A 111,129-nucleotide genomic window follows, 5' to 3' on the forward strand; every position below is an offset into this window, starting at 1 on the left:
TCAAAAAATCCGCGTCACACCCGAACTTTTTTCCAAGACCCCTTATTTTATTGGCATCGCAGCATGTTTTTTCTGCAAAACCAGATCACAGGTGGGCACCACAGCGCTGAAATTCAAGAAAATGACAGGCAAAGCGCAGGGGAATTGGCGATTCAGTTTGCGCTCGGGAGTGGAAAGTCACCCCTCTTTGCCCCGCATAACCTTTGCCCCGCATCACCTTTGACCTCTCTCAAAGGATGCGTGATTCACTCCAAAGCAGACATGGTAATCGGCACATGCCGCAGAACAGCGCCACACATGAAAAAGGGCGAGGTTTCCCCCGCCCTGTTCCGTTCTCCGTGGTATCACGCCTCAGGCGTAACGCACATCATCGTCGCTTTCGCTTTCAAGCGGCTTGAGCGCATTGATCGCATCATCGAGGGAGACGGCCCCGAGCGGTTCCCCCTTCACCGAGACCACGGGGCATTTGCGATCCGGGGCACGGGTCAGCTTGGGCAGGGCCTGCTCAATCGACATACCGCCCCTAAGGGTCGCCCCCTCCCCTGTCTCGCCTTTCCTGGCGATGGAGCGCAGACGCACGACCTTGGCGCGGTTGATGTCGCGAATGAAGTCGGTGATGTAATCGTCCGCTGGCTTCATGATAATGTCCTGCGGATCGCCCGACTGGACGATCTCCCCATCGCGCAGGATCGCAATCGAGTCGCCAATATTGAGCGCCTCATCGAGATCATGGGTGATGAAGATGATGGTCTTATGCAGTTCTTCCTGCAATTCGAGCAGAATCGACTGCATATCTGTCCGGATCAGGGGATCAAGCGCGGAGAAGGCTTCGTCCATCAGCAGGATATCCGCATCCGTCGCCAGAGCACGCGCAAGCCCCACACGCTGTTGCTGACCGCCGGAAAGCTGCGAGGGGTATTGATCCTCGAAGCCCGCGAGGCCGACACGGTCGAGCCATTTGCGCGCCCGGCCTTCGGCATCCTTGGCGGCGACGCCTTGGATTTCCAACCCGTACATCGCATTTTCAAGCACGGTCCGATGCGGCAGAAGGCCGAACTTCTGGAACACCATGGACATCTTGAAGCGCCGCAGATCGCGGAGCTGTTTGTCATCCATTGCCAGAACATCCTCCCCGTCGATCCAAATCTCGCCCGACGTTGGCTCGATCAGGCGGTTGAGGTGGCGGATCAGCGTCGACTTGCCCGAGCCGGACAGGCCCATGATCACCTGAATCCCCTTGGCAGGAATGTCGAGGTTGATGTTGTTGAGGCCCAGTGCGTGATTGTGCTGATCCATCAACTCGGGCTTGCTCATGCCGCCTTTGACATGTTCAAGCGCGCGGCTCGGGGTGTCTCCGAAGATTTTGTAGAGATTGCGGATGGAGACTTTCACATCCGCATTCGGCGCATCTGCGGTCTGCATTTGATCAGTCATGTCCGGTCTCCCGATAAGCTTGCAGGCGCTTGCCATAGGTCTGGCTGACGCGATCAAAAATGATCGCCAGCGCCACAATGGCGAGACCGTTCATCAGGCCCAGCGCCAGATATTGGTTGCCGATGGCCCGCAGCACCTGCGTGCCGAGACCTTTCACACCAATCATCGATGCAATCACCACCATGGAGAGCGCCATCATGATCGTCTGGTTCACCCCGGCGAAGATATTCGGCAAAGCGAGCGGGATCTGGACACCGAAGAGCTTTTCGCGCGCGGAAGCGCCAAAGGCATCGGCCGCTTCCATCACATCTTTATCGACGAGACGAATGCCAAGATTGGTCAGGCGCACGATGGGGGGGATGGCATAGATACACACGGCGATCAGGCCGGGCACTTTGCCGATGCCCAAAAGCATCACGACCGGGATGAGGTAGACGAAGGACGGGATCGTCTGCATCACGTCGAGGATCGGCGTCACGATGGATTGCGCCCGGTCCGAGCGCGACATGAGAATGCCAATCGGAATGCCCACGGCGACACAGACCAATGTGGCCACCGTAATCATGGCAAGCGTCGCCATCGTGTCTTCCCACATACCCATGAAACCGATGAGCAGAAGGGACAGCACGGCGCCGAGGGTGATTTTCCAGCTGCGCGCGCCGAGCCATGTGATGATCGCGATCACCAGAATGACAATCGGCCAAGGCGTGTTGGTCAGAACTTTCTCGAACCAGACGAGAAATTTGAGAAGGGGATTGAAGAAGGCCTCGATCGATTCGCCATAGGCGCGGGAAAAGGTTCGAAACCCTTCGTCGATCCCCTGCTTGAAAGCGGACAGATCGCGCCGTCCGAGAGAGGGGAATTCAGTGAGAAACTCCAGCAAGTTTTCACTCCTTTATATAGGGAAAAGGGCCCGCGAAGGTATCGCAGGCCCAAAATGATCATCGTTTTAAACGGATCAGAGCGCGTCCTTGACCTTTTCGGCGACCTCAGGTGTCACCCATTTGGTCCAGATGTCTTCATGCGTATCCAGGAACTCATAGGCCGCATCTTCGCCGATGGCCTGATTGTCCGTCATGTAGACGAGCATCTCGTTCATCACCTCACCCGGGAACACGCGGGATTTGAGATAGTCGAGCACGCCTTCCGGCGCGATCTCAGGCACGTCTGCGGTGACGACAGTCGAAACTTCGGACTTGGTCCAGCTCGACGGCTTCGGATCGACGCATTCATCCACGGATTTCACCATGCAGCCGTCCCAGTTCTCGGATCCGGCCCATTCGGCTTCGAACGGCAGCGAAACGAGTTTGTATTTGCCGATCACAGCGGTCGGGTTCCAGTAATAGCCGAACCAGTATTCATCTCGCTCGGAAGCTTTTGCAATCGCGCCTTCGAGACCTGCTGCAGAGCCCGGATCGACCAGCGTCCAGCCTTTGTCTTCCATATCGAACGCGCGGAACATGTTGACGTTCACTGGCTGACAGCCCCAACCCGCCGGGCAGCCCATGAAGGCGCCTTTGCTTTCGTCTTCCACGTAGGGGAAGAGTTCCGGGTGTTCGAGCACTTTCTCGACCGTATCGAGTTCCGGGTGATCTTTCGCGAATGCCGATGTCACCCACCAACCTTCGCCGAGACCGGTGATCGGGCCATCCAGCAGCTTGATCATCGTGCCTTCTTCAACCGCTTTGCCGAGCGGCTCACGCACCGCGTTGGTCCAAAGCTCAGGCGCAATCTGCGGCTCGCCTTTTTCGTTCATGGAGGCGAACAGCGTGTTGGTGCCGCCGTTGATCAGTTCGACATCGCAACCAAAACCTTCTTCAAGGATGATCGCGTCCACATTGGCCATCAGCTCACCCGAGGCCCAGTTGAACTCGGCAACCTTCAGACTGCCGCAGTCATCCGCCGCGAAAGCGCCGCCGGCGATGGTGCCCAAGGCCAGAACGCTGGCCGCAAATAGTTTATTGTTTTTCATAAGGGGGACTCCCGCTTACTTCGTGTGAGTTCTCCGGGTCTGGCGCATCAGCGCCATTTCGAACCGGTCACCACCCCGAATTGGGCGATTTCTCCGCGCTTGCCGTTCGCTGCCCATCAAAGAGCGCCTCGGCCTCGCCTAAACACAGGCCATGAGGCACGATCCGGCGGAGCGTGGCCATAAACCAACATATTGCGAGATGTGATGCAACCAAGTTCACGAATCCCGTCACGTCAGGGCCCAATCTACACAAAAATTTCACATCCCCCTGCGGGAGTTGCACGAACGGCGGTGGCGCACTATCAGTCATTCACCCCAATTGCTCTTTATATATAAGGACAGGACATGGCCGCCGACCGCACACTTACGGATGCCGCTGACCGCGAAAAGTCGAAACACATTGGCGCCCTCGGCGCGCTCTGGCCATTTATCCGTCCATACAAGGGGTTGATGTTCGCCGCGCTGGTCGCGCTTGTGCTCACCGCCTGTATCTCGCTGATCCTTCCAGTCGCCGTGCGCCGGGTCGTCGATGGCTTCCAGAACGCAGGCGTCATGTTGCTCGATAAGTATTTCGGTGCAGCACTGCTCATCGCCGGAGCTTTGGCCCTCGGCACCGGGATGCGCTATTACCTCGTGACCCGTCTGGGGGAGCGCGTGGTGGCCGACATCCGCAAATCCGTGTTCGACCGGATGATCCGCATGTCCCCGGCCTTCTATGAAAAGATCATGACCGGTGAGGTGCTTTCGCGCATCACCACCGACACAACACTGATCCTCTCAGTTATCGGCTCTTCGATCTCTGTCGCGCTCCGCAATGCGCTGATCATGATCGGCGGTCTCGTCCTCATGCTCTTCACCTCGGCAAAACTCACCGGGCTTGTCCTCTTGATCGTGCCCGTCGTGATTGTGCCGATCGTGGTGCTTGGCCGCCGCCTGCGCAAACTGTCGCGCGAGAACCAGGAATGGATCGCCTCCTCTTCGGGCACCGCTTCCGAGGCGCTTCTCTCCGCCCAGACCGTGCAAGCTTTCACTGGTGAGAGACAGCAAACCGAACGCTTCGATACCGTCACAGAAAAAAGCTTCGCCTCCGCGCACACGCGGATCAAGACCCGCGCCGTGATGACTGTGATCGTCATCGCGCTGATCTTCTCCGGCGTGGTCGGCGTGCTGTGGATCGGCGCGCGCGACGTGCGCACCGGGTCGATGACCATCGGTGAATTGGTCCAGTTCGTGATCTACGCCATCATGGTCGCAGGCGCGTCCGGTGCATTGTCGGAAATCTGGGGCGAGTTGCAGCGGGCCGCCGGCGCGACCGAACGTCTGGTCGAACTGTTGTCTTCGGAAGATCCGGTTGAAGACCCGGCTGAACCGAAGCCTTACCCCTTGCCCGCAAAAGGCGCGATCTCCTTCGAAGATGTGCGCTTCTTCTACCCGTCCCGCCCGACATCTCCGGCGCTCGATGGCGTCTCCTTTGACGTGAAGCCGGGTGAGACCGTGGCTCTTGTCGGGCCCTCCGGCGCAGGCAAGTCGACCATCATCCAATTGCTTCAGCGGTTCTACGATCCGCAAGCAGGGGTCATTTCCATCGACGGCATGCCAATCTCCGACATGGCCCGCGCCGACTTCCGCCGTCATATCGCGCTGGTGCCGCAAGACCCGGTGATCTTCGCCGCCTCCGCCGCCGACAACATCCGCTTCGGTCGCCCCGATGCGCCGATGGAGGAGGTGATTGCCGCCGCCAAAGCTGCCGCTGCCGATGAATTCCTCTCGAAACTGCCGGAAGGCTACGAGTCATATGTGGGCGAGCGCGGCATCATGCTCTCGGGCGGGCAAAAGCAACGCGTGGCCATCGCCCGCGCCATCCTGCGCGATGCGCCGATCCTGCTGTTGGACGAGGCGACCTCTGCCCTCGACTCTGAATCCGAACGCGCCGTGCAAGCTGCCGTCGAAGACATGGCCCGCACCCGCACCACCCTGATCATCGCGCACCGTCTGGCCACGGTGAAAAAAGCCGACCGTATTCTTGTGTTCGAAGAAGGCAAGATCGTCGCAACAGGCACGCATGATACGCTGATCGCCGAAGATGGGCTCTATGCCCGGCTTGCCAAGCTGCAATTCACAAACGGGGAGTAACGCGGGAAATTCCCGTTTTCTTCTCGTCATATTAGGTCGATAGTCTATCTCAAACCCAAGACAGGAGATGAGAGATGGGACTGTTCAGCTTCGTGAAAGACGCCGGCAAAAAAGTGTTCGGCAAGAAAGAAGAAACCACCGATGCCGATGCCATTCTGGCCGAAATCAAAGCTCTCGGACTTGAGGCCGAAGGCGTGGACGTGGCGGTGGACGGTGACAAGGTCGTGATCGGCGGCACTGTTTCCGACCAGACCACCAAAGAAAAGATCATCATGGCCGCAGGCAACGTCGAAGGCGTGGCGAGTGTCGAAGACACGCTCGAAGGCGCCGATCCGGTGTTCCATGAGGTCAAGAAAGGCGACACGCTTTGGGGGATTTCCAAAGATGCACTCGGCAATGGCAGTCGCTACATGGAGATTTTCGAGGCCAACAAGCCGATGCTCTCTGATCCCGACAAGATCTATCCGGGCCAGATGCTGATCATTCCGCAAGACTGATCTAAAGCAAATCCATTACGGACCGAAGAACAGAGGCGCTCCATGCACTGGGGCGCCTCTTTGTCTGCGCGCTATGGGCGCAAGGATATCGGCTTGAACCGCCGCGCGGATAGGCCATCATGGAGACAATCACACAGGTCAAACTAACACACAGGCTCGAAGGCGCATCGATGTTCGACATTCTGAGAAAACCCGTGCTGTTCTTCCGGCGCTACTATCATGCCCTCTGGCTCAGAGTGACACTTTACGCCCTTCTGTCTCTGGTGGTCTCGCTCATCACGCTGGTTCTGCGTCGCTTCATGCCCGCGGAGCTGACGCAGCTCATCGACACCGCTGCCGTGATGCCGGTCCTGACCATTCTCGCGTCCTCAATGCTGGCGGTTTCGACCTTCACCCTGAACGTGATGGTCAGCGCGCATACCTCGGCGGCCAATACCGCCACGCCCCGCATCCATCGCCTGTTGCTTCAGGACACGACAACCCAATCGGTCCTCTCCGCCTTCATCGGCGCATTCATCTTTGCGCTCAGTTCTATCATCCTGTTCCGCACGCATCTCTATGGCGATGACGAAGCGATCACCGTCATGGCGATCACTATTCTGGTCGTCGCGGTGATCATCATCGCCATGTTGCGCTGGATCGAGCATCTGAGCCAGCTTGGCAGTCTCGACAACAGTCTCGACATCGCCGAACACGAGGCCCGCCGCAGCCTGACCGCGCTGCGCAAACGCCCGGCACTTGGCGCAAACCTTCTGACCCCGGACACGGTCTTGCCCGAAGAGACGCAGCCCCTGCGCGCTCCGAAAACCGGCTATATCCAGTTCATCGACACCTCTGCGCTTAACGGATGCGCGGGGGAGCACGGGTTGATCTACATCCTGCACCGCCCCGGTCACTTCGTTCTTGAGGGCACCGTTCTGGCGCAAACCTCTGGGTTGGCTCAGAGCGTGGATGAAGACACGATGGCCCGCGCCTTCGTCATCGGCAAAACCCGCACCCATGAGGTAGATGCGGAGTTCAGCCTCACCACCCTGTCGGAGATTTCCTCGAAAGCACTTTCGCCCGGCGTCAACGACCCCGGCACGGCGGTCGATACGATCACGCGCATGACCGCGCTGTTTTGGGACGCAGCGCAGGTCTCCGCGACATCGTCCGTGCGGGCGCATCGCGTATTTTGCCCGCCGCCCTCCGCGCAAAACTTGATCGACGCAGCCTTTGCCGCCACTGCCCGTGACGGGGCCGGTCAGATCGAAGTCACGCGCACATTGCGGCGGTGTCTTTTGTCTTTGACGAAAGTCCCTGACGACGACATTGCGCAAGCGGCGTCGAACATGGCGGAACGGGCCTTGAGCTATGCCCAAAATGCCCTTCCGCTTGAAAGCGAGAAACAAGAGTTGGCCGCGATCCCGCCGCTGGACCAGCCCGTCTCAGATCAGATTTTCTCGACCACCACAGAGCCGACCGAGTAACCCGCCCCGAAGGAACAGATCAGCCCGAGGTCCCCTGCGGCCATGCCATCATTGTGCTGCGCGAAGGCAATGATGGACCCGGCCGACGAGGTGTTGGCATAATCCTGAAGAATGTTCGGCTGCTCCTCCGGGGACGGTTCGCGGCCCAGAACTTTCTTGCCGATATAGTCGTTCATCGACTTGTTCGCCTGATGCAGCCAAAGGCGCTTAAGCGCTGTCGGATCTTGCCCCTCTTCCTCCATATGCTGCGCGATATGTTTCGACACCAACGGCAGCACCTCTTTGAACACCTTACGCCCGTTCTGCATGAACTGCATGTCGCGGCGATCTTCCATCTGGTCATGCGCCCGGCGCAGATAGCCGTTGTTGTTGCGGATGTTGTTGGAAAACTGTGTGGCGCAGCGGGTCGAGAGCACTTTGAACTGCGGCGCGCTCGCCACATCCGAGGCTTCCAGCAGCACAGCAGTCGCAACATCCCCGAAGATGAAATGGCAATCCCGGTCGCGCCATTCGAGATGGCCTGAGGTAATCTCCGGGCAAAGCACCAAGGCGCGTTTGATCGACCCTGCGCGGATCATATCCGCAGCCGTTTGAAGGCCGAAAGTCGCAGAAGAACAGGCGACATTCATGTCAAAGGCAAAGCCGCCCGCCCCCAGAAGGTCTTGGATTTCCACCGCCATTGCCGGATAGGCGCGCTCCATGTTGGAGGCCGCGCAGAGGATCAGCTCAATATCTGCCGCCTCCACGCCGCCCATCGCAAGCGCCTGTTTCGCAGCATCAATCGCCATCTCCGCCATGATCGACGGTTCCTCGTCGGCGCGCGGCGCATAGCGCGGGCACATGCGGGTCGGATCAAGGACGCCCTCTTTCTCCATAACGTAACGCTGCTCAATGCCGGAGGCGGCGAAAATGAACTCTGAAGAGGAATAAGACTTCGCCTCAAGCGTACCCGCTGCGATCTCGTCGGCGTGCTCCGCGTTGTAAAGATCAACATAAGCGTTGAACGATGCGACCAACTCATCGTTGGAAATGGCATATGGAGGGGTAAAAACACCCGTTCCGCTGATCACAACCTCTTTCATCGCACCGCTCCTTCGAGATATTCAGAGTGGGCGCACCCTAGTCAGGACCGAAGGCTTCGTCCACAGTTCCCGACCGGGCGATCGAATTCTGACGTGGCGTCCAAGAGGGAAATTCACCCTATGACGCTGCGTTTCACGCGCCTCTGGCGCTCTTGCACGAGTGGGGCTTTGCCCCCATCATGACGCCGAGGAGACGCAGCGACCAAGATAAGGCACTGCGAATAAGGGAGGAATGGATGCCATCCGATTTCAGCTCGCTTAAGGCGCGCAACGCAATCGATGCGGAGATGTCGTGGGAAGACCGCGATGTGCCGGTTACGATTTACGAACGACTGACGAAAACCGCGAAAGCTTTTGGCGAGCGCCCGGCCTTTTCCTATCAGATCACCTCGGGCCCCAAGGACAAAGCCGAAACCCTGACCTGGTCCGAGACACTCACCAAGACCACGCAGGCCGCCAACATGTTCCGCGCCCTTGGCGTGCATGAGACGGATGTCGTTGCCTATATCATGCCGAACGCGAACGAGACGGTTGTGACCTTCCTCGGCGGCATGGTCGCGGGGATCGTGAACCCGATCAATCCGCTTTTGGAACCCGAGCAAATCGCCGCCATTCTGCGCGAGACCAACGCCAAAGTCGTGGTGACGCTAAAAAGCTTCCCGAAAACCGACGTGGCCCAGAAGGTCGCCGAAGCCGTGCGTCACGCGCCGAATGTGAACACGGTGCTCGAAGTTGATCTGCTGCACTATCTGACGCCGCCGAAAAAGTGGATCGTGCCTTTCATTCGCCCCAAAAACGATGATGCTCGCGCGCACCACGCCGACATGCTCGATTTCAACACGGAGCTGGCGAAACACCCCGGCGACAAGCTGACGTTCGAGGACATTCGCGAAGACCGCGTTGCCGCGTACTTCCACACCGGCGGCACCACCGGCATGCCGAAGGTCGCGCAGCATAAATATTCCGGCATGATCTACAACGGCTGGCTCGGTTCGCGACTGCTGTTCACCGAACGGGACAACATCATGTGTCCGCTGCCGCTGTTTCACGTTTTCGCCTGTCAGGTGATCGTGATGAGCCAGCTCGCCTCCGGTGCCCATGGTGTCTATCCGACCCCTGCGGGCTATCGTGGCGAGGGCGTGTTCGACAATTTCTGGAAACTCTGCGAGCGCTGGAAAATCTCCTTCGTCATCACCGTGCCGACCGCAGTCTCGGTCCTGATGCAGCGCCCGGTGGATGCCGATATTTCCTCCGTCCGCATGGCCTTCTCCGGCTCCGCGCCGCTGCCCGTCGAACTTTACAAACGCTTTGAACAAGCCGCAGGCGTCGAGATCGTCGAGGGCTACGGGCTGACCGAGGCCACCTGTCTCGTCTCCGTGAACCCTGTGGGCGGGCCAAAGAAAATCGGCTCCGTCGGCATTCCCTTCCCGCACACGGATGTCAAAATCCTGCGCCACACGCCCGAAGGTCCGGTCGAATGCGCCGTGGACGAGGTGGGAGAGATTTGCATCGACAGCCCCGGTGTCTTCCCCGGCTCGACCTACACCGAAAAGGACAAGAACCACGACCTGTTCCACCATGACGTCTATCTGCGCACTGGTGATCTGGGGCGCATCGATGCCGATGGCTATGTCTGGATCACCGGACGCGCCAAGGATCTGATCATCCGGGGCGGTCACAACATCGACCCCGCCGAAATCGAAGAGGCGCTCGCCGGTCACGAAGCCGTCGCCATGGCCGGCGCCATCGGTCAACCCGATGCCCATGCGGGCGAGCTGCCCTGTGTCTATGTCGAGCTTGTCGAGGGGGCCGATGTCACCCCGGAGCAGCTGATGGACTATGCCAAGGTGCACATCCACGAACGCGCCGCGATCCCGAAACATGTCGAGATCATGGACGAGCTGCCGAAGACCGCTGTGGGCAAGGTGTTCAAACCGGACCTGCGCAAACGGGCGATCACCCGGATTTATGACGCTGCACTGGAAAGCGAAGGGCTCACCGCCCGCGTTGTCGAAGTGATCGACGATAAAAAACGCGGGCTTGTTGCCCGTATTAATCCCACAGCGAAAGACGAGGCCGACAAGCTGTCTCATGTGTTGGGGCGGTTCACCAATCCTTGGGAATGGGCCGAGTAACCGTCAGCCTTCAAATAAATTGAAATTCTCCGGCGGAGTTTGACAGGGTTTTGCTGAAAACAGCTCCCTCCCTCCGCCGGAATTAAGAAATTTTCAACCTTTGGTACGCCATGGTTGTTCCAGGAGTTTTCACGGACATAGCACATAGCGCACATGCGCCTTCATATCGGCTCCTTCATATCAGCTTAGGGAAGGACGCCTCTATGATCGTCGGACTGCTTATTTTCTCATTCGTGACCGCAACACTGATGACGACAGCCAGTCTGACTCTGGGCCTATCGTTCTGGCTGAGCGCATTCACCTTCGCAGTCAGTGGCACATTGGCTTTTCTTACCCTAGCGGCAATCTCTTACCGCATTCAAATGATGAAACGCGCTAAAGAGCGCAAGACGTCGCACAAAGACAAGCCCTCACATGCCTGAGCCGCACGGAAAATCCGCTCCGGCTCAGACCAGATTATCCTCACTCAGATGCATATAAGCATCCGGATAAATCAGTGTTTCATCCGACAGCCCCGTACCCGGAGCAATCGGATAAAGAAGCGTATGTTCCTGCATCATGTCCGTTTTGAGCCGTGACGCGGCGAGTTTTGAAAAGCCAAATCGGGAAAAATAGCCCTTGTCGCCAATAACGATCACCGCTTTCGCGCCTTCACGCTTGGCATGATTCATACCCCGCACGACAAGCTCACGCCCCATACCGCGTTTATGATGGATAGGAGAAACGGCAAGGACCGACAAAACCCACCAATCCTTTGGCAAATTCATTTGAGCGTAGCTGATATAGCCCAAAATTTTATCATGCTCATCGTAGGCCACGTGCTCCATCGCCATCGCCTGTTCTTTTCGCAACTCTTTGGCAAAGCGATACATATCCGGCCCACCGAAAGTCGTGTCCAACAGAATGGACAAAGGAAGTTCATCATCTTCTGTCAGAGCGCGTAGTTTCATTTCGAGCCTCACAACCAATTTGTGTTTCAATCTTGTGGGTACCAAAAGCGCTTAGCAAGCAAGTCATCCCAAGAGAACCAGCCTCACCACTGCTTTGTCTCCCAGCTACATTTTATCAAAGCGAAGGGTCACAAAAAAAAGGCTGCCCGAAGGCAGCCTTTTCTAATCATATCGCAGGGCGCGATTTACATCATGCCGCCCATGCCACCCATGCCGCCCATGTCGGGCATGCCGCCGGCCGGAGCGCCGTCTTTCGACGGTTTGTCGGCGACCATGGCTTCGGTGGTGATCAGCAGACCAGCGATGCTCGCCGCGTCTTCCAGAGCGGTGCGGGTCACTTTGGCCGGGTCGATCACGCCGAATTTGAACATGTCGCCATATTCTTCGGTTTGCGCGTTGAAGCCGAATGCCGTGTCCGTGGATTCGCGGACTTTACCAGCCACGACAGCACCGTCGACACCCGCGTTTTCAGCGATCTGACGCAGCGGCGCTTCGATGGCTTTCTTCACGATGTGAATGCCGGCATCTTGGTCAGCGTTGGCGCCTTTGAGGCCTTCGAGACCTTTGCCAGCCTGAACCAGAGCGACACCGCCGCCCACAACGATGCCTTCTTGAACGGCAGCGCGGGTTGCGTTGAGAGCATCGTCCACACGGTCTTTGCGCTCTTTCACTTCGACTTCGGTCAGACCGCCAACGCGGATGACAGCGACACCGCCAGCGAGTTTGGCAACGCGCTCTTGCAGTTTTTCACGGTCGTAATCCGAGGTGGTTTCTTCGATCTGGGTGCGGATCTGAGCCACGCGAGCTTCGATCTCAGCTTTGTTGCCAGCGCCGTCAACGATGGTGGTCTCGTCTTTGGTGATCGCGATTTTCTTGGCGGAGCCGAGCATGTCCATGGTGACGTTTTCGAGCTTCATGCCGAGGTCTTCGGAGATCACCTGACCGCCGGTGAGGATCGCGATGTCTTGCAGCATGGCTTTACGGCGATCGCCGAAGCCCGGTGCTTTGACAGCAGCAATTTTCAGGCCGCCGCGCAGTTTGTTGACCACGAGGGTCGCCAGCGCTTCGCCTTCCACGTCCTCAGCGATGATGAGGAGCGGTTTCTGGGACTGGATGACTTGCTCGAGGAGCGGAACCATCGGCTGCAGCGAGGAGAGTTTTTTCTCGTGCAGAAGCACGATGCAGTCTTCCAGCTCGGCAACCATTTTGTCCGGGTTGGTGACGAAGTACGGGGACAGGTAGCCACGGTCGAACTGCATGCCTTCGACGACGGTGGTCTCGGTATCCATGCCTTTGTTCTCTTCGACGGTGATCACGCCGTCGTTGCCGACTTTCTGCATCGCGTCAGCGATTTGCTGGCCGATTTCAGCTTCACCGTTGGCGGAGATGGTGCCAACCTGAGCAACTTCGTCAGAGTCTGCGACCGGGCGAGCGGAGGCTTTGATCGCTTCAACGACTTTGGCAGTCGCGAGGTCGATGCCGCGCTTCAGGTCCATCGGGTTCAGGCCAGCGGCAACTTGCTTCAGGCCTTCTTTGATGATCGCTTGAGCGAGAACGGTCGCGGTGGTGGTGCCGTCACCGGCTTCGTCGTTGGTGCGGGAAGCGACTTCCTTCACCATCTGCGCACCCATGTTTTCGAACTTGTCTTCGAGCTCGATCTCTTTGGCAACAGACACACCGTCTTTGGTGATGCGCGGGGCGCCGAAGGATTTGTCGAGAACCACGTTGCGGCCTTTCGGGCCGAGGGTCACTTTCACAGCATCGGCGAGGACGTTCACGCCTTTGAGCATGCGGTTGCGTGCGTCGACGTCAAACTTGACTTCTTTAGCCATTGTTCACTCCGTAAATTGGATTTGTAGTGGGTCGGTCTCAGGCAATCGCTCAGGCGATGATACCGAGAATGTCCGACTCTTTCATGATGAGAAGCTCTTTGCCGTCCACGGTGATTTCCGTGCCGGACCATTTGCCAAAGAGAACGATATCACCTTCTTTGACGGAGGGTGCGATCAGCTCGCCGCTGTCTTTGCGAGCGCCTTCGCCCACAGCAACGACTTTGCCTTCGGCGGGCTTTTCTTTTGCGCTATCGGGAATGATGAGACCACCAGCGGTCTTTTCTTCGCTCTCAACACGTTCGACCACAACGCGGTCGTGCAGCGGTTTGAATGCCATCTTCGAGGCTCCTTCGCTCAAAGTTTCCAGTTCATCCACCCTCTTAGAGGGCGGGGGTAAATCAATCGTTATCACTCACCCCAGGAGAGTGACAACGACGCATAGTTAGGAAGGAGGTGGGAGTGAGTCAACAGGGGAGAGGGGGAAAAATTTGAGCCGGTGTGGCGGGGGAATGTCGGACAACGCGGGTAGAAAGAGGTAATTCTCTTCATCAGCTCGGAACGGCAGCAAAGAGGCCAGATCACACCCTTGTCGTTTTGCAACGACTGTCTGGCCTTGATGGCCTTTCACAAGTTTCGAGATCATGGCTTCTATTCAATATGCTTTTCCCGAAGGCGTTTTACAAACATTCAATGGCGCCCTGATTTCTGGCAAGAATTCAGCAGAGAATTTAAATTTTAGATACCGGTCAAAGGCATCGACATTGACCCCGGACAAACGAGCGGCTACAGGTCAATCTACGTATAAGGTACATATTTTTAGCGAAAATCTCGAGTTTTCGTTGAACGAAAATCCACCCTACCTTATGGTGTATTTTCATACTGACCTCTGTAAGAATTGGTAACACCTAATCAGCATGATTTAGGCAGCGTGACACCCTGTAGCGGAATACCGGAAGACGGGTGGGGTGGAAAGTACACCATGCGAACGCTCCGCCGACATATTCACAAGTTTGGCCGGTCTCCGTATGTCGAGTGTGAAAGGAGGCCTGATATGGCACAGACGACAGAAAAAACACGGACCGTGCGAAAGCGGAAACCGCATCCACAGAAAAAAATCTTCGACCACGATGATCTTCGGCGAAAAAGTTCTTTCGCATGGCTACACGGGATTGCCCAACATTCTTGTAAGGGGGCAGTCGCGACTTGGCATCACGACTACGCAATTCAACATCATTGCGCAGCTACTAAGCTACTACATAGATGCTGATCGGCCTCCATTTCCTTCGAAGAAGGAGCTGGCAACGCGAATGGGGATTACGCCACAGACTCTACGGATCAACATCAAGGCCCTTGAGGACAGAGGGTACGCAACCCGCGAACAGCGCATCACGTCCTTTGGCGACTATGGTTCAAACACGTACCGCCTAGATGGCCTCATCAAAAAGCTCAAGGAACTCGAACCAGATTTCGAGCGGGAAAGACAAGAAAGAAAGCAAGCGAAGGAGCTGACGGAAACGCCAAACGCTCGCCTGCGAAAGAAGGGCGGAGCGGATGGCGGGACTCAATAAGCGTATCCTATGCTTCGTTGACGAGTGCGGGACGGCTGGCGACGAAAGGTTTGCCTTGGGCTGCGTGATGGCTTGGGCGCGCGACTGTGGTCGCGCAGACAAAGCGTTCAGCGACATTCTCGAAGCCAATGCAGGTGAGGTACATGCAGTTAAGAGACAGAAGGAAAGCCTACAAAGCATGCTTGGCCTCTACGCGCAGACTGACCATCCTGATATGGTAATGCTCAATCGACTTGGGACAATAACAACTGGCACTCGTCCTGCGGTATATGCAGCCAACGTTGTTGAGACAGTCAAGGTGGCTGTTGGCCAGTTCCGGACTCTTCATAAGATCGGCGGGAATGGCATAAAGAATGTTGAACTGATTATGGATCGAAACCACCACAACACTGATGCAGAGTGCTTGGCGGCTCTTGAACATGCACGTCAGACCGACGGACGTTTCAGAGCCGTGGACACTATCGTCCAGATCGACTCGGCAGCTTCGAGACTTTTGCAGCTTGCTGATGTAGTCGCCTATTCTCGAATGTGGATTCACAATGACGAAGAGAACGCAAAAGGACTCCACAACAACTATGGTATTCAGGTCCTCTGAATCGAAAAAACCGTCCATGCGGACGGTCTTTAAGAGCGGCTGGCAACCGTGCCCTTTGGAGCCCGGGTCACCGCAGCGCCTACACTGCACACGGCATTACAGGTCGCTCCGACTCTCGTCGGTGATAGGTATGTAGCACTAGTGGAGCAGAATATCAACCACACCCAGTACTATGGCAAGGTACTTAGTTAACGGGTTTTTACCCCAACACCCCATAAATCCCCAGCCCAACCTTCTCAAACCACCCATAATGATTGTCCCGCATCATCCGGGTGGCATTCTTCACCCCCGTAGCCTTCGCCACCTCCGCGCCCTTCGACGGCCCGTACTTCAACAAATACGCCCGGCATTTCTCCGCATCTTGACGATAGGCGGTCACCCGTCCCCCCGCAGGCGTACCACCCAAATTCGGATCTCCTTCCCGGCGCTCAAATTCGGTCAACAGCTTCCCCGCCTTCGCCTTGTTCTTGCGCGGAACAAACGGGCGCGGCTCGTGGTGCACCTGCACCGAACCCTCCGCCACATTCACCGAAATCACCCCAAGCCCCAGCCGTTTGCACAGCCCGATGTTGCCCTTGAACATCCGCCACCCTGCCTTGCCCTTCCACCGGGGCACGGCAAGGTAGACGTGATCGGTGAGCGCCTGCCGCGCGACGCCCTGTTGCAGGAGTTGTAGGGTAAAGCCGGTTTTGAGCTCGATGATCACCGTCTCCTCGCCCCGAACCGCCACCACATCCGCGTCGCGCACCTCGGCTTTGACGACATATCCGAGCCCTTCGAAATGGGCTTTGACGGGGGCATAAAGATCGGTTTCGCGGATCGCACTCATGGCTCTGTGATACAGGTAAGCCGTGAGCGCTCGCAAGGCGTGACAAGCCACGCCGCACTGCCTATAAGGCCGTTAAAACGACCATTCGCGAAGGACTGACCCCGCATGACCACGCTTGTTTTCGGCCACAAATCCCCCGACACCGATTCCACCGGCTCCCCGCTCATCTGGGCGTGGTACCTCAACGAAGTGAAAGGCGTCGACGCCAAAGCCGTCCTGCTGGGCGAGCCGAACACCGAAGCCGCTTTCGTGGTCGAGAAATGGGGTTTCGACAAACCCGAGATCATTTCCGAAGTGGCCGAGGGCCAAGACGTTGTCATCGTCGACACCAACAACCCGGCCGAGCTGCCGGAGGCGATCAACGACGCCAACGTGACCGCGATCATCGACCACCACAAACTGGTGGGCGGTCTGGAAACCAAAGGTCCGATCGACATCACCATCCGTCCGCTCGCCTGTACCGCGACCATCATGTACGACCTGATGGGCGATGACGCCGACAAGATGCCCGACAACATCAAAGGTGCGATGCTCTCCTGCATCCTGTCCGACACGCTGGAATTCCGTTCGCCGACCACCACCGACGTGGACAAGGCGCTGGCCGAGAAACTGGCCTCCGAGCTGAACATCAACCTCAGCCAGTATGCGTCTGAGATGTTCGAAGCCAAATCCGACATTTCCGCCTTCTCCGACGCCGAGCTGATCCGCATGGACAGCAAAGAATACGAAGTCGAAGGCACCAAGTTCCGCGTCTCCGTTCTGGAAACCACCGCGCCGAAACTGGTTCTCGACCGTCAGGCCTCCATCATGGAAAGCTTCAAGACCGTCGAAGCCGAAGATGGTGTCGATCAGGTTCTGCTCTTCGTCGTGGACATCCTCAATGAGGAAGCCACCTTCTTTGTGCCGAACGATCTGTGCAAAACCGTGGCCGAAAAATCCTTCGGCGCGACCGTGACCGGCGACTCTGTGGTGTTGCCGGGCATCATGTCTCGCAAAAAACAAATCATCCCGAACCTCAAACTCTGAGCCATTCGGATGTGATGACGATATATAAGGGGCGCAGCACTGCGCCCCTTTTTCTTTGACCCTGATGCGGAAGACACCATGTTCAAATCCCCTGATTTCATGCGCGAAATGAAACGCGGCGAAGAAGCTGCCGTGACCGAGCTTTTGAACGCCGCTTTCGGTCAGAAGGACGAGGCACAGCTTGTGGATGCCCTGCGCAAATCGCGCAGCATCGCCGGGGAAATGGTCCTGCCGATGTCGGGTGAGGTGATCGGCTATGCCGCGCTCTCGAAAATGGTGTCGCCGAAAGGCTGGCTCTGCCTCGCGCCCGTCGCGATCCGGCCGGACCTGCAAGGGCGCGGTTTCGGGCGTCGGCTTGTCGGGATGATCACACAATGGGCCGAGATGTCAGGTCAGAGCCTTGTCGTGCTCGGAGAGCCGGACTTCTACACCCGCTGCGGCTTCCAACTGATCGGGGACGGTTTCTCCTCCCCCTACCCGCTCACACATACGTTGACGGCGGGGCCTTCGAAAGCCAAGGTGAAGGAACTGATCTATCCCAAAGCCTTCGGTGCCTGATGCCATCATTCCCGCTTTTGTCCCGGATCACTGCCGGAATTTGCCTGGCCCTCGCCGTTGCGATTTTCGTAGCGCCTTCTCTGTTCTTCTGGCTGTTTCATCTTGAACCTTCGCTATCCGGCGCCGTGATGGCCCGCCGCGCGGCTGTTCTGTTTCTCGCCCCCGGTCTGATGCTCTGGGGGCTTAAAGACATCGCGCGTTCGGATTTGGCCCGAAGTGCCATCGCCCGCGCCATGGCAGTCACGATGCTGGCGCTTGTGCTTTTAGGGCTGAGCGAATTTGTTCTCGGCCGCGTCGGGCCGGGTATCGCGCTCGCCGTTGTGACAGAAGCGGTTCTGTTCTGGCTCTGGTATGGTCTCATGAAAGACCCGCAGCGCTGATCGCCCCATTTGCCCCATTCACCCTGTCCATTCCCGTACGCTCGCGTTAACAAAGGGCGACGAAACACTGTGAGGCCGTGATGACCCGCCTGATCCGAGAGCTGTCCGAAATTTCCAACGAATACGACGCCCTGTTCGTCGATCTCTGGGGCTGTATGCACAACGGTGTCAAAGCCTTCCCAGAGGCGGTGGCAGCGATGCAGAAGTACCGGGCGGGCGGCGGTAAGGTCGTTCTGGTCACCAACTCGCCGCGCCCCTGGCGCTCCGTCGCGGATCAAATCGAAGAGTTTGGCGTTCCGAAAGATGCCTATGACGCCATTGCGACCTCTGGCGATTCTGCCCGCATGGCGATGTATCTCGGCGTGGTTGGTGAGAAAATTCACCACATTGGCGACGTGTTCAAAGACGACTTCATGCAGCCGATGGACATCGTCACCGACGAAGCGGTCACGATCACCGAAGTTCCCTTGGAAGAGGCCGATGGCATCGTCTGTTCCGGCCCGGAAGACCCGCTGGCCGATCCGGAGATTTACCGTCCGCAATTTATGTACGCCAAGCAGAAGGGCATGAAGCTCCTCTGCGCCAACCCCGATATTGTCGTGGATCGTGGCGAGGTTCGGGAATGGTGCGCGGGCGCGCTCGCGGCGCTTTATACGGAAATGGGCGGTGAGAGCCTCTATTTCGGCAAACCGCATCCGCCGATCTATGATCTGGCCCGCCGTCGTCTCGCGCAGATCGCAGCGATTGATGACGACCGTATCCTCTGCATCGGCGACGGTATCGGCACGGATGTGATGGGCGCGATTGGCGAAGGGCTTGATGTGCTCTTTATCACCGGCGGCCTCGCGGCACAGGAATTCGGCCCAGACCCGGTGAACCCGGACCCGATGCGCCTCAAGCATTGGCTCTCGGAACAGAACCTCGCCCCGACGGCGGCGATTTCTTTCCTGCGCTAAACACGCGCTTCAGACATCAAAAAAGGCGTCGGATTTCTCCGGCGCCTTTTTCATTCACAATCCTGTCTGGCTCACACCTGGCCTGTCTGGCTCACATCTGAGCGCGGATCACATTGCCAAGACGGGCGATGCCCTCTTCGATCTTGGCCGCAGCCGACATCGAGAAGTTGAGACGCAGCGTGTTGGTGTTCGAGCCGTCAGCATAGAAGGCCCCACCCGGCACGAAGGCGACTTTCGCGTCCAGCGCTTTTTCCAGAAGCGCCGCGCCGTCCATACCTTTCGGCAGGGTGACCCAAACGAACATCCCACCTTCCGGCTTCGTCCATTCGACACCCTCAGGCATATGCCGTTCCATCGAGGCCAGCATCGCATTCAAACGCACGCCGTAAACTTCGCGCAGCTTCGCGACATGCGAATCGAACACGCCGCGCGCCACCTCATTGACCGCGATCTGGTTGATCGTTGCGGTTTGAAGATCGGCGGCCTGTTTGGTCAGAACCATCTGCTGAATGACCGGTTTCGCGGCGACAGCCCAACCAACGCGCAGCCCCGGCGCCAGTGTTTTGGAGAAAGAACCGAGATAGATCGTGCGGCAGTCTTCGATGGAGCCTTTCTGCTCAATCTCAAGCGCCAGCATCGGCTTCACGTCTTCGCCTTCGTACCGCAACTCCTGATAGGCCGCGTCCTCGATCACGGCGCAACCGATTGCTTCGGCGCGCTTGAGAACGGTCAGACGCTGGTCTTCGGTCAGAGTCACGCCTGTGGGGTTGGCGAAATCGGACGAGAGGTAAACGAACTTCACCTCTCCGCCAGCGGCTTCCGCATCAGCGGTGATATCTTCGACCGGGCGGTTGGCCTGCGGATCGAACCGGTCATAGCGCGGCTCATAGGCGTTGAACGCCCCAAGCGCGCCCATATAGGTCGGCCAGGCCACAAGAGCCGTATCATTCGGGTCGAGGAACAGCTTGCCGAGATAATCCAGTGCCTGCTGCGACCCCGCCGTGATCAGAATGTTGTCGCGGGTACATGTGACACCGTGACGGCCCATGTAATCGACGATCCAGTCACGCAGCGGCGTGTAGCCTTCGGAGGTGGAATACTGAAGCGCCACGCCCGCCGCCTGCTCGCTCGTCGCTTTTACCATCGCGTCGGCGAAAGCCTCGCGCGGGAAATAGGCCGGATCAGGAATGCCGCCCGCGAAAGAAATGATGTCCGGTTGATCCAGCAGTTTCAGAAGCTCGCGGATCTCGGAGGCCTTCATTTTTTGGGTGCGTTTGGCAAACAGCGTGTTCAAACTGGGCGACAGACTCATTTTTCTTCTCCATTCAGGGCACCCATCTCGCGCTTTCGCGGCATTAAGTCAACACCGCTGACTTTACACTCAAAGCACAGCCCCCTTTACAAAAATGATACAAAACCATCATTCAGACGACATTTCCTTTCGTCACACCGCGCGCACGTGTAATGACGAGGGACTCCAAATGAAAAAGCACCTGCTGCTGGCCGCCTCTGCGCTCGCGATCACCGCGACCGGAGCCTCCGCCGAAATGAATTTCAACCGCATCGCCTCTTTCGCCACCCCGGACAACATGGCCGAGGGCGAAGACAAGGCGCGCGAAACCTCCGCCGAGATCATCGCCGCCTCGGAAGATGGCATGACGCTGATCTACACCGATAGCCCGCTGGGCGTTGTCGGCCTGATCGACATCACCGATCCGAAAAATCCGAAACCGCTTGGCAACATCGAAATGCCGGGCGAGCCGACCTCCGTCGCCGTCATCGGCAACACGGCCTTCGTGGCGGTGAACACCTCCGAGGATTACATCAACACTTCCGGCCAGATGGTCGAAGTGAATCTCGACACCCATGAGGTCGTGGAAAGCTGTGCCCTCGAAGGCCAGCCCGACTCCATCGCCCTGTCGAAAGACGGCGGCTTCCTGTCCATCGCGATCGAGAACGAGCGCGACGAAGACCTCGGCGACGGCCGCACCGGCCAGATGCCCGCAGGCTTCCTGACAATGATCCAAATCGCAGACGGCAAAGCCGATTGCGCCACGACCAAAAACGTCGACATGACCGATCTCGCCGAGATTTCCCCGGAAGATCCGGAACCGGAATTCGTGGATGTGAACAGCCTCGGCGAAACCGTCATCACAATGCAGGAAAACAACCACATCGCCATCGTGAATAAGGACGGCGAGTTGATTGCGCACTTCCCCGCTGGCACCGTGGACCTGACCGAGATCGACGCCAAAGATGAGCGCGGCGCGCTGATCTTCACCGATGAACAACTGAGCCGCAAACGCGAACCCGATGCTGTGAAATGGATCGACGACAACCATTTCGCCATTGCCAACGAAGGCGATATGGACGGCGGTTCGCGCGGTTGGACGATCTTCTCAAAAGACGGCACGGTCGTCTATGAGAGCGGCAACACCTTCGAACATGCTCTGATCCAGATCGGTCATTATCCGGACAAACGCTCCGACGCCAAAGGCGTTGAGCCGGAAAGCATCGAGACCGCCACATTCGGCGACACGCCTTATGTCTTCGTCGGCTCCGAGCGCGGTTCTGCCGTCGGCGTTTACAACGTTACCGATCCGGCCGCTCCGGTTCTGGAGCAGGTTCTCCCCTCGGGTATCGGGCCGGAAGGCTATGTCGCCATCCCGGAACGCAACCTCTTGGTCTCCGCCAATGAGAGCGACCTGATCGAAGACGGCGGCGTACGCGCGCATGTCATGATCTTCGAACGGGCGGAAGGCGACGCACAATACCCGACGCTGACCTCCGCAGGTGCGGACGAGCTGATCGGTTGGGGCGCCATCTCCGGCATGGTCGCCGATGAAGACGGCATGATCTACGCCGTGAACGACAGCTTTTACGGCTATCAACCCACCATCTTCACCATTGATCCGTCCTCGAAACCAGCCCGCATCACCAAAGCTCTCCGTGTTGTGCGCGCCAATGGCGATGCCGCGCAGAAACTCGACATGGAAGGCATCACGCTCGATGGCGTGGGTGGCTTCTGGGCCGCTTCCGAGGGCCGCACGGATCGCGTCATCGCGCACGCGCTTTACCATGTGAACGCCAAAGGCATGATCAAACAGGAAGTCGGCCTTCCCGCCGAGCTTCTGAACAACGAGAAACGCTTTGGTTTCGAGGGCATCACAAAAGTCGGTGACACGCTCTGGATGGCGGTTCAGCGTGAATGGGCGGACGATCCGAAGAACACCGTGAAGCTCGTCGCCTATAACATTGAGACCGGCGAGTGGGGCGCGGTGCGCTATGAGAAAGCCGAGCCGGACACCGGTTGGGTTGGTCTGTCCGAGATCGTTGCGCATGGCGATTACTTCTACGTGATCGAGCGCGACAACCAGATCGGCGCCAATGCGAAGATCAAGAAAATCTACCGCATCCCGGCTTCCGAAATGGTCCCGGCCCCGCTGGGTGGCGATCTTCCGGTTGTGTCCAAAGAAGAGGTCCGCGACCTGATCCCGGATCTTGCCTCTTACAACGGCTATATCGTCGACAAGGTCGAAGGCCTTGCGATCACCAAAGATGGCGAGATGTTCGTCTCCACCGACAACGATGGCGTGGACGACAGCTCCGGCGAGACCTTCTTCTGGTCCATCGGCACCGTCGAATAAGCCAAGCTCACCAGACAAAGAAACGCCCGCCAAACCGGCGGGCGTTTTGCTTTCCGAAAGGGGCTCAGGACTTCTTTTGTCCCGAAATATCCCGGGGTGCGGGGCAGAGCCCCCCGAGAAGCTTAGACCTCGGTGGTCCGTTCGCTTTCGATCACCTTGGTTTCGACCGTGTTCGGCCCGGCAATCTCGATCCGGCGCGGTTTGAGGGCTTCGGGCACTTCGCGTTTCAGATCGATATGGAGCATGCCGTTTTCATGGCTCGCGCCCATGACCTTCACATGTTCGGCCAGCGTGAAGCGGCGCTCGAAAGCGCGGGTCGCAATGCCGCGGTGGAGATAGGTCTTGCCTTTTTCTTCTTCGCTTTCGGCTTTGCGGGCAGACACGACCAGAGCGTTTTCACGCTGCTCGATAGCAATGTCTTCGGTCGAAAAACCGGCGACGGCGAGCGAAATGCGCCAGGCGTCCTCAGCGGTTTTCTCGATGTTATAGGGCGGGTAGCTGGGTTGGCTGACCTCTTGGGTCAAAACCCGGTCCATCATGTCGGCGATTTGGTCGAAGCCGACGGTGGCGCGGTAAAGCGGTGCAAGATCAAAGTTGCGCATGGGTATCCTCCATTGAGCGATTCCAAAATGTGAGCCTTCCGACGGTCGGACAGGCGAGGCGTCGAACCCTATTCAGGCATCCGACATCAGGAATCTGGGTATGGAGAAAGACGGTTTCAAGAGGGCCGCACTACGCGTCTCCGACGGTTACTGCCGCAAAGCCCCAACGGAATATTCGGTATTGATGAGATCGGGTTTCGCCCCGGCATCGACTTTCTGGAAATGATCCCGCCCCGTCGCCGCCATATCCAACAACTCGGCCAAAGCCCCATCCAGAGAAGTGCCGACGGACACCCGCTCGCCATGGAGTTTGGCCTTGGCAGAGATCACAGACACGATACGCGGCGTGCCGTCCGACATGTCAAATATGGGCGCGCCGGAAGACCCGAAATCGACTTCGCAAGAGGTCACGAGCACCCCGCCTTGGCGCGCCATCACATGACAGAGTTCCTGCAATGACGGGCTTTCCGCACGATCATGGGCATAGGACACGACACCGACGGCCTGCCCTTTGTCCGGACGGACCGAGACGGGAAACGGATGCACTGAGGTGTTGCGCACGGGGCGGGCGAGTTCGACCAGCGCCACATCATTAACCAGCCGGTCATGCAAATCACCGCTATCGAGCGCAAAATCCGGGTGGACATAGATTGCCTTGGCGTTGCGATAGGCCTGCGCCTGCCCGTTGCGCCAACCGGCCTTGAAGCTCACGTCTGAGGGACGATGACGGGTCTTGGTCGTCGCGTCGAACATGCAATGCGCCGCCGTCAAAACGAGGCGGTCGGAGATCAGCGTTCCGGTACAAAAACTGCGCCCAGCGAAATCCAGCCGCCCGACCGCTTCCCATCCCCGGCTGTCATCTAGGGTGCGAAAGGTCTTGAGCGCGCTGTCCGCCTGCGCCATCCCGCCCATCAGGGTCAGGAACACGATCGTCAGTAGCTTCTTCATCTCCGCCTCATCAGCCCCGTTTACAGCCCTCTGTCTCTGCGCGTCTTTCACGCTACGGGGCCTTCAAGACCTGATTATGACCGATTCGCGAATAATTTGGATGGCTTAGGACCACCCGTTGCCCAATCCAGAAGCTCAACCGTATGCAAGACAGGCACATCCATGCCCGATCCGATCTGCATGATGCAGCCGATATTGCCTGCGGCCACCACATCTGGGGTCTTCGCCGCCAATGTCTTGATTTTGCGCTCTTTCAGATTCTTTGAAATTTCCGGCTGCAACAGATTGTACGTCCCGGCGGAACCGCAACACAGATGGCTGTCGCGCGGCTCGACCACCTCGAAACCGACCTTTTTCAAAAGCGTTTTCGGGTGGGTTTTGATCTGTTGCCCGTGCTGCAACGAACAGGCGGGATGATAGGCGACTTTCAAGGCCTGTTTCCCGTCCGGCAGATCGAGCTGCATCAGAACCTCGGACACGTCTTTCGCCAAAGCCGCCACACGCGCCGCATCCTCGGCCAGCTCAGTGGTTCGAAACATATGGCCATAATCCTTGACCGTCGTGCCGCAGCCCGACGTGTTGATCACGATGGCGTCCAACCCCTCGCCCTCAATCTCGCGCATCCAGGCGCGGATGTTCTTCGCCGCCGTGCCATGCGCCTCCGCTTCCTTGCCCATGTGATGGGTGAGCGCGCCGCAGCACCCTGCGCCCTTTGCCACGACGACCTCACAGCCCAGCCGGGTCAAAAGCCGGATGGTCGCATCGTTGATATCTGTGTCGAGCGCCTTTTGCGCGCAACCCGTCATCAATGCGACCCGCATTTTGCGCAGGCCCTTGGCCGGAAACACCTGCGCATCGTCGTTGCGCGACACCGGCGGGATACGCGCAGGCGCCATTTCCAGCATCGCTTTCAGACGCGGATCAGGCATCAGATGCCGGAACGGTTTCGCGATCTTCGCGCCAAGCAACGCCACGCGGAACCGCGAGGGATAGGGCAGGATTTTCGCCAAGGTCCAACGCAGCACCCGATCCATGAAAGGCCGTTTGTAGGTCTTTTCCACATGCGCACGGGCATGGTCGATCAGATGCATGTAATGCACCCCCGACGGGCAGGTGGTCATGCAGGCGAGACAGGAGAGGCAGCGATCCAGATGCTTGACGATTTTCTCATCGGCAGCCCGGTCGTTTTCCAGCATATCCTTGATCAGATAAATCCGCCCGCGCGGACTGTCGAGTTCGTCCCCCAAGACCGCGTAGGTCGGACAGGTCGCCGTGCAAAACCCGCAATGCACACAGGCGCGCAGGATTTCATTGGCGCGCGCAATACCGGGATCAGAGAGCTGTTCTGGCGTAAAAGTCGTCTGCATCAGCCCATCATTCCTTGATTGAATTTCCCGTCCGGATCGAATTTTTGACGAAGGCCCGCGCTGATCCGTTCCAAAGCCGCCGGTTGCGGATGAAAGACGCCCAAACGCCGCTTTGTTTCATCATTGGCCCGAATAAGCGTCGCATGACCCTTTGGCAGTGTCGCGCGCACATTCGTCCCCGTTTGTGTCAGGAGCCAGAGCCGGTTGCCGCCCCAGTCATAGACCACATCCGCAGGCTGCACCGCTTCGACCAATTGCGCGGCCTGAGAAGGCCGCACCGAGACCAGCCAAACATCGCCCAGCGCCTCATGGAACGCCGTCACATCCCTGATGTCGCGCCAAATCTGATCGCTGGCCCCCGTGCCCCAATGCTCCACCACGTCTCTTTCCAGACGTGCCCGCATAAGGCCGATCCGATAGCGCAGCGAGGTCTCGAACCCTTCGAGACGCAAAAATACAGTCCCCTGCCGCAAGGCCGCCCCAGTCAGATCAAAAGGCTGGCCAAGCATATCCGACATGATTGCCACAGCCTCGGTTGTTGAGCATCCCGGCACACTGAGTGTCACCACCGTCTCCGGGAGAGGCTGCACCTTGAGGCTCACCTCGGTCATCACGCCCAGCGTTCCGTGGCTCCCCGCCATCAGCTTCACAAGATCGAGCCCCGTGACATTCTTCATCACCCGTCCGCCGTTTTTCACCACCTGCCCAAGGCCGTCGACGAACCGAACCCCGAGGCAGAAATCGCGGCAGGCCCCGGCGGCGATCCGGCGCGGTCCAGAGGCATTCGTGGCGACCACCCCGCCGATGGTGCCCTCCCCGCTCCGGCCCAGAAGCCCGCGCGTATTCGGCACCTCAAAGGCGAGCCGTTGGTTCTCTGCCGCCAAAAGCGCATCGACCTCGCTGATCGGCGTTCCCGCCTTCGCCACAAGTGTCAGCGTGCCCGGCTCATAAAGCGTGACGCCATTCAGCCCGCGCGTGGACAGAATATCGCCTTCCGCAAGCCCAATCCGACGCGTTCCGCCGCCTTCGATCACGAAGGGCCCACCGCCTTGGATGATCTCCACCAGATCGGCTTCACTCGCGGCCAGTGTCTCAGCCACAGCGCTCATACCCCCATCCTCCGGCTTTCACTCACCGCAAGCGGAAAGACCTTCGACGGGTTCAAAAGCCATTTCGGGTCAAACACGTCTTTCACCCCCATTTGCGCTTCAAGATCGACGGGCGCGAACTGATGCGTCATCAATTCCCGTTTCTCCACACCAACTCCATGCTCTCCCGTCAGGCAGCCGCCCGCATCGACACAGAGTTTAAGGATTTCCGCCCCAAGCCGCTCCGCGCTCTCAAGCTGTCCGGGCTCATTGGCGTTATAAAGGATCAGCGGATGCATATTCCCATCGCCCGCATGGAACACATTGCCGACCATATGACCATGTTCCGTGCCAAGCTCGGCGATGCGTTTCAAAACAGAGGGCAATTCGCCGACAGGGATCGTGCCATCAAGGCAAATGTAATCCCCACGTTGCCCCATCGCGCCGAAAGCCGATTTGCGCCCGAGCCAGATTCGGGTGCTTTCCTCCGCACTCTCGCTTTCCCGGATCGCAACGGGGTTGTGCCGCTTGGCGATGTCGATGATCCGGGAGAGCTGGTCGTTGATCTCCTGCTCCGAACCTTCCACCTCGACGATGAGAAGCGCTTCGCAATCCGGGTATCCCGCGCCCGCGAACTCTTCGGTCGCACGAATGATGGGCCGATCCATGAACTCAATCGCCACCGGGATCAACCCGGAGCGAATGATGTCCGCGACACAGGCCCCCGCCACCTCGTTGCTGTCGAAGCCAAAAAGAATAGGCCGCGCGCCTTCCGGTTTCGGCAGGATGCGCAGGGTGGCTTCGGTCACGATCCCAAGCTGCCCTTCCGAGCCGCAAATCAGCCCCAGAAGGTCCAGCCCCGGCGCGTCCATTTCCGCGCCGCCGATCTCAATCACCTCGCCATCGGACATGACCATGGTCACACCCAGAAGATTGTTCGTCGTCACCCCGTATTTGAGACAATGCGCGCCGCCCGAATTCATCGCGATATTGCCCGCGATAGCGCAGGCAAGCTGGCTCGACGGGTCGGGCGCATAGAAGAATCCCCCGTCCTCGACCGCCGCCGTCACGGCCAGATTGGTCATGCCGCTCTGCACCCGAATGTAACGGTCGTCCGTGTTGATCTCCACCACATCGCGCAGCCGTGCGACGCCGAGGATCACCGCATCCGCTGTCGGCAGCGCGCCCCCGGCCAGCGACGTGCCAGCGCCGCGCGGCACCACGGGCACAGCGAACTCATGACAAATCCGCATGATTTCCGACACTTGTTCCGTCGTCTCCGGCAAAACAGCCAGCAGAGGCGGACAGCGATACGCCGACAGTGCATCGCATTCATAGGCCTTCAACTCTTCACTGGCCGAGATCACCGCGTCGGGCGGGAGCACCGCCTGCAAACGCGTGGCCAAGTCTTGCTTGCTGGCAAGGCGCGCCTTGTCCGGGGCTGGCATATCCATTGGGGCTCCTCCTCCCTAATTGGTCAACTTTTAATACCAATTTTTCGATGTGACAAGAACAGCTCTCTTGCGTAATGCTGCGCACATGGAACTCATTGACCAGCTTCGCCATTTCTCCGCGCTCGACGCCATCGCTGTGATCTATCTGGTCGCGGCCTGGGGCATCTTGGGCCATGTGATCGAGAACCCGCCGAAAAAGCGGGTCTCCACCTCGGTTCTCGTGGCCGATTACCGCCGCGATTGGATGGTCCATATGATCACCCGCAAACCGCGAATTTTCGACGCGACCGTTCTCTCAACCCTCAGAGAAGGCACAAGTTTTCTGGCGTCTGCCTGCCTCATCGCCATCGGCGGCGGGTTGGCGGCGATCTCGAACGCGGATCGGTTGAGCGGGGTCGCGCGGGAACTGGCATTGGACGCACCGCAGATCATCTGGGAAGTGAAAATCCTTCTGGCGCTGTTCTTTATCACCAACGCCTTCCTGAAATTCATCTGGTCGAACCGGCTGTTCGGCTATTGCGGCGTGGTCATGGCCTCGGTCAGCAATGACGAACATGACCCGCAAGCCCTGCCCCGCGCGCAGAAAGCTGGCGAATTGAACATCACCGCCGCGCGGGCGTTTAACGCCGGGATTCGCGGCATCTACTTTGCCCTCGGCGCGCTCTCCTGGTTGGTGGGGCCGGTCGGTTTGCTTTGCGGAGGAACTTTGGTGATCTTCATCATGCTCCGCCGCGAATTTGCCTCGACCTCGCGTGAAATCCTACTCCGCGAAGAGCCCTGATCCGTACCCCAAACCCCCTGAAATCGAGTGTCGGCAAAGCGTCGGACTTCCGTCGGAGTTTTGTCGGACCTTTTCGACACATGCTTGTCGTCACCCGACAGGGACACCACGTCTGAGCCGCCGTGTCTCTGAATGCGGTCCGAATACATTCAGAACAAAATGGCGAAAGTCATTCCTTACCCTCATCACATTTAACTCAATAAAATCGACCTATCACTCTCCTCAGCGTCGCTAGCGCTGGTTCTGTCTGCCCCAGATCGGGGAATTATTTTGCACGCCTACCACACAGGAACGGCCCCTCGCGCCGACCTCAAGCGTTTCCAAGCGCCTCGATTTCTTGTCCGATGTGCTCGGCAATTTGCGCAGCGCGATTTCCGGCGTTGACCCGCTGGGCATAGGCGCGAAGGCCGATGATATCGACTTGGACGCGCGCCGCTAAAGCTTTGGGGTCGAGCGTCTTGGAAATCTCTCCGGCCGCTTGCGCCGCCTGAAAAACTTTCGTCAACTCAAGCTCCATGTTGTCGATTAAGGTTTCGGCCAACCCTCTCAAATTCGGATCATCGTCCGGCATTTCGAGAATTGTTTTTACCAACATGCAGGCACGCGAGGGCACTTCCGCCCGATTCTGCCGCCCCAAGCTGCGAATATAGTCAGCCAAGCGTGACAAGATGGGGCCATCAGATTGGAAAGCCGCGTCGAAATTGCTGCGCGTCTGACCGGAATAGGCTTTGAGCGCTTCAGCAAACAGGCCTTCCTTTGAGCCAAATGCGGCATAGATCGAGCCCGGTCGCATATCGAGTGCCGCTTCCAGATCTTTCAGGGAAGTCGCGTGAAACCCCTTGGACCAGAACAGCTCCATCGCGGATTTGAGCACTTTGTCCCGATCGTAGTTTGCCTGCCGTGCCATGGGATTCGATTCGCCCTCCGATATGCGATGACTTCAAGTTTGAGTGATCACTCAAAATATATATTGAGCAAACGCTCAAGTAAACTAGTCTCACCTCACACCTTAATTGAACGATCACTCAAGAATCATTGGAGATGCAATATGATCGAGTTTACGCAACACACCCTGGAAAGCGCCCCGGCGGAAAGCCGTCCTACGATGGAAGAGGTAAAATCTGCGTTTGGACGGGTCTCTGGCCTGATTGCCGTCATGGCCGAAGCCCCGGCCCTCGCCAAAGCCTATTGGGACCTGCACAATATTTTTCAGAAAGAAACGACCTTTGACAAAGACGAGCTGACTGTCATCTGGCAGAGCATCAATGTTGAGCACGAATGCCATTATTGCGTTCCGGGCCACACAGGCATCGCGAAAATGATGAAGGTGGACGACGCGATCACCAACGCTTTGCGCGACGAAACGCCCCTTCCGAATGCCCGGCTTGAAATCCTCCGGAGCTTCACGCTTCAGGTGGTGCGCCAGCGGGGCAACGTGACGGAATCGCAAATGCAGAGCTTTTTGCAAGCCGGCTTCACAAAACGACAGATTCTGGAGCTGCTGGTCGGGGTCTCGCAGAAGGTTCTGTCAAACTACACCAACCACATCGCGAACACCCCGATCGACCCCGCGATGGAGACCTATGCCTGGACCAAAAAAGAACCTGCTCGGGTTTAACAAGATCGAGGGGGCGGCTAGCCCCCTCACCGACGCCCTTCCCGAAGCCACGCCGCCAGTGACAGCCCGGCCAGCAGCACCAGCCAGACCCAGCCCGGCAGCACCGGCGTGAGCCGGGTCGATTGCGTCACATAGGCCTCACGCGGCGTGATCCCCATCCAGCCACGACCGGCTGCGACGCGACCTTCGGGGACAGTTCTGATCGCAGGCAGGCCATCGGACACGGCAAAGGTGCCGCCACCAGAGGCTTTGATCACCGGGGCAAGTTTGTCGCCCGTGGCGATGGTTTCTTCGAACTCGCGCGGAGCCGCCGGACCAAGGACCATGACCGCGCTTTGATCGCCTTCGCGCAGACGGTAGAGGCCCATCTCGCCATCGGTCAGCTCAGCCACGAAACGGCCGGGACTGACCTCTTCCATCGGGATCTCGATGACGGTGCCGTCGGGGGCCTCGACCGTGACAGAACGCGTGCCTTCGGAGAGGCTGCGGCGGGTGATGATCAAAGTGTTGCCTTCGGCGGTGGCGGTCAGAGCCTCTTCTTCAAGATCGGGCTCTTTCATCATCCAATGCGCAAGACGGCGCAAAAGTTCGAGCTGCGGCCCGCCGCCCTCAACCCCGCGCGTCCAGAGCCAGGCATGATCGGAGCCAAGCACGGCGACGCGCCCCTCGCCAACACGGTCCAACACCAGAAGCGGGCGACCATCGACGCCGGACATGACCGTCTCGCCACTCTCGTTCGGATCAAGTTCGATCTGACGGAACCAACGACCCCAAGTCGGATCATCCTCAGAAGACTGCAACCCGCCGAGCCCCTCGGTCACCGGGTGGCGCGCGCCGAGATCGGTGAGACGTGGCAGGAAGGGTTCGTCGATGACCCGGCCCGTCGGCGCCGCAGGGATGACACGGGCGAGCGGGGAGCGGTAGAGGCTGTCGGCGGTGGCGAAATCGGCCCCGGCAGCGAAAAGCACTGCGCCGCCGTCTTCGACATAGCGAGCGATGTTGTCGAGATAGGACGCGGGCAGGATGCCGCGCAGCTTGTAGCGGTCGAAAATGATCAGATCAAAATCATCGACCTTTTCCATGAACAACTCACGGGTCGGGAAGGCGATGAGCGACAGTTCCGTGACCGGGACACCGTCCTGTTTCGAGGGCGGGCGGAGAATGGTGAAGTGGACGAGATCGACGGAAGGATCGGATTTCAACAGGTTGCGCCAAGTGCGCTCACCATTATGCGGCTCGCCCGAAACCAGAAGGACGCGAAGGCGGTCGCGCACGCCGTTGATCTGAACCATCGCGCTGTTGTTGCGGGTCGTCAGCTCGACGGGGGCTTCGGGCAGAGTGAACTGGATGACGTTCATACCGCCATGCGCCAGTTTGAGCGGCACGTCGATGGGGCGCCCGATGGGAACAGTGAAACGCTCAGACGCCTCGCCGTCGATGGAAATCATCAGATCGGTGATCTGAGGCAGATCGGCGGGGCGTTTGCCCTGATCCTCGACCCGAAGCTTGAGCGTCACCTCTTCGCCGAGAATGGCGAAGGAGGGCGCGCTTTCGATCACAAGGCGACGGTCCCAATCCTCCGGCGCGCCGGTGAGCAAAAGATGCACCGGCGCGGGGAAATCGGGGGCGATGTCCACGTCATGCAGCTGACCGTCGGAGAGCAGGAACGCGCCCGCGAGACGACCGCGCGGCTCGTCCGCCATGGCGTCGCGCAACGCGGTCATCAGGAGCGTGCCACGATTGTCGGGCGCATCGCCAAGGGTGATGACGCGCAGCTCTGTGTTGGGCATGGCCGACAGCCGCGCTTTTAAAGTGTCGCGGGCTTCGGCGAGTTGTTCAGGGCGGGTGGAGAGCGCTTCGGATGCGCTTTCATCCACCACGAGGAAGACAATGTCGGACAGGGGATCGCGCTGCTCTTCGCGAAGCGACGGGCCAGCAAGGAAAGCGAGAATACCAAGAGCGGCCAAAGCCCGGAACGCCCAACCGGAAAGACCCCGTATCGCGGCAAAGGCGATCAGGATGAGCGCAAGCGCGGCAAGCACCGCCAGCACGGGCCAAGGGATGAGCGGAGAGAAAGCGAGATCGCGGATCATTGGCCCAACCTGTCGAGAAGTGCGGGGACATGGACCTGATCGGATTTATAATTGCCGGTCAGGACGTAGACCACAAGGTTGATGCCAAAGCGATAAGCCATTTCACGTTGCCGCTCCCCAGACAGGCCTCGGCCAACGGGCAACAACGGGAAGCCGGTGTCATCCACCGCCCAAGCCGCCGCCCAATCGCCGCCGCCGATGATCACCGGGGTCACGTTGTCGTTGAGGTTGCGAAACGGCATGCCTTCGGCCTGTTCTGTTTCCGGGGCGGCCTCGACCCAGAGCGTGCCTTCGGCGTGACGGCCGGGAAAATCGCGCAGGAGGTAGAAGGCGCGGGTGAGGACATGATCCTCCGGGATCGGCTCCAACGGCGGGATGTCGAGCGGGCTGGCGAGCGCCTGCAACCGTGTGCCTGCGGGCGTGACGGCCCCGAAGGCCGCGAGATCGGCGTCACGTGTGTCGAACACGATCATGCCCCCGGTGCGCAGGTAGGCGTTGAGTTTGGTATAAGCCTCCGCCGAAGGCATGGGCTGATCTGCGGTGACCGGCCAGTAAAGCATCGGGAAGAAGCCAAGCGGATCAGTCTCAAGATCAATGCCAAGTGGCGGCGCGGGTTCGACAGAGGTGCGCGCGGTCAGCATGTCGGAGAGGCCCTGAAGCCCGGCCTTGGAAATCCGGTCGATCTTGGCATCGCCGGTTTGAACATAGGCGAGGGTCAACTCAGAGGAGGCCAAAAGGGCGAAATCATCGCCGTCTTGAGCATGCAGGTCTTGCGGGGCAAGCAGAACTCCGAGGAGCAAAATCGGCAGCGCACGAGCGCCCAAAAGCCGCCCGGAGAGCCAGAGGGACGCGATGAGATCGGCAGCAAGCATCGCGAGAGCGGCGAGCAAAAGCGCGGGAGAAAGCGGGCGGTCATGGCCCTGCGTGACGCCAGACACTGGCACGTTCGAGGGCCATGAGGTCGCCGTCAAATGATCGCCTGCCCCAATCACGTTCAGAGCCAAAAGCGCGTCTCGCCCCTGATAAAGCCCCGGCGGTGTGGCGACGGTGGCGCGCGCCTTGGCAAATTCCGCGCCTTCAACCGGAGGACGCGTGCCCGCATCGGACAAGCGCCCGAATCCATCCATCACCTGCTGCGGCTGGAGCGTTTGTCCGGCGAGATCGTCGGCCTGCACAAGCGCGGCTTGCGAAGTCACAGAGAGGCGGTCGAGCATGGAGACGAACAAGCCAGAGAGCGGCAGCGTGGACCATTCGGCATTGGCTGTGACATGGAACAACACAACCTGCCCCTGCCCCACGGTTTTTCGGGTGACCAAGGGCGTGCCGTCCTCCAGCGTCGCGATGGTACGGGCCGCGAGTTCGGGATCAGGCTGGGCCATGACCTGCGCATTGACCTCGACATCTTCGGGAACCGGCAGGCCGTAGAAAGGAGAGGTCTCGGAGAAGGGGCGCAGGCGTTTCGGTTCGCCCCAGCTCATCGCACCGCCCAGTGTGCGCCCCCCCGCGCGCAGCCGCACGGGCATCAACGGGTCTTCCGCATCGCGCGCCACGTCGGAGGCCGCCAGTTGCGGCCCGGCAAACCGCAGCAGAAGGCCCCCCTCGCTGACCCACCCGAGAACATCCGCGGTTTCCCCACCCGACAGGCGCGCCACATCGGCCAGAACGATGACATCGGGATTGGCCATCAGCAGGTCATCCAAACTGCCCTCGATCACATCGGCTTTGCCAAACAGCGCTGCGCGCAGGTAGTGGAGTTGCGACAGCAGTTGCAGCCCCTCCCCGCCTTCGCGCACGGAGACAATGCCGACCTCGCGGCGTTTGAGACTGTCGTCGGTGAGCCGCTTCGCCCCGGCACTCGGCTCGCTTTCGATCTCGAAGCGCGTGACTCGGGCGCGCAGTTCGGGGGGCAGGTCAAAAGCCACATCGACGGAGGCCTCCCCGGCTGGAAGCGTCACAGTTTGCCGCGCCAGATCGCGGGCAAGGCCCGCAGGGTCCGTGCCATGCGCGATCACGGTCACCGCGCGCGGGGCTTCTCCGGCGTGGAGCACCGGAACACTCACGCCCGTGTCCGTCAGCGCCAAAGGCCCAAGCGCCAGACGCTCGCGCCCGGTTTCGAACACCGACACCGGGCCATGCGATTGCAGATAGGCGAGCACCGTTTCGCGCCCGTCGCGCGCCAGACCATCGGAGAGCCAGAGCGTCTCCACCTCTTTCGGCAGGGAGGAAAGCGTCCCGCTGAGTGCGTCCATGTCCGGAGCGTAGGCGGCAGGGGCCAGCCCGGCGAGGCGCGGACGCCAATCGGCGGCGGACAGAAAGACACAGCCCTCGGCAGGAATGTCGCTGGCGGGCAGGATGCAGACGGTGCGGCCATCGGCCTCCGCCTCATCGAGCGCCTGCGTGAGCCGCCCCATGCGCAGGGTCCAATCCGGCGCGGAGGCCCAGCTTGCGTCCATCAGGACAAGCAAAGGCCCGGAACCACCACGCTCGACACGCGGGTTCAGCACGGGGCCGGCGAAGGCAATGATGAGGGCGGCAACGGCCAGCATACGCAGGAGCAAAAGCCACCACGGTGTGCGGTCCGTTTCGACCTCCTCGTCGGTGAGACCGAGCAGAAGGGCAACACCGGGAAAACGGCGCTTGATCGGCGCGGGCGGCACGGCGCGCAGCAGGAGCCAAAGAATCGGCAGAAGCGCGAGCGCGATGAGCACCCAAGGCGCTGTGAACCCGATCGGACCGAGAACCCACATCAGCGCGGGCCCTCCAAAGCCTCGTAAAGCCACAGAAGCGCAGGCAGGTCGGCCCCGTTCGTGTGATGCGTGGCAAAGCGCCAGCCAGCATGGTGCGCGATGCGGTTCAGGTGATCCTTGCGCTCGGCCAAGCGGTCCAAATAGCGCGCCCGCAAATCGCCCGCGCGCAGAGTTTCATGACGCATGCCGCCGCCCATAGAGGTGAAGACCGTGCGGCCCTGATAGGGGAAGGCCTCTTCGGCGGGGTCGAGAATTTGGTAAAGCACGCCGGAAATGCCACGGTCCGAGGCCATGCCGACGGCTTCTTCAATCGCCTCGATGGGGCCGAGGAAATCGGACAGGAAGAGCGCACGGGCATGCGGCAGGAAAAGGCGCGCATCAGGCGTGCCGTAATCTGTGTCGCCCTCTTGGGACAGCCCCTCCGCGATGCGCCGCAATTGCAGCGCGCCGATGCGGGGCGGCGTGCCAAGAGAGGCCAGCGCCACCCGTTCGCCGCCTTTCATGAGAAGGATAGACAAGGCCATGGCAAGCACCGCCGCCCGGTCAGATTTCGGCGGGGCAGCCTTGCCAGAGGCGAAACTCATGGAGGCCGAGAGATCGACCCAGAGATGCACGCTCTGCGCCGCCTGCCATTCTTTTTCCCGCACATAATGCCCGTCGGAGCGGCCCGAGCGACGCCAGTCAATCGCGCGACCGGGATCACCCGCCTGCGCCGGGCGGTATTGCCAAAACTCGTCGCCCATGCCCGATTGCCGACGCCCATGCCCGCCCATCAACAACGCGCGGGCAAGCTGTTCGGCCCGTGCATGCAAGGGCGGCAAGGGGGCGGCGAGCGTCTCTGCGCGGGCGCGCAGGGCAGCGGGAGAGGGTTGATCGCTCACGCGGTAGCGGTCCGGGCGTCCATGGCGGAGGCCGCGACAGAGGCAATGATCGCCCCCAGATCGTCGCCACGCGCACGCGCCGCGAAGGTCAGCGCCATGCGGTGAATGAGAACCGGGCGGGCCATCGCCAGAACGTCTTCCGTGCTCGGCGCGAACCGGCCATCAAGAAGTGCACGCGCGCGGGTCGTCAGCATCAAGGCCTGCGCCGCGCGCGGCCCCGGCCCCCAAGCGACAGAGGCATTCACCTCCTCAGGCGCTTCGGGCTCATTCGGACGGCAGGCGCGCACAAGATCGAGAATCATTTCGACGACCTGTTCGCCCACCGGCATTTTGCGCAGAAGGGTCTGGGCGCGGATCAGCTCGGCGGCGGTGAAAACCTGATGTGCCGCGCCCTCATCCGCGCCGGTGGTTGCAATCAGAATGTCGCGCTCGGTGTCGCGGTCGGGATATTCGACATCGACCTGAACGAGGAAACGGTCGAGCTGCGCCTCCGGCAGCGGATAGGTGCCTTCCTGTTCCAGCGGGTTCTGCGTGGCGAGGACGTGGAAGGGCGCTTCCAACGCATGCGGCTGACCGGCGATGGTGACGGATTTCTCCTGCATCGCCTGCAAAAGTGCGGATTGGGTCCGGGGCGAGGCGCGGTTGATTTCGTCGGCGAGCAGGAGCTGACAGAACACCGGGCCCTCGATGAAGCGGAAGGCTCGGGAGCCGTCGGTGGCGGTTTCCAGCACCTCAGAGCCCAGAATATCGGCGGGCATCAGATCGGGGGTGAACTGCACCCGCGCGCCTTTGAGGCCCATGACGGTCGAAAGCGTATCAACCAGACGGGTCTTGCCCAGCCCCGGCAGGCCCAAAAGCAATGCGTGGCCGCCGCAGAGCATGGAGGAAAGCACGAGATCGACCACGGTTTCCTGACCGATGAAACGGCGGGTGATCGAGGCCTTCGCCTCGGCCAGCTTCGCGCCCAGCGCTTCGATCTCTGCCGCCAGTTCGGCACCGGTCGCCTCGGCTTCGGTCATGTCGGTTTCTGTCATGGCTTCACCTCCGATGTCATTCCGTGACACTATTAAGGACGGCCCAACGCGAAAGCACAAATGACAAAAGGGTTAAAGGGAGGATTTTCCGATGACTGTCTCCGCAGAAAGCATTGCAGCAGCGATCCGATCCAGCGAAGGACGCGGGTTGCCGCCCGTGGACAAGTGGGATCCCCCGTTTTGCGGCGATCTCGACATGCGGATCGCGCGGGACGGAACGTGGTTCTATCTCGGCACCCCGATTGGGCGCGCGTCCCTGGTGCGACTGTTCTCGACCGTGCTGAAACGCGAAGGCGACAACTACTTCCTCGTAACGCCGGTGGAGAAGGTGGGAATCACTGTGGACGACGCGCCGTTTCTGGCTGTGGACTTTGAAACCGACGGAGAAGGCGAAGCGCAGAACCTCACCTTCCTGACCTCCGTCGGTGACAAGGTCACGGCAGATGCAGCACATCCGATCCGGGTGGAAAGCCGCGACGGTGAGCCCGCTCCCTATGTCGAAGTGCGCGCAGGTTTAGAGGCATTAATCGACCGCAAAAGCTTTTTCCGACTCGTTGACCTTGCCGCCACGCGAGAGATTGACGGCGTGACGGTTTATGGCGTCTGGTCGGGAGGGGCCTTCTTCGAGATCGCAAAAGCCTCCACTCTGGAGTGATCCCGCCCGATGCCCCAATTCGCTGCCAACCTGTCCTTTCTCTTTAAGGAATACCCCTTCCTCGAACGCTTTGCCGAGGCGAAGGCGGCGGGGTTCAGCGCGGTGGAAGTGCTCTTTCCCTATGACGAACCGGCCTCCGAGATCGCAAGAAGGATGGCCGATCTGGACCTTGAGATGGTGCTGATCAATGTGCCACCGCCGAACTATACGGGCGGCGAACGGGGTTTTGCGGCCGTGCCGGGGCTGGAGGAGCGCTTCAAACGCGACTTCAAACGGGCGCTGCGCTATGCGGAATTCCTCAAAGCCGATCACATGCATATCATGGCGGGCAAGGCGAAGGGCGTGGTGGCGCTAGAGACCTTCAAACGCAATCTGGCTTGGGCGGCGCAGGAAGCGCCGAACATGAGCCTGACGGTTGAGCCGATCAATACGCAGGACATGCCGGGCTATTTCCTCGACGATTTCGATCTGGCGATTGAGGTGCTCGACGCGGTGGCGGAGTTGAATCTCGGGCTACAATTTGACGCCTATCACGCCCAGATCATCACTGGCGATGCGATGGCGGCTTGGGAACGCTACGCCCCCTATGTGCGGCATATCCAGATCGCGGGTGCGCCGGAGCGGCATGAGCCGATGAAAGGCCTGATCGACTATCCGGCGTTTTTCAAAGAAGTGGATGCGAGCGGGTATGCGGGGTGGATCTCTGCGGAATATGTACCGAAAGCCCGCACCGATGACGGGCTTGACTGGTTCCGTCAGGCAATTGCCGTTTAAGCGCCCCCTTTAAGAGAGAGGCGGGACGCCCGGCGCATCTCCGGCACAGCCCGCACCGGGCACTTCGACTTCCAATGTCGAATGGGCAATCCCGAACCGCTCCCGCAGAACGCGCTTTACCGCCCCCAGAACTTCGGACGGGTCTCTATCCGTGACCACATGCGCCTCGACCGAGGTGCGGTGCTCATCAATCTGCCAGAGGTGAACATGATGAACATCCTCGACACCTTCGACCTTTTCCATCGCGCCTTTCACTTCCTCGGCACGGTGCCCCTCAGGCGCGCTGAGCATCAGGATGCGGATCACCGGGCGGATTTCGATGAAGGCGTGAAACAGGATGTAGACGGAAATAAGTAAGGTCAAGAGCGGGTCGATCAGACGCCAGTCCCAAAGCAGAATCACCACCCCACCGAAGATCACCGCGACCGAGGTCGCCGCATCCGCGAGATTGTGCAGGAAGGCCGCACGGATATTGAGGCTGTCTTTCGACATCGCCCAAGTCAGTGCCGCCGTCACCAGATCAACCACCAAAGCGGCCCCGGCGATGAGAACCACGGTCCAGCCCGCCACTTCCGGCGGATTGAACAGGCGCGAGACGCCTTCGGCAAAGAGATAGACCGAGATGACGATCAGGGTGGTGTAATTGACCATCGCCGCGACAATCTCCGCGCGCGCGTAGCCAAAGGTCATCTGACCGTCCCGCGGCTTGCGGGCAATCTTGCGCGCCCCAAACGCGATGACCAGCGACAGTGCGTCCGAAAGATTGTGAATCGCATCCGCGATCAGCGCCATGGAGCCGGAAATCACGCCTCCGACGATCTGCACCAGAGTCAGGAGCAAGTTGACCGCAATGGCACCGGCTACGCGCACATCGCCCGCATTCGGGTCTATGTGATGATGATGGTGTGAATGGTGAGGATGAGAATGATCGTGGGACATGACAACATCCATGCCACATCGGTCTTGAAAAGCCAGAGGAAAATCCATCGCATGATCCTGCGAAACACTTACAAAAAGGACGCTACGGGGTAGCCCCGAGACCCCGAGGGGCAAATCGACTCAGATATGTGTTTTGGCGCACAATGCCTTATTTTTAACACGGATAGAAAGATATGCCCATTTTCCAGAGTAAATCTCGAAATTGTGAACAACTTTTTTGCACATAGCTCGGTTATTTTTTGAGTATTAGTTCGCATTTACACAAGCGTGTCGAATGACTAAATTCATTTTCATCGAAAGGCGCAAAAACACACACTCAGCGCCGAACACTTATAAAGGACCAAAACAATGACCTTCTCTCTGAAAACTCTTTCCGCCGCCGCTCTCGTTGCCGTTGCTGGTTCCGCCGCTTTCGCTGGCCCGAACTACATCATGCCCGGCAGCCAAAACGACCTGAAAAACGTGGCTTCCGTGGACCTCGTTCGCGCTGACGAAAACTCCACTCTGCAAGTCTACGACTTCCACGGCGGCGAACGCGGCGCACTGCTCGGCTCCACTGACGTGAACGCTGGCGCCAACACCGACGTAAAAGTCCGCCTGTCCTCCCACCCGGCATCCTCCGTCGAATTCGTGCTGGTCGGCAGCAACGGCGCACCGCTCGCAGTCAAAACGGCTGACACCTACCGCTAAGCGGTTCATGGGCAAACGCCCGACTCCACGACAACACGCAAAAACGCCGCCGGATCATCCGGCGGCGTTTTACTTTAGCCCCTTGAAAAGCCTTCAGTCCCCGAGCTTCGCATGCACCTCCGCCAGATCGACCTCTCCGATCGGCATCTTGTTGGCGGGATTCTCAAAGTCATATTTGAACAGCTGGAAATCCTTTTTGTAGATTTCCCACATCAGGTGCATCGACAAGTCATCGAAGTAATCCTCAACCGGGTGCAAGCGCTTGGGCCCGTGCCCCTCAGATTCGTTGAACCGCGGAATTTGCGTCAGATCGACAGCATGGGGCGTCTCGATATGATCGAGTACATCCTGCATGCCTTCGTTGAATTTCTCGGTGAAGAAAATCTTGTCATAGGTGCCGCCGTTCACGATGAACGTGGCCACATGGCCCGACATGGCCGACCAATGAATGTCCGGCTCCATCGGGCGACGCCAGCGGATGGTGTCGCGTACGAACAAAAGGAATCGCCGAAAGCTCGCGATCTGGTCGAACTCCTGCTTGCCGTCATCGCCTCCGACTTCGATGCCGTATTTCTGGATCAGCTGCGGAACGAGATTGCCGCGATAGCGACGGCCATTGCGCTGGATGCCGCAAATTTTGTCGAAAAAGGACGACAGAACCCGCGTGTACGGGTTGCGCACACAGGTGAAGGCATAGCTTTTATGCGCCTGAACATTGGCCTCGATCAGTGCCTGACTGCCGTCCTGTGCCCATTTGTGCATCCGGTCGGTGCTGTCATGGATATCGCCATCGAAAAACTCGCCATGATCGGAATAGAACATGATCTGGCCGATGGTTGAGCAGGCGCATTTCGGGACGACACGATAGACCACGCTCTCGCTCTCGGTCATCCAGGTTCCGGGAAAGCCCATAGTTACCAAAACTCCATATATGCCGCGATGCCCGCGCGCCTTTTCGCTTTAAAATCAAATTATCCTTGATTATTCAATGATTGGCTACGCTCTATATGCAAACAAAGCGTCAAATATCGAGGTCAAGGTTTCCAATATGGCACGAATTGCCTTCATCTTGCTGTGCCATAAAGACCCTGAGGCGATCATCGATCAAGCCCGAAGGCTGACGCGAGCCGGGGATTATATATCCATCCACTTCGATGCGCGTGGCGGCAAAGACGCTTTCGACATGATCCGCGAAGGCCTCAAGGACAATCCCAATGTCGCCTATGCGACCAAGCGCATCAAATGCGGCTGGGGCGCATGGAGCCTCGTCGAAGCCTCGCTCTATGCCGTTGAAGCGGCGGAGCAATCCTTTCCGCGCGCCACGCATTTCTACATGCTGTCGGGCGACTGCATGGCGATCAAAACCGCCGAATACATCCATGACTATCTCGACCGCGAGGACATGGATTTCATTGAAAGTTTCGACTTTTTCGAGAGCGACTGGATCAAGACCGGGATCAAGGAAGAGCGGTTGACCTACCGCCATTGGTTCAACGAGCGCACCCATAAGTGGCTGTTTTACCAAAGCCTTAACCTACAACGCCGTTTGGGCCTCAAACGCGACATCCCGGATGATCTGCAGATGATGATCGGCTCGCAATGGTGGTGCCTGCGCCGCCGCACGATCGAGTGGATTCTCAATTTCACCAAACAGCGCAAGGACGTGATGCAGTTCTTCCGGACCACATGGATTCCGGATGAAACCTTTTTCCAGACCCTCGTGCGCCATCTGGTGCCGGAAAAAGAGATCAACACCCGCACGCTGACCTTCCTGATGTTCACCGATTACGGCATGCCCGTGGTGTTCTATAACGATCACTACGATCTGCTGTTGTCGCAGGACTATCTCTTCGCCCGCAAAATCTCCCCCGATGCGAAAGAATTGCGAAAACGTCTCGGCGATCTCTTCGCCGCCACCGGGGTCGATTTCCGCATCTCCAACGAAGGACGCTCGCTCTATCAATTCCTCACCGGGCGCGGGCGCAAAGGGCGACGCTTTGCGCAAAGGTTCTGGGAGACAGAAAGCACGCTGGGGCGCGACCGCGAACTGTTGATGATCGTCTGCAAGAAATGGCACGTCGCAAAACGGCTGGTGTCGCAGATCAAGGAACATAGCGACATCCCCTGCCTCGAATACCTGTTCAACGAAGAAAACACCTATCTGCCGGACCTCGGCGGGATCGAGAAAAGCTTGGAAAAGCGTACGCGCCACCGCCGAGCCTGGGTACGCATGCTATTCGATTATTTCGACGCCGACCGGATGGTCGTCTGTATCGACCCGCAGGGCATCGACCTGATCCGGGACTTTTACGCAGACCGTTCCGGCACACGGATTCTCGAAATCGACTGCGAATTTACCGATGACTACCTGATCGGCCACGCCAAACGCACCGGACTGGCCGGAGACACGACCCCGCCAGAGGCGCTGCAACGCCTGCTGCCGACGATCCGCGCGGACATCAATCATGAAAGCGACCGTATCCGCGATGCGGAATTCGACAATTACGACCGCATCTCGCAATCGAACACGCCGGAAGAAAATGCGCTCCCCCTTGCGCGCTTCCTCGGCATCTCAGAAGATGAGGCGCGCGAGATCGTTTCGATGCACTACCTGTTTTCCGACTGAGGAAGAAAGCCATGCCCTACCCCTATGATGACCAGAATATCTTTGCGAAAATCCTGCGCGGGGAAATCCCGTCGAGCCCGGTTTTCGAAAGCGAACACACGCTGGCTTTCCCTGACATCACGCCAAAGAAAAAAGCCCATGTGCTGGTGATCCCGAAAGGCCCCTACCGCTGCTACGACCATTTCGTGCAGGCGGCCTCGGATGCCGAACAGCTCGATTTTTTCAAATCCGTTGCGAAGGTGGCCGAGCTTTTGGGCGTCGCCGAATCTGCGGGCGGTCAGGGCTTTCGCCTGATTACCAATTCCGGCGAACATTCGCATCAGGAAGTGCCGCATTTTCACGTCCACCTTCTGGGTGGTGAGCCCTGCGGACCGCTGGTTTGCGACTGAAATTTCCAGATTTGAAAATGACAAAACCCCGCTCAAGGCGGGGTTTTTTATTGGGTATTTTGATTTTTGAAGAAAGGCCCGCTTACTTGCCGGACGTCAAATCAACAAACACATCCTCAAGGTCGGGTTCCATCGTGCGCACATCCCCGATGGTAATGCCCGCAGCCTGAACCGCGTTGATGATCGCCCCGACGGAAGTCTGACGCCGGGAGAAATCAAAGGACAATGTCCCGTCTTTACGCCGCTCCATTTTGACGCCTTCGGGCAGGCCAGAAATGTCTGGCGCGGCCCCTTCCGGTTCAATAACAAGGGTCTTGGCGTCCATCGCTCCGAGAAGGTTCTTCGTCGTGTCGCGCTTGATCAGCTCGCCATGGTTGATGATCGCGATCTCATCGCACATCTCCTGCGCCTCTTCGAGGTAGTGCGTGGTGAGAATGATCGTCATCCCGCGCTCCTCGTTCAGCTTTCGCACATTGGTCCAAAGCATCTGACGCAGCTCGATGTCCACGCCTGCGGTCGGCTCATCAAGCACGAGGATTTGCGGGTTATGCACCAGAGCCTTGCCCAACAAGAGCCGCCGCCGCATCCCGCCCGAAAGCGTGCGCGCATAGGCATCGGCCTTATCCGAGAGCCCGACCAGTTCGAGAATCTCATCCGTGCGCCGGTCCCGTTTCGGAACGCCGTAAAGCCCGGCCTGCACCTCAAGCGCACCGCGCGGGGTGAAGAACGGGTCGAGGTTCAATTCCTGCGGCATCACCCCAATGGCGGCGCGCGACTGGCGCGGGTTCACGTCCTGATCAAATCCCCAGATGCGCACCTTGCCCGAGGTCTTGATCACAAGCCCGGCGAGAATGTTGATCATCGTCGATTTGCCAGCCCCGTTCGGACCAAGCAGGCCAAAGATCGAGCCTTGCGGAATATTCAGATCCACGCCCTTGAGCGCCTCTTTCGGCGCTTGCCCTTTGCCGCCCCCATAGGTCTTTCGCAGCGCTTCGATTTCGATTGCATTGCTCATGGCGTCTTCCCCCTCGCGGCGTTCCGGCCCCGACATTTGCGCCGGTTCCCTCTTGTCCGCACCCTGCGGATGGCTATCATGCAGGCTTGATCTAGGCGGTCTGTGGGCATTCGGCAACCGCGCTGGCCACACAGCCCCCCTTGCAAAGACCCACACGCTACGCCTAGACCATGCCAAGGACTGCTGCATGGCCTGTTCATAGCAAAAGGAACGACAAGATGACGATTAAAGCGCCGGAAACCGAAGTGGTCTCCTCTTGGAAAGTGGCCTGTGATGGCGGCGAGGGCGCGCTTGGGCATCCGCGTGTCTGGCTCGTGATCCCGCATGACACCTGCTATGTCGAATGTCCCTATTGCGACAAGAAATACATCCACGAAAGCGCCCGTCTCAAAGACGCGTGAGACAGATTTCTTTCACGTTTTCCTTTCGTTAAATGTTGCTAGGCTACGCTCTCCCTGTTCATAAGGGAGACGTGTCATGCCATCCGCTCACCAGATCACACTGGTTCGCAACAGTTTCAGGGCGCTATCCCCGAAACGGCCGGAGCTGTTTATCCGTGTTTATGAGCATCTGAACGGGCACGATCCCGAAGCCGCCGAACAATATCACGACAGCCTGCGCCAGCGGGCCCGTATCGTAGACAGCCTGATCGAATTGGCGCTTTTATCCGCCGACAATCCGACCGCGCTTTTCGCAACCTTGCACAAGCTGGGCCAAGACTATGCGCAATACGGGTCTTGGCGCGAAAAGCATCCCCTGCTCATCCGGCTGATTGTCGACGTACTCGAAGAGGCATCTGGCGAGGACTGGTCCGACGATCTCGCCAAGGCATGGCACGCTTTCCTCCAGTTCATGGCCGATGGCATGCTCGAAGGGCTGGCCTCCTCCCGCGTCGCCTAAAGAAAGTTCCCTGAGCCAAAACAGACGCAAGGCCGTATGACGACTTGCAGTCAGTCTAGCCTTCCGTGTTATCAAGGCGCGAACGAAACCTCATAGAAACTTCGGGGACCGCGCGCATGACATTCGGCAAGGGCAGCCACCTGCATCTGATCGACGGATCGGCCTTTATCTTTCGGGCCTATCACGCCTTGCCACCTCTGACGCGCAAATCCGATGGTCTACCGGTCGGCGCGGTCTCGGGGTTTTGCAATATGCTGTTCAAGTATATCGAGGACGCCAGCGGCAATGACGCCCCGACCCACGCGGCGGTGATTTTCGATCATTCCGGCAAGACCTTCCGCAACGACCTCTACCCGGCCTACAAAGCAAACCGCCCGCCCGCGCCGGAAGACCTCGTGCCGCAGTTCCCGCTGACCCGCGACGCGACCCGCGCCTTCAACGTCGCCTGCATCGAAATTCAGGGGTTTGAGGCGGATGACATCATCGGCACCTTGGCCCATCAGGCCCGCGAAGCCGGAGGGCGCGTGACGATCATCTCGTCCGACAAAGACCTGATGCAGCTTGTTGGCGGCGGTGTCGAGATGCTCGACCCGATGAAGAACAAGCGGATCGACCGCGAGGGCGTCGAGGAGAAATTCGGCGTCGGGCCAGAGCGTGTCGTTGACGTTCAGGCACTTGCCGGGGATACGGTCGACAACGTGCCCGGCGCGCCGGGGATCGGGATCAAGACGGCTGCACTGCTGATCAACGAATATGGCGATCTCGACACGCTTTTGGAACGTGCAGAAGAGATCAAGCAACCCAAACGCCGCCAGACCCTTATCGAGAAAGCCGAGCAGATTCGCATCTCCCGCCAGCTCGTGAAACTCGACTGTGACATGGAACTGGATTTCGGCCTCGACACGCTTGAGGTGAAAGAGCCTGACGCGGAGAAGCTTTTGGAATTCCTGACGGAAATGGAGTTCCGCACCATCGTCAAACGGGTTTCCGACAAGCTCGGCGTCGAGGCCCCCGCCATCCCGGACGCCCCCGCACCGACGGCGGCCACCGCCCCCGATGCCCCCGCCGCGCCGGAAGCGAAACCGTTTGACACTACGGCCTACGAGAAAGTCTCGACCATGGGCGCGCTGGAGCGTTGGATCGATGCGATCTATGCCCGCGGCTACGTCGCCGTCGACACGGAAACGACCGGTCTCGACGAAATGGTCGCCGATCTTGTCGGCATCTCGCTCTGCGTTGAGCCGGGCGAGGCCTGCTACATCCCGGTCGGGCACACGATGGGCGAAGACGACCTGTTCGGCGGCTCGAACCTTGTCGACGGGCAGCTTGCCAAGAACATGGTTCTGGACGCGCTCAAACCCGTTCTAGAGGACGAAAGCATCCTCAAAATCGGCCAGAACATGAAATATGACGCGAAGATTTTCGCGCGCAATGGCGTCAAAGTCGCCCCGTATGACGATACGATGCTCATGTCCTACGCGCTCCACGCCGGGATCAACAGCCACGGCATGGATACGCTGTCGGAACGCTATCTGAACCACACGCCGATCCCGACGAAAGAGCTTCTGGGCACCGGTAAATCGGCGATCACCTTTGACAAGGTCGATGTCGCCAAGGCTGTCGAATACGCCGCCGAGGATGCCGATATCACGCTCCGTCTCTGGCAGACATTCAAGCCACAGCTCCACGCCGAACGCGTCACCACGGTGTACGAGACGCTGGAGCGCCCGCTCTCACCGGTGCTTGCCAAAATGGAAATGGCCGGTGTGCTGGTGGACCGCGATGTGCTCTCGCGCATGTCCAACGCCTTTGCCCAGAAGATGGCAGGGCTTGAGGCGGAGATTCACGAGTTGGCGGGCGATAACTTCAACGTCGGCTCGCCCAAGCAACTCGGCGAAATCCTCTTCGACAAAATGTCCCTCCCCGGCGGCAAAAAGGGCAAAACGGGCGCCTATGCGACCGGCGCCGATATTCTCGAAGACCTCGCATCAGAGGGGCACGACCTCCCCGCCCGCGTGCTCGACTGGCGGCAGCTTTCCAAGCTGAAATCGACCTACACCGACGCGCTTCAGACCTTCATCAATGCCGAAACCGGGCGCGTTCACACGTCTTACCTGCAAACCGGCGCGGTCACCGGGCGGCTGTCGTCGTCGGACCCCAACCTGCAAAACATCCCCGTGCGCTCAGAAGAAGGTCGCCGCATCCGCGAGGCGTTCATCGCGCCGAAAGGCCGCAAACTCATCTCGCTCGACTACAGCCAGATCGAACTGCGCATCCTCGCCCATGTCGCGGGCATCGACAGTCTGAAACAGGCCTTCCGCGACGGGCTCGACATTCACGCCATGACCGCCTCTGAGATGTTCAACGTGCCGATCGAGGGCATGGACCCGATGGTTCGCCGCCAAGCCAAGGCCATCAACTTCGGCGTGATCTACGGCATCTCGGGTTTCGGCCTCGCCCGCAACCTGCGCATCCCGCGCAAAGAGGCGCAGGGCTTCATCGACCGTTATTTCGAGCGCTTCCCCGGCATCCGCGCCTATATGGACGACACCGTGGCCTTCGCGAAAGAACACAAATACGTCGAGACCCTGTTTGGCCGCAAAATCCACACACCGGAAATCGCCGCCAAAGGCCCGCAAGCCGGCTTCGCCAAACGCCAAGCGATCAATGCCCCGATCCAAGGCTCCGCCGCCGACATCATCCGCCGCGCCATGATCCGTATGCCCGAAGCGATCAAAGACCTGCCCGCCACCATGCTGTTGCAAGTCCACGATGAATTGATCTTCGAGGTGGATGAGGACGCCTGCGATCCGGTGATCGAGGCGGTGAAAGATGTGATGGAAAGCGCCGCCGAGCCAGCCGTTAAGCTCGATGTGCCCATCGAAGTGGATGCCGGCATCGGCGACAATTGGGCGGAGGCGCACTAAGTGACCCCCTCTCCTTTGCTGGAGAAATACTCAAATGAAAACGGCGCGAGATAATCTCGCGCCGTTTCTGTATCTCGCGGTTCGAAAAATCGGATCAGATCAGACCGGCTTTCTGGAACAGTGCCTTGATATCCGCCTCCGGGCGCGGGCCGATGTGAGAGATCACCTCGGCGGCGGCGGTGATCCCCATACGCCCGCAAGTTTCAAGGCTCTGGCCGGTGGCGTAACCATAGAGGAACCCCGCCGCGAACTGATCGCCCGCGCCGGTCGAGTCGACCGGCGACACACGATGAACCGGCACAACCGCCTCCTCATCGCCGCGAACCAGCACCACATCGGAACCAGAGCGGGTGCAGACCACAAGCCCGGATTCGCTCGCCGCCGTTTCCAGCGCCGTGGACAGGTCCGTTTGATAAAGGCTTTCCCATTCGTGTTCATTGCCGATCACGAAATCCATTTCCTTCACGAATTTGCGGAAATGATCGCGGTGGCGGTCAACACAGAACGGGTCGGACAGGGAAATCCCGACCTTACCCCCCGCATCGTGGGTGAGCTGCGCGGCGCGGTCGAAAGCTTCCATGCCCTTCGGCTTGTCGTAAAGATAGCCCTCAAGGAACATGATCTCCGTGTCCGCCGCCACATCGGGAGACACGTCCAGCGAGGAAATTTCCGAGGAAATCCCGAGATAGGTGTTCATCGAACGCTCCCCATCGGGCGACACGAAAATCATCGAACGCGAGGTCGGAAGCTCCCCGCCCGGCACCGGCGCGTTGACGAATGCGGTTCCGTCCGCCTCCATCTCCGCCGCGTAGAACCGCCCCAGAGCGTCGTCATGCACCCGGCCGATAAAGCCGGTTTTCAGGCCCAAACCGCCAAGCCCGGCGAGCGTGTTCGCGACCGAGCCGCCGGGGGCCTGCACCCGATTGGTCATCGAGCCGTAAAGCAATTCGCCGCGGTTGCGCTCGACCAGTTGCATGATGCCTTTCTCGATCCCCATGAGTTCGAGAAAATTATCATCCGCCTGAGTGATCACATCGACGATGGCGTTGCCGATGCCGACAACCTGATAGGTTTTAGTCAAGGTTCTTCTCCTCGAAGTCACAGAGGTCACGGATGAGACAGGCCGGACATTTCGGCTTGCGCGCAGTGCAGGTATAGCGCCCGTGCAGGATCATCCAGTGATGTGCATGTTGTTGAAATTCCGCCGGGATTTGGTCCTCGATGGCGCGTTCGACCGCGACGACATCTTTGCCGACCGCGACACCCGAGCGATTGCCAAAGCGGAAAATATGCGTGTCCACCGCCTGCGTCGGCACATGCCACCACATGTTGAGAACCACATTGGCAGTCTTGCGCCCGACGCCGGGAAGGCTCTCCAAAGCGGCACGCGACGAGGGCACTTCGCCCTCATATTGCTCGACGAGAATTTTCGAGAGCTTGATGACGTTCTTGGCCTTGTTGCGATAGAGCCCGATGGTCTTGATATGCTCGATCAGCCCCTCTTCGCCGAGATCGAGCATCTTTTGCGGCGTGTCGGCGATTTTGAACAGCTCGGCGGTGGCCTTGTTCACCCCTTTGTCAGTCGCCTGCGCCGACAGCGCCACGGCCACGACCAGCGTATAGGCGTTGGTGTGATCAAGCTCGCCCTTCGGCTCCGGCTCAGCCTCGCGGAAACGGGTGAAAATCTCTTTGATCGTATGATAATCGAGCTGTTTGGTCATAGGGTTCTAATGCCTTGTACGGCCCGGTCGGGCAAGCTGTTCCTGTGTCGCACAAAGTTTTCGTAAAATTCGAAGCACACAGGGACCGATCAGGGCGCTCGCCTTAACCCGCCGTTCAACTCTCTTCCGCAGTCTGAACCGATAATAAGACAATCGGGGAAAGCGAATGGATGACGTGACGGACAAGATGTCAGGCCTCACGGGGAAACAGCCCCCCACCCCGCGCCTGTCCGGTGTCGGCCCCGGCGTGATGATAGAGACCAGCGAAGGACCGCAGCCCGCGGAATGGCTCCGTCCCGGCGATCTGGTTTTGACGCGCGATCATGGTTATTGCCCGTTGCTCTGGGTCGGACGAAGCGCGGTTCTATCGCCGCGCCTCTCCTCCCACGCCACCGCCCCGCCCGTTCAAATCGTGGCGGGGACTTTGGGAGACGGCCTCCCGAGGCGCGATCTTGTGCTGTCGCCCGCTCATCATGTGCTTTTGCGCTCCCCGCAGGTGGAATTGCATTTCGGGACGGAGGAGGTTCTCGCCCCCGTCAGAGACATCGCGACGGAGGCGGAGAGCATGACAACCCCGCCCATCCACACCTATTGCCACCTGCTGCTGGCCCGTCACGAGTTGCTTTTGGCAGAGGGGGTCTGGCTCGAAAGTCTGTTTCCGGATGAGACCGCGCTTGCGCAGCTTGGTCCAGAGGCGCGAGAAGAGATCGCCGCCCGCCTCGGACATGTCACACTGACGACCCAGAAAACCGCCCGTATGGTCCTGCTTACCGGAGAAGCCACTGTCCTGTCCCCCCGCTCCGCCGTCGCCACCCGGCGTATCGCGGCCTGAGTTTGCACAAGTTTCGGGTCGGCACAGGGGCAAGGCCGCGCTACTCTGGGGCATCTCGTGAGAGAGCCCTTTTGGAGCAGCACCTTTGGAGTCGCCCGTGTCCGCCGAAATCCCGTCCCTTGAAGACCGCTATCACTACAAGGTCATTCGCCGCGCCATCGACCTGATCGACGGCGCCGCACTGCCGCTCTCGCTCGATGCGCTGGCCGCTGAGCTGGGGATGAATCCACATCATTTGCAGAAGCTCTTCACACAATGGGCCGGCGTCTCGCCGAAACGGTTTCAGCAATATCTGACCCTCGGCCACGCCAAGGAGTTGATCCACACACAGCACAACATGCTCGACACCGCCGATGCCACAGGCCTGTCCGGCACCGGGCGACTGCATGACCTGTTCCTGCGGTGGGAGGCGATGACCCCCGGCGAGTTTGCCCGCAAAGGCGCGGGGCTGACGATTTCCTACGGTTGGTTCGCGACACCCTTCGGCGACGCGCTGGCCATGGCAACGGATCGCGGCCTTTGCGCTATGGCGTTCACCTCGGAAACCTCCTCTGAGGAGGCCTTCGCCGATCTCTCCTCTCGTTGGCCCGCCGCTGATTTTGTCGAAGCGCCGGATCGGGTCGCCCCCTATATCGAAGCGGCCATCGGTGGCGGTGACATGTCCTTGCATCTGATCGGCGCACCGTTCCAGATCAAGGTCTGGGAAGCCCTGCTTTCCATCCCATCGGGTCAGGTCACCACCTATTCCGACATCGCTCGCGCCATCGGCTCACCGAATGCCGTTCGCGCGGTCGGCACTGCGGTCGGGCGCAATCCGGTGAGCTGGCTCATCCCCTGTCACAGAGTACTGCGCAAAACCGGCGCGTTGGGCGGTTACCATTGGGGCCTGCCGGTCAAACGCGCGCTTTTGGCCTATGAAAGCGCACAGGCGGAGGCGCGCGCACCGCAAACGCCTGAGCGAAAACCCGCCACAATTTCGTGAGCGGAGAAAATCTGCCGTGTCAGAGTCCAAATAGCAGGATAAAACCAGCGCAAAGAGCAGTTTTCAGGAGGATCAAATGAAATCCCCGCTTTACATCGCTATCCCTATGGTTGCCGCAATGGGCCTGACCGCCTGTATGGACACCTACGACTCTAATTCCAAAGCCACCCAAGGGGCCGTCGTTGGCGCGACCCTTGGCGGGATCGCCGCTTTGGCCGCGTCCGACAATGACAAGCTTGCCAAAACCGCCGTTGGCGCAGTGATCGGCGGGGCCATCGGTGGGGCCATCGGTCAACAACTCGACAAGCAAGCCGCCGATCTTCAACAAGACCTCGGCAATGATGACGTGAAAATCGTCAACACCGGCTCGCAGCTGATCGTGACCATGCCGCAAGACATCCTGTTCGCCACCGACAGCGCCGTTGTGGTGCCGTCCCTGCAGGACGACCTGCGCGCGCTGGCCTATAACCTTCAGGATTATCCGGACACCACGGTGCAGATCATCGGTCACACCGACAACACCGGCTCCGCGACCTACAACCAAGAGCTTTCGACCCGTCGGGCCTCCGCCGTTGCCACTATCGTGCGCGCCAATGGCGTCGCCTCTGGTCGCATTCAGGCCTATGGCCGTGGCGAAGACGCCCCGATTGCAACCAACCTGACCCCGGAAGGCCGGGCGCAGAACCGCCGCGTCGAGATCGTCATCACGCCGATCACCTGATCTTCGCGGACAGTCTCAAACAAAGGCCGGGTCTCCCCCGGCCTTTTTTCATGGTCCCCTCCAATCGGCGGTCATATAATCTGACCAATTCCAAGGAGGCCCCCATGCCGTTTCAGAAAATCAACGCAGAGAAACTCAGCGCCACGGTCGTGCGTCAGATCGAGCTCTTGATCCTGCGCGGCATCCTGCGTCCCGGTGAGCGCCTCCCCTCTGAGCGCGATCTTGCGGAACGTCTCGGCGTCTCCCGCCCGTCCCTGCGCGAAGCCATTGGGGAACTGTCCAACAAAGGTCTGTTAGAGAGCCGTGCAAGCGCCGGTGTGTTCGTCGCTGACGTGCTCGGCTCCGCCTTCTCTCCCGCGCTTGTCTCGCTTTTTGCCAGCCATGACGAGGCTGTGTTCGACTACGTTTCTTTCCGCCGTGATATGGAAGGGCTGGCGGCCGAGCGGGCGGCAAAAATGGCGTCTGATACCGACCTGAAGGTCATCGACACGATTTTCGAGAAGATGGTCGCCGCCCATCCCAAGCGCAATCCGTCGGAAGAGGCTCGGCTCGATGCGGAGTTTCACCTCGCCATCATCGAGGCCTCTCATAACGTCATCATGCTGCACATGATGCGCTCGATGTTCGACCTGCTGCGCGAGGGTGTGTTCTACAATCGCTCCGTGATGTTTAAACAACGGACCAACCGCGCGCAGCTTCTCGATCAACACCGGGCGATCAACGAGGCTTTGCAGGCGCGTGAGCCAGAGGCCGCCCGCGCCGCCGTGACCCGGCATCTCGATTATGTCGAAGAGGCGCTGCAAGATCAGCAGAAGTTTGAACAGAACGAGGAAATCGCCCGCCTGCGCTACGCCCATGAGCAGGAGCGCACGTGACGCGGAGACCGTTCTCTTCATTGCAGAGAGAGAATACTCACCCCACATGCCCAAAGAAAAAGCCCCGCCAATTTGGCGGGACTTTTCAATTCGGGGCCGATCAGTCCGGTCAGGAGACTGATTAGTGCAACTTGGCAGCCACTTCGTCGATCGACGCATCGATCAGGGAGTTGGCTTCGGTTGCCGACATCTTCTTGGAGATGACATCGGAGGCAGCAGCAACGGCAACGGAAATCGCGGTGTCACGCACTTCGCGGACAGCTGCGGCTTCGGCGGCTTCGATCTGCTCTTGCGCGGCAGCGAGACGACGGGCGATGGAGGATTTCAGAGCCTCTTTCGCTTTCTCGGCAGCCACTTCGGCGTCTTTTTTCGCTTGGGCGACGATGGCGTCGGCCTGTTCCTGAACTTCGCGCTGTTTGCGCTCGTAGGAGGCGAGGATCGACTGGGCCTCTTCACGCAGGGCGCGGGCTTCGTCGAGTTCTTTCTTGATGCCTTCGGCGCGCTGGTCGAGCATCCCGCCGATCAGGCCGGGGACTTTCTTCCAAACGAGGATGCCGATGAACACCAGAAAGCCCAGAAGGACGATCAGATTGGTGTTCGACAGCGTCCAGAAATCACCGGAGAACGGGTTCGCGGAGGCAGCCAGCGCCGGGCTGGCGGCGGTGAGGGCGAGAAGGAGAGAAAGTTTTTTCATGTCCTTAGCCTTTCAACCGAGCCGTTACAGCCGCGGTCACGGAGCGGGCATCGGCGGAGGTGCCGAGTGCTGCCACGAGTTCCTTGGCGGTGTCTTTGGCGACTTCTTTCACGCTTTCCATCGCACCTTCGTGGATTTCAGCAATCGCTTTCGCCGACTCGGCGGCTTTGGCGGAGATCTCCGCGTCAGCCTTAGCCGTGGCGGCATCGAGCTCTGCCTGAATGGCGGCCCGGGTTTCGCCGGCGATCTGTTGCGCCTGCGCTTTGGCTTCGGCCAGCGCGGCGTCATAGGCGGCTTCGGCCTCTTTCGCCTTGAGCTTAAGCTCTTCGGCGGCTGCAATGTCGTTCATGATCGTGCCGGAGCGCTCAGCGAGCACCGCAGAGATGCGCGGCAGAGCGATCTTGGACAGCACGAAATAGATCACGACAAGCGCGACCAGAAGCCAGAAAATCTGGTTGGGGAATGTTGCGAAGTCAAGCTGCGGCATGCCCGCTTCTGCGGCGCCGTGAGCGGCTTCTGCCCCATGCGTCTGAGTTGCCATCTTATTCTCCTGAAACTGACCTGTTCTTCCGTTGCCGGAAGAGACCCCTGTATTACGCGAGGGTGGGTCTTAAATCAGACCCACCCTGCCGTAAGGATAGAGCGTCGGATCAGACGGCGAACATCAGCAGCAGAGCGACGAGGAACGAGAAGATCCCCAGAGCTTCTGCAAAGGCCATGCCGATGAACAGGGTCGCGGTTTGCGACGCAGCAGCAGACGGGTTGCGCAGGGCGCCAGCGAGGAAGTTGCCGGCCACGTGACCAACACCGATAGCGGCCACACCGGAACCGATGCCTGCGAGACCTGCACCGACGAATTTGCCGAGTTCTGCGATATTGCCTTCCATTGTTGTATCTCCTTACGTTGGAATGGGCTTGAAAGAGGGTTCAGACCTGTCCGGACCTTAGTGGGACGGATGCAATGCGTCTTTCAGATAGACGCAGGTCAGAATGGTGAACACGTAGGCCTGGATGAAGGCCACCAGAATTTCGAGGCCGTACATCGCGGTCACAGCGAGGATCGAGATCGGCGAGATGGCAGCGATCGCGGCGAAGCCAGCGAACACTTTCATCACCGCGTGACCGGCCATCATGTTGCCTGCAAGACGAACAGAGTGGCTAACGGGGCGCACGAAGTAGGAAATAAGTTCGATGATCGCCAGCATCGGGCGCATCACCATCGGCGCGGAGCTGACCCAGAAGAGGCCAAGGAATTTCGCACCGTTTTTCACGAAACCGAGGATCGTGACGAAGAGGAACACCATCAGAGCCAGCACGCCGGTGACGGCGATGTGCGAGGTGGTGGTGAAGGACAGCGGCAGAAGGCCGAGAAGGTTCGAGAACACGATGAACATGAACAGCGTCATCACGTAGGGGAAGTACTTCACAGCGTCTTTGCCGGTCACGTCTTCGATCATCTTGTAAACGAAGCCGTAGGTCATTTCAGCGATGGACTGCCCTTTGGAAGGAACGATCGCGCGACCACGGGAGCCAACGACCAGAAGCAGGATCACACCCACAACCGCAATCGCCATCCACAGCGTTACGTTGGTGATCGTGTACCAGTGCACCGGCCCGTCGCCAAACAGCGGCGTGACCTTGAACTGGTCCATCGGGTGGAAAACCAGGCTGCTTTCGGAACCATGCGCTTCAGTCGCCACGTTCAATCCCTCTCATCACGTGCGGGCGTCCCCGCGTTGTCGTCACTGGTCTTACCCGTCTGGGCTTCGACCTGTTCTTTCTGGATCTCTTGGGCCGTCCGCATCATCGTCTTGACGCCAGCCGCGAGACCTAATCCTACAAACAGCACGATAAAGATCGGGGTGGTCCCTAACAGGTGATCCAGCCCCCATCCCATGCCGAAACCGATCATCAGACCGGCCACAAGTTCGATCACCATCCGCCAGGCAATGTTCGCCTGAGAAAAGTGCTCTTCACCGCGAGACGTCTTCGGCATTTGTGCCTGTTTCATCTTCTCGAGCCGTTCCTCCAGAGCGCTCAGGCGCTCGGGGTCATGCGGTTCGGTCATGATGGACAGTCCCCTCGGTTACTTGCGGGCAAGCTATGCGGCGGGCGGCTTAGAGTCAACGCAGAATGACCGCCTCACAAAACACCCTATCTACTTGTTTTTTATATACATTATTAAATTTGAGACCGTCCTCGTCAGGACCAACCCGAAGCGTTAGCGCAAAATGCTCTCATTTTCGTTATTCAACCAAATGGTTGACCAAACACGCGCGCGGACATATCGCCAAACTCATGACAGACAAAACGGTACATGATCTCGACCTCATCTTCGCGGCTCTGGGCGACAGGACCCGGCGCGCGATCCTGTCGATGCTGCTCGAAGATGACATGGCCGTCACCGATGTCGCCGAGCCGTTCGAGATGTCCCTCGCCGCGATTTCCAAACATCTGACAATCCTCACCCGCGCCGGCCTCATCGCGCAGGAGAAACGCGGCCGGGTGAAATGGTGCAAGCTCGAACCCGATGCCATGCGGGCGGCCTCCGTCTGGATGCAGGGGTTCGGGCAATTCGACGAGATCGACCTTGACGGTCTGGAGCGGTTTCTCGAACGTGAACTGATCGAGACAGATACAGAGCCGCAAGCCCCGTCACATGTACCTCAAAGTGAGTGAAGCCCGCCTCCGCGACATCCTTTCGTGCCCCCCAGCGCTCTGACTACGGCGCTGTCCTATTGGATCAGTGACCATCTCGGCTTCGAGTCCCCATGATGGCCCTCCGTCTCGGCCATCCTCACGTCACAAGAGAAACAGCGGAAACCGAGTGCGCCACGCTGAACCGCTCGGGTGCGACGGGCGCTGTACTCCACCTGCTTGTGGACACGTTCTATCGCAAGATCTACCCTATTGCGCCGGAACGGGAGTGAGCGCACGTTCCGGAACCGGCCTCAGGCCTCGTGTTTCAAAAGCAGGTACAGGGCCAGAATGGTCAGGCCAATGCCACCGAACACCAGCGCCGGAGGCGTCCCGTGGCCTAGCGCGATCTCCCAGATGATCACCCAAGACGGCACGAGGTATGTATACGCCATAACCTTGGCTGCGGCGAGCCGCACGGAGGCATAGGCCAGAAGCGTCGCGGTCGAAGTTGTGGCGAACACTGTGATATAGCCCAGCGCGATCCAGACAATCGCAGGCAGATGGGCCCAATCGGTCGCCAGCACGTCCCGCCAGCCGAACAGAAGAATGACGAGAGAGGCGGCGGAAAGCACGAAGAAGGTAAAGACCAAGGTGCGCTCACCGCGATGCAAACGCGGCACCAGCGGGGTATAGAGCGCGTGAGCAACGACGCCGATGAAATAGAGCGCCTCACCCTTGCCGACGTGAAACGCCAATGCGGCCTGAATATCCGCCCGAAAAATCACCCAAAGCGCCCCGACCGCCCCAATGGCCAATGCCAATGCGATGCGCGGCGTGGTGATCTGGCGCATGATCAGATAGCCAAAGCCCGCTGCCAGCAGCGGTGTCAGGGTGAACACGGCGGAAGCGGAGACCGGTTCGGCGGTCTTCAGCCCGACAAACATCATCACGAAGTATAGAGCAAAAATCCCGCCGAGGATCAGATAGCGCCAAGGCTGGCGCGTGGCTTCGCGCGGGATGCCGCCAGTGACCATGGCCATGATGCCGACGAAAATCGCCGCCGCGACAAAGCGCACACCGTTGATCGCCAGAGGCGTGATCTCATTGGCCGCCATAGACCCGAGCGAAAACGAGCCCGCCACGAGACAAGAAAAGGTAAGCATCGCGAGATGGCCGTTTCTGCGGTCGGCGGTGGTCGCATTATGAGGCACGGGAATACTCTTTTGAAAATCACTGCAATTCGCTCCCCTTACCCCCCACAGCAAACAAGGTCCATTGCCCTCATCCGCACAGGGCAACGGCATTTTCGCGGATTTTACAGCTTACGTAAGGTCAGAACAGGGCCATTCCTTGGCCCGCGCCTTAAGGAACGTGAGGAAGGCCTGAACCTTCGGCGTGCGGTGCAAATCGACGTGGGTGACGATCCAGTTCTGGCTGTCCCATTGCGGGTCAGGCGGCAGGATTTCAACGAGGTTCTCCTGCGAGCGCGCCATCCATGTCGGCAAAAAGCCGGCCCCGGCCCCGGCCTGAACCGCTTCGATCATAACCTCCATCTCGGAGGCCCGGAACACAACCTGATCAGAAGACACATTTTCAGTGATCCAAGCCATGAAGGGCGCACGGGAATTCGGATCGTCGAGCGCCACGAAACGCAGGGACTTGGCCATATCCACGCCCTCACCCTGATCTTTCGGAAGGCCATGACGGTCGATATAGCTTTTGTGCACATAAAGCGCATAGGCCTGACGATGGAACGGCTGCACCACATTGTCCGGTTCCTGCGGCGGACGCCCCGCCCGGATCGCCACATGCGCTTCACCATATTCGAGACGGAACAACCGCTCGCCGGTCAGATAGCGGACGTTGAGGCCAGGGTGTTCCTGTTGGAATTCGGCCAGCACTGGCACCAGCAAAGCGCCCATCCCCGGCAGAGAGGTCACGACCAGCTCGCCCGCCACCTCTTCGCCACGACCTTTGATGCGCGAGACGAGCTGCGAGAGTTGGTCGTCAGTGGTCTGCGCGACCTTCAAAAGGTCCACGCCCGCCTCGGTCGGCGTATAGCCCCGGGCATGGCGTTGGAAAAGTTTCACGCCCAGCCGCGCTTCGAGGCTGTCGATGTGACGGATCACCGTGGCGTGGTGCACCCCAAGCGCCTGTGCCGCGCCGGACACGGTGCCCATTTTAGCCACCTGAAACGCGGTGCGGAACTCATCCCAGTTTTCAACGGACATCTCGGACCCCATGTGCGGATAAAAACAGTTCACCGCGATCATTGTGGGGTCTGTTCGAAATTACAAGCTATTTTGCCGTGATCGGGTTTCTTAATTCAGCCCAACCCTGCGCGGCCTCCGGCAGCTCGCCTTTCCATTCATCACAAAGCGCTTCCCGCTCTGCTTTGAGCAAGGCTTCCAGTGTCGCAATCCGCGCACCGCGTCCGCGCATGTGATCCTGAAACCGGTGCGAATGCAGGATGGTCGGCACCGCGTCCAAAGGCTCCCAGGCATCGAGCAGGGTCACTCGGCGCAGATTGAACTCCGGCGGCAAGACATAATAGCGCAGATCGCTTTCCCAAAGCAGATCCTTGAGGATGATCTGATCGCGCTCAATCGCCTCATCCGCAAAGAATCTCTCAGCCCAGTCCGCCAAGAAGGCCTGCATCGCCTCCGAACGGCGATAGAGGAAGACGCCGGAATTGTGCTGCGGGAACGCGTAGGGGGTTGCATGATCGCGCCCCTGCCGGATCAAACTCCAGTCGCGGCGCACGTCATGGCTCAACGCACATTCAAACCGGTCGAGAATATCGAACAGATCACCCAAGGGCGCGAGGAACAGAGTGTCGCTGTCCACATAAAGCGTGCGGGCGAACCGGCTTTGGGGCATCGCGCGCAGCTTTTCACGCGGATGCATGTCGTAGACCGCGCTTACCCGATCGAACAACCCCGTCGGAAGGTTCTCTGGCAAATCGGTCACCAGATCGATTGCAATGCCGGGCTCATGCTCGCGCAGGCTCCGCGCCGACTGGATCGCCAGATCGACATAGTCCGCGCCGCCCGCAACATAGAGAACACCGCACTCCGGCACCTCCGGCTCAAATTCTTCGCGCTTTGCGTTCTGCATGATCTCTCCCCGGCATTGACGCGGCTGGCGCGCTCCTTGCGAGGAGTCTAGAGTAATTCGGTCCCCCGTCCACTCTGCTCTCGATGCGCGCACTTGACTCATCATACGCACGCGCGTAGAGAGCGGATCAAATTTCCGGAAAGCTTTGGCCTTCCGGTCCTCAGGCTATATGCCAGGATCGCCCTCCGTCAGCGCGTTGCGCCCACGGAGGTAGTTTCGCATTGGCCTTTCATATTCACCGCTTCATCCCCAGATGAAGCAGATCGCAACACGGCCAAACGTCATACAGACAGGAGTAAGCCCATGTTTGAAAATCTGTCCGAACGCCTCTCCGGCGTCTTCGACAAGCTCACCAAACAAGGTGCCCTGTCCGAAGACGACGTGAAAACCGCGCTCCGCGAAGTCCGTGTCGCCCTGCTTGAGGCCGACGTCTCCCTTCCGGTCGCCCGCGATTTCGTCAAGGCCGTATCTGAGAAAGCCACCGGTCAGGCGGTCACCAAATCCGTGACCCCCGGCCAGCAGGTCGTCAAGATCGTTCACGACGAACTGGTTCACGTCCTTGCTGGCGATGAGGCCGAAATTGGCACGCTCAAGGTCGACAACGCCCCTGCCCCGATCCTTATGGTCGGTCTGCAAGGCGGTGGTAAAACCACGACCACCGCGAAGCTCGCCAAACGCCTGAAAGAAAAACAGGGCAAACGCGTCCTGATGGCCTCGCTCGACATCTACCGTCCGGCAGCTATGGACCAGCTCAAGGTCTTGGGCGAACAGATCGGCGTCGATACGCTGCCGATCGTGCCGGGTCAGTCCGCCGCCGACATCGCCAAACGCGCCAAGCAACAGGCGATGATGGGCGGCTATGACGTCTACATGCTCGACACCGCCGGTCGCCTGTCCATCGATGACACGCTGATGGCTGAGGTCGAGGAAGTCAAAGCGATCACCACCCCGCGCGAGACGCTGCTCGTGGTCGACGGCCTCACCGGTCAGGACGCTGTACACACCGCCGAGAACTTCGACGGACGCATTGGCATCTCCGGCGTCGTCTTGACCCGTATGGACGGTGACGGTCGCGGTGGTGCGGCGCTCTCCATGCGCGCGGTCACGAGCAAGCCGATCAAATTCGTCGGTCTCGGCGAAAAGATGGACGCGCTCGAAGAGTTCCACCCGGAACGCGTTGCGGGCCGTATCCTCGGCATGGGCGACATCGTTGCCCTCGTCGAGAAGGCACAGGAAACCATCGAGGCCGAACAGGCCCAGCGGATGATCAAGCGCTTTTCCAAAGGTCAGTTCAACATGAACGACCTGAAAATGCAGCTTGAGCAGATGCAGAAGATGGGCGGCATGGAAAGCATCATGGGCATGATGCCCGGCATGGGCAAAATGGCCAAACAGGTGCAGGACGCCGGTTTCGACGACAGCATTCTGAAACGTCAGATCGCCCTCGTGAACTCCATGACCAAGAAAGAGCGCGCCAACCCCGCACTCCTTCAGGCCTCCCGCAAGAAACGCATCGCGGCGGGTGCTGGCATGGAAGTGGCCGAATTGAACAAGCTTCTGAAAATGCACCGTCAGATGGCGGACATGATGAAGAAGATGGGCAAAATGGGCAAAGGCGGCATGCTGAAACAGGCTGTGAAAGGCATGTTCGGCAAAGGCGGCGCACAGGGTCTCGAAGACATGGATCCGACGAAAATGGCCGACGCCGCAAAAGCGCTCAAAGGGCTGGGCGGTATGCCCGGCGGGCTTCCGGGCCTTGGCGGCGGCATGGGCCTTCCCTCCAACCTCTCGGGTCTCGGGAAGAAGAAATAACCATGACCCTCGCCCCCACCATAGAAACCCAGCGCCTTCGGTTGCGCGGACATGTAGAAAGCGACTTCGGTCCTTTCGCCGACATGTTTGCGTCCGAGCGTTCGCGCTTCATGCATGGCCCGCTGTCGCGGCGTCAGGCGTGGTTCGCTTTCTGTGGGGACATCGCACAATGGCAGTTGTTCGGTCATGGCGCATGGGGCGTTGAGCGCTTGGACGACGGCGCTTTCGTTGGTCAGGTCGCTTTGAACAAACCGCCGCATTTCCCGGAGCTGGAGCTCGGCTGGTTTGTCATGGACGGGTTCGAAGGCAAGGGCTACGCGATGGAAGCCGCGACGGCCGCCCGCGATTACGCCTATGTCGAAATGGGGCAGGATACGCTGGTGTCTTACATCGACGCTGCGAACACGCGTTCGATTGCCTTGGCCGAGCGCATGGGCGCGGAACTGGATGAAACGGCGACGACGCCGGACGACGAGGCCTGTCTCGTCTATCGTCACCCCACCCCCGAAGCGCTGCAAGACGGCGGGATGGAGGCCTACGCATGAGCCTTTCGATCCGCGCCCTCTTGGCCGACATGTGCCCGACAAAAGTCCGACATAAGTCCGACACTTTGCCGACAGTCATTTTTGCAGGGAGTTTTGGCCAATGAACGAGACACAGAAACGTGCTGCCGAGATCCTCAAGGAGCATCGCGAAAGCATCGACCGGCTTGACGCGATCCTCGTCTACACGCTGGGCGAGCGCTTCAAACACACACAGGCCGTGGGCAAGCTCAAGGCCGAGAACGATCTTCCGCCGTCCGACCCGGCGCGCGAAGAGAAACAGATTGCCCGGCTTGAAGACCTCGCACAACGCGCGGACCTCGATCCGGAATTCGCAAAGGCCTTCCTGAAGTTCATCATTCAGGAAGTCATACACCACCACGTAAAACACCAAGATTGCTGAGATTTCGATAGGAAATTCAGCTCAATAGCTAGACTTAGGAGAAACAACCATGGCTATGAAAATTCGTCTCGCCCGCGGCGGTTCCAAAAAACGCCCGTTCTACCGCATCGTTGCGACCGACTCCCGCATGCCGCGCGACGGTCGCTTCATCGAGAAGCTCGGCACCTACAACCCGCTTCTGCCGAAAGACAGCGAAGACCGCGTGAAAATGGACATCGACGGCATCAAAGCATGGCTCGAAAAAGGCGCTCAGCCGACCGACCGCGTTGCTCGCATGCTCGAAGCTGCTGGCGTCCTTGAGAAAAAAGAGCGCAGCAACCCGAAAAAAGCCGTTCCGGGCAAAAAAGCCCAAGACCGCGCTGAAGAAAAAGCTGCGAAAGCTGCTGAAGCCGCCGCTGCCACTGAAGAAGCTGCGGCTGAAGAGTAATCGCATCAGGCTCAGGCCTATTTGCGATTAATCGCCTTTTGGGCGCGGGCATTTTGCCTGCGCCCTTTTTCCGTCGCTCTTGATCTGTGAGCAGAAAACAAAGGCTTTCCTTGTCTCTGTGATTTGCGCACAATCAAAGTTGACCCCACCCTCACCCGTTATGGTGCTTTCATCTCTGAGCCAATACAGGGGAAAAGACATGACTAAACCTGCTGTTATCGGGCAGTTCTCTGCAGCATTTCGGAACGATTTCGCCGAGCTTTTACGCTGGCGCCGGGATGTGCGCAGCTTCCGCACCGACCCGATCGATGAAGCGGCGCTGACCCGCTGCCTCGACGCATTCACCCTCGCCCCGTCCGTGAGCCTGTCGCAACCGTGGCGCATCGTGGCGCTGAAAAGCGAGCCCGCACGCATGGCGATCCTTGAGAACTTCAAGGCCTTCAACGCAGACGCCCTGTCCGGCAAGGAAGGCGACGCGGCTCAGAGTTTTGCGGCCCAAAAACTCAAGGGGCTGGAAGACGCTCCGGTGCAATATGCCGTATTCAGCGACAACTCCGCGACCGAGGGCCATCCGCTCGATCTGTCCGCCATTCCGCAAGTGCTTGAATATTCGGTGGCGGCGGCGATCATGCAATTCTGGCTCGCCCTGCGCGCCGAGGGCATCGGTCTGGGTTGGGTCTCCCGCCTGGATCAGGCAAAACTACGCGCCGATCTCAACATCTCAGAAAGCTGGACCCTTGTCGGCTATCTCTGTGTCGGCTATCCGACACAAGACAGCCCGCAGCCGGAACTACAGGTTCAGGGCCTTGAAAAGCGTGCTGCTTGTCCCGAGGTTCTGGAACTGTAAGCTGGCTCCAATACAGACAGCGAGCAAAGCATGAGTGACACGCGGATCATCGTCGGAGCCATCGCAGGCGCCTTTGGCGTCCATGGTGAAGTTAGGGTCAAGAGCTTCTGTTCCGACCCGGAAGCCATCGGGGACTATTCCCCGCTGACGTCTGAGGACGGCCAGACGGACTATGTCCTGACCCTGACCCGCGTAACCAAGAACGGTTTCGTCGGAGAGATCGAAGGCGTTGAGACCAAGGAAGAGGCGGACGCTCTGAAAGGCGTCACGCTTTTCGCCACACGCGATCAACTGCCCTCCCTCCCCGATGACGAGTTCTACCACGCCGATCTGATCGGATTGACGGTGCTCGACACGGGCGGCACGGAGCTTGGCAAAGTGCGCAACGTACTCAACCACGGCGCAGGCGACTTGCTGGAGGTGCAAGGGCCGGGATCTCCCGAACCTGTGCTTTTGCCATTCACGCTCAAGAACGTACCGACCGTTGATCTCACCTCAGGCCGGATCATCGCCGATCCGCCGGAAGGCCTTTTCGAATGACTGACATGCCGGAAGACAAGACCAAGCCCGCGAAATCTCACGGCCGTCTCGCCGTGCGCCCGACGCTCAGGCCCTCGGAGCTGATGACCAACACCCCCGACCTCGTCGGCGTTTGGAAGGCCAAGATCATCACCCTTTTCCCCGAAGCCTTCCCCGGTGTTCTGGGCGAAAGCCTGACCGGAAAAGCGCTCAAGGACGGCAGGTGGCAGATGGAAACGGTGCCTCTGCGCGAATTTGGCGAGGGCAAGCACAAGAATGTCGATGACACCCCCGCAGGTGGCGGTGCTGGCATGGTGATCCGTCCGGACGTGATGGGCAATGCGATCGACAGCGCGATGAACGGGATACCTCCGAACCGCGAGAAATGGCCGCTGGTCTATCTGAGCCCGCGGGGCAAACGCTTTGATCAGGCGACCGCGAAACGCTGGTCGGAAGCCCAAGGGATCACGATGATCTGTGGGCGGTTCGAAGGCGTGGATGATCGGGTCTTGTTCCATTACGGGATCGAGGAAGTCTCCCTCGGGGATTTCGTCATGACCGGCGGCGAGATCGCGGCGCAAGCGATGATCGACGCCACGGTTCGGCTGTTGCCCGGTGTCTTGGGCAATGCCGACAGCGTCGAAGAAGAAAGCCACTCGAACGGTCTTTTGGAACATCCGCAATTCACCCGCCCCGCCGAATGGCGCGGCATGGCGATCCCGGAAGTTCTGATGTCCGGCCACCACGGCAAGATCGCCGAGTGGCGTCAGAAGATGGCCGAAAAGATCACGCGGGATCGTCGTCCGGATATGTGGGAGGCCTATCAAAAGGCCTCCGCGCCCGATAACACCTGACGGTCACTCCGGCTTGACGGTCCCTGCTTTTTTCGCCGCTTCTGCCGCCATCCATTCCTGTTTCTTGACCATCGCCAAAAGCGCCGGATAGGTCACCGCGTTCACAATGATCACACCCAGTTTGGTCAGGAGCGCAAAGACGAGTGCGTCGGAGAACCACGCAAGGGCTGTCCCCGCGATGCCGATCTGGCTGGCGAACTCCGCGAAGACGGGAAAGAGCCAATCGCCCGTGACACCATGCAGCGCAAGGCCAATCCAGAAGCCGCAGCAATAGGGGCAGCGCCATTGCTCGTAGAGCGTTTGCAAAGGTTTGGGCAGCGTTTTGACGATTTTCATGAACCACGTTCCCCAATGTGGGAGGTGCTCGTAAAACAACAGGTGGAGGGCGATGCCCAAAAGCAGGTTTTGATAGGTCATGCGGTTTTCCTTTGTACCATTGATTCGTTAGCCTAACTATCTTTATGTCTTCCAGAATTTTAAGCTTTGTGGAGCCACCAAATCAAAGCGGATCAGATCAGGACTTTGAGATCGTCCTTCATGAGCGCCGCGACACGGTCGTAGACCGCGTTGCCCTGTGCGAGCATGGCGTGTCCGTCTTGCGTCAAAATAATGTGCTGCGCGCGCGCATCCATGAAACACACGCGTCGCGTCACCAACCCGCGCTTTTCAAGCTTTGTCATCATGGCGCTTGCGGAGGCTTTGCTCACTCCAAGGGCCTCGACGACATCCTGCAAATGCTGGCCGTGATGGTCGCCGTTCTGGTCCGCAAACCGCTGAAGGGCCTCTTGCTCATAGACGGCGCTGAGGTAATCGTGCTCGCTTTGCGTCAGGCCGATGTCCTTTTGCGCCAACATCCATTCGCGCGAGATCATACGTTGGGCTTTCCTCAAGAGATGCGCGGTTTCGGACATGTGATTCCCTGCAAGACAACCTACATAGTTAGACAGGCGAACTATACCCCTCTTACTCCCATGATGACAAGCCAAAAGACTTGCCATCCTACGCGCATCGACCTATACACCAGCCGTCTGGCACCGGGATTCGGCGCACAGACCTTTTTGCTATGGACCGGATGGCTTCTTCTTCGTCCACATCAGCCCAGGCAAATTGATCAAAGCAAAGACGACCTGAACCCTCCGGCGGGCATCATCCAGATGGACCCGATCGAAGACGCGGAGCTCTGAGGCAGTTGAAACCTTCGTGGACAAAACCACGAGCAAATTGGAGAACAAGCGATGGATCTTATCGCCCAGCTTGAAGCCGAGCAAATCGAAGCTCTCGGCAAAACCATCCCGGATTTCAAGGCCGGTGACACCATCCGCGTCGGTTACAAAGTGACCGAAGGCACGCGCACCCGTGTGCAGAACTACGAAGGTGTCTGCATCTCCCGTAAGAACGGCAAAGGCATTGCCGGATCCTTCACGGTTCGCAAAATTTCCTTCGGTGAAGGCGTTGAGCGTGTGTTCCCGCTCTACTCCACCAACATCGAAAGCATTGAGGTTGTGCGTCGCGGTCGTGTGCGTCGTTCCAAACTCTACTACCTGCGTTCGCGTCGCGGCAAATCCGCTCGTATCGCAGAAGTCACCAACTACAAGCCGCTCGAAGCCTGAGGATTGTCACGATGAAACAAGATATCCATCCCGATTACCACTTCATCGACGTCAAAATGACCGATGGCACCATCGTGAAAATGCGCTCCACCTGGGGTGCCGAGGGCGAAACGCTCGCACTCGACATCGACCCGACCGTGCACCCGGCCTGGACCGGCGGCAACTCCCGCCTGCTCGACGCCGGTGGCCGTGTGTCCAAGTTCAAAAACAAATACGCTGGCCTCGGCTTCTAAGCCCCGCCAAAAGCGATTGTTTGGAAAAGGTCCGCAGAAATGCGGGCCTTTTTCTTTGGACAAACGCCGATCTGCCCCCTCCCCGCAGCCTTCGAAATGCAAGACAACCACAGATCGAAATCGATTGCGTGCCGCGGCAAGAAACGCTCTTGCAGCGGACACGAAAACCCCTGCATACAGAGGCAAAGGGATCACGACTGCAGTACAAAAACTGCGGCGAATAACGGGAATTTTGGAACGTGGCGCATATTATCATCGTCGGCAACGAGAAGGGCGGAGCAGGGAAATCGACAGTTTCCATGCATGTGGCCACGGCTTTGGCTCGGATGGGTCACAGCGTTGGTGCGCTTGACCTCGATCTTCGTCAGAAAACCTTTGCCCGCTATCTGGAAAACCGTCTGAGCTATTGCCTGCGCGAAGGCATTGAGCTTCCGACGCCCGAATATCGCGACCTGCCGCAGGTGGACGCCTCCGATCTCGCGGAAGGTGAAAACATCTATGACCGCCGTCTTTCGATGGCCGTCACCGGGCTTGAGGAAAGCTGCGACTTCATTCTGATCGACTGCCCCGGCTCGCACACGCGCCTGTCTCAGGTTGCGCATACGCTGGCGGACACCCTGATCACTCCAATGAACGACAGCTTCATCGACTTCGATCTTCTCGCCCGTGTCGATCCGGACACGAACAAGATCCTCGGCCCGTCGGTCTACTCCGAAATGGTTTGGAACGCCCGACAGCTCCGCGCTCAGGCTGGGCTCAAGCCGATTGATTGGGTGGTCCTGCGGAACCGTCTCGGCGCGCAGGCGATGCACAACAAGAAAAAGATCGGCGATGCGCTCTCCGAACTGTCCAAACGTATCGGCTTTCGCGTCGCTCCCGGTTTTTCGGAGCGGGTTATTTTCCGTGAATTGTTCCCGCGCGGGCTGACACTGCTCGATCTCAAGGACGTCGGTGTCAAATCGGCGATGAACATATCCAATGTGGCCGCCCGTCAGGAACTTCGCGACCTGATGAAAGAGCTGGATCTGCCGGACGTCGAACTCGATTTCTGATCGGCGCAGCTGACAACACGCGTCCAGGCCGGCTCTCATGTAGCACGACATGCGAAAGGCCCGCCTGCTGTCTCACGAATGAGCAGCGGGCGGGCCTTAACAATTCATAGATTGTACATCAGCCGATATTGTCGAGGCGACGCATAAAAGCATCGCCTTTCTGACGGGTGGCAACATGGCGCTCGCCTGGAATGGAGCGCGGCATAGGGTCTACCATGCCCGCTTTGCGCGGCGGTTGATGCTCCAGCCCCTGAAGCTTTTGCCAGACCATCGCCGCAACCGAAAAGATGATCAATCCAAGTCCTACGGCCATAAAGATCAGCGTGTCACCCGCGTCCAAACCAGAGAGCCATTGGTTGAGAAACTGTTTGCCCTGCGTTGCGATGTCCATTTCAGGAGCTCCATAAACCTGTTGTTACCCGGTAATATTCCGGTCAATAACGGCGGAATTCTGACCAAGTCATGGAAAGACGGGTGGGATTTCAAGGAGATCGCGGGACGCGTCTAGCCTCGTCGCGCTTGCCACAACGCCGAAGCGCGATCTTCGGGGTCTTTGGCCCCCAATGTATCGAGTGCCAAGGCGGTGGTTGCTTTGACGATGGCCTCCGCGAAAGGATCGCTGAGTGCCCCGTCCCAAAGCGCAGACAGTCGCGACAGGTCTGTTTCACCATCGTTGAGGCGGCGTGCGTCTGTCTCGACGGGCGGCACCAATGCCTCCCAGCTTTCCCCGTCCCGCAACCCAAAGACCTGAATATCTTTCGACGGATTGCGTTCGAACTCACCGCCGCCGCCTTTGATCACGGACATGGATTTGAGCGCCAAGAGCTTGGAGGCATCCGCCTGCAACTCGCGGTAGGGCGGATGGAACACGCCTTGAACCGAGGCCCCTGCCCCGCCCGGATTGAGCATCCGCGCGACGGTGTTGAGACAGGAGCGCAGACCGAACACGGCGCGCAACTGCAGAAGATGCAAAAGCTCAGGCGAAAAGTTTTCAAGCGGCAGATAGGCGATGCCATCGCGGTCCAGCACATCACGGGCAGCCTCCGGCGAGGCGCAGGAGGTGATCCCGGCATAGGGCATCCCTTCGCGCACCAGATGACCGCTTTCGCCAAGCCCGTTCCACCCGTGCATCAGAACCGTATACCCGGCCTGCGCCACGAGACGCGCCGACAAAAGAAACCACGGCAGGCCACGGGTGCGGCCCGCCGCATAAGACGGCCAATCCAGATCAGGCGTCGGCACGGTCACCAGCGTATCGCGCAGCGCCCGCGTGAACCCTGCAATCTCTTCGGGAACCTCGCCCTTCATCCGCATCAGCATCAGCATCGCGCCGACACTCTCCGGCGCAGCCTCACCGCGCAGCACACGCGACATGGCGTCTTGGGCTTCGTCAAAGGTCAGAGACCGGGATCGGCCCGGACCACGCCCCAGAATCCGGACGTATTCGGCAATGCTCATAAGGTGTTCACTCAGCGGCTTCCTGGGCCTGGACACGTTCGATCAGCGCTTTGATTTCCGGGCGACAGGAGCCACAATTCGTGCCCGCCTGCAACGCCTCGCCAATCGCCTCGACCGTCATCAGCCCGCGTGTTTCAATCGCGGTCAGAATAGTGTTCACACCGACATTGAAGCAAGAGCAGAGCACCGGCCCCGGATCAGGTTGATCGGTGGGCGACTTGCCGGACAGCACCATCGGCGCCTCTTGGCCCGGCAGATGCGTGAGATAATCGCGCATCACCACGACAGGTTCGCGTGAGATGAACAGCGCGGCGACCAAGGCTCCGTCCTGATGGAAAGCGATCCGCGCCGTGCCTTTGGCGGGGTCAAACATCGTCTGGGCCTCGGAATTTGGCAGATCAAACAGGCGTCGCGCTTCTTCGAGCCAGTCTTCCGGCACGTCCAGCCCCGCCATTTCCATCCGGTAGCCCGCATAGGTCTTGGCTTGTGCCCAGTAGTCCGAATTGGCTTTCACCGGCACCTGCGAGATCGCAAACCCGTACCATGCCGCGTTCAGTGGCGCGATTTTAGCGACCGACGCCTTGCTCTCCGGTTGGCCGGAAATCGGGTCTGTCACGGGCGCGACCAAAGCGTCGATGCGCGCAGCGGGGGCGTTTTCCCCGGTCCAGTGCATCGGGACAAAAATGTCGCCGCGCGCGATCCGGTCCGTGATCATAGCGCGCAAAATGGCTGTGCCGTGCGGAGTCGTCACCTCGACCAGCGAGGTCGGCCCGATCCCTTTTTCGGCGGCGTCATCGGGGTGGATTTCAACGAAAGGTTCGCCCAGATGTGCATTGAGACGCGGCGCACGGGCGGTGCGGGTCATGGTGTGCCACTGATCACGTACTCGGCCCGTGTTGAGACGGAACGGATAGCGCGGCTCAAGCTTGGCCGCTGGCGGTTTCCAAGACACAGGAAGCATCCGGCCCTTGCCATCCGGGGTGAAGAACTGCCCGTCCGCAAAGAAACGACCGCCCTGTTTGCCGTCAGACACTGGCCAACGGGTCGGTTCCAACGCGTCATATTCGGCATCCGTCAGGTCACGAAGGCCCGAAATGTCGAAATCCTTGCCAAAGCCCCCGGCAATGCCGGACAGCGCAGCGTATTCACGGAAAATCTCGGCAGGGGTTTCATAATCGAACGCCTGAGCAAACCCCATGCGCCGCCCGACCTCGGCCAGTTGCCACCAATCCGGGCGCGCCTCTCCGGGGGCCGGCAGAACCGCGCGCTGGCGCGAGATGATCCGGTCGGAATTGGTCACGGTGCCGCTTTTCTCGCCCCATGCAGTCGCAGGCAAAAGCACATCGGCCAAACGCGCCGTATCCGTCGCCTCGGTGATGTCGGAGACCACGACGAAATCGCAGCCTGCAATCGCCCCGCGCACCTTATCGGCATCCGGCATGGAAACGGCGGGGTTGGTGTGGAGAATCCAAAGCGCCTTGATCTTGCCCTCGCCCACGGCGCGGAAAAGATCGACGGCCTTGAGCCCTGCCTGTTCCGGCATCACCGGCGCAGACCAGAAGTCGCCCACGGCCTTGCGGTGATCCATATTCTCAATGTCGAGGTGACAGGCGAGCATATTGGCGAGACCACCCACTTCGCGCCCGCCCATGGCATTGGGCTGGCCGGTGACGGAGAACGGCCCAAGCCCCGGACGCCCGATACGGCCCGTCGCGAGATGGCAGTTGGTGATCGAATTGACCTTGTCTGTGCCGGAGGACGACTGGTTCACCCCCTGCGAGAAGATCGTCACGACTTTCTCAGTCGAGCACCACAGATCGTAGAACTCGGCGAGCATTTCATCGGAAAGGCCGGTGACAGAGAGATCGTCGGTCTCGGCGGCGGTGATCGCCTCCTCAAGACCTGAGACATTTGCGGTAAAGCTCTGATCGATCAGACCCCGTTTGGCGATCTCGGCCAGAAGCCCGTTGAACAGTGCTACGTCAGACCCGGCTTTGAGCGGCAAATGCAGATCGGCAAGATCGCAAGACGCGGTGCGGCGCGGGTCGATGACGATGAGCTTTTGCTCCGAGCGCTTCTTGCGGTTGGCGAGAATGCGTTGATAGAGCACCGGGTGACACCAGGCGAGGTTCGACCCGGTGAGCACGATCAAATCGGCCTCATCGAGATCTTCGTAAGTGCCCGGCACGGTGTCGGTGCCAAACGCGCGCTTGTGGCCCGCAACGGTAGAAGCCATGCAAAGCCGGGAATTGGTGTCGATATTCGCCGAGCCGATGAAGCCTTTCATCAGCTTGTTGGCGACGTAATAATCCTCGGTTAGAAGTTGGCCGGAGACATAAAAGGCGACGCTATCCGGGCCATGCTGGGCAATCGCGTCGGAAAACTTGCGGGCCACGAGATCAAGCGCCGTGTCCCAATCGGTGTCTTGGCCGTCCACGCGCGGCGCCAAGAGGCGCCCGTCGAGAGAAACGGTCTCCCCCAAAGCGGTGCCTTTCGAGCAAAGCCGACCGAAGTTTGCCGGGTGAGCCTTGTCGCCTTTGACCTCCAGACCGCCCTCGGAAGCGGCCTCAAGAAGCACGCCGCAGCCAACCCCGCAATAGGGGCAGGTCGAGCGGATCGCACAGGTGGATTTCGGCGCGTTCATGCCATGACCTCCAGGACAGGCGCATCCGGCGCGTTCTGGAACGCCGGACCGAAAATCAGACTGTCCCGCATAAGGGAGACGTTTTCACCGTCGCGGATCAGGTTAAAAAACCAAGCCGCGTCATTGGTATCGCCATACATCACCGCCCCGATGAGGCGGTCGTCCTCGATCACCAAACGCTTGTACACTGAAGCCGTCGGGTCGGAATAAGTGATGCAATCACGGCCCTCGCCATCGTGGAAATCCCCGGCGGAGAACAGATCACAGCCCGTCACCTTGAGCTTGGTGGAGACATCTTTGTTGATGAATACCTCAGACGCACCGCGCAGGGTCTGCGCCAAGACTTTGGCCTGATCGAACAGCGGGGCGACAAGGCCGAACAGCGCGCCGTCATGTTCCACACATTCGCCAAGCGCGAAGATATTCGGGTCAGAAGTGGTCAGGTGATCATCGACACAAACGCCCTTGTTGACCTCAAGCCCGCAGCTTTGCGCCACCCCGGTGGAAGGCCGAATACCGACAGCCATGACCAGCAGATCGCAATAGAGCATCCGCCCGTCATCAAGCAGGAGCGCACGGACACGGCCCTCGGCATTCGCGATGATCTCTTTCGAATTGGCACCGCAGATCACTTCGATCCCGCGCGCTTCGAGCGCCTGACGCAACAAGGTCGCGGCGGGGCCGTCGAGCTGGCGATCCATCAAATGTTCGTTGAGATGGACGACGGTGACATGGGTGCCCCGCGCCGCCATCCCAGCTGCCGCCTCAAGCCCCAAAAGCCCGCCACCGATGACAACCGCACGCCCGTTCGGCTTGTCACCCAGACGGATCATTTCCTCGGTGTCTTCGAGATCGCGGTAGGCGATCACACCGGACAGGTTGTGGCCCGGCAGCGGAATGATGAACGGGCTCGACCCGGTGGCGATGACCAGTTTGTCATAGCGCACTTCGCCATTCTCGCCGATCACAACTTTGCGGTCCCGGTCGATATGCTGCACCCATTCGCCGAAGCGCGTGGAGATGCCATGACGGGCGTACCACGCATCGTCATGGGTGACGATCTCGTCATAGCTCAACTCCCCGGACAGAACCGGAGAGAGCATGAGCCGGTTGTAAGTGCCGCGCGGTTCTCCGTTGAAGACGGTGATCGCGAAAGCGTCCGGTGCCTCCGCGACCAAGTGGTCCAGAAGCCGTCCCGTCGCCATACCGGCCCCGATGATGACGAGTCGTTCGGCCATCAGGCGTCCCCTTCTCCGTAAGCGGCAGAAATCATCACGCCGGAAAGCGTGCCATAGGCCGAGACCCAAGCCGCTTTTACGTCTGGCGTGAACTCCGGCCCGAGCCCCTGTTCGAGCGCACGCAACAGAGAGGCACCAACCGCATCGTAATGCGCCGGTTCGACACCATAATCGACATGTTTGCGGGCCAGCGCTTCGGCGACGGGCACGATCTTTTCGAACTCATTCAGCCCGTTCACGACGACGCCAAGCGTCGCCATAAGCTTCATGCCCTGCTCGCCCATGTTGCCTTTGAAGAGCGGACGCACTTCGGGGGCGGTTGCAAAAAGGTCGGCGTAAAACAGTTCGCCGGCAGTTTCCGAGATCGGTTTCACTTTCGCGAAACTGGTCTGAACGAGGGAGATCGTGTTCGTGTCCATGTCTTTACTCCGCCGCGATGGCTTTCGGCTCAGGCTTTTTTTTCGGTTTGGCCCCGTGTTCGTATTCCTCGAGGAAGTCGAGCACGTCTTGACGGTATTTGTAGTAATCCGGGTGCTCCAAGAGCGCCTTGCGCGAGCGCGGGCGCGGGAGATCGACCTCGGTGATCTTGCCGATGGTCGCCTGCGGCCCGTTGGTCATCATCACCACGCGGTCGGCCAGAAGGATGGCTTCATCGACGTCGTGCGTGACACAGATCGCGGTCACTTTGGTCCGCTCCCAAACCTCCATGAGCACTTCCTGAAGCTCCCATCGTGTGAGGCTGTCGAGCATCCCGAAGGGTTCATCGAGGAGCAGAAGTTTCGGAGAGAGGGCAAAGGCGCGGGCAATGCCCACACGTTGCTTCATTCCGTTGGACATCGCCGACGCGGGCTTGTCCATAGAGTCAGCGAGACCGACCCTCTCAAGATAATATTCAATGACGTCCTGGCGCTCGGGCTGCGATGCGCCGGGGTAAACCTTGTCGACACCAATGGCCACGTTCTCCTTTGCAGTCAGCCACGGAAACAGGTTCGGTGACTGGAACACCACAGCGCGCTCGGGATCGGCGCCGCGCACTTCAAAGCCGTCAAGCTTGATCGCACCTTTCGAGATATCGTTGAGACCTGCGGCCATGGTGAGAACCGTGGACTTGCCGCAGCCCGAATGCCCGATCAGCGAAATGAACTCGCCCCGGTTCAGTTTGAGGTTGAAGTCCTCGACAACCGTGAGCGGGCCTTTCGGGGTCGGATAGACCTTGTGCAGCCCCTCGAAGGTCAGGAATTTCTGCTCGATAAGTCCTTCTTGGGCCTTCTCAATCGCCGCCGGAACTTTTGAATTGTGAATGGCGGTCACGTTGGGCAGCTGCTTGATGCCCTCGGCTTTGGCTTCGATCCCGACATCCATCAGGTAGTTGGTGACCTGCGCACGCAGGGCGTGGAAGGTTTCGTCATGGTTCATCTCGGAGCGATCACGCGGGCGCGGGATGCTCACTTTGAACTCATCGCCCAGCGTCCCGTCCGGGTTCAGCGCAATGATCCGGTCGGCCAAAAGGATCGCTTCGTCCACATCGTTGGTGATGAGCACGCAGGTCTTCTTGTCCGCTTCCCAGATATGTTCGATCTCGTCGGCCAGATTGGCACGCGTCAGCGCGTCGAGCGCGGAGAGCGGTTCGTCCAGCAACAGAACCTCCGGGTTCATCGCCAAGGCACGAGCCACGTTCACCCGTTGACGCATCCCGCCGGACAGCTCCGCCGGACGGCGCGTCGTGGCGTGGCCGAGACCGACCATCTTGACGTAATGCGCGACTTTCTCGTCCTTCTCCACGTTCGAAAGATCGGGAAAGAGCGTATCGACAGCGACCCGAACATTACCGTTCACCGTCAGCCACGGCATCAGAGAGTAGTTCTGAAAGATCACCCCGCGCTCCGGTCCCGGACCGGTGACGGGCTGACCTTTGAAGCTCACAGCGCCAGAGGTCGGCGTTTCAAGCCCGGCCATCAGATTGATCAGCGTGGTTTTCCCGGTGCCGGAGAAACCGAGGAGCACGAGGAATTCGCCCTCCTCCACATCGAGGTTGATGTTCTTGAGCACGTCGGTGCGGTGCAAGCCCTCACCGAAGCTCTTGGAGACATTGTCAAACGTCAGGATACCCATTTCGATCACCGATTGTTGGAGAAGGTGAAGAGGGATTGCAGAGCGTACATCACGCGGTCCAGCAGGAAGCCGATGATCCCGATGGTGAGCACGGCGACGATGATTTTCGCGAGCGACTGACTGGAGCCGTTCTGGAATTCATCCCAGACGAATTTGCCGAGACCGGGGTTCTGCGCCAGCATTTCAGCGGCGATCAGCACCATCCAGCCCACACCGAGGGATAGACGCAGACCGGTGAAGATCAGCGGCAGGGCGGAGGGCAGCACCAGCTTGGTGATCTTCTGCCATGTGCCCATTTTCAGCACTTTGGAGACGGAGACGAGGTCTTTGTCGATGGAGGCCACACCGAGAGAGGTGTTGATCAGGGTCGGCCAGAGCGAACAGAGCGTCACGGTGATCGCCGACACGAGAAAGGATTTGGCGAACAACCCGTCGTTCGTCGTGTAGAGCGCGGAAACCACCATGGTCACGATCGGCAGCCACGCCAGCGGCGAAACCGGTTTGAAGATTTGCACCAGCGGGTTGATCGCCGCATTGGCGTAGGGCGACAGACCGGCGAGGATTCCGAGCGGGATGGCAATCGCGGAGCCGATCAGGAAGCCGAAGAACACGGTTTTGATCGAGGTCCAGATTTGCTCATAATAAGACGGCGAACCGGTGTAAGGAATGTCCTTCACCTTTTCGGGCTGACCGGCGGCAATGTATTTCGCGTTGCGCGCTTCGACACGCTCTTCGAACTTGGCTTTTTTCTCGGCCTTGGCGATGGCGTCGTGATGCAGGTTCACGGCCTCTTCCCAGACCGCAGACGGCCCGGGGATCGCGCCCAGAGAGGTCTGTACCTTCGGCGCGAGCGTTCCCCAGAGCATCAGGAAACCGACGATGGCCAGAACCGGAACGCCCAGGAGCTTCCAGATTTCTTTCGCCTGCGCTTTCGGGTTGTCTCCGGCGAGCGCTTTGAGAACGGGGGTCATCCAGGACAGGCCCAGAACCTGAAACCAGGTGTCGGCCTTGTTGATCCGGGTGAAAAGTTTGGCGCGACGATCCTCGCGGGCCTTACGGGCGGCCTCGGCGTCGAGCGCTTGGGGGTCGATGGCAGTCATTGCGGGATCCTCGCATCAGAGAGGTTGGTTTGAAAAGAAAGGGCTCTGAGGCCCTCAGAAAGAGGTGTCTTCGGGCGCGTTAGGTGTGGGGGGGGATCGCGCCCGAAGTTCTTGAGAAGTCTAAGAGATGGGTTCCCTTACCCTTTGACTTCGGTTCCTTCGACAACTTGCTCGCCTTTCAGGCCAATCGGCAGGCTGTCGAGATAGGCGTTCGGCGTTTTACCGTCATAGGCGATGCCGTCGATGATGTCCTCGGCGGGCGTCGGCGCTTTGTAGCCGTCGCTGTCCCAGGGGAAGTCTTCCTCGTTGGCGAGACCTTCGTCGACCAGAAGGCGTGCGGCTTCGAGGTAGATGTCCGGCTTGTAGACGGATTTCGCAACGTCATCGTACCAGCTATCCGGTTTGGCCTCAGAAATCTGGCCCCAGCGGCGCATTTGGGTCAGGTACCAAACAGCGTCGGAGTAGAACGGATAGGTCGCATTGTAGCGGAAGAACACATTGAAGTCCGGCACATCGCGCTTGTCGCCCTTCTCATATTCGAACGTACCGGTCATGGAGTTCGCGATGACTTCGTAATCGGCGCCCACGTAATCCGGACGGGACAGAATTTCCACGGCTTCCGGACGGTTTGAGTTGTCGTTCTCATCGAGCCACATCGCGGCACGGATCAGAGCTTTGACAACCGCTTTCGTGGTGTTCGGGTATTCTTCCGCAAATTCTGCGGTGATGCCGAACACTTTTTCCGGGTTGTTTTTCCAAAGCTCGTAGTCAGTGATCACCGGCACCCCAATGCCTTTGAACACGGCCTGTTGGTTCCACGGCTCACCGACGCAGTAGCCATAAATCGTCCCGGCTTCCAAGGTGGCGGGCATTTGCGGCGGGGGAGTCACGGAGAGGAAAACATCGGCACCAATTTGCCCGGTGATGTTTTCAGGGCTGTAATAGCCCGGATGCAGACCTCCGGCGGCCAGCCAGTAGCGCAATTCGTAGTTGTGGGTCGACACCGGGAAGACCATGCCCATGTTGAACGGCTTGCCTTCGGATTTGTATTTCTCAACGACCGGAGCAAGCGCTTCGGCGGAGATCGGGTGTTGCACCTTGCCGTCCGCATCCGTCGGGATGTTCGGCTTCATTTCTTCCCAGATCTCGTTCGACACGGTGATGCCGTTGCCGTTCAGGTCCATGGAGAAGGGTGTGATGATGTGCGCTTCGGTGCCGAAACCGATGGTCGCTGCAAGCGGCTGACCGGCCAGCATATGCGCGCCATCAAGCGTGCCGTCGATCACGCCATCCAGAAGAACTTTCCAGTTGGCCTGCGCTTCGAGCGTCACGAAGAGGCCTTCGTCGTCAAAGAAGCCTTGTTCATAGGCCACCGCGAGCGGAGCCATATCGGTGAGTTTGATGAAGCCGAAGGTCAGCTCATCTTTTTCCAGATCGAGCATCTCGGCCCACCCCGGGGTCGCGAGTGCAGTCGTGGCCGCGAGGCCGAGTAGAAACTTTTTCATCTGTTTATCCCTTTGTCCCTGTCGGAGATGAAAACACGAAAAAAGCCGCCGATGGACCGCCTGGGAGGAGAAGGGGCGATCTATCGAGCGGCTTTGCTCTTTGTCCCGATCACCGGGACTATGTTCCGTATCGCGGCATCGTTGCCTTGCGATGATTTTGTTATGCGGAGAATCACGCTGCGGATGCAAAAGCACTTACGCTGTCCTCGCCGAAAATCTGCTGCACCTGCACAAAAATGCGTATTTTTTACGCATTACTCCTTGGACGGATCAAAAATTCGCCCGTCGAAGAACTGATTTCGCGCCAGAATCAAATGGCCTGCCTCGGAGACCACCGGCGTCGGAGCCTTCAAAGCGCCCTCCAATTTGGAAGACTCTTCCGGCAAATCCGCAGAGGTTTGCGTCAGGGCCTGTCGGTGCAGATCGGAGCGGAAGACACTGCGCGCCATGCTCCGTGCCTGAGACCGGTCTAGGCCGGTTCGCGCGGCAAGCTGTGCCCCGATCCATTCGGCCTGAGAGCGCCACGGGAAGGTTGCCGCCCCGTTGAAGAACTGTAGGAAGCCCTCAACCTGTCGCGTCTCCCCCGTCGGAGAGATGACGATCTGACCGGACAGGGCGCGTTCCAGCATCTCGGACGGCAGATCCAAATATTCCGACCGGCTCAACAGCTCGGAGGTCAGCGTCCGGCTCTCGGAAGAGCCCAGCCAACGCCCTGCCCGCCAGATTGCCCGGATCAAACGCCCCATCAGCGCGCTTTCCTGCTCCGCCCAGTCGGAACGGACGGCGAGCACCTTTTCCGGGGCCGCGGACCAAATCGCACAGCTCGGCAGCAGAAGCTCTCCCACCCCATTGTCCACCGCCTTGGAGCCCCAAGGCTCACCGACACAGAACGCATCGATTTCGCCGGTCTCCATCGCATCCGCCATGAGTGGCGGCGGCACCGTGCGAATATCGACCGATTGCGGCGCTGGCAGCCCAAGAGCGGACAGCCAGTAATACAAAAGCTCGGCATGCATAGAGAACGGGAAGGGCACGCCGATCCGAAGCCGTCCTTTGACCGCAGAGATCAGCGCCTTGCCCGCGCTTGCGGCATCATTGAAGGCAAAATCATGCCCCTCACCGCGCAGACGGGCGGCGAGATCGTTCGAAACACCGATAACATTGCCATTCATCGACAGAACGGACACAGCGGAAAGCTTTGCGCCTGATCCGCCCAGCCCCAAGGCATTCGCGACCGGAACGGGCGACAGCATATGAGCCGCCTCGACCTGACCGAATGTGAGCATATCGCGCAGCGAGGACCATGACGGCGCACGGCGCAGATCAAGCGCGATGCCCTCCTCTGCGGCAAACCCCATTTCCTGCGCAACGATCAGAGGCGCGGAATCAACCAGCGGGATGAACCCGACAGACAGTGTCGTGGCTCTCATGACAGCAGCCCCGCAGCCGTCACCAAGGCCTGCGCCACATCGGCAACGCGCTTGCCCTGATCCATCGCCGCCTTGCGCAGCATGGCATAGGCCTCGTCTTCGCCGATGCCTTTGGCGCGCATCAGCATACCCTTTGCCCGGTCAATGACCTTGCGCTCTTCCAGCGCTCTCTTGGTCTCCGCCAATTCCGTGCGCATCCGCTGGAACATGCGAAAACGGGCAATGGCGGCATCCATGATCGGCTTGACGCGTTGCGACTGGAGACCGTCCACCACATAGGCGGACACCCCCGCCTCAATGGCCGCAGCGGACAAGGCTTGATCGGCACGGTCCACGAACATGGCGACGGGACGATCGAGAGGACCGGAGGCCAGAGCCAGCTCCTCCATCGTATCCCGCGAGGGATTTTCGATGTCGATCAGAACCACATCGGGGTTGCGCGCCTGTATCTGGCGCGCAAGACCATTCGGGTCATTAATGACGGAAATGTCGAACTCCCCCGCCGCACTCAAGCTATCCACGATCAGCTGGGCGCGGGTGCGGTCGGTTTCGACGACGATGACGGAAAGCGGTGCACTCATGCGGTCACATCGCGCGAAGGGCGGGAGAAAGTAAACAATTCCTGCGGGGCAATCGGTAGAAAGGACTGAGAGAGAATTGCAACACGCTTATAAATTGAGACGAAGCGCCCAATTCATAAGCACATCACATCTTGCCCTTACACCACCGATGCATCTCCGACAGCTCTGACATCACCGGATCGGCAAACTCCCCCGCGAAGACTTTGAAGCCCTCGAAATTCTTTGGACTAACTCCGAGCAGAACCGGAATACCTTGAGACAATGCCGTCGCGATCAGATCGCGAAACCCGCGTCCTTCGATCTCCTGCTTGCCGAATTTGTTGATCAGAACGACATCCGCCCCGGCCTCCAGCCCCTGTTCGGCATAGTACACACCGCGTTCCAGCCCATCCGTGTCCAATCGGCAGCCCTGCGCATGCGGCCCGAGACTTTGCGAGATTGTGATGCTCTCACCGCTCGGCAGAAGCTTCAGCTCCATCCGGCATTTCACTTGGTCCGGCTGGTCGATGTTGATCTGGACAGCCCCTGCGACACGCGCACCGTCCGCCTCGAGCCGCTCCGCAAGCTGCGCGAGCAAACGATCCGCCAGCCCCGGCTCTTCGATCATCACATATCCGAGCATGATCTGCCCCTTGATTTACCCTCTCTCGGGCATACAGAATGGCCCCACAGATCAAAAGCCCTATGGAGCAGAACGACGATGAGCAGCTATCCCGGTGTGATCCTCGCAGGCGGTGCAGGCACCCGCCTCGGCAATGCAGACAAAGGGCTTGTTGAGCTTGGCGGCGAGCGCCTGATCAAACGCGTGATCGACCGTCTCGCACCGCAATGCGCCACTCTGGCGGTCAGCGCCAATGGCGATCCGAAACGCTATGCCGAATTCGGCTTTCCAATCATTCCCGATGGCTCAGCCCAGTTGCAGGGGCCTCTTGCGGGGGTGCTCGCTGGTCTCGATTGGGCCGCAACGAAGGGCTTTGACGCGATCGTCACCGTTGCGACCGATACGCCGTTTTTTCCGAGCGATCTTGTCGCGCGACTGTCGCAAGTGTCTCAGCCCGAAGGCTTTGGCATCGCGGTGACTGAAGAGGACGGAAAGACTCGCTGGCATCCGACATTCGGGCTTTGGCCGGTGAGCCTGCGCAATGATTTGCGCGTCGCACTGGCCCGCCATCAACGCCGGATGGTGCAGTTTTCAGAGAGCAAAGGCGCGGTGCCGGTCCTCTTCGAAAGCCCGGCGTCAGAAGAGATGTTTTTCAACATCAACACCAAAGAAGATCTGGCGCGGGCTGAGGAGATGCTCGTGCGGGTCTGAGCTATCCAGCCTGCGCTATCCGCGCCGGATCAGATAGGCCTGAGTGTCGGCCATATCCTGCATCGATAGGTACTCATGCCCGGCCTCACGACAGAAATGCGGGACATCAATCACTGCGGCCGGGTCCGAGGCCAACAGCCGAAGCACCTGCCCCGCCTCCATGGACAAAAGCCGCTTGCGTGCCTTTAGAACCGGCAACGGGCAAATCAACCCGATGGCGTCGAGTTCTTCGTCCCAATCTGATGTCGCATCCGAAGTCATACCGGAGGATTAGGCCGCGCTGCGCCCGCTGTCCAGCCGCAACGGACAAGCACCACCACCTGCGTTGCCGCGCGTCACCGCCGAAACGTCTGCGCCTTTGTCTCTGACGGATCAGGGGGGAGATACGTCTCATCAAGGTGCGATCTGAGAAACTCCGAAGCACGCACAGGCGTATAGTGCGCAGGCCCTACGCCCGGCAGCGGCGCGATGACGCTGTCTGGATTCGGATCGAGGTAGAATGCAGCTATGTTTCTCGGCTCAGTCGGCGGCAGCAAGCGATGCGGCACGGAGCGGTAAAGATCATTGGACCAACGCATCAGAACATCGCCAACCAACACGATCAACGTATCAGGGGTTTCCGGCACATCGCGCCATTGGCCGGACCGGGTCCGGATTTGCAGGCCGCCGGTGCCATCTGTGAGGACAAGCGTCAAAGCCCCGTAATCGAATTGTGGCATCTCGCTCAGCGGGGCGTTTACCGCGCCGCGCGCATCCGGGTAATGCGACAGGCGCAGGGTGGCCATCGGCTCTGTGAAATGGGCTTGAAACACGCCTTGGGGCAAGTCCAAGTCCCGTTCGACGCCACGCATCAAAGCTCTGCCAAGCCCCATCATCTCTTTATAGTAGTCGCGCATCACATCGCGAAACATGTCATCTTCGGGCCAGAGATTGGGGCCACGAAACGGCTCTCCCGCCTGCACACGAGGATCGCTTTCTGGCAGGTCCAACCCGAGACTGAAGCTCTCCTTGGCCATTGGCGTGCCGGTCGCGCCGCCGAGCAATTCAACGCCGGACGCCGCCCAGCCACGATTGATCGGAGAATGGCGTATGTCGAGTGGCAATTTTTCGGCTTCAGGCAAAGCGAAGAAATCTGCAGAGACCGTCAGCACCTCTCGTAAAAGTCCACGCGGAATGCCGTGCTCTGACAACAGGAAAATGCCTTCTCCGCGACAGGCCTGTCCCATTTGCTGCGCAAAACCTTGAGGGTCTTTCCCCGATGTGTGCAGTCGAAAATCTAGTAAAGGTATCATCTTTAACACTCTCGAATGGTCGCCTGCATCCTCCCCCCAAATGATCCGCAGGCCGATCATCGGGTGTCTCCAGAGTACGAACGGCACCTTCCGCGCGGAACACAACTCAAAGGCGATTTACATTCAAACGCAAAAAATGGTGAAAGGACGGGCTGTTTTTCGCACAAAAGATCAAATGAGTTGCACTTCTCATGCGTTTTGGTTGAGGCGGCAACGTCCAACGATGCGCGCTCCAAGAAGACCGCGCTCGTAAGGCATATTGGAGTGTTTGCGCTAAATTTTTTCAGAACGGTAAAAAATCCTTCACAGAACCATCACATAGCCCGGGCATGTGGTCACCTGTGCAAGACAGGGCCCGGAGCGATCTTCGTGTCACATATGTGTTTTGCACCTCTCCCACAGGGGGAAGCACCGCAGGAGCGCAAACCCAAAGGGGGGCGCTTCGCCGATAGCAAAGCCCGCAACGGGCTCAGACCGGAGAAGTGTGATGAACACGATGAAATTTACGGCGGCCGCTGCCGCTTTCGCCCTCACAGGCACCGCCGCTTTCGCGGAAACCGAGATCACCTGGTGGCACGCCATGGGCGGCAACCTCGGCGAGACCGTCAACAAAATCGCCGAAGGCTTCAACGCCTCGCAAGACGAGTACAAGATCACCCCGGTGTTCAAAGGCTCCTACGAAGAGACCCTGACCTCTGGCATCGCCGCCTTCCGTGCAGGCGAGCAGCCGAACATCATGCAGGTGTTCGACGCCGGGTCCGCCACCGTGATCGGTGCCAAAGGCGCAACCGTTCCGGTTCAGGACCTTCTGTCCGAAAACGGTGTCGACTTTGACATCAACGACTACATCCCGGGCGTTCGCTACTTCTATGCCGACAACGACGGCAAGATGATCGGCATGCCGTTCAACTCCTCCTCCCCGGTGATGTATTACAACGCCGACGCGCTGGCCGCTGCGGGTGTCGAGGTTCCGGCGACCTACGAACAGTTCGAAGAGATCGCTCCGAAACTCAAAGCCGCAGGTTACATCCCGCTGGTCCAGACGCACCTGCCGTGGGAATTCGTGGAAAACTTCCATTCCCGTCACAACCTGCCCTTCGCGACCAACTCCAACGGTTATGAAGGCGCTGAAGGCACCAAGATCCTCGTCAACTCTGATGAGATGAAAATGCACTTCACCAAAGTCAAAGAATGGCTCGACGAAGGTTACTTCGGCTTCTTCGGCACCGGCTGGGACGACAACCAAGCTCAGTTCGAAGACGGCAAAGCTGCGATGTATATCGGTTCCTCCGGTGACTTCGGTGGCCTGTCCAAGAAGGACCTGCCCTTCGCTTGGGGTTCTTCCTACCTCCCCTACTGGGCTTCCATCACCGACGAAGGCTACCAGACCTTCATCGGCGGCGCGTCGCTCTTTGCCATGGCCGGCAAATCCGCAGAGGAAAACAAGGCAACCGCCGAGTTTTTCCGCTACCTGACCTCCCCGGAAGTTCAGTACATGTGGCACCGTGAAACCGGTTACGTTCCGGTCACCACCGCCGCTTACGAACTCGCGAAAGCCGATGGTCACTACGACCGCTTCCCGGCTGCTGAAACCGGCCCGAAACAGCTGATGCTGCAAGCTGGCGACAACACCCGCGGCTACCGCATGGGCTTCTACGTCCAGATCCGTGACGTCGAAAACCGCGAACTGGGCCGCGTGCTCTCCGGTGAGACCTCCGTCGAGGACGCTCTGGCGACCATCGAGAAAGAAGGCAACGAGCTGCTCGCCCGTTTCGCCAAGACCCAAGGCTAAGACCAGTCTGAACGACATCTCTGACGGCCGCATCCCCTGCGGCCGTCAGGCTTTTGAGAAAGGTCCCCCCATGAAACGTGCCGGGTTTTCCTCCCGTTGGCTGCCGATCCTGCTGCTCGTGCCGCAGCTGTCGATCATCCTTCTGTTCTTCTACTGGCCCGCAGCCTATGCGGTGAAATCCTCCTTCTACCTGCAAGACCCGTTTGGCTTCGGGCAGACCTTTGTCGGGCTCGAGAACTACACCTCGCTGGCGGGATCTGCCGAGTATCTCAAGGTCGCGAATTTCACTCTGGTCTTCACCGTTCTGGTGACGTTTTTCTCGCTCGCCCTCGCTCTTCTGCTGGCGGTCAAAGCAGATGCTGTGATCCGGGGCGCGAAGACCTATCGCACGCTGCTGATGTGGGTCTATGCCGTCGCCCCTCCCGTTGCCGGGTTCATGGGCCTCTTGCTGTTCAACCAGCGCTGGGGACCGCTGACGGAATTTTTCGGCCTGTTCGGCTGGGAGTTCAACATGCGCGCGGATTACTTCGATACCTCCTTCGCCATGGTGCTCGTCTCCGTCTGGAAACAGGTGCCGGTGAACTTCATCTTCTTCTTGTCCGGGCTCCAGAGCATTCCGAAATCCGTCCGTGAGGCCGCGCTGATCGACAACCGCTCGGCCTCTGGACGCTTCTGGGACGTCACCTTTCCACTGCTCGCACCGACCGGGTTCTTTTTGCTGATCATCAATATCACCTACGCGCTTTTCGACACTTTCGGCGTGATCGACACGCTGGTGAAAGGTGAGCCCGCGAACAACCCGATGACCCTTGTTTACAAGGTCTATATCGACGGCTTCCGTGGCAACGATCTCGGCGGTTCCTCGGCACAATCGGTGATCCTCATGGTGCTCGTTTTCGCCCTGACCGTGTTCCAGTTCCGTCTGGTTGAACGCCGTATTCACTACACCTGAGGCAGGATCATGGCTGATATTTCCATTTCCACCCCCGTCATCCCCCGTCGCCGCATTCGCTGGTCCGTCATTGCGGATCACGCGATTCTCATCGCCGGGTCTCTCTTCATGTTCCTGCCCTTGCTGATCATGCTGCAAACCGCCTCGACGCCCGATGTCGAGACGGCGAAATACGGCCCCGGCCTCTATTTCGGCGATCAACTCGGTCCGAACTTTCACAAAGCCATGTTCGAGGCTTCCGGGTTTTCCGGCGAAAACACTGGCCTTGCGATGTTCAAGAACTCGCTGATCCTTGGACTTGGCTTCGCAATCGGCAAGATCGTCATCGGCATGATGGCCGCCTATGCCATCGTCTATTTCCGCCTGCGGTTTGCGACCTTCGCGTTCTGGCTGATCTTCACGACGCTGTTGTTGCCGCTCGAAGTGCGCATTCTGCCCTCCTACGAGATCACGCAGAAGCTCGGCCTGTTGAACACCTACACCGGCCTGATCGTGCCGCTGATCGCCTCGGCGACGGCGACCTTCTTCTTCCGGCAGTTCTTCCGCTCCGTTCCCGAAGAGCTGGTCGAAGCCGCGCGCATCGACGGCGCGGGACCGGTGAAGTTCTTCATCGACATCCTCGTGCCGCTCTCGCAAACCATGATCGCCGCGATGTTCATCATCATGTTCGTCTATGGCTGGAACCAGTACCTCTGGCCCACCATGATCACCACGGACGAAAGCATGTACACGCTCGTGCGCGGCATCAAACGGATCGTTCAGGTGCTGCAAGGCGGCAATGAAATCCCCGAATACGGGCGCGCGAACGTACTGGCGATCATCGCCGTTCTGCCCCCCGTCGCCATCGTCATTTTCTTCCAGAGCTGGTTCGTCAAGGGCCTCACGGAATCCGACAAATAAGGACACACACAATGGCTCAAGTCACCTTGGACTCCGTCCGCAAAGTCTATCCCAACGGCGTCGAAGCCGTTACCCCTGCAAGTTTCTCAATCAAAGACGGCGAATTCGTTGTGCTGGTCGGCCCCTCGGGCTGCGGTAAATCCACGCTGCTGCGCATGATCGCGGGGCTGGAGGACATCACCGATGGTGCGCTTTCCATCGGCGATCGCATCGTCAACACGCTCGACCCGGCGGATCGCGACATCGCCATGGTGTTTCAGAACTATGCGCTCTACCCGCATATGACGGTGCGCAAGAACATCGCCTATGGTCTCAAAAACCGCAAAACGCCGAAAGACGAGATCGAACGCAAGGTCGATGAGGCAGCAAAGATGCTCAATCTCACCGAGTATCTCGACCGCAAACCGGCGCAGCTCTCCGGCGGCCAACGTCAGCGCGTCGCCATGGGCCGCGCCATCGTGCGTGACCCGGCGCTGTTCCTCTTCGATGAACCGCTGTCGAACCTCGACGCCAAACTGCGCAACCAGATGCGGATCGAGATCAAGGCCCTGCAACGACGTCTTGGCGTGACCTCGATCTACGTCACCCACGATCAGGTCGAAGCCATGACGATGGCCGACCGCATCATCGTCTTGAACGGCGGTAAGATCGAACAGATCGGCACACCGTCGGAGATTTACCACAACCCGGCCTCGACCTTTGTCGCCTCCTTCATGGGCGCGCCGCCGATGAATCTGGTCGCTGCGGAAATGATGGACGGCAAACTGTTCTTTGCCGGGCTGAAGCTTCCGGTCGCGTCCGCGACGCGCGGGCCGATCACGCTGGGGCTGCGGCCTGAAGACCTGATCATCGACCCGCATGGCCCGCTCGCCATGGAAGTCGAGTTGATCGAAGAGCTTGGCGCGCACCGCCTTTTGCATGGTCAAATCGACGGGCAGCGCCTGACCGTCCACCTGTCGAAAGAGGAAGATGTCGCTATTGGACCTCTGCGCCTTTCCTGCCGCATGCAGAACCTTTGCCTGTTCCACCCGGAAACCGGCAAGCGTTTCGACGTGACCGTTTCTCAGCCCCATGCGGACGTCAAAGCAGAGACCATCTCGGGAGCGCCCGCATGATCTCCCTGCTCGACAAGCTTCCAGCGGTCACGGAGGCGCAGCGCGCTGCGCTTCTCGCCACGCCCAGAACTTCGGAGTGTCACCGCGAAATGATGGCGGATGTGCTGGCGATGAATGCCGTGCAGATCGGCGGCACAGCCTCGCAAAAGACCCTGCCACGGAACATCACCGTCGCGGCCTGGAACGTCGAACGCTGCCTGTTCCCGGTCGACACCGCCGCACATTTGGCACCGCTGTCCCCGGATGTCGTCCTGCTGTCCGAGGTCGATCACGGCATGTCCCGCACCGGACAACGCCACACGACGGCGGACGTCGCTCAGGCTTTGGGCATGGGTTATGCTTTCGGCGTCGAGTTTTTCGAAATGGGTCTCGGTGGCGCGACTGAGCGGCATTTCTGTCAGGACGACTTCAACGCGCTTGGCTGGCATGGCAACGCCGTGCTTTCCAAGGTGCCGTTCGACAAGGTCACCCTGATCCGGCTCGACGATCACGGCCATTGGTTTGCCTCTGACAGCCACGCCGCCGATCCCGACCAACCCCGCCTTGGTGGACGGATGGCAATCGCGGCGGTTCTCCCGACGGAAGCGGGCGAAATTTGCGTGGTCTCAACCCATCTGGAAAGCAACGCGGGAGAGGCCCATCGCCGTGCGCAGTTTGAAATCCTGCTTGATGCGCTCGACGAGTTTGCCCCGGACATGCCGATCCTGATCGGTGGCGATCTGAACACCGGCAATCACATTCCACCCAAGTTCGACTGGCGCGACGAAAGCCTTTTCGAATTTGGCGAAACACGGGGGTATGATTGGGGCTTCACCGCCGAGGGCATGACCACACGCCCGTCGCTGATCACACCACACCCTGAGCGGGTGATGAAGCTCGACTGGATCGCGGCGCGCGGCATGCAGTGCCTCGACAAAGGCGTTTTGTCGTCTCTCGATGCAAATGATCGCCCCTTGGCCGACCACGATTGCGTCTGGGCTCGGGTTGGTTACTGAACTCAACGGGTCAGCAAAAGCTCGTAACTTGCCCGGATGCGCCGTTCCAATTCATCATGGCTTTCGCCTGTGATCATGAAACCAAAGCTGAGCGTCACGGAATACATCGTTGCCGCGCGCATCCGGGCCTCTTCGCCTTCAAATCCCATCTGAGCAAACTGACGGCTGAAAAACGCCAAGCGCTCTGCATCAACTTCGCTCAGCCCTGCGTGCACAATCTCTGAGTTCTGGCTCCACTGTCGCATGGCAACTTCGGTGACGACGTCGAACGTGCCGAGCGTCACAAATTCCAACACATACCAGATGCGATCCTCCGGACGTTTGAAATGCTCCTCAACATGGCGAATTAATCCCGTTGTTTCACGGCCTCGCCAATACGCAAACAAACTATCCAAAAAATCTTGGCGGTCCTGAAAATGCCAGTAGAAACTACCTTTTGTGACATTCATCGCCTTACAAACCTGGTCGATCCGGATCCCCCCGGGGCCCGTCTGGCCGAGAATTTTCAGTCCAGCCTCAAGCCAGTTTTCCTTGCTCAGACGGTCTTCTTTCACGCGCCCTGATCGAGAGCTGTTTTTCTGCGCATCCTGTTCTGGCGCCATATGACTGCTCTCCTGATCTTGCTTATCAACGGCCTCTTTCGCCGCATCGCGCATGTTTTAACTGTAGTTCCACATCGCTGCCAAGCTGAAGATTAGCATTTTGCGAATATATACTTTGCAGTATGCACTTGAAGAAACGCCTCTGGCATGTCTCCCCACGAACTCTGCGCGCAGCCCCTGCCATATACTTAAAATCGAAACTCGAAATCTGTGCGGCACAACCTTCGAGACCAATGAGCCAAGCCCTATGCTGGTCGAAAGCCTGAAAGGGACGGGCGTTGCCGCGGCGCAACGCGCTTTGCGTATTCAGTAAAGATTTCGCAACGGCTTGCACCGCCCCCTTAGCCGCCACCCCACACGACTCACGGGGATGCTTTTGAAGTAATCCTACCGTTAATAGTCCTAAAAAAATTGTCATAGCCCCCTAAAAAAGGCCGAAAGACTCGCAACAAGCGCCCCAAAACACACCGAGATCAAAATTTATGCACCACCAGCAAACCTAAGTAATTTATAAACTATTTCTTTCAAAACCGCACCGAAACTCCGCATCCCCAGGAAATCTCTCAGGCAAAAAACATCCACCCTTCCCCAAGGGGAAATCTGCCGCAATATTCACCTAATTCTAAAAAACATCGGAAATCGCACGCACAGAACCACATGATCGTATCCGGGACGTGCCGCGACACCCACGCTCGCGCACCTGTCCCAAGCCATAAATCTCGCGTATGACGAGGTGCCAACAATCATCAGGGAAACCACATGAAACACCTTTTGCCTGCCACCGCACTTTCTCTTTTGTTCGCCGCGCCCTCCTTTGCGGAAACCGTTTTGACGGTGGCGAACTGGCTGCCCCCTTCGCACCCGCTGGTGTCCGAAGTGATCGTGCCGATGACCGAAGAAATCGCGGAAGCCACAGGCGGCGAAGTTGTCGCCAATATTCTGCCTGCCCCGCTCGGACCGCCCGCTGCGCATTTCGACTTCGCTGTGAACGGTGTGGCAGACATCACCTTCGGCGTGCAGGGGTATAGCCCGGGTCGTTTCAAAACCACCAACATCGCAGAAATTCCATTCCTCGGCGACAGTGCAGAGGCGACCTCCGTGGCCTACTGGCGCACCTGGGATGCCATGCTGAAAGACGCTGGCGAATACGATCAGGTTAAAGTGTTGGCCGTTTTCACTCACGGCCCCGGCGAGATTTTCCTGAAAGAAACCGATCCGACTTCGGTCGATCTGCTCAAGGGCCAGAAAATCCGCGTTGGCGGCGGGATCGTCCATGAGATCGCGACCGAGCTCGGCGCTGTTCCGGTCGAAGGCCCCTCCTCGAAAGCCTATGAGCTTCTATCCCAAGGCGTCGCAGATGGCATTCTCTTCCCCTATGAATCCGTCAGCTTCTTTGGCCTCATCCCGCAGCTCGACACCGGCGTTTCCGTGCCCGGCGGCCTCTACAACACCTCGTTCTACATCGTGATGAACAAGGCGAAATACGACAGCCTCCCCCCGGAACAACGGGCCGCTATCGACAGCGTGACCGGCGAGCACCTCGCCCGTATGGCCGGCCAGATGTGGGACCGCGTCGACGCGGCCGGGCTGGAAGCCATGGACGGCAAGATCACCGTGACCCCGGCGACCGACGAGCAGTTGGCCTCTTGGAAAGCAAGCCTCCAGCCGATCATCGACGCCAAGCTTGCGCAGGTCTCCGAGACCGGTGTCGATGGCCCTGCGGCCTATGAGATGATGCTCTCCGAGGTCAAAGCCGTTTCGGAAAAATAAGCCCGAAACCACCTAGACCGGGCCCGGGTCTTCCGGACCCACCCCTTCCAAACAACACAGCTGAAAGACCACCCCATTTGGGGTGAATTGATAAGCTTTGCCTTGAGACCAGACAGAAAGACCATGACCCGTTCTTCCCTCGACATCGCCGTAATCGGCGCGGGCAATATCGGCACCGCGATGGCGGCCCTGCTTTCACGCTCCGGAGCCTCTGTGCATCTCGTGGCGCGCGGCGATCGGCTCAAAGAGGTGCGCGAGAGCGGCGTTCTCTTGGATGATCGAGGCACGGTGATCCACGCAACGCCCAAAGCCATCTCCCAACTGGATCACCCGATGGACGCGGTTTTTCTCTGCGTCAAATCTCAAAGCCTCGGGGCCGCTGTTCGGGCAAACGTAAAAGGCATTGGTCCCGACACGCTGGTCATCCCGATGGTCAACGGCATGCCGTTCTGGTTCTTCGCCACGCCGGACGAAATGGGCGACATTCCCTTTCTCGATCCAGATGGCGGTTTGGCCAAGGCGATAAGTCCACGGCAAATCCTCGGAGCCGTCCTGTTGATGACCGTGCGCATGGAGGGCGAAAAGGCACTGTCCTCGAACACGCCCACGCTCAGCCTCGGACCTGTCGCGGAAGGTTCGGACGCCGCTCGCATTGAAGCCCTCATGGAGGCCCTCGAAGCCGGTGGCGTTCGCACGGATCTATCAGAAGACATTCGCCAGAAAGTGCTGGTCAAACTGCTGGCAAACCTTGCCACAAACCCTCTAACCGCGCTGTCCGGCGCGACACTTGAAGAGGTCGGGCAGTCGGAGCCGCTGCGCGCCATCGCAACCCGGCTCGCAACAGAATTTCGCGATTGGGCGTGCACGCAGGGATATGAGTTGCCGTCCAATGACTGGCTGGTCGATCTCATGATTGATGCCGGCCCTTTCCCGACCTCAATGCTGCAGGACGCGCGCGCCGGTCGTCCGCTCGAACTCGACGCCATCTGCCGCGCCCCGCTCGAACTTTCCCGTCATGATCGCCAAGACATGCCACTTCTGGCGCGGCTGATCACTGAGCTTGAAACACACGCCTCTCTCCCCCTGTCTCAGGACGCTTTGCCTGCGATCCTCGACAGTCTTCTCCATGAGACCGCTTCTTCGAAAGGATAAGCCATGAACACTTCCACGACCATGACCATGACCATGACCGCAGACAGCACTTCGATGTCAGGCATGACCGAAGCAGAGCTTCGCGTCCAACTCGCCGATTTCTATCACCTGGTGAGCTACCTTGGCTGGACGGAACTGATTTTCAACCACATCTCCGTGCGCCTGCCCGGCGATGAGCATGCCTATCTCGTTAACCCGATGGGCCTCCATTACGATGAGGTGACGCCCGAAAACCTGTTGGTGGTCGGTGTTGATGGCAAGCTTCTGCGCGAGAGTGAATACAAGCCGAACCCGGCGGGTTTTGCGCTTCACGGTGTGATCCACGAACACCGTCCTGACGTCGGCTGTGTCGCACACACACACACGACGCCGATCTCTGCCATCGTGATGAAAGACGGTCACATCGACCACAACAACTTCAACGGCGCGCAGCTTTACGGGCGGGTCGGCTATCACGATTTCGAGGGCATCACGATCTACGGCGAAGAACGCGACCGGATGCTCGCGTCTCTCGGCGACAAACACGTTCTGGTGCTGCGCAACCACGGTATCGCAGTGTGCGAGGCGGATATTCCGCTGACCTTCTTCCTGCTCTGGACCGTACAGCGCGCGGCAGAAATTCAATGTGCCGCCGCCGCGATTCCGGGGCCGAATGTGCAGCTTCCGGACAGCATCAAAGAGAAATGCGCAGCGGATGCGCAGCGTCTTAAAGACAACGCGTCTTTCGCCACGCTTCTGTTTGACGCGATGGTGCGCAAGATGAAACGCGAGCGCCCGGAATTCGCGTAACCGTCGAACTCAACCAAACATGAAGGGGCGCCTCCGCGCCCCTTTATTCATTCTGTAAAACGGATCACTCCGCCGCTGTCACCAACTGGGGCAGCACATCTTTGCCAAAAGCTTGCATCTGATCTTCAGCCCAGAACCGGATATCCTGTTTCACGACCACCCCGCGATTGGCTTTCATGCGGCCTTGGCGCTCTTCAGGTTCCATGTCCAGGGCGAACTGGATCGCCCCGTCCATCGACTTGTGAGAGAACGGGTTGGTCGGCACCGCAGCCGCCAGTTCGACCGCCGCCCCGGCAAACTCGGACAGGACCAGAACCCCGTCGCCGTCCGTGCGGGCCGCGCAGAATTCCTTGCACACAAGGTTCATGCCATCGGCCAGCGGCGTGATCCAAGCCACATCGGCCGCGCGGTAATAGGCCACCAGCTCGGTGAACTTTACCGGCCGGGAGATCAGCGCCACGGGCTGCCACTCGAAAGAGCCATAGCGACCATTGATGCGCCCGGCGAGTTGCTCCAGCGTCTGCTGGATTTCCTCATAGGCGGTCATATTGGAATTGGCCGCCACCGAGACATGCATCAAGCGCACCTTGCCACGTAGATCAGGGCGGCTTTCCAAAAGGCGCTCAAAACTTTCAAGTTGTTCGATGCCGCCCTTGGTGTAGTCGGTCCGCCCGACGGACAGCATAAGCTTGGCATCGCCCAATTCGGACTTAATCGCCGCGACCTTGCGCGCGGTTGCCTCGCGGGCGACGACCTCTTCGATATAGGACACATCCACACCGACAGGGCTGGCCTGAAGCCGGATGGTGCGGTCGTCATAGCCGATCTCGGTGACCACGGATTGCTCGGACAGGGCGGAGGTTTCCGCCGCCAGCTCCGGCTTTACCTTCTCACGTTTCAATGTCTCGACCTCCAAAAGAGACCGCGCCGCAGAGACGAAGTTGTTCACGTAGCGCGGAATGTGAAAGCCCACGACGTCACAAGACAGCAGGCTCTCCAGGATTTCTTTGCGCCACGGCAGCACATTGAAAATATCCGCGTTCGGGAACGGCGTGTGGTGGAAGAAGCTGATCTTCACATCCGGGCGCAGCGTGCGCAGATAGCCCGGCACCAGCCAGAGGTTGTAGTCGTGAATCCACACCACAGCCCCCTCGGCAGCCTCGGCGGCGGCAGCTTCGGCAAAGGCCCAATTCACCTCGCGGAAGGTGGACCAATCGACCGGGTCGTAATTGTAGCGCTCCTTGAAGCCGTGCAGGATCGGCCAAAACGCCTCTTTCGAGGAGACGTGATAAAAGCTCGTCACCTGCTCCGGTGTCAGCGGCAAGCGCGACACAGTGTAATTGCCATAGGCGTCGTCAATCTCGATCACTCGCTCGAAATCAGGATTGGCGGGATCATCGGCATGTTTCCATGCGATCCAAGCGCCCTTGTCGAACCGACCGAAAAAACTTTTCAGCGTAGGCACAATGCCGTTCGGGCTTTTGTTTTCGCGATATTCAATTTTACCGTTCACCTCGACTTCTTCGTAAGGTTGACGGTGATAAACGATAACCAGATCGGATGGCATGGATCAGACTCCTTTCGGGATGTCATGAAGATCAAGCGCGGCGATCGCCTCAAGAATACCCGCAGCGCCGTGATGGGTGGCGTGGTAGACCGTGGCGTGGCCTTCGAGCCGCGACTTGAGTGCAGTTTCAGAATTGCCGACGGCCACGGAGGGCAGGCCGCTGGCCAGCATGGAATAATCATTGAGCGTGTCGCCCGCGCAGAGCACCCGCGCCTCGGGAATACCCAAATGGCCGATGAGGCGTTTGATCGACGGGCCTTTCGAGACGCCTTTCGGCAGCACATCGAAATAGCGGTTGTCGGAAATGAGCCAATCGAGCCCCAGCCCTTCAACCAGAACCTCCGCCGAGGCGTCATAGGTCGCGGGCGTCAGGTCGTAGCTCACACGATAGCGGAACTCCGTCGGCTGAAGCGTCAGGCCGGACACATCCGCAAGCGCCGCGCGGACATGATCGCCCTTGTCGAACCAGCGCTGAGCGATGTCTTCCTCAAGCTCGGGGATCGGCTCCACATGGCCGTCTTCGCGGACACGGGCAATCGTGGTGCCGACATCGCCCACGACATATTCGGGCCAAGGCAAACCGCGTTCCCGGCACATCTGCATGATGAATTCCGGATCGCGGCCCGTCACAAAGATCAGGCCAACGCTATCGCGGTTCGCCTCGATCCAGTTGTAAAGCGCGGCACGTTCTTCCTCGGTGCCACCAAGGAAGGTGCCATCGAGATCGGTCGCAAGTGTAAAGCGGCGCGCGGCGATCGCCGGGCGCGGTGAAACGTGGACATTCATGGTCAGTTGGCTCCGAATTGCAGCGGAAGATCGGGGGAGGGATGCTGTAGCGAGAGATCGAGCGCGTTTGGCTCTGCCTCAATCGGGCGGGCCCAGAGCGCGGTGAACGCCGCTTGCAGATCAGCGCCTTTGTGAAGCACCGCATTCACGGTTTCACAAATCGGCATAGGCACACCAATGCGATGCGCGAGATCGGTGACGGACACCGAGTTCACCTCACCCTCGACGACCACGGGGCGGCCTTCGAAACAGGACGGGCGCGGGATGCCTTGGCCAAGCTGATAGCCCAGCGACATGTTCCGCGATGTGGTCGAAGAGCAGGTCAGCGTCAAATCGCCCGCGCCGGACAGGCCCGTAACGGTCTCACGTTGACCGCCCAATGCCTGAGCGAGGGCTTTCATCTCATCGGTGCCACGGGTGATCAGGGCTGCACGGGTGTTTTCGGCAAAACCCGCCCCCGACATCATGCCACAGGCGATGGCGATGACGTTCTTGACCGCGCCGCCCACTTCGACACCGACGAGATCGTCGGAAACATAGGGGCGGAAGCCTCCACCAGACAGAGACATAGCGAGACGCGCCGCCGGGCTTTCTTCCGGCACCAGCCTGTCCTGATAGGAAAACGGAAAGGCGACCGTGGCGGCCGTCGGATGATCCAGCGCGGTTTCGCGGGCAAAGGTCGGTCCGGACACCGCGCCGACCGGATGGCCGGGCAATTCCTCCGAGACGACTTCCGACAACAGATAGCCGCTGCGCCGCTCGACGCCTTTACAGGCCAAAGCGATGGGAACACCGGTCGGCAGATGCGGCTTGATCGCCTGACACATGGCGCGCAGCGTCGCGGAGGGTGTGACCATCAGAACGGCTTCGGTTCCGCTCAAAGCGTCACGCAGGTCAGACATCGCCGTCAGACCGGGCGGCAGCTCAACACCGGCCAAATAATCGGCATTCTCAGAGGTTGCATTGATCCGTTCGGCCAGATCGGGGCGGCGGGCCCAGAGGCGAGCGTCGTGACCATTGCGGGCCAAAACGGAGGCGAGAGCAGTCCCCCAGCTACCAGCACCAAGAACGGTGATGCGGCGCAGGGGCTGCGACGGGGTATGGGATATGGAATCCTTGATGGGGAGCTCCTTTTGGGTGCTCTTACTCAGGTCTTTATCTTCAGATTCTGCGCGCCCCACCTGTCCGACATGGACTGCGCGGCAAGGAGCTAAAGACAAGCCAGACGAGAAAACACCATCCAGCGTCGCGCTATGCGGGTCGGTTCCACGATGTCTTTCACAAGGCGATCCACTGACCGCTAGAAAGAACTGCCCAACTTGATATCAGGCCAGAAACCGAACAGGTCAGCCGCGTTGACCCTGTTCTTTAATTTACACAGAAAACTAAAAATTTCAACCACACAGCCGCCGCATTGCGGCAAAGCTTTGTTTTAAATTGTAAATTTATAGACACTCAGCCGTGAAAAGCGCGAAATTGACGCACTTTTCGGATCAAAACTTTCTGCACGAGCGAGACCAAGCATTCGGACGGGCGTGTCTCCTGTGCATGGCAACAACTGTCATCTTGCCATCTCGGCGGATTTCGAATTATTTCATTTGCAATAATTTTGCGTATATGCAAATTTTTAAGCACATCATCATTCCACGGAGACTCGCCATGTGGAAGTCCGACCTCCAAGACACACTGGCCACACCAGATCAGAACCATAAGCTTCCCCTTGCCGAAACCGTCAAATCCCTGCGCCAATCGCGGGATCTGACACTGGCGAAACTCGCGGCACAGAGCGCCCTGTCCGTCTCGACCCTATCACGGATCGAAAGCGGTCAGCTCTCCCCCACGTTCGAGACATTGCAAAAGCTCTGTGACGGGCTTGGCATCACGGTCAACAGCCTGCTGAACTCCGGCCGGGGACAGACACTTGCCGGGTGGCGGTCCCTCACCCGCAGCGGCGAAGGGCGGATCGTCGAAACGCCGAACTACCGTCTGGAACTCCTCTGCGACGATGTGGCGGCCAAACAGACATTGGTCTTCCGCGCCACCATTCTGTCGCGCGACCTGTCCGACTTTGAAGCGCTGCAAAGCCACACGGGACAAGAGCAGATCGTCGTGCAATCCGGACAGGTCCGGGTCTTCACCGAGCATTACGCGCCCGTCGATCTGACCCCCGGCGACAGCTTCGCCTTCGACAGCGCCATGGGCCACGCTCTGATCAGCCTCAGCGACGCGCCTGCCGAAGTTCTCTGGGTCAGCGATCTTTAAACAGGACATTCACCATGGCAAATCAACCCAGAACCGTGGTCATCGGCGCAGGCGTTGTGGGCATCATGACCGCCCGCGCCCTTCACAAACGCGGGCAGGCCGTCACCGTGATCGACCGTCTCGGCGGCCCCGCCGAATTCTGCTCGCGCGGCAATGCCGGTTTGATGGCCGTGGGCCATGCGAAAGCCTGGGCGGAGCCAAGCGCGATACCCTCAATGGTCCGTGCCTTTCTCGGACGCGAACCCTCGGTCAAAATCTCGAAGTTCATGGACCCGGCGCTCTGGCGCTGGGGCGTGGAATTTCTCACGCAATGCTCTTCAAGCGCCAATAGAGAGAACACCCGCAAACTCCAAAACCTCGCGCGCATGAGCCGGGATATGCTCCTGCCCGCCGAGACGGAGATGGGGCTCCCTGTAGACACATGGCATGACGGCGCGCTCTATCTGTTTCAGGACACCGCGCAATTTAAGAGCTATGCTGCCAAGGTTGGTTCCGGCCATGAGATCGAGGTTCTGGATCGCGAAGCTCTGATCGCGATGGAACCCGGCCTCGCCGGGATGGGAGAACGCCTTACCGGGGGACTTCGCAGCCATATCGACTCGGTCGGCGACTGCCACCTGTTCACCGGGCGCACGGGCGATTGGCTCAGCCGCGACGGCATCGAGTTCCGCTATGAGACCTCGGTCACGGGCTTCTCCCACAAAAATGGCCGCATCTCGGCTGTCGAGACCTGTGCTGGCCCGATTTCCTGCACCAACGTGGTGCTCGCAACTGGAACCGAGACGCCCGATCTGACCCGCCCCCTCGGCTTCGCCCCGAACATCTATCCGGTGAAAGGCTATTCCGGGACGTGGCGCATCACCGATCCGGCGGGCGTCCCGCAACTGCCCCTCGTCGATGAGACCGAACTGCTCGCCGTCTCGAATTACGGCGACCGCTTGCGCGTGACGGCGATTGCGGAATTTGCCGGGCGGGATCGCTCGCTCCCCGACAATCGCATCAAACTGCTCGACGATTACGTGCGCCGCAACTTCCCCACCGGGGTTGATCTCGACACGCCGGAATTCTGGGCCGGTCTGCGCCCGACGACCCCCGCGGGACCGCCCTATCTGGGGCAGGTTCGCGCCTATGACAACCTGTGGATCAACGCAGGGCACGGCCAGCTTGGCTGGACCATGAGCCTCGGAAGCGCCGAAGTTCTGGCACAAGCCATGACGGGAGAAACCCCGACGCTGTCAGACGTGTCCGCCACCGCCAAATGGCTCAAAGCCCTATAATTTAAGGAGAGCACCATGAAAGTCCTGACCGCCGAAGAAACCCGGAAGGCCCTGCCTTTCGATGCCCTCCTCACGGCTTTGGATGACGGGTTTAAAACCGGGGCCGAAGTGCCGCTGCGCCACCATCATGCGATGGGCGAGGACATGCTCCTCCTGATGCCCGCATGGCAGAATTTGAAGGGGCAGAGTGAAGGCTGGGGCGGCGTCAAAATTGTCAACGTCCACCCCGGCAACGGCGCACGCGGCCTACCCGCAGTAACCTCGTCCTACATCCTGTTCGACCGCGAAACCGGCGTCCACAAGCTGATGCTGGATGGTGCGGAATTAACGGCGCGCCGCACGGCCGCCGCCTCTGCCCTCGCCGCCAAACGGCTCGCCCGCCCGGACAGCCGCAAACTTTTGATCGTCGGATCGGGCGCCGTGGCCTCGAACCTCGCGGCGGCCTATCGCGCTGTCTTACCGATCGAAGAGATCACCATCTGGAGCCGCACCGCCGCGTCCGCAGAACGTCTCGCCGAAAAGCTGGCCGCTGACGGGCTGAACGCAAAAGCGGCCACAGATCTTGAAGCAGCCACTCAGGAAGCCGATATCATCTCCTGCGCCACGCTGGCGCGCGATCCGATCCTCAAAGGAGCATGGCTTAAGCCCGGCCAGCATGTCGATCTGATCGGCTCCTTCACACCGGAGATGCGCGAAGCCGATGACGAGGTGATCCGCCGCGCGACTGTCTATATCGACACCGAGCATGCCAAGGTGGAAAGCGGCGACATCGCAACCCCTCTGAAGGCGGGCGTCATGGCGGATAGCGACATTGCGGGCACGCTCGACGCTCTCTGCCGCGACGATCTCATGCCCCGCCAAAGCGATGACGAAATCACCCTGTTCAAAGGTGTCGGCACGGCGGTCGAAGACCTGTCTGCTGCGATCCTTGCGGCGCGTCAGGAACTGAGCTGAGAATTCGCGGCCTCAAATGCCTGCGCCAGTTCTGCGAGCCAATCCCGGAACAGGCGCAGAGGTTCGTAATCCTCCATATCGCCCGGCCAGCACAGGTAATAGGCCTCTTCTGAGCGCATTGGCGCGGGAAGTGCGGGGACGAGACGGCCATCTGAGAAATCGTCCTCCACCAAAAACGTCGGCAAAAGCGCCACGCCTAGCCCGGCACTGGCAGCCTGAGCAGCCGTCGCGAACTGGTCGAACAACATGCCATGGACTGAGCCGAACTCGACGCCGCTACGGATGAAATATCTTTCCCACGCATCGGGCCGGGACGTCAGATGCAAGAGCGGCGCCTTGAGCAAATCCTTGGCGCTCTTGAAGGCGTATTCCTCCAACAACTCTGGCGCACAGGCGGGGATGACTTCCTCGCCCATGAGATGACAATGTTTGGCTCCCGGCCAGTCGTCCTGACCAAAGTGAATTGCCGCGTCGACGGAGTCATCCGCAAAGTTAAATTGGCTCAATCGGGTCACGAGGTTGATCGTGATGCCCGGATTGGTCTTGAGAAACTGCGGCAGGCGCGGCGCGAGCCAACGGGTGCCAAGGGTCGGCAGGATCGCCAAGGTCAGCGTGCCGCCATGTGGGTTGGCGCGCAGATTCATCGACGCCTGAGAGATTTTCTGAAGCGCTTCGCGCACCTCGCGGGCATAGGTCGCACCGCCGAGCGTCAGACGGATCGTCTGTTTCTCACGATGAAAAAGCTGCGTACCGATCTGATCTTCCAGCGCGCGGATTTGCCGGGAAACGGCGCTTTGTGTCAGGTTCAACTCATGCGCCGCGCCCGTGATGGACTGCAACCGCGCGGCGGCCTCGAATGCTTGAAGCAGGGCAAGGGACGGAAGAAAGCGGCGCGGGGTCTTCATCAAACGGGTTCCTATCAAGTCCCGCTTGATGTTGCTCACCCCCGCACCGCTGGCAAGGTCTTTCTGCATCACACGCTCTGTCAGGAGGCAAGGCGTTTCAGAATACGCATCTCAACTCGCCCACCACAAAAGTGACCTGCCAAGGCGGTACCTGGGTCATTACGACACCGAACGGACTCTGCCGGCGAAGTGGCTATTTCCCGCAACCGACACCTATACACAAAACGTGTTTCCGTAGATCGCCCACGCGCAAGTCACCCTGCCCTATTTCAACATGGCGACCACGCCGCTTCCCGCCAGGATTCGCGAAACGATCCTGCCGAACGGCGAAGGCTGCTGGGACACCCGCGCAGTGCTGTCGTCCTATCGTATGGATAAGACCGGTCGCCTTGTGTTCGGCTCTGTGGGACGTCTTGGCACGATGGGCATCGGTGCGCATAAAGCCTGGGCGCTCCGCGCCAGACACCGCATCTTCCCGCAGATCAAAGGCATCGGTTTCGACCATGTCTGGTGAGGTCTCATCGGTGCCGCCGATGTGGGCGCGGAGTTCGCCGACAACCCGGACGTTGCGCTGATCGCCCCAACCAGTGCGCGGGGCAAAACAAGACTGACGAAACCAAAAGAAAACGGGGACCAAATGGCCCCCGTTCTTGGTCATTTCAAACTGTGTCGCGGTGCGATCAGTTGTTTTGGTCTTTCACGAAGGTCTTATCGACCTCACCGCGGAAGAAATCGCGGCCGTACACCAGAATGCAGAGCACCACGCCAACACCGAAGGCCCAAGCCGCGCCACGGGTTGCGAGCACAGCGGCCACAACACCGGCGATGCCGAGGTCACGCTGGGAGCGTGCTTCCATGACACCGATGCGCACGGACACATAGCCCTGGATCAGCAGGGTCAGAGCCAGAGCGATACCGAGGATCGGCTGAACCAGCGTCACGATCGGCATGAGCAGCAGACCGGTGTTCGTTCCCCAACGGAAGGAACCTGCCCCACCGAAGATCGAGTCCATGGCTTTTTTGCCCTGCGCGAAGCGCTCAACGATGACCACGTGCATAGCTGCCCAAAGCGGACCACACATTGCAACGTCCGGGCCAATGATGGACATGATCGAGTTACGGGCACCGAAGATCATGTGCGCACGGTCGGGGTTGTAATGCACAACCTCGTCGGGACGCTCTTGATCCGCTTCGTCAAGGATCGCTTTACTTTGCAGCACGTCACCGAAGAGCACGATGTAGGCGGCCAGAACCGTCGGGATCGCGGAGATGAACATATGCAGCGGCGGCAGGCCGAGACCGAACACGGTGTATTCTTTCCAGAGCGTCACGAAGTCCGGCTTGGAAATACCCCATTCGATGGTCGGCCACGGCGCTTCGCCAAAGATCGGAGCCACGATGATGGCCAGCGCGACGATCGGGAAGATGCCGAATTTGCCGATGGCCCCCCAGATCGCACTGGTGGCTTTCAGCTTTGCGAAATGCTGGGAGAAGATCACGTAGAACGCGATGCCCACGGCGATGGTGATGGTGAACGGATAGCTGTCGAAACGACCGCCGACCTTGAACACGGAGATCACAGCCGCGATGCCTGCACCGATGATGATGCCGGATTTGATCGCCTGCGGGATCAGCTGCACCACACGGTGCGCAAGGCCCGATGCCCCGATGAAGATCGAGAACAGCCCGAGCATGAGCTGGAAGGCAATCAGCGCATGAACGCGCTCAGGCCCCTCCGGGAAAGCGGCACAATAGGCCATCAGAAGCGGGATCGCAGGGGTGATCCAGCCCGGCACGACCGGGTCGCCCAGAAGGTGGTGGGTCAGGTACAGCACACCGTTCATCATGACGACGGCAAGGGCCACCTCAAAGGGCATCCCCAACAGTTCAACCATGAGCGGGATGGCGGCCAAATCCACGGCGCACATCAGAAGGCCTTGGAAATAGTCCGGCCATTCAAACCGATAATGAAGGAAAGGCAGGCGGATTTTGAATGGGCCCGCCGGCCAATAGGGCGTTTCCTGCCCGTCGATACGTTGTTGTCTCACTGGTGTCTCCTCGCAATTTTTTTGCGCAGTCTTTGCCCCCCCTCCGAGGGCTTTTTGTTTTGTGTCAGGCGCCCCACCTGCGGTGCGTCGGGGCGCCTGACATGAGGGTTAGAACGCTTCGCGGTACAGCGCGAGCGCGTCGTCTTCCGTCACTTCGACGGGGTTGTTGACCAAAAGCCGAGTTTGAAGCATGGCGTCTTTCGCCAGCATCGGGAGGTCGGCTTCCGGTACATTCACGTCACGCAGCTTCAGCGGCGCGCCGGAGCGATCCATCAGATCCTGCATGAAGTTCACAAAGTTCGCGGATTTGGCTTGGGTGCCTTCGTCGGACGGTCCGATCACAACATCGGCGAGTTCCGCATAAAGCGTCGCAGCGCCAGCCATGTTGTAACGAAGAACCGGGCCAAGCATCAGCGCGTTGGTCAGACCGTGCGGCAGGTGGTAGTGGCCGCCCAGCGGGTAAGCCAGAGCGTGCACAGCGCCAACCGGGCTGTTCGAGAACGCCTGACCGGCAAGGTTCGCACCCAAAAGCATGGCTTCGCGGGCCGCGCGGTTCGTGCCGTCCTGACAAGCGGTGATCAGGTTCGCAGCCATCAGGCGCAGAGCCTCTTTCGCGAACACGTCCGACATCAGGTTTTTCTTGTGCTGACCGGTGAAGGCCTCGATGGCGTGCACCATAGCGTCGATCCCGGTCGCAGCGGTCTGAACCGGCGGCAGGCCAACGGTCAGCTCGGCGTCGAGCAACACGCGGTCGGCGTAAAGCTGATGCGAGACGATACCCATCTTGGTGGTCTCGCCGGTGGTCAGGATGGTGATGTTCGTCACCTCGGAGCCAGTGCCTGCGGTGGTCGGAACCTGAACGAGCGGGGTGCGTTTGCCTTGCACCTTGCCGATCCCGTAAAGCTCGGAGAGCGGCTGCTCGGACACGAGCATCACGGCCACGAGTTTCGCGATGTCCATGGAGGAACCGCCACCGAGGCCCATGACGATATCGGCGCCAGCGGATTTGGCACTTTCAACGCAAGACATCAGAACGGCTTCGGGCGGATCGGCCACAACGTCGTCGAACACGGAAACCGTGAACCCATGCTCTTTCAGAGAGGCAATCGCAGGATCGAGCAAGCCGTTTTCATGCAGAAACTTGTCGGTCACGATCAACAGGTTACGCTCGGAGAACCAGTCTCCCAGAAGCTCACCCATCCGCTTCGCGCCACCCCATTCCACAAGCGTGGAGCCGGGCGTGTCGAAGGAGAACGGTTTGATACCATCAGTCATTGATCTTGTCCTTGAGGAAGTAAAAAGACGCGACCCGCAGGAAGTTCACGGGTCGCGCAAGGGGAAGGTTTAAATCGCGCTGCAGATGTATTTCAGCTCGAGATATTCTTCGATGCCGTATTTGGAGCCTTCACGGCCCAGACCGGACTGTTTCACACCGCCGAAGGGCGCGACCTCGTTGGAGATCAGGCCGGTGTTGTGCCCGACCATGCCGTATTCGAGGCCCTCGGAGACACGCACCATACGGCCGTGATCCTTGGTAAAGAAGTAAGCGGCCAGACCGAAGATCGTGTCATTGGCCATGGCAATCGCTTCTTCTTCGGTGTCGAAGGCGAAAAGCGGGGCCAGCGGACCAAAGGTCTCTTCGGTCGCAACTTTCATCTCCGGCGTCACGCCGGTGAGGATCGCGGGTTCAAAGAACAGACCGCCGAGGCGTTTGCCGCCCTGAAGGAGCGTTGCGCCTTTGGAGACCGCATCTTCGATATGGCTTTCGACTTTATCGAGCGCTTTCGGTTCGATCATCGGGCCGATATCGGTGCCATCTTCCGTGCCGTTCCCAACAGTCAGAGCCGAGACTTTCTCGGAGAGTTTCTTGGCGAAAGCATCATACACGCCGCGCTGCACGAGAATACGGTTGGCGCAGACACAGGTCTGACCTGCGTTGCGGTATTTGGAGGCCATCGCGCCTTCGACAGCGGCGTCGAGATCGGCATCGTCGAACACGATGAACGGCGCGTTGCCGCCAAGTTCGAGGGAGACCTTTTTGATCGTGTCCGCACATTGCGCCATGAGGAGACGGCCCACTTCGGTCGAACCGGTGAAGGAGAGCTTGCGCACCACGTCACTGTCAGTGATGATCTTGCCGATTTTCGAGGCCGGGCCGGTGACAATCTGGAAGACGCCTGCCGGAATGCCTGCGCGCTCCGCCAAGACGCCCAGTGCCAGAGCGGTAAGCGGGGTCAGATCCGCCGGGCGCACGATCATCGAGCAGCCCGCCGCCAGAGCCGGAGCGGCTTTGCGGGTGATCATCGCTGCCGGGAAGTTCCACGGCGTAATCGCTGCGGTCACGCCAATCGGCTGACGGAGAACGGTGAGACGCTGGTTGCGCGCCGGGGCCGGGATGGTGTCGCCGTAAACGCGTTTGGCTTCTTCCGCAAACCATTCAACGAAGGAGGCAGCATAGGCGATCTCGCCCTTGGCTTCCTTGAGCGGTTTACCTTGTTCGAGCGTCATGATCAGACCGAGATCTTCGGTGTTTTCCACCATAAGCTCGAACCATTTGCGCAGAACGGCAGCGCGTTCTTTGGCGGCCCAAGTCGCCCATTCGGCTTGAGCCACACGCGAGGCTTCGATCACTGCCGGGATTTCATCCGGGGACAGGAAGGGCACGGCGCCAACGACGGACCCATCTGCGGGGTTCGTGACGTCGATGGTTTCTCCGGAAGCGGCCTGAACCCACTTGCCATTTACCAGACAAGCGTTTTTCAACAGCGACGGGTCTTTAAGTTGGGGCAATTTGGGCCTCTTCTTCTGTCTTCAAATATTAATATTGCTTTGTCGTTCCATATTTGGAACAGTGTTTGCTATATGGAACGTATGCCGATGTATACACCTATGTCAATTGCCGAAAAAATCGCTTAGGACTGAAAATCAAAGGACACCCCCATGACAGAGCCAGCCAAAAGACGCGCCCCGGCGGCGGAACGGACCATTTTGATTTTGGACAGGCTGGCGGCCTGCGCTGGTCCAACTGGCGTGTCCGAGTTGGCCCGAGACATCGGAGCGCCCAAAAGTTCGGTTTACGGCATCTGTGAAACCTTGGTCGACGCGGGTGTTCTTCATTCCGAACCAACAGGTTACAGCTTGAGTGCGCATTGCCTGCGCTGGAGCGGCGCCTATCTGAACCGCTCGTCCCTTGTGTCAGAGTTCCAGCGCATTCTGTCCCGAGACGGACGCCTCGCGAATTACACCGTGACGCTATCGACCCTCGAAAAAGATGAGGTCGTCTATCTCGCCTGCCGCAACTCCGACAGGCCCTTGGGCTTCACCTTCCAGATCGGGATGCGTCTCCCCGCGATCTATTCCGCGACCGGCAAAGCCATGTTGTCCTACATCCCTGAAGAGGAGCGTCACGCGATTCTATCCAGCCAGTGGCACGCCCCCTTCACCGACAATAGCGTCCCCGATCTGGCAACCTTCGATGAAAAAGCCGAGACTTGGCGCAAACAGGGCTTTGCCGTGGACAATGGTGAGATTCGCGAAGGCATGGTCTGCCTCGGTGCCCCCATCCTCGGCCCGCAAGGCATACCGATTGCCGGGATCGCCATTTCCATGACCAGCGCGGAAGCGCGACCGGAAACTCAGGAAGAACTCGGGAAAATCACGCGCAACATCGCGAACACTTTGGCAAAGCACTATACTGGCTGAACGGGCGTTTCCCCCAAACGATCTTTAAGAAAAACGGTTTAACTGCTGACGAGCAGAAAAAACGGTGAAATAGTTTATACACAAATCGGAAACATTCCCTTCGATTGACAAATTTTTGCCTCGAACTCGGAACAAAACCTATGGTGAGGCAATCAAGGTTACGCATGAAACTCATTATTCAAATCCCCGCACTCAACGAAGAGGAAACGATTGCAGAAGCGATCGCCGCCATTCCGCGAGACATTCCCGGCGTTGATCGTGTGGAGATCTTGGTTATCGACGACGGATCGACGGATCGCACCGTGCAAGTCGCACGCGAGGCCGGGGCCGATCATATCCTGCACATGCCGTCGAACGTCGGGCTGGCCCGCGCCTTTTCTGCCGGGATCGAAAAATCCTTGGCGCTCGGCGCAGATATCATCGTGAACACCGATGCGGACAATCAATATTGCGCAGATGACATTCCGGCGCTGATCACTCCCATTCTCGAACGCGAAGCCCAAATTGTTGTGGGCGCGCGACCGATCACAGAGATCGAAAGCTTCTCCCCGCTCAAGAAAGTCCTTCAACGCCTCGGCAGTTGGGTCGTGCGACTGGCGAGCGAAACCGATATCCCCGACGCCCCGTCCGGATTTCGCGCCTATGCCAGAGATGCGGCGGCGCGCCTCTGCGTCATCAACACCTATACTTACACGTTGGAAACGATCATTCAGGCTGGCCACAAACGCATCCCGATGACCTCGGTCCCCGTGCGTGTGAACGAAGTGACCCGCCCGTCCCGCCTGTTCAAAGGCATCCGCGAATATGTCATGCGCTCCATAACGACAATTTTGCGGGTCTTCGTGATCTACGCTCCCATTAAGTTCTTCTTCTCCTTGGCCGCGCTCTTCGCACTCCCGGCCATGATCGCGATCCTCCGCTTTTTGGTCTATTACATGCTCGGAGACGGCAGCGGGCATGTGCAATCCTTGGTTCTGGCGGCGAGTTTGCTCGCGATGGCCACCGTGCTTTTCGCGGTTGGCGTGCTGGCGGATATGATCGCGGCGAACCGCAGCTTGCTTGAAGACATCCGCGCGCGCGATCTGCTCCGGACCCCGCCGCAAACGGCTGAGGTCGTGACGTTGAACGAGAGAAAGCTTTCAGATGCTTCATAAAACGCGGCCCGCTCACACTACAGCGGGCGCGAGGAGCCGAACGCGATGACACATCAATCAGACGCTTCACCGCGCAGTGTGCTTTTCTGGGGCACCTACGACCTCGGCAAACCGCGCACGCGCATTCTGCGCGACGGGCTGCGCGAGATCGGCATCGAGGTGATTGAGATACATGCGGACATTTGGTCAGGTCAGGAAGACAAGAGCCAAACCGGATGGGCGGCTCTCCTGCGCATCGCCTTGCGCGCGCTCATGGCCTACCCCGTTCTGATCTGGCGATATCTGCGCGCGCCGCACCATGACATCGTGATCGTTCCCTACCTCGGACAAATTGACGTTCTGATCCTTTGTCCTTTCGCACAGCTCAAAAGGCGTGCCGTCGTTTGGGACATGTTCATTTCGCTCTATGACACTGTCGTCCAAGACCGACAGATGACACGCCCGAAGAGCTTGATCGCACGGGCCCTCAAGGCTTTGGAATGGCTCGGATGCCGCGCGGCAGACCGTGTCCTGATGGATACGCCCGCGCACGCCCGCCGCATTGCCGGACTTTTCCATGTCGCATATGATCGAGTAGATGCCGTTCCAGTCGGGGCCGAACCGGAGGCTTTTGCCAATGTCCCTCCGCGACAGGCACATGGCGGCCCTGTGCGCATCCTGTTTTACGGTCAGCTCATTCCGCTTCACGGCGTGCAAACGATCCTTGAAGCAGCGCTTTCTGAGCGCGGTCGGGACTACGACTGGCATTTGATTGGGTCCGGCCAGCATAGCGACCTTGTCCGCACGACGCTTGCTCAGAGTGCAGCCACTCACATCACCTGGGAGGCTTGGCGTACCTATGAAGACCTGCGCACCGCGATTGCGGAAGCCGACATCTGCCTTGGCATTTTCGGCAATTCGGACAAAGCGGCCTCGGTTATCCCCAACAAGGTCTATCAAGCCCTGATCGCTGGCCGCCCCGTGGTCACGAGGCGCTCCCCCGCCATGGAAGAAGCATTCGCGCCCCACCCCGGCCTTGAACTCGTCGCCCCGTCTGATCCGGATGCACTGCTCGACGGGATCGAACGGATCATCGCGAACGGTTTCCAAACCGTCCCTGCTGAAAATCTGAACGCAGCCAGCCCAAGCGAGATTGCCCGTTCGCTGATGGCAGGTATTGCCCCCCTCGTTGAGGCCTAGAACCACGATGCCCCGCGCCCTACGCCTTCTTGGAACAGCCTTGGCCGTCCTCTTTCTCGGGATCGTTGTTTGGCGCGGGATCGGAGCAATGCCTCCGGTCGATTTCACATCCCCGCTGATGATCAGAGGATTGTTTGCCGCGCTCGCGCTTTACATCGCCTCCCAACTCATCGCCACTCTCGCATGGATCGCCACACTGCGGGCATGGGGCATCAAACTGCCGCCGGTCCGCACAGCATGCCAGCTGTTGCTGTCCCAGCTCGGCAAATACATCCCCGGCAATGTTGCGCAATTCGTCGGACGGTTTGCCCTCGCCAAAGCGGACGGCATCCCCGGCACAGTCGTCGGCGCGGCGCTTTTGGCTGAGACAGGGCTTCTCATCGCGTCCGGCATTCTGATTGTGAGTGGCATCTCTATCTTGAACCCGGACCTGTTCGCCGTACTTCTGGCCCCCGTTCGCTCGAACTCTGCCGGAGAAATGGCCTGGCTCGTGCCGGCCCTTGGCTTATTGGCCATCGGCGTTGCTGTCGCCCTCGTACAACGCGAGATTAAACGACGCGATGTCGCTCCGTTTAATCTGTCATGGCTCGGTCTGCCCGCGCTTGTACATATGGCGAACTTCGGCGTGCTTGGTGCATCTCTCTGGTTCGTCACACATGCCGTCGCCCCCGAAGCTCAGATTAACCTTACTTACGCGACCACGGTGTTTGTCGTTGCCTGGGTCGCGGGCTTTGTCGTCCCCGGCGCTCCCGGAGGCGCGGGCATACGCGAAGGCATTCTCTCCATCGGCCTCGGCCTCGTCATCGGTGACGGCGCAGGATTGACCGTGGCACTCATGCATCGCGGCATTTCGGTGCTGGGCGACGCCGCAACCTTCGGCATCGGCTGGTTGCTGAGGCGACAGGTCAGAGCATCACTCTAAACTGTGTCGATCGTCTACCCAGAGAAGATAGAGCGAATGCGTTCACTTGGCAGACTGACATACGCCTGCAAGCATAGCCTGCACCGCTCGTGACACCTGTGTCCGTTTTGAATTCACTTGCGAGTGCAGCGCTGCCTCCAGCCAAAAGCCCAACATCGTTACCAACGCCGACAAATGTCGCGCCCAGTTTGAGGTCACGTCATGCAAGGGTCTTGTCGCCAGTCAGAATCCCCGCCGCCTTGCCGTGGCCGATGATCCGAGTGATCGCCCCCTCCACCGCAGCCTGCACCTCCGGTGTGCCGGTTTTCCCGAGATGTCCCATATCGGCGACAAGATCGGCGAGGCCTGTTCAAACGGATTGCGCGGTACGCGCATGTGACCCCCTTATTCAAAACAGATGGGCACCGTGCCGAATGGCCCGTTAATCAGCGGTGATCGTCGTGCCAAACGGACATTCGACAGGCCGGATGGTCTGTCCGTGATGGTCGTATCGAGCGGCTGTGGCGATGGGAGGAGCCGAAGGTCCCGCCAAAACAAACAAAGGGCGGCTCTGGCGGAACAATGGGTCGTGCGCCCGCTTGCGATCTGAACATCGCAATCACGTTTGGAGCTATGACTTCGTGCATTGCCGAACCGATGACGGCAAGATCTTCCGAACGCTGAACGTCATCGATGAATTCAGCCGCAAATGTTTGGCGATCAGGGTGAAACGCAAGCTGAACTCGACAGACGTCGTCGATGCTCTGACGGATCTCTTCATCTTGCGGGGCGCGCAGGTCGTCAAGACTGGATCACAGCCCTCGGCTCACCAACAATCAACTTGGACCCGTCAAATGAGGCAGCCCAACAGCATTCCACGCAAAGCGCGCTTCTCGATGTTATTAATTTCGTTCATGTCAGACTCCCCTGTTGTATCTCAGAGCATGACACCAGCTGAGAGGTCAGACAAATAGGCGAGAGCCATTCCAGAAATTCGCTCAACCAATAAAGCCAAAAAACATGGGGAAATGCCCCAGAGAGCGCAAGTTCTTCAGCATCAGCGTCGAAACAAAACACGGAAACAGTGAAACCTTCCGCGAACACAGCGGACCATTCGTCTCATCATCGGCAAGCTTGAACAGCAATCGCATGCCGACAACACGAGCAAACCTCGGGTAGATCA

At 59.2% G+C, this 111,129-nt stretch carries 110 protein-coding genes and 2 pseudogenes; 56 read left to right on the forward strand and 56 right to left on the reverse strand.

The window, feature by feature from the left end; genetic code table 11:
- Positions 1–223 (forward strand): hypothetical protein (locus tag ACYBHZ_RS17260; RefSeq protein WP_460275543.1); only part of this gene is annotated, 223 nt, incomplete at its 5' end.
- Between the two features lie 128 nt (positions 224–351).
- Here the strand turns inward: ACYBHZ_RS17260 and ACYBHZ_RS17265 are convergent.
- The 3 genes from ACYBHZ_RS17265 to ACYBHZ_RS17275 form a co-directional block, all read right to left on the reverse strand.
- Positions 352–1,434 carry a quaternary amine ABC transporter ATP-binding protein gene (locus ACYBHZ_RS17265; RefSeq protein WP_460275544.1) on the reverse strand — a complete coding sequence of 361 codons (1,083 nt, stop codon included), beginning with the start codon at positions 1,432–1,434 and terminating at the stop codon, positions 352–354.
- On the reverse strand, positions 1,427–2,317 hold the full coding sequence (locus ACYBHZ_RS17270; RefSeq protein ID WP_460275545.1) for an ABC transporter permease: 891 nt from the start codon (positions 2,315–2,317) through the stop codon (positions 1,427–1,429). The genes ACYBHZ_RS17265 and ACYBHZ_RS17270 overlap by 8 nt, the downstream gene beginning before the upstream one ends.
- A 75-nt stretch (positions 2,318–2,392) precedes the next feature.
- Positions 2,393–3,406, reverse strand: coding sequence for a glycine betaine ABC transporter substrate-binding protein (locus ACYBHZ_RS17275; protein ID WP_460275546.1), 1,014 nt, complete (start codon positions 3,404–3,406; stop codon positions 2,393–2,395).
- Positions 3,407–3,751: 345 nt separating this feature from the next.
- Here ACYBHZ_RS17275 and ACYBHZ_RS17280 point away from each other — a divergent pair, with 345 nt between their 5' ends.
- From ACYBHZ_RS17280 to ACYBHZ_RS17290, 3 genes are all read left to right on the forward strand, one after another.
- Entirely contained in the window at positions 3,752–5,539 is a 1,788-nt protein-coding gene (locus ACYBHZ_RS17280) for an ABC transporter transmembrane domain-containing protein (protein WP_460275547.1), read from the forward strand.
- A 74-nt stretch (positions 5,540–5,613) separates the two neighbouring features.
- Positions 5,614–6,036, forward strand: coding sequence for a peptidoglycan-binding protein LysM (gene lysM, locus ACYBHZ_RS17285; protein ID WP_460275548.1), 423 nt, complete (start codon positions 5,614–5,616; stop codon positions 6,034–6,036).
- 119 nt (positions 6,037–6,155) lie between these two features.
- Entirely contained in the window at positions 6,156–7,505 is a 1,350-nt protein-coding gene (locus tag ACYBHZ_RS17290; protein WP_460275549.1) for a DUF2254 domain-containing protein, read from the forward strand.
- On the opposite strand, the gene ACYBHZ_RS17295 is transcribed toward ACYBHZ_RS17290, so the two are convergent.
- Positions 7,469–8,587 carry a beta-ketoacyl-ACP synthase III gene (locus ACYBHZ_RS17295; protein ID WP_460275550.1) on the reverse strand — a complete coding sequence of 373 codons (1,119 nt, stop codon included), beginning with the start codon at positions 8,585–8,587 and terminating at the stop codon, positions 7,469–7,471. The genes ACYBHZ_RS17290 and ACYBHZ_RS17295 overlap by 37 nt on opposite strands.
- A 236-nt stretch (positions 8,588–8,823) precedes the next feature.
- On the opposite strand from ACYBHZ_RS17295, the gene ACYBHZ_RS17300 reads away from it, so the two are divergent.
- Together ACYBHZ_RS17300 and ACYBHZ_RS17305 are read left to right on the forward strand one after the other, a co-directional pair.
- The gene (locus ACYBHZ_RS17300; RefSeq protein WP_460275551.1) at positions 8,824–10,722 is read left to right on the forward strand and encodes an acyl-CoA synthetase; all 1,899 of its coding nucleotides are present in this window, start codon (positions 8,824–8,826) and stop codon (positions 10,720–10,722) included.
- Between the two features lie 203 nt (positions 10,723–10,925).
- On the forward strand, positions 10,926–11,144 hold the full coding sequence (locus ACYBHZ_RS17305) for a hypothetical protein (RefSeq protein WP_460275552.1): 219 nt from the start codon (positions 10,926–10,928) through the stop codon (positions 11,142–11,144).
- A 24-nt stretch (positions 11,145–11,168) separates the two neighbouring features.
- Here the strand turns inward: ACYBHZ_RS17305 and ACYBHZ_RS17310 are convergent, their stop codons facing one another.
- From ACYBHZ_RS17310 to groES, 3 genes are all read right to left on the reverse strand, one after another.
- Positions 11,169–11,672 (reverse strand): GNAT family N-acetyltransferase, encoded by a 504-nt coding sequence (locus ACYBHZ_RS17310; RefSeq protein WP_460275553.1) that lies wholly within the window; start codon positions 11,670–11,672, stop codon positions 11,169–11,171.
- Between the two features lie 185 nt (positions 11,673–11,857).
- Positions 11,858–13,504 carry a chaperonin GroEL gene (groL, locus tag ACYBHZ_RS17315; RefSeq protein WP_460275554.1) on the reverse strand — a complete coding sequence of 549 codons (1,647 nt, stop codon included), beginning with the start codon at positions 13,502–13,504 and terminating at the stop codon, positions 11,858–11,860.
- Positions 13,505–13,553: 49 nt separating this feature from the next.
- Positions 13,554–13,841 carry a co-chaperone GroES gene (groES, locus tag ACYBHZ_RS17320; RefSeq protein ID WP_167599722.1) on the reverse strand — a complete coding sequence of 96 codons (288 nt, stop codon included), beginning with the start codon at positions 13,839–13,841 and terminating at the stop codon, positions 13,554–13,556.
- A 688-nt stretch (positions 13,842–14,529) separates the two neighbouring features.
- On the opposite strand from groES, the gene ACYBHZ_RS17325 reads away from it, so the two are divergent.
- Both ACYBHZ_RS17325 and ACYBHZ_RS17330 read left to right on the forward strand, forming a co-directional pair.
- Positions 14,530–15,072 (forward strand): helix-turn-helix domain-containing protein, encoded by a 543-nt coding sequence (locus tag ACYBHZ_RS17325; RefSeq protein ID WP_460275555.1) that lies wholly within the window; start codon positions 14,530–14,532, stop codon positions 15,070–15,072.
- Complete coding sequence (locus ACYBHZ_RS17330) at positions 15,056–15,667, forward strand: DUF3800 domain-containing protein (protein ID WP_460275556.1); 612 nt, start codon at positions 15,056–15,058, stop codon at positions 15,665–15,667. The genes ACYBHZ_RS17325 and ACYBHZ_RS17330 overlap by 17 nt, the downstream gene beginning before the upstream one ends.
- Before the next feature lie 199 nt (positions 15,668–15,866).
- Here the strand turns inward: ACYBHZ_RS17330 and ACYBHZ_RS17335 are convergent, their stop codons facing one another.
- On the reverse strand, positions 15,867–16,496 hold the full coding sequence (locus tag ACYBHZ_RS17335) for a DUF2161 domain-containing phosphodiesterase (protein ID WP_460275557.1): 630 nt from the start codon (positions 16,494–16,496) through the stop codon (positions 15,867–15,869).
- A 105-nt stretch (positions 16,497–16,601) separates the two neighbouring features.
- Between ACYBHZ_RS17335 and ACYBHZ_RS17340 the strand changes: the two genes are divergently transcribed.
- From ACYBHZ_RS17340 to ACYBHZ_RS17355, 4 genes are all read left to right on the forward strand, one after another.
- A complete protein-coding gene (locus tag ACYBHZ_RS17340) occupies positions 16,602–17,522 on the forward strand; it encodes a manganese-dependent inorganic pyrophosphatase (RefSeq protein ID WP_460275558.1) in 921 nt (306 codons plus the stop codon).
- A 78-nt stretch (positions 17,523–17,600) separates the two neighbouring features.
- Positions 17,601–18,080, forward strand: coding sequence for a GNAT family N-acetyltransferase (locus tag ACYBHZ_RS17345; protein WP_460275559.1), 480 nt, complete (start codon positions 17,601–17,603; stop codon positions 18,078–18,080).
- Complete coding sequence (locus ACYBHZ_RS17350; RefSeq protein ID WP_460275560.1) at positions 18,080–18,460, forward strand: hypothetical protein; 381 nt, start codon at positions 18,080–18,082, stop codon at positions 18,458–18,460. The genes ACYBHZ_RS17345 and ACYBHZ_RS17350 overlap by 1 nt, the downstream gene beginning before the upstream one ends.
- 80 nt (positions 18,461–18,540) lie before the next feature.
- The gene (locus ACYBHZ_RS17355) at positions 18,541–19,416 is read left to right on the forward strand and encodes a TIGR01459 family HAD-type hydrolase (protein WP_460275561.1); all 876 of its coding nucleotides are present in this window, start codon (positions 18,541–18,543) and stop codon (positions 19,414–19,416) included.
- 91 nt (positions 19,417–19,507) lie between these two features.
- Here the strand turns inward: ACYBHZ_RS17355 and ACYBHZ_RS17360 are convergent, their stop codons facing one another.
- Complete coding sequence (locus tag ACYBHZ_RS17360; protein ID WP_460275562.1) at positions 19,508–20,728, reverse strand: aminotransferase-like domain-containing protein; 1,221 nt, start codon at positions 20,726–20,728, stop codon at positions 19,508–19,510.
- Between the two features lie 169 nt (positions 20,729–20,897).
- On the opposite strand from ACYBHZ_RS17360, the gene ACYBHZ_RS17365 reads away from it, so the two are divergent.
- Positions 20,898–23,063 (forward strand): esterase-like activity of phytase family protein, encoded by a 2,166-nt coding sequence (locus ACYBHZ_RS17365; RefSeq protein ID WP_460275563.1) that lies wholly within the window; start codon positions 20,898–20,900, stop codon positions 23,061–23,063.
- Between the two features lie 122 nt (positions 23,064–23,185).
- Here the strand turns inward: ACYBHZ_RS17365 and ACYBHZ_RS17370 are convergent, their stop codons facing one another.
- The 5 genes from ACYBHZ_RS17370 to ACYBHZ_RS17390 all read right to left on the reverse strand — a co-directional run bounded on the left by ACYBHZ_RS17370 (position 23,186) and on the right by ACYBHZ_RS17390 (position 28,522).
- A complete protein-coding gene (locus ACYBHZ_RS17370; RefSeq protein ID WP_460275564.1) occupies positions 23,186–23,665 on the reverse strand; it encodes an Hsp20 family protein in 480 nt (159 codons plus the stop codon).
- Between the two features lie 147 nt (positions 23,666–23,812).
- Complete coding sequence (locus ACYBHZ_RS17375; RefSeq protein WP_460275565.1) at positions 23,813–24,613, reverse strand: trypsin-like serine peptidase; 801 nt, start codon at positions 24,611–24,613, stop codon at positions 23,813–23,815.
- Between the two features lie 74 nt (positions 24,614–24,687).
- Positions 24,688–25,980 carry a glycolate oxidase subunit GlcF gene (glcF, locus tag ACYBHZ_RS17380; protein ID WP_460275566.1) on the reverse strand — a complete coding sequence of 431 codons (1,293 nt, stop codon included), beginning with the start codon at positions 25,978–25,980 and terminating at the stop codon, positions 24,688–24,690.
- Positions 25,980–27,089 carry an FAD-binding protein gene (locus ACYBHZ_RS17385; RefSeq protein ID WP_460275567.1) on the reverse strand — a complete coding sequence of 370 codons (1,110 nt, stop codon included), beginning with the start codon at positions 27,087–27,089 and terminating at the stop codon, positions 25,980–25,982. Before ACYBHZ_RS17385 ends, glcF begins: the two co-directional genes overlap by 1 nt.
- Positions 27,086–28,522: an FAD-linked oxidase C-terminal domain-containing protein gene (locus tag ACYBHZ_RS17390; protein WP_460275568.1), complete on the reverse strand. Its 1,437-nt coding sequence runs from the start codon at positions 28,520–28,522 to the stop codon at positions 27,086–27,088. Before ACYBHZ_RS17390 ends, ACYBHZ_RS17385 begins: the two co-directional genes overlap by 4 nt.
- Before the next feature lie 85 nt (positions 28,523–28,607).
- Here ACYBHZ_RS17390 and ACYBHZ_RS17395 point away from each other — a divergent pair, with 85 nt between their 5' ends.
- Complete coding sequence (locus tag ACYBHZ_RS17395; protein ID WP_460275569.1) at positions 28,608–29,303, forward strand: DUF599 domain-containing protein; 696 nt, start codon at positions 28,608–28,610, stop codon at positions 29,301–29,303.
- Positions 29,304–29,613: 310 nt separating this feature from the next.
- On the opposite strand, the gene ACYBHZ_RS17400 is transcribed toward ACYBHZ_RS17395, so the two are convergent.
- A complete protein-coding gene (locus ACYBHZ_RS17400; protein ID WP_460275570.1) occupies positions 29,614–30,210 on the reverse strand; it encodes a TetR/AcrR family transcriptional regulator in 597 nt (198 codons plus the stop codon).
- Positions 30,211–30,351: 141 nt separating this feature from the next.
- Between ACYBHZ_RS17400 and ACYBHZ_RS17405 the strand changes: the two genes are divergently transcribed.
- Positions 30,352–30,921, forward strand: a complete 570-nt coding sequence (locus ACYBHZ_RS17405; RefSeq protein WP_460275571.1) for a carboxymuconolactone decarboxylase family protein — start codon at positions 30,352–30,354, stop codon at positions 30,919–30,921.
- 26 nt (positions 30,922–30,947) lie between these two features.
- Here ACYBHZ_RS17405 and ACYBHZ_RS17410 read toward each other — a convergent pair whose 3' ends face one another.
- The 4 genes from ACYBHZ_RS17410 to ACYBHZ_RS17425 are packed head-to-tail and all read right to left on the reverse strand — an operon-like array spanning position 30,948 to position 37,661.
- Positions 30,948–33,014, reverse strand: a complete 2,067-nt coding sequence (locus ACYBHZ_RS17410) for a hypothetical protein (RefSeq protein ID WP_460275573.1) — start codon at positions 33,012–33,014, stop codon at positions 30,948–30,950.
- The gene (locus ACYBHZ_RS17415) at positions 33,011–35,761 is read right to left on the reverse strand and encodes a DUF4159 domain-containing protein (protein WP_460275574.1); all 2,751 of its coding nucleotides are present in this window, start codon (positions 35,759–35,761) and stop codon (positions 33,011–33,013) included. Before ACYBHZ_RS17415 ends, ACYBHZ_RS17410 begins: the two co-directional genes overlap by 4 nt.
- The gene (locus tag ACYBHZ_RS17420) at positions 35,761–36,642 is read right to left on the reverse strand and encodes a DUF58 domain-containing protein (RefSeq protein ID WP_460275575.1); all 882 of its coding nucleotides are present in this window, start codon (positions 36,640–36,642) and stop codon (positions 35,761–35,763) included. Before ACYBHZ_RS17420 ends, ACYBHZ_RS17415 begins: the two co-directional genes overlap by 1 nt.
- Positions 36,639–37,661, reverse strand: coding sequence for an AAA family ATPase (locus tag ACYBHZ_RS17425; protein WP_460275652.1), 1,023 nt, complete (start codon positions 37,659–37,661; stop codon positions 36,639–36,641). Before ACYBHZ_RS17425 ends, ACYBHZ_RS17420 begins: the two co-directional genes overlap by 4 nt.
- A gap of 106 nt (positions 37,662–37,767) precedes the next feature.
- On the opposite strand from ACYBHZ_RS17425, the gene ACYBHZ_RS17430 reads away from it, so the two are divergent.
- Both ACYBHZ_RS17430 and ACYBHZ_RS17435 read left to right on the forward strand, forming a co-directional pair.
- Positions 37,768–38,331, forward strand: coding sequence for a DUF1285 domain-containing protein (locus ACYBHZ_RS17430; RefSeq protein WP_460275576.1), 564 nt, complete (start codon positions 37,768–37,770; stop codon positions 38,329–38,331).
- Between the two features lie 9 nt (positions 38,332–38,340).
- Entirely contained in the window at positions 38,341–39,105 is a 765-nt protein-coding gene (locus tag ACYBHZ_RS17435) for a hydroxypyruvate isomerase family protein (protein ID WP_460275577.1), read from the forward strand.
- Positions 39,106–39,114: 9 nt separating this feature from the next.
- On the opposite strand, the gene ACYBHZ_RS17440 is transcribed toward ACYBHZ_RS17435, so the two are convergent.
- A complete protein-coding gene (locus ACYBHZ_RS17440; protein WP_460275578.1) occupies positions 39,115–40,044 on the reverse strand; it encodes a cation diffusion facilitator family transporter in 930 nt (309 codons plus the stop codon).
- A 348-nt stretch (positions 40,045–40,392) separates the two neighbouring features.
- Between ACYBHZ_RS17440 and ACYBHZ_RS17445 the strand changes: the two genes are divergently transcribed.
- Positions 40,393–40,734 carry a hypothetical protein gene (locus tag ACYBHZ_RS17445; RefSeq protein WP_460275579.1) on the forward strand — a complete coding sequence of 114 codons (342 nt, stop codon included), beginning with the start codon at positions 40,393–40,395 and terminating at the stop codon, positions 40,732–40,734.
- A 93-nt stretch (positions 40,735–40,827) separates the two neighbouring features.
- On the opposite strand, the gene ACYBHZ_RS17450 is transcribed toward ACYBHZ_RS17445, so the two are convergent.
- Positions 40,828–41,646 carry a sulfotransferase family protein gene (locus tag ACYBHZ_RS17450; protein ID WP_460275580.1) on the reverse strand — a complete coding sequence of 273 codons (819 nt, stop codon included), beginning with the start codon at positions 41,644–41,646 and terminating at the stop codon, positions 40,828–40,830.
- Between the two features lie 136 nt (positions 41,647–41,782).
- Here ACYBHZ_RS17450 and ACYBHZ_RS17455 point away from each other — a divergent pair, with 136 nt between their 5' ends.
- Both ACYBHZ_RS17455 and ACYBHZ_RS17460 read left to right on the forward strand, forming a co-directional pair.
- Positions 41,783–43,360, forward strand: coding sequence for a DUF5928 domain-containing protein (locus ACYBHZ_RS17455; protein ID WP_460275581.1), 1,578 nt, complete (start codon positions 41,783–41,785; stop codon positions 43,358–43,360).
- Between the two features lie 11 nt (positions 43,361–43,371).
- A complete protein-coding gene (locus tag ACYBHZ_RS17460; protein ID WP_460275582.1) occupies positions 43,372–43,749 on the forward strand; it encodes an HIT domain-containing protein in 378 nt (125 codons plus the stop codon).
- 82 nt (positions 43,750–43,831) lie between these two features.
- Here the strand turns inward: ACYBHZ_RS17460 and ACYBHZ_RS17465 are convergent, their stop codons facing one another.
- A complete protein-coding gene (locus ACYBHZ_RS17465) occupies positions 43,832–44,764 on the reverse strand; it encodes an ABC transporter ATP-binding protein (RefSeq protein ID WP_460275583.1) in 933 nt (310 codons plus the stop codon).
- A 218-nt stretch (positions 44,765–44,982) separates the two neighbouring features.
- Here ACYBHZ_RS17465 and ACYBHZ_RS17470 point away from each other — a divergent pair, with 218 nt between their 5' ends.
- The 3 genes from ACYBHZ_RS17470 (at position 44,983) to polA (ending at position 48,591) form a co-directional block, all read left to right on the forward strand.
- A complete protein-coding gene (locus tag ACYBHZ_RS17470) occupies positions 44,983–45,165 on the forward strand; it encodes a zinc-finger domain-containing protein (RefSeq protein ID WP_460275584.1) in 183 nt (60 codons plus the stop codon).
- A 76-nt stretch (positions 45,166–45,241) separates the two neighbouring features.
- Positions 45,242–45,664 carry a globin domain-containing protein gene (locus ACYBHZ_RS17475; protein ID WP_460275585.1) on the forward strand — a complete coding sequence of 141 codons (423 nt, stop codon included), beginning with the start codon at positions 45,242–45,244 and terminating at the stop codon, positions 45,662–45,664.
- Positions 45,665–45,780: 116 nt separating this feature from the next.
- Positions 45,781–48,591: a DNA polymerase I gene (gene polA / locus ACYBHZ_RS17480; protein WP_460275586.1), complete on the forward strand. Its 2,811-nt coding sequence runs from the start codon at positions 45,781–45,783 to the stop codon at positions 48,589–48,591.
- 94 nt (positions 48,592–48,685) lie between these two features.
- Here polA and ACYBHZ_RS17485 read toward each other — a convergent pair whose 3' ends face one another.
- Both ACYBHZ_RS17485 and nth read right to left on the reverse strand, forming a co-directional pair.
- Positions 48,686–49,672: an adenosine kinase gene (locus ACYBHZ_RS17485; RefSeq protein WP_460275587.1), complete on the reverse strand. Its 987-nt coding sequence runs from the start codon at positions 49,670–49,672 to the stop codon at positions 48,686–48,688.
- The gene (gene nth, locus ACYBHZ_RS17490) at positions 49,665–50,312 is read right to left on the reverse strand and encodes an endonuclease III (protein ID WP_460275588.1); all 648 of its coding nucleotides are present in this window, start codon (positions 50,310–50,312) and stop codon (positions 49,665–49,667) included. The genes ACYBHZ_RS17485 and nth overlap by 8 nt, the downstream gene beginning before the upstream one ends.
- Positions 50,313–50,478: 166 nt before the next feature.
- On the opposite strand from nth, the gene ACYBHZ_RS17495 reads away from it, so the two are divergent.
- From ACYBHZ_RS17495 to ACYBHZ_RS17510, 4 genes are all read left to right on the forward strand, one after another.
- A complete protein-coding gene (locus ACYBHZ_RS17495) occupies positions 50,479–51,144 on the forward strand; it encodes a Hint domain-containing protein (RefSeq protein WP_460275589.1) in 666 nt (221 codons plus the stop codon).
- An 85-nt stretch (positions 51,145–51,229) separates the two neighbouring features.
- Positions 51,230–52,126, forward strand: a complete 897-nt coding sequence (locus tag ACYBHZ_RS17500; RefSeq protein ID WP_460275590.1) for a methylated-DNA--[protein]-cysteine S-methyltransferase — start codon at positions 51,230–51,232, stop codon at positions 52,124–52,126.
- A 76-nt stretch (positions 52,127–52,202) separates the two neighbouring features.
- Positions 52,203–52,847 (forward strand): OmpA family protein, encoded by a 645-nt coding sequence (locus ACYBHZ_RS17505; RefSeq protein WP_460275591.1) that lies wholly within the window; start codon positions 52,203–52,205, stop codon positions 52,845–52,847.
- Between the two features lie 104 nt (positions 52,848–52,951).
- Complete coding sequence (locus ACYBHZ_RS17510) at positions 52,952–53,722, forward strand: FadR/GntR family transcriptional regulator (RefSeq protein WP_460275592.1); 771 nt, start codon at positions 52,952–52,954, stop codon at positions 53,720–53,722.
- A gap of 121 nt (positions 53,723–53,843) precedes the next feature.
- Here ACYBHZ_RS17510 and ACYBHZ_RS17515 read toward each other — a convergent pair whose 3' ends face one another.
- From ACYBHZ_RS17515 to ACYBHZ_RS17535, 5 genes are all read right to left on the reverse strand, one after another.
- Entirely contained in the window at positions 53,844–54,416 is a 573-nt protein-coding gene (locus tag ACYBHZ_RS17515) for a F0F1 ATP synthase subunit B (protein WP_460275593.1), read from the reverse strand.
- Positions 54,417–54,420: 4 nt separating this feature from the next.
- Positions 54,421–54,957, reverse strand: coding sequence for a F0F1 ATP synthase subunit B' (locus ACYBHZ_RS17520; protein WP_460275594.1), 537 nt, complete (start codon positions 54,955–54,957; stop codon positions 54,421–54,423).
- 109 nt (positions 54,958–55,066) lie between these two features.
- Positions 55,067–55,303 carry a F0F1 ATP synthase subunit C gene (locus ACYBHZ_RS17525; RefSeq protein WP_460275595.1) on the reverse strand — a complete coding sequence of 79 codons (237 nt, stop codon included), beginning with the start codon at positions 55,301–55,303 and terminating at the stop codon, positions 55,067–55,069.
- A gap of 57 nt (positions 55,304–55,360) precedes the next feature.
- Positions 55,361–56,116 carry a F0F1 ATP synthase subunit A gene (locus ACYBHZ_RS17530; protein ID WP_460275596.1) on the reverse strand — a complete coding sequence of 252 codons (756 nt, stop codon included), beginning with the start codon at positions 56,114–56,116 and terminating at the stop codon, positions 55,361–55,363.
- A gap of 2 nt (positions 56,117–56,118) precedes the next feature.
- Positions 56,119–56,484, reverse strand: coding sequence for an AtpZ/AtpI family protein (locus ACYBHZ_RS17535; protein WP_460275597.1), 366 nt, complete (start codon positions 56,482–56,484; stop codon positions 56,119–56,121).
- A 230-nt stretch (positions 56,485–56,714) separates the two neighbouring features.
- On the opposite strand from ACYBHZ_RS17535, the gene ACYBHZ_RS17540 reads away from it, so the two are divergent.
- The gene (locus ACYBHZ_RS17540) at positions 56,715–57,095 is read left to right on the forward strand and encodes an ArsR/SmtB family transcription factor (protein ID WP_460275598.1); all 381 of its coding nucleotides are present in this window, start codon (positions 56,715–56,717) and stop codon (positions 57,093–57,095) included.
- 272 nt (positions 57,096–57,367) lie between these two features.
- Here the strand turns inward: ACYBHZ_RS17540 and ACYBHZ_RS17545 are convergent, their stop codons facing one another.
- The 3 genes from ACYBHZ_RS17545 to ACYBHZ_RS17555 all read right to left on the reverse strand — a co-directional run bounded on the left by ACYBHZ_RS17545 (position 57,368) and on the right by ACYBHZ_RS17555 (position 60,173).
- A complete protein-coding gene (locus tag ACYBHZ_RS17545) occupies positions 57,368–58,219 on the reverse strand; it encodes a DMT family transporter (protein ID WP_460275653.1) in 852 nt (283 codons plus the stop codon).
- A gap of 159 nt (positions 58,220–58,378) precedes the next feature.
- Positions 58,379–59,287 (reverse strand): LysR family transcriptional regulator, encoded by a 909-nt coding sequence (locus tag ACYBHZ_RS17550; RefSeq protein ID WP_460275599.1) that lies wholly within the window; start codon positions 59,285–59,287, stop codon positions 58,379–58,381.
- 67 nt (positions 59,288–59,354) lie between these two features.
- Positions 59,355–60,173: a glycosyltransferase family protein gene (locus tag ACYBHZ_RS17555; RefSeq protein WP_460275600.1), complete on the reverse strand. Its 819-nt coding sequence runs from the start codon at positions 60,171–60,173 to the stop codon at positions 59,355–59,357.
- Positions 60,174–60,476: 303 nt separating this feature from the next.
- Between ACYBHZ_RS17555 and ffh the strand changes: the two genes are divergently transcribed.
- From ffh to trmD, 7 genes are all read left to right on the forward strand, one after another.
- Positions 60,477–61,985 (forward strand): signal recognition particle protein, encoded by a 1,509-nt coding sequence (gene ffh / locus ACYBHZ_RS17560; RefSeq protein ID WP_460275601.1) that lies wholly within the window; start codon positions 60,477–60,479, stop codon positions 61,983–61,985.
- A gap of 2 nt (positions 61,986–61,987) precedes the next feature.
- Complete coding sequence (locus ACYBHZ_RS17565; protein ID WP_460275602.1) at positions 61,988–62,530, forward strand: GNAT family N-acetyltransferase; 543 nt, start codon at positions 61,988–61,990, stop codon at positions 62,528–62,530.
- A gap of 100 nt (positions 62,531–62,630) precedes the next feature.
- Positions 62,631–62,930, forward strand: coding sequence for a chorismate mutase (locus tag ACYBHZ_RS17570; protein WP_460275603.1), 300 nt, complete (start codon positions 62,631–62,633; stop codon positions 62,928–62,930).
- A gap of 49 nt (positions 62,931–62,979) precedes the next feature.
- Complete coding sequence (gene rpsP, locus ACYBHZ_RS17575; RefSeq protein ID WP_460275604.1) at positions 62,980–63,357, forward strand: 30S ribosomal protein S16; 378 nt, start codon at positions 62,980–62,982, stop codon at positions 63,355–63,357.
- A 199-nt stretch (positions 63,358–63,556) separates the two neighbouring features.
- Positions 63,557–64,204 carry a 5,6-dimethylbenzimidazole synthase gene (bluB, locus tag ACYBHZ_RS17580; RefSeq protein ID WP_460275605.1) on the forward strand — a complete coding sequence of 216 codons (648 nt, stop codon included), beginning with the start codon at positions 63,557–63,559 and terminating at the stop codon, positions 64,202–64,204.
- 30 nt (positions 64,205–64,234) lie between these two features.
- Positions 64,235–64,744 carry a ribosome maturation factor RimM gene (gene rimM, locus ACYBHZ_RS17585; protein ID WP_460275606.1) on the forward strand — a complete coding sequence of 170 codons (510 nt, stop codon included), beginning with the start codon at positions 64,235–64,237 and terminating at the stop codon, positions 64,742–64,744.
- Positions 64,741–65,577, forward strand: coding sequence for a tRNA (guanosine(37)-N1)-methyltransferase TrmD (trmD, locus tag ACYBHZ_RS17590; RefSeq protein WP_460275607.1), 837 nt, complete (start codon positions 64,741–64,743; stop codon positions 65,575–65,577). Before rimM ends, trmD begins: the two co-directional genes overlap by 4 nt.
- A 3-nt stretch (positions 65,578–65,580) precedes the next feature.
- Here the strand turns inward: trmD and ACYBHZ_RS17595 are convergent, their stop codons facing one another.
- Positions 65,581–65,994, reverse strand: coding sequence for a hypothetical protein (locus ACYBHZ_RS17595; protein WP_460275608.1), 414 nt, complete (start codon positions 65,992–65,994; stop codon positions 65,581–65,583).
- A 92-nt stretch (positions 65,995–66,086) separates the two neighbouring features.
- Positions 66,087–66,488 (reverse strand): MarR family winged helix-turn-helix transcriptional regulator, encoded by a 402-nt coding sequence (locus ACYBHZ_RS17600; protein WP_460275609.1) that lies wholly within the window; start codon positions 66,486–66,488, stop codon positions 66,087–66,089.
- A gap of 324 nt (positions 66,489–66,812) precedes the next feature.
- On the opposite strand from ACYBHZ_RS17600, the gene rplS reads away from it, so the two are divergent.
- From rplS to ACYBHZ_RS17615, 3 genes are all read left to right on the forward strand, one after another.
- A complete protein-coding gene (gene rplS / locus ACYBHZ_RS17605) occupies positions 66,813–67,187 on the forward strand; it encodes a 50S ribosomal protein L19 (RefSeq protein ID WP_460275610.1) in 375 nt (124 codons plus the stop codon).
- 11 nt (positions 67,188–67,198) lie between these two features.
- Complete coding sequence (gene rpmE, locus ACYBHZ_RS17610) at positions 67,199–67,420, forward strand: 50S ribosomal protein L31 (RefSeq protein ID WP_460275611.1); 222 nt, start codon at positions 67,199–67,201, stop codon at positions 67,418–67,420.
- 239 nt (positions 67,421–67,659) lie between these two features.
- Positions 67,660–68,472 (forward strand): division plane positioning ATPase MipZ, encoded by an 813-nt coding sequence (locus tag ACYBHZ_RS17615; protein ID WP_460275612.1) that lies wholly within the window; start codon positions 67,660–67,662, stop codon positions 68,470–68,472.
- 118 nt (positions 68,473–68,590) lie between these two features.
- On the opposite strand, the gene ACYBHZ_RS17620 is transcribed toward ACYBHZ_RS17615, so the two are convergent.
- The 11 genes and pseudogenes from ACYBHZ_RS17620 to ACYBHZ_RS17670 all read right to left on the reverse strand — a co-directional run bounded on the left by ACYBHZ_RS17620 (position 68,591) and on the right by ACYBHZ_RS17670 (position 81,162).
- On the reverse strand, positions 68,591–68,863 hold the full coding sequence (locus tag ACYBHZ_RS17620) for a hypothetical protein (protein ID WP_460275613.1): 273 nt from the start codon (positions 68,861–68,863) through the stop codon (positions 68,591–68,593).
- Positions 68,864–68,976: 113 nt separating this feature from the next.
- Entirely contained in the window at positions 68,977–69,930 is a 954-nt protein-coding gene (locus ACYBHZ_RS17625; protein WP_460275614.1) for a glycosyl transferase family protein, read from the reverse strand.
- Between the two features lie 7 nt (positions 69,931–69,937).
- Positions 69,938–72,574, reverse strand: a complete 2,637-nt coding sequence (locus ACYBHZ_RS17630) for a molybdopterin-dependent oxidoreductase (protein WP_460275615.1) — start codon at positions 72,572–72,574, stop codon at positions 69,938–69,940.
- Positions 72,574–73,812: pseudogene (locus ACYBHZ_RS17635) on the reverse strand (NAD(P)/FAD-dependent oxidoreductase); the annotation flags it as partial. The gene ACYBHZ_RS17630 and the pseudogene ACYBHZ_RS17635, both read right to left, overlap by 1 nt.
- Positions 73,812–74,231, reverse strand: a complete 420-nt coding sequence (locus ACYBHZ_RS17640) for a globin family protein (protein WP_460275616.1) — start codon at positions 74,229–74,231, stop codon at positions 73,812–73,814. The pseudogene ACYBHZ_RS17635 and the gene ACYBHZ_RS17640, both read right to left, overlap by 1 nt.
- Positions 74,232–74,235: 4 nt before the next feature.
- Positions 74,236–75,924, reverse strand: a complete 1,689-nt coding sequence (locus tag ACYBHZ_RS17645) for an ABC transporter ATP-binding protein (protein WP_460275617.1) — start codon at positions 75,922–75,924, stop codon at positions 74,236–74,238.
- Between the two features lie 5 nt (positions 75,925–75,929).
- Entirely contained in the window at positions 75,930–77,024 is a 1,095-nt protein-coding gene (locus ACYBHZ_RS17650; RefSeq protein ID WP_460275618.1) for an ABC transporter permease, read from the reverse strand.
- 137 nt (positions 77,025–77,161) lie between these two features.
- Positions 77,162–78,529 (reverse strand): CmpA/NrtA family ABC transporter substrate-binding protein, encoded by a 1,368-nt coding sequence (locus ACYBHZ_RS17655; protein WP_460275619.1) that lies wholly within the window; start codon positions 78,527–78,529, stop codon positions 77,162–77,164.
- Positions 78,530–78,783: 254 nt separating this feature from the next.
- A complete protein-coding gene (locus ACYBHZ_RS17660) occupies positions 78,784–79,959 on the reverse strand; it encodes a CmpA/NrtA family ABC transporter substrate-binding protein (protein WP_460275620.1) in 1,176 nt (391 codons plus the stop codon).
- Positions 79,956–80,540, reverse strand: coding sequence for an ANTAR domain-containing response regulator (locus tag ACYBHZ_RS17665; RefSeq protein ID WP_460275621.1), 585 nt, complete (start codon positions 80,538–80,540; stop codon positions 79,956–79,958). Before ACYBHZ_RS17665 ends, ACYBHZ_RS17660 begins: the two co-directional genes overlap by 4 nt.
- Before the next feature lie 124 nt (positions 80,541–80,664).
- Positions 80,665–81,162: a DUF2478 domain-containing protein gene (locus ACYBHZ_RS17670; protein WP_460275622.1), complete on the reverse strand. Its 498-nt coding sequence runs from the start codon at positions 81,160–81,162 to the stop codon at positions 80,665–80,667.
- A 78-nt stretch (positions 81,163–81,240) separates the two neighbouring features.
- On the opposite strand from ACYBHZ_RS17670, the gene mobA reads away from it, so the two are divergent.
- Complete coding sequence (mobA, locus tag ACYBHZ_RS17675) at positions 81,241–81,852, forward strand: molybdenum cofactor guanylyltransferase MobA (protein WP_460275623.1); 612 nt, start codon at positions 81,241–81,243, stop codon at positions 81,850–81,852.
- Between the two features lie 15 nt (positions 81,853–81,867).
- On the opposite strand, the gene ACYBHZ_RS17680 is transcribed toward mobA, so the two are convergent.
- Positions 81,868–82,113, reverse strand: coding sequence for a sulfurtransferase TusA family protein (locus ACYBHZ_RS17680; protein ID WP_460275624.1), 246 nt, complete (start codon positions 82,111–82,113; stop codon positions 81,868–81,870).
- Between the two features lie 74 nt (positions 82,114–82,187).
- The gene (locus ACYBHZ_RS17685) at positions 82,188–83,204 is read right to left on the reverse strand and encodes an isopenicillin N synthase family dioxygenase (protein ID WP_460275625.1); all 1,017 of its coding nucleotides are present in this window, start codon (positions 83,202–83,204) and stop codon (positions 82,188–82,190) included.
- A 427-nt stretch (positions 83,205–83,631) separates the two neighbouring features.
- Between ACYBHZ_RS17685 and ACYBHZ_RS17690 the strand changes: the two genes are divergently transcribed.
- The 5 genes from ACYBHZ_RS17690 (at position 83,632) to ACYBHZ_RS17710 (ending at position 88,898) form a co-directional block, all read left to right on the forward strand.
- The gene (locus tag ACYBHZ_RS17690; RefSeq protein ID WP_460275626.1) at positions 83,632–84,936 is read left to right on the forward strand and encodes an extracellular solute-binding protein; all 1,305 of its coding nucleotides are present in this window, start codon (positions 83,632–83,634) and stop codon (positions 84,934–84,936) included.
- Between the two features lie 70 nt (positions 84,937–85,006).
- Positions 85,007–85,888, forward strand: a complete 882-nt coding sequence (locus tag ACYBHZ_RS17695) for an ABC transporter permease subunit (RefSeq protein WP_460275627.1) — start codon at positions 85,007–85,009, stop codon at positions 85,886–85,888.
- A gap of 9 nt (positions 85,889–85,897) precedes the next feature.
- Positions 85,898–86,788 (forward strand): ABC transporter permease subunit, encoded by an 891-nt coding sequence (locus ACYBHZ_RS17700; protein ID WP_460275628.1) that lies wholly within the window; start codon positions 85,898–85,900, stop codon positions 86,786–86,788.
- A gap of 11 nt (positions 86,789–86,799) precedes the next feature.
- Positions 86,800–87,903: a sn-glycerol-3-phosphate import ATP-binding protein UgpC gene (locus tag ACYBHZ_RS17705; RefSeq protein WP_460275629.1), complete on the forward strand. Its 1,104-nt coding sequence runs from the start codon at positions 86,800–86,802 to the stop codon at positions 87,901–87,903.
- A complete protein-coding gene (locus ACYBHZ_RS17710; protein ID WP_460275630.1) occupies positions 87,900–88,898 on the forward strand; it encodes an endonuclease/exonuclease/phosphatase family protein in 999 nt (332 codons plus the stop codon). The genes ACYBHZ_RS17705 and ACYBHZ_RS17710 overlap by 4 nt, the downstream gene beginning before the upstream one ends.
- Positions 88,899–88,900: 2 nt before the next feature.
- On the opposite strand, the gene ACYBHZ_RS17715 is transcribed toward ACYBHZ_RS17710, so the two are convergent.
- Positions 88,901–89,554, reverse strand: a complete 654-nt coding sequence (locus ACYBHZ_RS17715; protein WP_460275631.1) for a TetR/AcrR family transcriptional regulator — start codon at positions 89,552–89,554, stop codon at positions 88,901–88,903.
- 705 nt (positions 89,555–90,259) lie between these two features.
- Here ACYBHZ_RS17715 and ACYBHZ_RS17720 point away from each other — a divergent pair.
- From ACYBHZ_RS17720 to ACYBHZ_RS17730, 3 genes are all read left to right on the forward strand, one after another.
- Complete coding sequence (locus ACYBHZ_RS17720; RefSeq protein ID WP_460275632.1) at positions 90,260–91,270, forward strand: TRAP transporter substrate-binding protein; 1,011 nt, start codon at positions 90,260–90,262, stop codon at positions 91,268–91,270.
- A 123-nt stretch (positions 91,271–91,393) separates the two neighbouring features.
- Positions 91,394–92,422: a ketopantoate reductase family protein gene (locus ACYBHZ_RS17725; RefSeq protein WP_460275633.1), complete on the forward strand. Its 1,029-nt coding sequence runs from the start codon at positions 91,394–91,396 to the stop codon at positions 92,420–92,422.
- Between the two features lie 3 nt (positions 92,423–92,425).
- Positions 92,426–93,211, forward strand: a complete 786-nt coding sequence (locus ACYBHZ_RS17730; RefSeq protein WP_460275634.1) for a class II aldolase/adducin family protein — start codon at positions 92,426–92,428, stop codon at positions 93,209–93,211.
- A 64-nt stretch (positions 93,212–93,275) separates the two neighbouring features.
- Here ACYBHZ_RS17730 and ggpS read toward each other — a convergent pair whose 3' ends face one another.
- Genes ggpS through ACYBHZ_RS17745 form a run of 3 tightly spaced genes read right to left on the reverse strand, consistent with a single transcriptional unit; the run spans position 93,276 to position 96,673 of the window.
- A complete protein-coding gene (gene ggpS, locus ACYBHZ_RS17735; RefSeq protein ID WP_460275635.1) occupies positions 93,276–94,778 on the reverse strand; it encodes a glucosylglycerol-phosphate synthase in 1,503 nt (500 codons plus the stop codon).
- A gap of 3 nt (positions 94,779–94,781) precedes the next feature.
- Complete coding sequence (locus ACYBHZ_RS17740; protein WP_460275636.1) at positions 94,782–95,564, reverse strand: HAD-IIB family hydrolase; 783 nt, start codon at positions 95,562–95,564, stop codon at positions 94,782–94,784.
- Between the two features lie 2 nt (positions 95,565–95,566).
- Positions 95,567–96,673, reverse strand: a complete 1,107-nt coding sequence (locus tag ACYBHZ_RS17745) for an NAD(P)H-dependent glycerol-3-phosphate dehydrogenase (RefSeq protein WP_460275654.1) — start codon at positions 96,671–96,673, stop codon at positions 95,567–95,569.
- 550 nt (positions 96,674–97,223) lie between these two features.
- Between ACYBHZ_RS17745 and ACYBHZ_RS17750 the strand changes: the two genes are divergently transcribed.
- Genes ACYBHZ_RS17750 through lhpI form a run of 3 tightly spaced genes read left to right on the forward strand, consistent with a single transcriptional unit; the run spans position 97,224 to position 100,057 of the window.
- The gene (locus ACYBHZ_RS17750; RefSeq protein WP_460275637.1) at positions 97,224–97,826 is read left to right on the forward strand and encodes a helix-turn-helix domain-containing protein; all 603 of its coding nucleotides are present in this window, start codon (positions 97,224–97,226) and stop codon (positions 97,824–97,826) included.
- A 14-nt stretch (positions 97,827–97,840) separates the two neighbouring features.
- A complete protein-coding gene (locus ACYBHZ_RS17755) occupies positions 97,841–99,103 on the forward strand; it encodes an FAD-dependent oxidoreductase (RefSeq protein WP_460275638.1) in 1,263 nt (420 codons plus the stop codon).
- Between the two features lie 15 nt (positions 99,104–99,118).
- On the forward strand, positions 99,119–100,057 hold the full coding sequence (gene lhpI, locus ACYBHZ_RS17760) for a bifunctional Delta(1)-pyrroline-2-carboxylate/Delta(1)-piperideine-2-carboxylate reductase (RefSeq protein ID WP_460275639.1): 939 nt from the start codon (positions 99,119–99,121) through the stop codon (positions 100,055–100,057).
- Here the strand turns inward: lhpI and ACYBHZ_RS17765 are convergent.
- On the reverse strand, positions 100,042–101,031 hold the full coding sequence (locus ACYBHZ_RS17765; RefSeq protein WP_460275640.1) for a LysR family transcriptional regulator: 990 nt from the start codon (positions 101,029–101,031) through the stop codon (positions 100,042–100,044). The two genes, lhpI and ACYBHZ_RS17765, sit on opposite strands and share 16 nt — an antisense overlap.
- Positions 101,032–101,236: 205 nt before the next feature.
- Here ACYBHZ_RS17765 and ACYBHZ_RS17770 point away from each other — a divergent pair, with 205 nt between their 5' ends.
- Entirely contained in the window at positions 101,237–101,476 is a 240-nt protein-coding gene (locus ACYBHZ_RS17770; protein ID WP_460275641.1) for a hypothetical protein, read from the forward strand.
- Positions 101,477–101,642: 166 nt separating this feature from the next.
- On the opposite strand, the gene ACYBHZ_RS17775 is transcribed toward ACYBHZ_RS17770, so the two are convergent.
- The 3 genes from ACYBHZ_RS17775 to ACYBHZ_RS17785 all read right to left on the reverse strand — a co-directional run bounded on the left by ACYBHZ_RS17775 (position 101,643) and on the right by ACYBHZ_RS17785 (position 105,800).
- On the reverse strand, positions 101,643–103,010 hold the full coding sequence (locus ACYBHZ_RS17775) for a hypothetical protein (RefSeq protein ID WP_460275642.1): 1,368 nt from the start codon (positions 103,008–103,010) through the stop codon (positions 101,643–101,645).
- A 108-nt stretch (positions 103,011–103,118) separates the two neighbouring features.
- Positions 103,119–104,285 carry an iron-containing alcohol dehydrogenase gene (locus ACYBHZ_RS17780; protein WP_460275643.1) on the reverse strand — a complete coding sequence of 389 codons (1,167 nt, stop codon included), beginning with the start codon at positions 104,283–104,285 and terminating at the stop codon, positions 103,119–103,121.
- 69 nt (positions 104,286–104,354) lie between these two features.
- On the reverse strand, positions 104,355–105,800 hold the full coding sequence (locus tag ACYBHZ_RS17785; protein ID WP_460275644.1) for an NAD-dependent succinate-semialdehyde dehydrogenase: 1,446 nt from the start codon (positions 105,798–105,800) through the stop codon (positions 104,355–104,357).
- A gap of 150 nt (positions 105,801–105,950) precedes the next feature.
- Here ACYBHZ_RS17785 and ACYBHZ_RS17790 point away from each other — a divergent pair, with 150 nt between their 5' ends.
- The 4 genes from ACYBHZ_RS17790 (at position 105,951) to ACYBHZ_RS17805 (ending at position 109,967) form a co-directional block, all read left to right on the forward strand.
- Positions 105,951–106,712: an IclR family transcriptional regulator gene (locus tag ACYBHZ_RS17790; RefSeq protein ID WP_460275645.1), complete on the forward strand. Its 762-nt coding sequence runs from the start codon at positions 105,951–105,953 to the stop codon at positions 106,710–106,712.
- A 164-nt stretch (positions 106,713–106,876) separates the two neighbouring features.
- The gene (locus ACYBHZ_RS17795) at positions 106,877–107,866 is read left to right on the forward strand and encodes a glycosyltransferase family 2 protein (RefSeq protein WP_460275646.1); all 990 of its coding nucleotides are present in this window, start codon (positions 106,877–106,879) and stop codon (positions 107,864–107,866) included.
- A gap of 45 nt (positions 107,867–107,911) precedes the next feature.
- Complete coding sequence (locus tag ACYBHZ_RS17800) at positions 107,912–109,045, forward strand: glycosyltransferase (RefSeq protein ID WP_460275647.1); 1,134 nt, start codon at positions 107,912–107,914, stop codon at positions 109,043–109,045.
- A 7-nt stretch (positions 109,046–109,052) separates the two neighbouring features.
- Entirely contained in the window at positions 109,053–109,967 is a 915-nt protein-coding gene (locus ACYBHZ_RS17805) for a hypothetical protein (protein ID WP_460275648.1), read from the forward strand.
- Positions 109,968–110,166: 199 nt separating this feature from the next.
- Here the strand turns inward: ACYBHZ_RS17805 and ACYBHZ_RS17810 are convergent, their stop codons facing one another.
- Positions 110,167–110,289 carry a hypothetical protein gene (locus ACYBHZ_RS17810; RefSeq protein ID WP_460275649.1) on the reverse strand — a complete coding sequence of 41 codons (123 nt, stop codon included), beginning with the start codon at positions 110,287–110,289 and terminating at the stop codon, positions 110,167–110,169.
- Positions 110,290–110,420: 131 nt separating this feature from the next.
- Here ACYBHZ_RS17810 and ACYBHZ_RS17815 point away from each other — a divergent pair.
- Positions 110,421–110,737, forward strand: a pseudogene (locus ACYBHZ_RS17815) (DDE-type integrase/transposase/recombinase); the annotation flags it as partial.
- Positions 110,738–111,129 lie beyond the last annotated feature (392 nt).

The organism is Celeribacter sp. ULVN23_4 (genome assembly GCF_054788345.1).

Bases quoted from the DNA above. Each gene is read 5' to 3' on its own strand.
- ACYBHZ_RS17265 (WP_460275544.1), bottom strand. From the start codon at position 1,434: ATGACTGATCAAATGCAGACCGCAGATGCGCCGAATGCGGATGTGAAA.
- ACYBHZ_RS17275 (WP_460275546.1), bottom strand. From the start codon at position 3,406: ATGAAAAACAATAAACTATTTGCGGCCAGCGTTCTGGCCTTGGGCACC.
- ACYBHZ_RS17280 (WP_460275547.1), top strand. From the start codon at position 3,752: ATGGCCGCCGACCGCACACTTACGGATGCCGCTGACCGCGAAAAGTCG.
- lysM (WP_460275548.1), top strand. From the start codon at position 5,614: ATGGGACTGTTCAGCTTCGTGAAAGACGCCGGCAAAAAAGTGTTCGGC.
- ACYBHZ_RS17290 (WP_460275549.1), top strand. From the start codon at position 6,156: ATGGAGACAATCACACAGGTCAAACTAACACACAGGCTCGAAGGCGCA.
- ACYBHZ_RS17295 (WP_460275550.1), bottom strand. From the start codon at position 8,587: ATGAAAGAGGTTGTGATCAGCGGAACGGGTGTTTTTACCCCTCCATAT.
- ACYBHZ_RS17300 (WP_460275551.1), top strand. From the start codon at position 8,824: ATGCCATCCGATTTCAGCTCGCTTAAGGCGCGCAACGCAATCGATGCG.
- ACYBHZ_RS17305 (WP_460275552.1), top strand. From the start codon at position 10,926: ATGATCGTCGGACTGCTTATTTTCTCATTCGTGACCGCAACACTGATG.
- ACYBHZ_RS17310 (WP_460275553.1), bottom strand. From the start codon at position 11,672: ATGAAACTACGCGCTCTGACAGAAGATGATGAACTTCCTTTGTCCATT.
- groL (WP_460275554.1), bottom strand. From the start codon at position 13,504: ATGGCTAAAGAAGTCAAGTTTGACGTCGACGCACGCAACCGCATGCTC.
- groES (WP_167599722.1), bottom strand. From the start codon at position 13,841: ATGGCATTCAAACCGCTGCACGACCGCGTTGTGGTCGAACGTGTTGAG.
- ACYBHZ_RS17325 (WP_460275555.1), top strand. From the start codon at position 14,530: ATGTCGAGTGTGAAAGGAGGCCTGATATGGCACAGACGACAGAAAAAA.
- ACYBHZ_RS17330 (WP_460275556.1), top strand. From the start codon at position 15,056: ATGGCGGGACTCAATAAGCGTATCCTATGCTTCGTTGACGAGTGCGGG.
- ACYBHZ_RS17335 (WP_460275557.1), bottom strand. From the start codon at position 16,496: ATGAGTGCGATCCGCGAAACCGATCTTTATGCCCCCGTCAAAGCCCAT.
- ACYBHZ_RS17340 (WP_460275558.1), top strand. From the start codon at position 16,602: ATGACCACGCTTGTTTTCGGCCACAAATCCCCCGACACCGATTCCACC.
- ACYBHZ_RS17345 (WP_460275559.1), top strand. From the start codon at position 17,601: ATGTTCAAATCCCCTGATTTCATGCGCGAAATGAAACGCGGCGAAGAA.
- ACYBHZ_RS17350 (WP_460275560.1), top strand. From the start codon at position 18,080: ATGCCATCATTCCCGCTTTTGTCCCGGATCACTGCCGGAATTTGCCTG.
- ACYBHZ_RS17355 (WP_460275561.1), top strand. From the start codon at position 18,541: ATGACCCGCCTGATCCGAGAGCTGTCCGAAATTTCCAACGAATACGAC.
- ACYBHZ_RS17360 (WP_460275562.1), bottom strand. From the start codon at position 20,728: ATGAGTCTGTCGCCCAGTTTGAACACGCTGTTTGCCAAACGCACCCAA.
- ACYBHZ_RS17365 (WP_460275563.1), top strand. From the start codon at position 20,898: ATGAAAAAGCACCTGCTGCTGGCCGCCTCTGCGCTCGCGATCACCGCG.
- ACYBHZ_RS17370 (WP_460275564.1), bottom strand. From the start codon at position 23,665: ATGCGCAACTTTGATCTTGCACCGCTTTACCGCGCCACCGTCGGCTTC.
- ACYBHZ_RS17375 (WP_460275565.1), bottom strand. From the start codon at position 24,613: ATGAAGAAGCTACTGACGATCGTGTTCCTGACCCTGATGGGCGGGATG.
- glcF (WP_460275566.1), bottom strand. From the start codon at position 25,980: ATGCAGACGACTTTTACGCCAGAACAGCTCTCTGATCCCGGTATTGCG.
- ACYBHZ_RS17385 (WP_460275567.1), bottom strand. From the start codon at position 27,089: ATGAGCGCTGTGGCTGAGACACTGGCCGCGAGTGAAGCCGATCTGGTG.
- ACYBHZ_RS17390 (WP_460275568.1), bottom strand. From the start codon at position 28,522: ATGGATATGCCAGCCCCGGACAAGGCGCGCCTTGCCAGCAAGCAAGAC.
- ACYBHZ_RS17395 (WP_460275569.1), top strand. From the start codon at position 28,608: ATGGAACTCATTGACCAGCTTCGCCATTTCTCCGCGCTCGACGCCATC.
- ACYBHZ_RS17400 (WP_460275570.1), bottom strand. From the start codon at position 30,210: ATGGCACGGCAGGCAAACTACGATCGGGACAAAGTGCTCAAATCCGCG.
- ACYBHZ_RS17405 (WP_460275571.1), top strand. From the start codon at position 30,352: ATGATCGAGTTTACGCAACACACCCTGGAAAGCGCCCCGGCGGAAAGC.
- ACYBHZ_RS17410 (WP_460275573.1), bottom strand. From the start codon at position 33,014: ATGATCCGCGATCTCGCTTTCTCTCCGCTCATCCCTTGGCCCGTGCTG.
- ACYBHZ_RS17415 (WP_460275574.1), bottom strand. From the start codon at position 35,761: ATGTGGGTTCTCGGTCCGATCGGGTTCACAGCGCCTTGGGTGCTCATC.
- ACYBHZ_RS17425 (WP_460275652.1), bottom strand. From the start codon at position 37,661: ATGACCGAAGCCGAGGCGACCGGTGCCGAACTGGCGGCAGAGATCGAA.
- ACYBHZ_RS17430 (WP_460275576.1), top strand. From the start codon at position 37,768: ATGACTGTCTCCGCAGAAAGCATTGCAGCAGCGATCCGATCCAGCGAA.
- ACYBHZ_RS17435 (WP_460275577.1), top strand. From the start codon at position 38,341: ATGCCCCAATTCGCTGCCAACCTGTCCTTTCTCTTTAAGGAATACCCC.
- ACYBHZ_RS17440 (WP_460275578.1), bottom strand. From the start codon at position 40,044: ATGTCCCACGATCATTCTCATCCTCACCATTCACACCATCATCATCAC.
- ACYBHZ_RS17445 (WP_460275579.1), top strand. From the start codon at position 40,393: ATGACCTTCTCTCTGAAAACTCTTTCCGCCGCCGCTCTCGTTGCCGTT.
- ACYBHZ_RS17450 (WP_460275580.1), bottom strand. From the start codon at position 41,646: ATGGGCTTTCCCGGAACCTGGATGACCGAGAGCGAGAGCGTGGTCTAT.
- ACYBHZ_RS17455 (WP_460275581.1), top strand. From the start codon at position 41,783: ATGGCACGAATTGCCTTCATCTTGCTGTGCCATAAAGACCCTGAGGCG.
- ACYBHZ_RS17460 (WP_460275582.1), top strand. From the start codon at position 43,372: ATGCCCTACCCCTATGATGACCAGAATATCTTTGCGAAAATCCTGCGC.
- ACYBHZ_RS17465 (WP_460275583.1), bottom strand. From the start codon at position 44,764: ATGAGCAATGCAATCGAAATCGAAGCGCTGCGAAAGACCTATGGGGGC.
- ACYBHZ_RS17470 (WP_460275584.1), top strand. From the start codon at position 44,983: ATGACGATTAAAGCGCCGGAAACCGAAGTGGTCTCCTCTTGGAAAGTG.
- ACYBHZ_RS17475 (WP_460275585.1), top strand. From the start codon at position 45,242: ATGCCATCCGCTCACCAGATCACACTGGTTCGCAACAGTTTCAGGGCG.
- polA (WP_460275586.1), top strand. From the start codon at position 45,781: ATGACATTCGGCAAGGGCAGCCACCTGCATCTGATCGACGGATCGGCC.
- nth (WP_460275588.1), bottom strand. From the start codon at position 50,312: ATGACCAAACAGCTCGATTATCATACGATCAAAGAGATTTTCACCCGT.
- ACYBHZ_RS17495 (WP_460275589.1), top strand. From the start codon at position 50,479: ATGGATGACGTGACGGACAAGATGTCAGGCCTCACGGGGAAACAGCCC.
- ACYBHZ_RS17505 (WP_460275591.1), top strand. From the start codon at position 52,203: ATGAAATCCCCGCTTTACATCGCTATCCCTATGGTTGCCGCAATGGGC.
- ACYBHZ_RS17510 (WP_460275592.1), top strand. From the start codon at position 52,952: ATGCCGTTTCAGAAAATCAACGCAGAGAAACTCAGCGCCACGGTCGTG.
- ACYBHZ_RS17515 (WP_460275593.1), bottom strand. From the start codon at position 54,416: ATGAAAAAACTTTCTCTCCTTCTCGCCCTCACCGCCGCCAGCCCGGCG.
- ACYBHZ_RS17520 (WP_460275594.1), bottom strand. From the start codon at position 54,957: ATGGCAACTCAGACGCATGGGGCAGAAGCCGCTCACGGCGCCGCAGAA.
- ACYBHZ_RS17525 (WP_460275595.1), bottom strand. From the start codon at position 55,303: ATGGAAGGCAATATCGCAGAACTCGGCAAATTCGTCGGTGCAGGTCTC.
- ACYBHZ_RS17535 (WP_460275597.1), bottom strand. From the start codon at position 56,484: ATGACCGAACCGCATGACCCCGAGCGCCTGAGCGCTCTGGAGGAACGG.
- ACYBHZ_RS17540 (WP_460275598.1), top strand. From the start codon at position 56,715: ATGACAGACAAAACGGTACATGATCTCGACCTCATCTTCGCGGCTCTG.
- ACYBHZ_RS17545 (WP_460275653.1), bottom strand. From the start codon at position 58,219: ATGCTTACCTTTTCTTGTCTCGTGGCGGGCTCGTTTTCGCTCGGGTCT.
- ACYBHZ_RS17550 (WP_460275599.1), bottom strand. From the start codon at position 59,287: ATGTCCGTTGAAAACTGGGATGAGTTCCGCACCGCGTTTCAGGTGGCT.
- ACYBHZ_RS17555 (WP_460275600.1), bottom strand. From the start codon at position 60,173: ATGCAGAACGCAAAGCGCGAAGAATTTGAGCCGGAGGTGCCGGAGTGC.
- ffh (WP_460275601.1), top strand. From the start codon at position 60,477: ATGTTTGAAAATCTGTCCGAACGCCTCTCCGGCGTCTTCGACAAGCTC.
- ACYBHZ_RS17565 (WP_460275602.1), top strand. From the start codon at position 61,988: ATGACCCTCGCCCCCACCATAGAAACCCAGCGCCTTCGGTTGCGCGGA.
- ACYBHZ_RS17570 (WP_460275603.1), top strand. From the start codon at position 62,631: ATGAACGAGACACAGAAACGTGCTGCCGAGATCCTCAAGGAGCATCGC.
- rpsP (WP_460275604.1), top strand. From the start codon at position 62,980: ATGGCTATGAAAATTCGTCTCGCCCGCGGCGGTTCCAAAAAACGCCCG.
- bluB (WP_460275605.1), top strand. From the start codon at position 63,557: ATGACTAAACCTGCTGTTATCGGGCAGTTCTCTGCAGCATTTCGGAAC.
- rimM (WP_460275606.1), top strand. From the start codon at position 64,235: ATGAGTGACACGCGGATCATCGTCGGAGCCATCGCAGGCGCCTTTGGC.
- trmD (WP_460275607.1), top strand. From the start codon at position 64,741: ATGACTGACATGCCGGAAGACAAGACCAAGCCCGCGAAATCTCACGGC.
- ACYBHZ_RS17595 (WP_460275608.1), bottom strand. From the start codon at position 65,994: ATGACCTATCAAAACCTGCTTTTGGGCATCGCCCTCCACCTGTTGTTT.
- ACYBHZ_RS17600 (WP_460275609.1), bottom strand. From the start codon at position 66,488: ATGTCCGAAACCGCGCATCTCTTGAGGAAAGCCCAACGTATGATCTCG.
- rplS (WP_460275610.1), top strand. From the start codon at position 66,813: ATGGATCTTATCGCCCAGCTTGAAGCCGAGCAAATCGAAGCTCTCGGC.
- rpmE (WP_460275611.1), top strand. From the start codon at position 67,199: ATGAAACAAGATATCCATCCCGATTACCACTTCATCGACGTCAAAATG.
- ACYBHZ_RS17620 (WP_460275613.1), bottom strand. From the start codon at position 68,863: ATGGACATCGCAACGCAGGGCAAACAGTTTCTCAACCAATGGCTCTCT.
- ACYBHZ_RS17625 (WP_460275614.1), bottom strand. From the start codon at position 69,930: ATGAGCATTGCCGAATACGTCCGGATTCTGGGGCGTGGTCCGGGCCGA.
- ACYBHZ_RS17630 (WP_460275615.1), bottom strand. From the start codon at position 72,574: ATGAACGCGCCGAAATCCACCTGTGCGATCCGCTCGACCTGCCCCTAT.
- ACYBHZ_RS17640 (WP_460275616.1), bottom strand. From the start codon at position 74,231: ATGGACACGAACACGATCTCCCTCGTTCAGACCAGTTTCGCGAAAGTG.
- ACYBHZ_RS17645 (WP_460275617.1), bottom strand. From the start codon at position 75,924: ATGGGTATCCTGACGTTTGACAATGTCTCCAAGAGCTTCGGTGAGGGC.
- ACYBHZ_RS17650 (WP_460275618.1), bottom strand. From the start codon at position 77,024: ATGACTGCCATCGACCCCCAAGCGCTCGACGCCGAGGCCGCCCGTAAG.
- ACYBHZ_RS17655 (WP_460275619.1), bottom strand. From the start codon at position 78,529: ATGAAAAAGTTTCTACTCGGCCTCGCGGCCACGACTGCACTCGCGACC.
- ACYBHZ_RS17660 (WP_460275620.1), bottom strand. From the start codon at position 79,959: ATGAGAGCCACGACACTGTCTGTCGGGTTCATCCCGCTGGTTGATTCC.
- ACYBHZ_RS17665 (WP_460275621.1), bottom strand. From the start codon at position 80,540: ATGAGTGCACCGCTTTCCGTCATCGTCGTCGAAACCGACCGCACCCGC.
- ACYBHZ_RS17670 (WP_460275622.1), bottom strand. From the start codon at position 81,162: ATGCTCGGATATGTGATGATCGAAGAGCCGGGGCTGGCGGATCGTTTG.
- mobA (WP_460275623.1), top strand. From the start codon at position 81,241: ATGAGCAGCTATCCCGGTGTGATCCTCGCAGGCGGTGCAGGCACCCGC.
- ACYBHZ_RS17680 (WP_460275624.1), bottom strand. From the start codon at position 82,113: ATGACTTCGGATGCGACATCAGATTGGGACGAAGAACTCGACGCCATC.
- ACYBHZ_RS17685 (WP_460275625.1), bottom strand. From the start codon at position 83,204: ATGATCGGCCTGCGGATCATTTGGGGGGAGGATGCAGGCGACCATTCG.
- ACYBHZ_RS17690 (WP_460275626.1), top strand. From the start codon at position 83,632: ATGAACACGATGAAATTTACGGCGGCCGCTGCCGCTTTCGCCCTCACA.
- ACYBHZ_RS17695 (WP_460275627.1), top strand. From the start codon at position 85,007: ATGAAACGTGCCGGGTTTTCCTCCCGTTGGCTGCCGATCCTGCTGCTC.
- ACYBHZ_RS17700 (WP_460275628.1), top strand. From the start codon at position 85,898: ATGGCTGATATTTCCATTTCCACCCCCGTCATCCCCCGTCGCCGCATT.
- ACYBHZ_RS17705 (WP_460275629.1), top strand. From the start codon at position 86,800: ATGGCTCAAGTCACCTTGGACTCCGTCCGCAAAGTCTATCCCAACGGC.
- ACYBHZ_RS17710 (WP_460275630.1), top strand. From the start codon at position 87,900: ATGATCTCCCTGCTCGACAAGCTTCCAGCGGTCACGGAGGCGCAGCGC.
- ACYBHZ_RS17715 (WP_460275631.1), bottom strand. From the start codon at position 89,554: ATGCGCGATGCGGCGAAAGAGGCCGTTGATAAGCAAGATCAGGAGAGC.
- ACYBHZ_RS17720 (WP_460275632.1), top strand. From the start codon at position 90,260: ATGAAACACCTTTTGCCTGCCACCGCACTTTCTCTTTTGTTCGCCGCG.
- ACYBHZ_RS17725 (WP_460275633.1), top strand. From the start codon at position 91,394: ATGACCCGTTCTTCCCTCGACATCGCCGTAATCGGCGCGGGCAATATC.
- ACYBHZ_RS17730 (WP_460275634.1), top strand. From the start codon at position 92,426: ATGAACACTTCCACGACCATGACCATGACCATGACCGCAGACAGCACT.
- ggpS (WP_460275635.1), bottom strand. From the start codon at position 94,778: ATGCCATCCGATCTGGTTATCGTTTATCACCGTCAACCTTACGAAGAA.
- ACYBHZ_RS17740 (WP_460275636.1), bottom strand. From the start codon at position 95,564: ATGAATGTCCACGTTTCACCGCGCCCGGCGATCGCCGCGCGCCGCTTT.
- ACYBHZ_RS17750 (WP_460275637.1), top strand. From the start codon at position 97,224: ATGTGGAAGTCCGACCTCCAAGACACACTGGCCACACCAGATCAGAAC.
- ACYBHZ_RS17755 (WP_460275638.1), top strand. From the start codon at position 97,841: ATGGCAAATCAACCCAGAACCGTGGTCATCGGCGCAGGCGTTGTGGGC.
- lhpI (WP_460275639.1), top strand. From the start codon at position 99,119: ATGAAAGTCCTGACCGCCGAAGAAACCCGGAAGGCCCTGCCTTTCGAT.
- ACYBHZ_RS17765 (WP_460275640.1), bottom strand. From the start codon at position 101,031: ATGCAGAAAGACCTTGCCAGCGGTGCGGGGGTGAGCAACATCAAGCGG.
- ACYBHZ_RS17770 (WP_460275641.1), top strand. From the start codon at position 101,237: ATGGCGACCACGCCGCTTCCCGCCAGGATTCGCGAAACGATCCTGCCG.
- ACYBHZ_RS17780 (WP_460275643.1), bottom strand. From the start codon at position 104,285: ATGACTGATGGTATCAAACCGTTCTCCTTCGACACGCCCGGCTCCACG.
- ACYBHZ_RS17790 (WP_460275645.1), top strand. From the start codon at position 105,951: ATGACAGAGCCAGCCAAAAGACGCGCCCCGGCGGCGGAACGGACCATT.
- ACYBHZ_RS17795 (WP_460275646.1), top strand. From the start codon at position 106,877: ATGAAACTCATTATTCAAATCCCCGCACTCAACGAAGAGGAAACGATT.
- ACYBHZ_RS17800 (WP_460275647.1), top strand. From the start codon at position 107,912: ATGACACATCAATCAGACGCTTCACCGCGCAGTGTGCTTTTCTGGGGC.
- ACYBHZ_RS17805 (WP_460275648.1), top strand. From the start codon at position 109,053: ATGCCCCGCGCCCTACGCCTTCTTGGAACAGCCTTGGCCGTCCTCTTT.
- ACYBHZ_RS17810 (WP_460275649.1), bottom strand. From the start codon at position 110,289: ATGGGACATCTCGGGAAAACCGGCACACCGGAGGTGCAGGCTGCGGTG.